This window comes from Puia sp. (genome assembly GCF_036500295.1).
In the GTDB taxonomy this organism is placed as follows: Bacteria; Bacteroidota; Bacteroidia; order Chitinophagales; family Chitinophagaceae; genus Puia.
Map to the genome: position 1 here is coordinate 1 of NZ_DASYCH010000082.1, position 111152 is coordinate 111152.

The window sequence follows — 111152 nt, forward strand, 5'->3', positions numbered from 1 at the left end:
AACGGCGTGCTGAAACAAAACCCCAACTACTAATATCCCTTTCGGATAAAAAGAATAAACCTTCACCCTGTACAGGTGAAGGTTTATTTTTCCGATACCTCTCATATGCTGAAAAAGATCCGATACAGCACGTTGATCATCGCGGGTTTGCTGGCTTCCGCCTGTCTCTTCGTGACCTGCGTCGAAAACGAGCAGCATCAGCCAAAAGCACCCGAAAGCCAGGTCACCGAAGATCACTACAAAGAATTCGCCGGATCGGCGGCTTGCGCCGGCTGCCATCGGGACATCTACCAAAACCATCTCAAGACCGCTCATTATCTCACCACCCGGCACGCGGATTCGAGCAATATCCTCGGCAGTACCACGCCCCCTCAAAACAGCTTCTATTTTAATCCCAGTGTTTATCTTGCAGTCGAAAAACGCGACAGCCTTACCTACCAGGTGGAGTATGTCAACGGAGCCGAACAGAACCGTGCGCCGCTGAACATCACCGTCGGCTCCGGCAAACGCGGACAAACCTTTTTGTATTGGTACCATGATAAACTATTGCAATTGCCGCTGACCTATTTTACCGAACTGCATCAGTGGACGAATAGTCCCGGCTTTTCGAACCGCGTCATCTTCCGGCGGCCGGCAACCTCCCGCTGCCTGGAATGCCACAGCACGTATTTCCGGGTCACCTCCGCCGCCGGCGCCGAACCGGAAGACTTTTCCCACACGCAGATCGTCTATGGCGTGGATTGCGAGAAATGCCACGGACCCGCAGCCAGGCACGTAGCCTTTCATCAAGCGAACCCAACGGAAAAAACCGCCCGGTTTATCATCAACCCCCGGAACTTCAGCCGGGCACAGAGTCTCGACCTTTGCCGGCTCTGTCATGGCGGGCGGCTTTCAAAGTCAAAACCTTCCTTCACCTTTCAGGCCGGCGACCGGCTCGCAAACTTCTTTGCGCTGGACACCACCGCAAAAAGTGCAGCCGACCTGGACGTACACGGCAACCAATATGGGAAACTGGCCTCGAGCAAATGTTTTGCCATGAGCCAGATGACCTGCCTCAGCTGTCATAGCCCGCACGAGAACGAAACGGGAAAAACGCAGCTGTTCTCCCAGCGCTGTATGACCTGTCACAATGAACAGCATGGCACCTTTTGCAAGGCAAAAGACAGGGTCGGCCCGGCGATAAAAACCAATTGCATCGATTGCCACATGCCCGAAGAACGGTCGAGATCGATCATGGTCCTCCTGCAGGGCCAGAATATCCCGACCGCGGCAACGATGCGTTCGCATTTCATCAGCATCTATCCGGATGCCACAAAGGCTTTCTTGAATAAAACACGGCGGAAATGAGATTCGATAAATTCATACCATTCGCGGGTATCGTCCTTTTGAGCGCCTGCACCCAACCCCAAACCACCTTCCAGCGCCTCTCCTCGTCCCAGACCCAAATCGAGTTCCGAAATGATCTTAAGCCCAGGAAGGCCTTCGGCATTCTCTACTACCTGTATTACTACAATGGCGGAGGCGTAGCCGTTGGTGACATTAACCACGACGGTCTCCCCGATATCTATTTTACGGCCAACAGCAAGGGCGGCAACAAACTGTACCTGAACAAAGGCAACTTCCAATTCGAGGATATCACCCAAAAAGCTGGCGTCGCCGGAAGCGCGGACTGGTGTACCGGCGCGACCATGGCGGACGTCAACGGCGACGGCCTTCTCGACATCTATGTTTGCGCTGTCCAGGGCGAGCACGATCTCCACGGCCGCAATGAGCTTTTTATCAACAACGGCGATGGCACTTTCACCGAAAGCGCGGAGAAATACGGCCTTGCCCTGGCGGCCTGGTCCACTCAGGCGGTTTTCTTCGACTATGATCATGACGGTGACCTGGACTGCTTCGTTTTAAACCAATCGCATCACCCTTATCAGAATATCGTGGACACGGCCAACCGGCGGAAATTCGATCCCAATGCCGGGGGCCGGCTTTACCGGAACGATATCGCAACGACCGGTAAATTTACCGATGTATCCGCGCAGGCCGGTATCTATCAAAGCAGCCTCTGTTATGGTCTGGGTATTTCCATAGCCGATCTGAACAACGACGGCTGGGATGATATTTACATCGGCAACGATTTCCACGAGAACGACTACTATTATATCAACAACGGGAACGGCAGCTTTACCGAAAGCGGGGCAAAGCATTTCGGGCACTATTCCCGGTTTAGCATGGGCAACGATATCGCGGATTATAATAACGACGGCCAGCCGGATATCGTTACGGTGGATATGCTCCCGCCCGATGAAAAGACCCTGAAGACATACGGCAGCGACGAACACGCCGACATCTATAATTTAAAGATCATTCGAAACGGCTATCAGAACCAGGTGTCCCGGAACTGTCTGCAACAGAATAACGGCAGCGGCAAAACCTTTAGCGATATCGCCCTGATGGCCGGGGTGTCGGCGACAGACTGGAGCTGGAGCCCCTTGTTTGCCGATTTCGACAACGATGGAAATAAGGACCTCTTTATCTCGAGCGGCATCGTAAAGCGGCCGGTCGACCTGGACTATGTTAGGTTTGTCTCCGACCTGTCGGCAAAGGTGAACCGCAACGCCTCCGCCGATTACGACGAAATGACGGTTGAGAAAATGCCCGAGGGAAGCTCCTATTGCTATTTGTACAAAGGTGACGGGAAGGGTGACTTTCAGGATGTAGGAAAAGATTGGGGCGTCAGCGATAAAAAAGGATTTTACAATGGGGCAGCCTATGCCGACCTGGACAATGACGGCAACCTCGACCTCATCGTCAATTCCCTCAACGCGAACGCATTTATTTATAAGAACAATGCCAAAAAGAAGAATTTCCTGACCATCGACTGCAAGGGGGACGGGCTTAATACATTTGGCATCGGCACCAAGGCCTGGGTATTCGCCAACGGGAAAATGCAGTATGAGCAACTGATGCTGACCCGGGGCTTTCAATCTTCGGTGGAACCACGGTTGCATTTCGGCCTGGATACCTGTACACGGATCGACAGCGTGCTCATCGTGTGGCCCAATCAGCGATATCAGGTGATAAAGAACGTTCCCGTCAACAAGCCCCTGACGGTACTCCAGAGAAATGCCGCTGACAGCTTCCGGTATAATGCGTTTTTTGCACCGAAAGAACTACCCCTCACGGCGGACGAGATTAAATGCGACTGGAAACATGTAGAAAACGATTTTAACGACTTCTCCTATCAACGACTCATTCCCCACAAAGAGAGTACGCGGGGGCCAAAGATGGCCGTCGCCGATGTGAACCATGACGGCCTGGACGATTTTTTTGTCTGTGGGGCGAAAGGCCAGGCCAGCGCACTGATGATCCAGCAGCCCGACGGAAGCTTTGCCCGGACGGATACCTCTTTATTCAATCACTACGCACTCTGCGAAGATGTGGATGCGGCTTTTTTCGATGCCAACGGCGACGGCTATGTTGACCTATGGGTGGTAGGAGGTGGAAATGAGATGCCGGCCAACGGCTTTGCCAATACCGACCGGCTGTATCTCAACGATGGCAAAGGGCATTTTAAACTGTCGCCGACCCTCCTGCCGCAGCACCTGTGGACCAAGTCCTGTATCACCGTGGCGGATGTCGATCATGACGGCGACATGGATGTCTTCGTCGGCCTGCTCGCCGATCAGCAGAAATTTGGCCTGCCCATGCAATCCTATTTGTATCTCAATGACGGCAAGGGCAATTTCACCTATGCGGACCTAAAAACGATCGACCTTACCCAGCTGGGAATCGTCACCGCCGCCACGTTCACCGATCTCAACAAGGATGGCTGGCTCGACCTGGTCGTGACGGGTGAATGGATGGGGGTAAAGATCTTTATGAACGACCATGGCCGGTTCACGGCGGGCGAGATCCCTAATTCAACGGGTATCTGGCAATCGGTTTATGCCACGGATGTCAATGGGGATGGCTATCCCGACCTGCTCGCAGGCAACTGGGGTCAGAATTCAAAGCTCTGGGCAGGCAAGAACGGCCCGGTGAAACTCTATGTAAAGGACTTCGATTTCAATGGCCGCATCGAACAGGTGCTCTGCTATACCATCGACGGGAAGGAATATCCCTTTCTGCCGAAAGATGAACTGGAACAGGCCATTCCCGTCCTGAAGAAAGCCTACCTCACCTACGGCGAAGTGGCGGGAAAGACCGTGCAGTATATGTTCTATGATTTGTTCAAGAACCCGGTAGAGCTCAAAGCCGAGACGCTTAGTTCCTCCTGCTTTCTCAATGACGGCAAGGGGGGGTTCAGGCGGATCGATCTGCCGAAGGAGCTCCAGATGGCGCCCATCTTCTCCTTCGCGCCGATGGATGCCGGCGATCCCGGGACCTTTATAGCCGGCGGGAATTTTTATGGAACCATTCCCTATGAGGGAAGATATGACGCATTGATGCCGACCCTCTTCGGGTTCGACCGCACCAAAAAAGAGTTTTACCCGGGTCCTGTTCTTCCCGATGCCCGCGGGGAGATCCGCGACTGGAAATGGCTGCATTCGGCGAGAAACGGGCAAACTCTGGTCGCCGCCAGGAACAACGACAGCCTGCTTTTCTTTCATCTTGCATATCCAAAGAAATGAGAACACCTTTTCTTATATTGATCGTCCTTTGCGCCGTCACCGCCGGCGCCCAGTCCAGCCGGCCGAAGAATCTCGGCGACAGCGCCCTGCTCGATCTCACCGAAAGACAAACCTTTCGTTACTTCTGGGACTTCGCCCATCCGGTCAGCGGGATGGCGAGAGAACGCAGCAATCGCACCTATGACTATGGCGAAGAGGTCGTGACCACGGGCGGCACCGGCTTTGGCGTGATGGCCATCATCGCCGCAACGGAAAGGAAATACGTCGGCCGGGACACGGCGGCGAAATTTCTTTTGAAAATGACCAACTTCCTGCTGAAGGCTAACTCTTATCACGGGGTCTTCCCGCACTGGATGGACGGGACCACGGGCAAGACGATCCCTTTTAGCCGCAAGGATGATGGCGCCGACCTCGTAGAGACGTCCTATCTCTTCCAGGGGCTGCTCTGCGCCCGGCAATATTTCAACGGAGACAACCGGGTCGAACGAAGCCTTCGCGATCGGATAAACTGGATGTGGAGCGACATCGAATGGAATTGGTTCACCCGCGACGGACAGGAAGTGCTCTATTGGCATTGGAGCCCCAACAACGGCTGGGCGATGAACTTCCCCGTCCGCGGCTTTAACGAATGCCTGATCATGTATGTTCTGGCAGCCTCGGGCACCCATTACCCGGTGTCCCCCGCGGTCTATCACCGCGGCTGGGCGCAAAGCGATTTCTTCAAAAACGGGAAGACCTTCTATGGCTACAAACTGCCGTTGGGATTTGACTATGGCGGACCGCTGTTCTTCTCCCAGTATTCCTTTCTCGGGCTCGACCCACATGGCTTGAAAGACGAATACGCCGACTACTGGGAACAGAACCAGAACCACACCCTGATCAACTACGCCTACTGCGTCGACAATCCGAAAAAATTCAAGGGGTATGGAACGAACTGCTGGGGGCTGACGGCCAGCGACACCTATGACGGCTATAATGCCTTTTCTCCGACGAACGATTGGGGAACGATCACGCCTACCGCTGCATTGTCGGCCTTCCCCTATGCACCGGATAAATCCATGAAGGCGTTGCGGCATTTTTACGATGATCTTGGCGACAGGATCTGGAGCAAATATGGATTTGTAGATGCATTCAACGAAACAAAAGACTGGTATGCGGCCTCTTATCTGGCCATTGATGAAGGCCCCATCGTCGCGATGATCGAGAATTATCGCAGCGGTCTTCTCTGGCGGCTGTTTATGAGCTGTCCGGAAGTGCAGGGCGGATTAAAAAAACTGGGTTTTCAAAGTCCCTGGATCAAATAGAATATATGAGACACACACTTATTGCTATTGCTCTTTTTTGCAGCACCGGGTTGGTTGCCCGGAGTCAGACCACTATCGCGCCCGTAGGTATTATCAAAGGATTGTCCGATTCCGCGCTGCTGGACGTCGTACAACGCCAAACCTTCCGTTTTTTCTGGGACTTCGCCCATCCGATCAGCGGTCTCGCCCGCGAGCGGGATAATACCGTCAAAGCGGAATATTATTGGGATTATATAAACGAAGCAGACGGCGAACCGAATTTCAGCAAACATACTTTCGGCCCCGAGGCCTGCGCCATCGGCGGTACGGGGATGGGAGTTCTTTCGACCATCGTGGCCGTACAGCGGCATTGGATCGGCAGGGATACCGCCCTGAGGCGACTGGTAAAGATCGTCGACTTCCTGACAAAGGCGGATTGTTACCATGGCATCTACCCACATTTTATGAACGGCGCCACCGGCAAGACCATTCCCTTCGGGCGGCTGGACGACGGTGCGGACATCGTCGAGACCTCCTATCTGATGATGGGTCTGCTTTGCGCCCGCCAATATTTCAACGGGACTGCACCGCTCGAAAAATATTTCCGCAACCGCATCACGGCGATGTGGTCGGTTGCCGACTGGAACTGGCATAGCAAGGGTGACGATAAGACGCTCTACTGGCACTGGAGCCCGGATAACGACTTCGACATGAACTTCCCGGTATTCGGGTGGGACGAGGCCCTGATCACTTATGTGATGTCCGCGGCGTCGCCCACGCATCCTATCTCGAAGGAACTGTACCTGAACTCCTGGGTTCGCAGCGCATCCTGGCGCAATGGCAAGGAATATTATGGGATCAAACTTCCGCTGGGAAATTTCGATTATGGCGGACCACTGTTCTTCGAGCAATATACCTTTATGGGGATCGACCCCAACGGGTTAAAGGACGACCAGGGGATCGACTATGCCGAACAGACCCGCAATCATACCCTGATCAATCGGGCGTATTGTATCGACAACCCGAAAAAATTCAAAGGCTATGGCGCCGACTGCTGGGGACTTACCGCCGGGGATAGCTGGAAAGGCTACGTTGCCCATTGTCCGCAGGACGACCGCGGGGTGATCCAGCCCACCGCGGCGCTTTCTTCTTTCCCTTACACCCCGGAATACAGCATGCAGGCCCTGAAGCATTTTTACTATGATCTGGGCGGCAAGATCTGGGGGCCTTATGGGTTTGCCGACGGGTTTAGCGAATCGCACAACTGGTACGCAAAAACGCATCTGGCCATCGACCAGGGACCCATCGTCGTTATGATCGAGAATTACCGCACCCGGCTCATCTGGGACCTTTTCATGCAGATACCGGATGTGCAGAATGGACTGAAACGCCTGGGATTCCAGTCGCCAGGAATAAAATAAGATGAACAGGTTCCTATATTGTTTGTTATTATTCATCACCGGTCCGGTGGTAGCCCAGGTGCAAAGCATCGGGCGCATCGTCTCGTATACCTCGATCCCCGGCGGCATAACCGGCAGGACGGCCGATGCCCGCTTCGAAGTCCGCGCCTGGGGCGATGGGATCATTCGGGTCAGGGTATCGAAGCAACGGCAATGGAACGACTTCTCCTATGCCCTCGTATCCACACAACCCGCGACAAACCCGGCCGTAACGGTGCAGGAAAAAGCCGGCCGCATCCTGCTCGTCACCCCGCTGCTGACGGTCAGCATCGACAAAGCACCCTTCTTCCGGGTTAGTTTCAGCGATAAGAACGGCGAGGTGATCAACGAAGATATGGCCGGCGCAGGTCTCGCCACGACCTTCATCGGGGATAAGGTGAGCGTCTACAAAAAGCTTCAGCCGGGCGAACGCTTTGTCGGGCTCGGAGAATGCCTCGGCAACCTGGACAAACGGGGTACGGGTGTCACGCTCAGCAATACAGACAACTACAAATATGGCGATCCGCGGCTTCCCATGTATAGCAGCATCCCGTTTTTCATCGGCATCCATCATCACCAGGTGTATGGCCTGTTCTTTCACAACACGTATCGCAGCTTTTTCAACTTCGGGCTCTCCACCCCGGATTTCGCATCGATAAACGCGGATGGCGGGGATGCCGATTATTTCTTTTTTTACGGCGGCGGAGTCGGCGATATCCTCACACAGTATACCTCGCTGACGGGCCGGATGCCGCTGCCTCCCCTGTGGAGTCTTGGCTATCACCAGTCCCGCTGCAGCTATTATCCGCAATCCAATGTGCTGTGGATAGCGGAGACCTTTCGTAAAAAACAGATCCCGATCGACTGTATCGTCCTGGATGCGGACTATCTGCAGGATTACGAGCCTTTTCGGATCAATACCCGGCGCTTTCCCGACATGCCCGGGCTGGCGGCTCAGCTAAAGAAAATGGATATCGAGCTGACGGCCTCCGTCAACCCGGGGATAAAACTGGACAGCACCTATCCCGCCAATGCCGACGGCCTCAAAAAGGATGTATTTCTGAAATACGCCGACGGCCGCCCTTTTGTCTCCGAGATGGCGCCCAGTCTCAACCACTATGTGGATTTCACCGACCCCAAAGCCCGCACCTGGTGGATCGACCACCTGAAATTCCTGCCCGACAACGGCATCCACGGCTATTGGAACGATATGAACGAACCTGCGGTGGCCGGCAGCTACCTCCCGGATAACCTGGTATTCGATTTCGACGGACACAAGGTGAATGCCCTCGAAGGAAAAAATGTCTACGGGATGCAGATGGCCCGCAGCAGCTATGAATCGGCGCTGAAGTATGGAGAAGGACGCCGTCCCTTTGTGCTCACCCGGTCCGCCTTCGCCGGCATCCAGCGCTATTCCGCAATGTGGAGCGGGGATAACCAGGCGAAAGACGAATACCTGCTGGGCGGAGTGTTGCTAAACACGCAATTAGGTTTATCGGGTGTTCCGTTTGTCGGCCCGGATCTGGGGGGATATATCGGCGACGGGAATAAAGACCTCTACAAACGCTGGGTGGAGGTGGGCGTGTTCTCCCCCTTTGTCCGCAACCATCGCGAATTTTTTTCCAACGCTTCCGAGCCCTGGGCTTATGGCGAAGAGGCCGAGGCCATCTCCCGCACCTATATCGGGTTTCGTTACCGGCTCATGCCCTACCTTTATTCCAAATTTTATGAGACCGCACAGACCGGTATTCCGGTAGCCCGGAGTCTTTGTATCGACAATCCCTTCGATCCGCAGGTGTTCGATCCGGTGTACCAATATGAGTTCCTGTTTGGCGATGCGCTGCTGGTTGCGCCGCTTACCAGTATGGAGAAAGAGAAAAAGGTCTATCTGCCCCATGGCGAGTGGTATGATCTGTACTCGGACAGTCTGCTCACCGGAAACAACGAGACCCGCGCGGAGTATCCTATCTACCGGCTGCCGCTGTTTGTAAAAGCCTCGGCGATCATTCCCATGCAAAGCCTCGTTCAATCCACGAAGCAAAAGCCCACCGATACCCTGCAGGTGCATATTTTCTATGGCCGGGAAAAGAACAGGTTCACGTATTATGAAGATGATGGTGCTACCTTTGACTATCGGCAGGGACATTTTTGCCGGCGAACCATCGAATTCGATCCGGCCGGCCGGCAGATCGTCTTCGGCGCCCGGGAGGGAGATTTTCCTTCCCGCTTTAACCAGGTCCGGGTCATCCTGCACGGGTTTCCGGCCGTGGCCGGGTCCCGGCCGAACTCCACCCGGATGCTCGATGGGTTGGAAGAGATGGAGGATCTTTACGATCCTGCTACATTCCGGGCGTTGCGTGACGCTCAGCCAAAGATCCGGTCCCGGGAGCTTACCGCCGGCATTTCAAAAGAGCAATTGATCATTAAATGGTAATCATATGAAACAGTTTCAATTAACCCAGCAACAACAGGCCGGTTATCAACGGGACGGCTATCTGATCGTCAGAAATTTCCTGACGCCCGCTGAAATTGAGAAACTATATGCCATTGCAACCGGCGACGACCTCTTGCGGAAGCATGCCTTCGATCTCAACGATCAGACCGGCAAGAAAACAAAGCTCACTCTCTGGTATAATCCCGGAGACGATGCTTATGGTCTGCTCACCCGGAGCAAACGGATGATCGAGACCGCGGGTACGCTGCTTGACGGCGATTCAGCCATTTGCCATTTTCACAGCAAGCTGATGCAAAAAGAGCCAAAAGTGGGCGGCGCCTGGGAGTGGCACCAGGATTATGGCTACTGGTATAAGAACGAATTCCTCTTTCCCGATGAGATGCTCTCCATCATGGTGGCGATCACAAAGGCAACCAAAGAGAATGGCTGTTTACAGGTGATAGCGGGTTCGCATAAGATGGGCCGTATCGAGCATGGCTTTGCGGGGGAACAGGTCGGCGCGGCGCAACATTATGTCGATCTGGCGCTGAAGACCATGCCGCTGGTATATGTAGAACTGGAACCCGGGGATGCCCTCTTCTTCCACAGCAACCTGCTGCATCGGAGTGCAGCAAACCTCTCGGATACGGCGAGATGGTCCCTCATCTCCTGCTACAACCGGCAGCAGAATATCGGCTATAACGAACCCAACGGCTCGCACACCACGCCCGTCAGCGTTGTACCGGATGAAGCCCTGATGGAATGGGAAACCAGCGGCGTAAACGAGTCGGCCGGGTTCCTGGATAAAGAAAAAGACGAAGCGTTGAAGTAAATCCTGATAGTATGAAAAAAATACTCTCCGCCGAACCTATCTGGCAGTACGAAGGCCTTGGGCTGATAAGAATTATTACCGGCTGTTTCCTGATCTATCACGGACTGGAGGTATTCGATCCTGTGAAAATGAAAGAGTATACGCAATGGGATTTCTTTTTCATCGGCCCGGGCAAATGGAGCCTGGACCGGGCACTATCGCCTAAGAATAAAATGCACGCCACCTAAATCTTTTATTATGCAAACCATGTCACGTCAGGATTTCCTGCAACGAACCGCCATGGCGGGCGCTGCCTTTTTACTTTCGTCGTTGGAAGGCTTTGCGCTGTCCACCGGACAAAAGAAGATCAAGGTAGGTATTATTGGCTGCGGAAGCGTATCCGGCCAATACCTGCCCCATCTTTCCAAATCCACCTTTGTTGAAGTGGTAAGCTGTTGTGATATCATTTATGAGCGCGCCCAGCACCGGGCAAAGGAATTCAATATCCCCGCAAGCTTTCCACATATCGATCCCTTTCTGGCCGGACCCCAGTTCGACTTGATGCTGACCCTCACCGACATGCAGGAACACGGCCGGCTTAATAAGCAGGCTTTGCTGGCCGGGCGTAACGTGTGGAGCGAAAAGCCATTGGCAAATACCTATCGGGAAGGCAGAGAACTATTGGACCTGGCGCAACAGAAACACCTGCGCATCTGGGGAGCCCCGGCCGTTGTGAACAGCCCGCAGTTTGCGTTTATGTCAAAAGCGATCAGGGAAGGGAAACTGGGAAAAATTTCCAGCGCCCATGCACACTACGGCCACTTAGGACCCGGCTGGTCGGCGTTTTTTTATGAAAAAGGCGGCGGTAGTTTACCCGATCTCGGCGTCTATAACCTTGCAACGCTTACCGGCCTGCTGGGGCCTGCGCGCCAGGTCATGGCGATGACCAGCATCGTAACCCCCGAACGCACCGTCGATAACAAGGGTAAAATAAAGGTGGAGGCCGAAGACAACGCCATGGTGCTGATGGAGCATGGCGACGGGGTCATTTCCCATGTGCAATGCGGCTTTAATTATTTCGATCCTTATGGTCATGAAGGAAAAGGCCAGCAGAGTCACACGATCTCGGTTTGGGGAACCAAAGGGAATATGGGATTGGTCGGCTACGACTGGGCGCCTTTTGGCGTCGATCTGGCGACAACCGATGCTGAGACCCCCGTGCGATATGTCGAAGACCCGGGAACCTATGTATGGCAACAGGGCGCATCCGTCATTGCGGAATCCATGGTAAATGGCACCGAACCCCTTATCGCGGCGGAACATGCCCTGCATGTTTTGGAAATAATCGAAGCGGCAAGGACTTCCGGCAGGAATGGACAAAAGATACAATTGCAATCCACTTTTAAATGGCCCGTAGTATGATGAAAACCCTCTTTCTCTTTTGCTGTATAATTGTCGCCGGAACGGCAGTCGGCCAGCAACACACCTATTGTAACCCGATAAATCTCGACTACGGCTACACCCCCATCCCCAATTTCAGCGAATGGGGCCACCACCGGGCGACGGCCGACCCGGTGATCGTCACCTACAAAGGGGACTACTATCTTTTCAGCACCAACCAGTGGGGCTACTGGTGGAGTCATGATATGCTCGACTGGCATTTCACCTCCCGGAAATTCCTCCGTCCCTGGAACAGCGGTTATGATGAGCTTTGTGCACCGGCCGTCGGCATCCTGGGCGATACGATGATCGTCTTCGGATCGACCTATACCCGCAATTTCACCATCTGGATGAGCACCGACCCGAAAGGCAACCAGTGGAAACCGCTGGTCGACTCCTTCGGGATCGGCGGCTGGGACCCGGCTTTTTTCACCGACGACGACGGCCGGTTCTACATGTACAACGGCAGCAGCAACGCGTTTCCGCTGTACAGCATCGAGTTGGACCGCGCTACGTTCCGGCCTATCGGCACCCGCCAGGAGACCTATAAACTGGAGGATTGGCGCTATGGCTGGCAGCGGTTTGGCGAATATTATGACAACACCTTTCTCGATCCTTTTATCGAAGGGTCATGGATGACGAAACATAACGGTAAATATTATCTCCAGTACGGCGCTCCTGGCACGGAGTTCAGCGGCTATGCGGATGGCGTGGTGGTTGGCGATCAGCCGCTCGGTAACCGGTGGACCCCGCAATCCGACCCGCTTTCCTTAAAGGCGGGGGGCTTCGCCCGCGGAGCCGGCCACGGCGCCACTTTCAAGGATTTGCAGGGAAAGTACTGGCATGTCAGCACGATCACCATCGCGGTAAAGAATAATTTCGAGCGCCGCATCGGGATCTGGCCGGCAGGCTTTGACAAGGATGATGTGATGTATTGTAATACCAGCTATGGCGACTATCCGCATTATCTCCCGGGCGGAGAATTTACGGGCTGGATGCTGCTCAATTACAACAAGCCGGTGCAGGTCTCCAGCACCCTTGGTGACTATGGTGCCAACCAGGCCGTCGACGAAAGTATCAAAACCTACTGGAGCGCCGCTACCGGCAATCCCGGGGAATGGATACAGACCGATCTCGGAAAGCTGTCTACCGTCAACGCCATCCAGATCAACTATGCCGATCAGGATGCCGTCTTCCTCGGAAAACAAACGGATATCTATCATCAGTATGTCCTTTATGCCTCTGAGGACGGGAAGAAATGGACCGTGCTCGTCGACAAAAGCAGGAACCGGACGGATGTCCCCCATGATTATATCGAACTGCCCCAGCCGGTGCGCACCCGCTTCATAAAAATGGAGAACCGGCACATGCCCTCAGGGAAATTCGCCATCAGCGGCCTGCGGGTCTTTGGCAACGGCGGCGGCGCGAAACCGGATACCGTAAAGGATCTGATCGTGTTGCGAACCGAGAAAGATAAGCGCAATGCCTGGATCAAATGGCGGCCGGCCAACGATGCCTATGCCTACAATCTTTATTATGGGACCGCGCCTGATAAATTGTACAACAGCATCCTGATCTACAATGCCAATGAATATTGGTTCAAGGTCATGGACAGCCAAAAACCCTATTATTTTTCGATAGAGGCGGTCAGCGAGAACGGGATCTCGCCGCGGACCGCAGTATTAAAAGTCAACTAAACGACCATTCAAATATGAAAGCAGCAAAGATCATTATTGTCTGTCTCCTTTTCGCCGCCACCACGCGGGCTCAGGTTGCCACGGATGCAAAGATGAATGCATTTGTCACGACCCTGATGGGCAAGATGACGCTCGACGAGAAGATCGGCCAGCTCAACCTTCCCGGCGCGGGAGATATTACGACAGGTCAGGCCGGCAATTCCAACATTGCCAAAAAGATCGAACAGGGTCTCGTTGGCGGCTTGTTCAATATCAAATCCGTCGCCAAAATAAAGGATGTACAGCGGATCGCCGTGGAGAAAAGCCGGCTGAAGATCCCGCTGATCTTCGGCATGGATGTCATCCATGGCTATGAGACAGTATTTCCCATTCCTCTGGGGCTGAGCTGTAGCTGGGATATGGGGGAGATCGAAAAAAGCGCCCGCATTGCGGCAGCCGAAGCCAGCGCGGATGGCATTTGCTGGACTTTCTCACCGATGGTAGACATTGCCCGTGACCCCCGCTGGGGCCGGATTGCCGAAGGCAATGGCGAAGACCCCTATCTGGGTTCGCAGATCGCAAAGGCCATGGTCAGGGGATACCAGGGCAACCTGTCCGGCAAATCGGATATCATGGCCTGTGTCAAGCATTATGCCCTCTATGGCGCCGCGGAAGCCGGCCGTGATTATAATACCACGGATATGAGCCCCGTTCGGATGTTCAACGAATACCTGCCACCCTACCAGGCCGCGGTCGACGCCGGTGTCGGTAGTGTGATGGCTTCCTTCAACGATGTCAACGGAATGCCGGCCACGGCCAACAAATGGCTGATGACCGACGTGCTGCGCAAACGCTGGGGATTTAAGGGCTTTGTCGTCACGGACTATACCGGTATCATGGAACTGACCCCCCATGGCCTCGGCGATCTGCAAACGGTTTCTGCGCTTGCCCTGAAAGCGGGGATCGATATGGATATGGTAAGCGAAGGGTTTCTCACGACGCTGAAAAAATCCCTGCAGCAAGGCAAGATCACCCAGGCCGACATCGACCAGGCCTGCAAAAGAATACTCGAAGCAAAATATAAACTGGGCCTGTTCAGCGATCCGTACAAGTATTGCGACGAACACCGGGCCGCAACGGAGATCTTCACCGATGCAAACCGGTCCTCCGCAAGACAGATTGCCGCCGACTGTTTTGTTCTCCTGAAAAACCAGGGGAATGTCCTGCCCCTGAAGAAGGGCGGCACCATCGCATTGGTCGGTCCGCTGGCCGACAACAAAGAGAATATGCCCGGGACCTGGAGCGTCGCCGCGGATTTTGAGAAATCCATCTCCCTGCTTCAGGGTTTAAAAGATGTGGCTGGTGACGGAACGAAGGTCCTTTATGCCCAGGGTTCCAACCTGGATGCCGACAGCCTCTTCGAAGAACGCGCGGGAATGTTTGGCAAATCGATGCACCGGGACCATCGCCCTGCGGCGGAGATCATCCGGGATGCCGTCGCCGCCGCCAACCAGGCTGATGTCGTCGTAGCCGCCCTGGGCGAATCGGCCGAGATGACCGGCGAGTCCAGCAGCCGCAGCAATATCAGCATTCCCCAGGCCCAGCAGGACCTGCTGAAAGCGTTGCTGGCCATCGGGAAACCGGTTGTGTTGGTGCTGTTCACCGGCCGGCCCCTGGCCATCAAATGGGAGAACGACGCGACGCCTGCCATCCTGAACGTCTGGTTCGGCGGCTCCGAAGCCGGTGACGCCATCGCGGATGTTCTTTTCGGCAAAGTAAACCCCTCGGGCAAGCTGACGACCACCTGGCCGCAGAATGTCGGCCAGGTGCCGCTGTATTACAATCATAAGAATACCGGCCGCCCACTCGAAGGCCCCTGGTTCCAGAAATTCCGTTCCAATTATCTCGATGTTTCCAACGACCCCGTCTACCCCTTTGGTTACGGCCTCAGCTATACGCATTTCTCTTATGGCGACCTGAGCGTCAGCAACAGCAGCCTGAAAGGTAATCAGACGCTTATGGCGACGGTCACCGTAACAAACGACGGACCGGTGGAAGGAAAGGAAGTGGTGCAGCTGTATATCCGCGATCTCGTGGGCAGCATCACCCGCCCGGTGAGTGAACTGAAAGGATTTCAAAAGATCGATCTGAAGGCCGGCGAATCCCGGAAGGTGAGCTTCGCCATCACACCGGCGGACCTGAAATTTTACAATGCCGATCTCAAATACGACTGGGAGTCCGGTGATTTTGTGATCATGGTCGGCGGAAACAGCCGCGACGTCAAATCAGCGAAGATCAATTGGACGAAATAATATAGGTATGAGAAAACTTATTTGCACCCCCTTTTTTATTGCCCTGCTCGCCGGCTCCGCGCATGCCCAAAAAAAGACCATCGCGCAGCGCGTGGACTCGGTCATACGGCTGATGACCCTCGACGAGAAGATCGGCCAGATGAACCAGTATAACGGCGACTGGGAAGCCACCGGCCCCATCACAAAAGATGGGGACAAGCAGGATCAGATCCGCCGGGGCCGGCTGGGCTCGATGCTCAACGTCACCGGGGTGGAACATACCCGGCAACTGCAGGAGATAGCCATGGGCTCCCGTTTGAAGATCCCCCTGCTCTTCGGCCAGGATATTATCCATGGTTACCGGACCACCTTCCCCATCCCCCTGGCGGAAGCGGCATCCTGGGACCTGGACGCGATCGAAGGCTCCGCCCACGTTGCGGCGCGTGAGTGCGCGGCGGCCGGTGTCCACTGGACCTTTGCGCCCATGGTCGATATCGCGCGGGACCCCCGGTGGGGGAGGGTGATGGAAGGCGCCGGCGAAGACCCCTATCTGGGGTCCTGTATCGCCAGGGCGCGGGTCCTCGGCTTCCAGGGAAAGAAACTGGGGGATACCGATGCCGTCATGGCCTGCGCCAAACATTTTGCCGCTTATGGCGCCGCCATCGGCGGGCGGGACTATAATTCCGTGGACATGAGCCTCCGGACACTTTGGGAAGTCTATCTGCCGCCTTTCAAAGCCGCCGAAGAAGCGGGCGCGGCCACTTTTATGAACTCCTTCAACGACCTCAACGGCATCCCGGCTACCGGTAATGCCTATCTCCAGCGGGACGTATTAAAAGGAAAATGGAAGTTCCGGGGTTTTGTCGTCAGTGACTGGGGCAGTGTGGGCGAGATGATCAACCATGGATACGCCAGGGACAACAAAGAAGCGGCACTGGAAGCCGTTACGGCGGGCTGCGATATGGATATGGAAAGCCGGAGCTATATCGGCAACATGGCCGCGCTGGTCCGCGAAGGGAAGGTCGGCATCGGGCTGATCGACGACGCCGTGCGGCGCATCCTGACAAAAAAATTTGAACTCGGGCTGTTTGACGACCCGTTTCGATTTTGCAATGTCCAACGCGAACAGCAGCAGTGGAACAACCCGGAGAACCTGCGAATAGAGCAGGAAATGGCGAAGAAAAGCATCGTCCTGCTTAAGAACGATAACCAGCTGCTGCCCCTGTCCCGACAGACAAGGACCATCGCACTTATCGGACCGCTGGTCAAGTCGGTTCGCGAGAATCTGGGTTTCTGGTCCTACGACTGGGCCGACGACTCCGCGCGCATCGTCTCCACCTGGGATGGGATCCAAAAAAAGCTGGGTTCCGGAACCCACCTGCTTTATGCGAAGGGTTGCGGCATAACCGATACATCACGGGCCGGCTTTGCCGAAGCGATCGAAACCGCCAAACAGGCGGATGTCGTGATCCTGGATATCGGTGAAGCAAGAGATATGACCGGGGAAGCAAAGAGCCGCAGCAATATCCATTTGCCCGGCGTCCAGGAAGAACTGGTCCGCGCGGTCTGTTCGACCGGCAAACCGGTGGTGGTCCTTATCGGCGCGGGCCGGCCGCTGATCTTCAACTACACGGCCGAACATGCCGGCGCCATCCTTTACACCTGGTGGCTGGGTACGAAAGCGGGCAACGCCATCGCCGACGTCCTCTTCGGAGATTATAACCCTTCGGGGAAACTGCCGATCAGCTTTCCGCGGACGGAAGGCCAGATCCCCGTTTATTACGCGCATTTTTCAACAGGCCGCCCGTCAAAGAATGACAGCGATGTGAACTACGTTTCGGCGTATACCGATTTGCACAACGGTCCCCGTTATCCCTTCGGCTATGGCCTCAGTTATACCCATTTTGAATATAGTGCGCTCCGGCTTAGCGCGGCGACGTTCCGGCCCGGCGGGAAACTGACGGCCACGGTCACCCTCACCAATACGGGGAAATTCGACGGTCGCGAGACGGTACAATGGTATGTGCGCGATCTGGTGGGGAGCGTCGTGCGGCCTGTAAAAGAGCTAAAAGGATTTGAGCAGGTATTCCTGAAGGCGGGAGAATCAAAAGACCTCAGCTTCACCATCGACGCGGACAAGCTCCGGTTCTATAATGACAAACTCGAATATCTTTATGAGCCCGGTGAATTCCGGCTTTTTGTCGGTGGCGATTCGCAAAATGTAAAGGAAATACCGTTCACCCTGATAGCTGGTCGATAGTGGAATATTTGTACCGGATTCCCGCATCGTGGGTATATTTGGCACACGAATCCAGTGGCTCCTAACTAACATTCGAACCTATGCGGGGTATAAAGAACATCATTTTCGACCTCGGCGGCGTTATCATCAATTTGGACAATCAGCGTACGACGGATGCGTTCGTCGCGCTGGGGCTGAAGAACATCCGGGAATATTTCGGCCATGGCCATGCCGCCTCCTTCTTCAAAGACTATGAAGTGGGTAAGATCACCGACCGGCAATTCATCGACGCAATCCGGGAGACGGCCGGGTTGAATGCTTCCGATCAGGCCGTCATCGACAGCTGGAATGCCCTGCTGCTGGACTTTCCGGTCGAACGGATCCAGCTGTTGAAGCAACTCGCACAAAGCTACCGGCTCTTTTTGTTTAGTAATACCAACGCGCTTCATCTGGCTGCGCTGCAGGCTATCTACACCAGGACGTTTGGCTCGGGGTCGCTTGAAGATTATTTCGAAAGGACCTATTATTCCCATCTGCTGGGAATGCGAAAACCCGACCGGGCATCCTATGAGTATATCCTGCGGGAAAACGGGCTCAACGGCCAGGAGACCTTGTTCGTGGATGACGCGATCATCAATGTGGAAGGCGCCGAGCAGGCGGGATTGAAAGGGCTGTATCTGCGCCCGGGAATAAGTCTGCTGGATTTTCAGTGGTAGGATGGGCCGGAGATGGATCGGAACCCATTACCCGAAGGTCCATAGCCCTAGTCCTTGATCTCTTCAAAATCAATGTAATCCCCAACCGATGGCTTTTGGTCGGAACGCTGCCGGGAGGCGGACTGAGCCTGCTGCGGCGGGCCCTGGTTCTCGCCCCGGGCTTGCTGCTGCCGCATGGTCTCCTGCATGTCGTTCATGTTCCTGAACTGCTGCCGCACATGCCGGGTCGTACGGGCAACGGGGACCAGGAAGTTGAACACGAAACGGTACAACAGGTAGAAGACGATCGCAAATAAAAATATCTCGGAGAGTGCCATAACTATATTACCTGTATATTACCCGCTAAGGTAGGAAAAGGTTCGGTAAAAGGCTGTTAAAGGCTGCTATTATTTTTTGAATACTCTGGTAGTCAACCAGTTGAGACCATCTCCAAGTTTCTCGGCAAGGATGTCGGCGAGCTTCAGGATGATGTTCTGAAGCCGTTCGTTTTGGAGCACGGTGTCTATCAGGCGCAGCCCTGTAAGCTGTTCCTCACCGTCGATCTTCCGGGGCAGGAGGGACCGGACAAACATACTCCCGGAATGTTGTTGAAAGTAGTTGAAATTTTCGTCGATCTTTTCTTCGAGCTGTTTTGCCTTTCCCCGAAGCCGCCTGATCTCCTGATCCAGGGCGTCCATACTGCGGTCGGCCTTGCTAAGCTTAGACATGATCTTCTTCCTCCTCTTTGGATTTTTGGATAACGCTGTGAATAACAGGATTTACGAAAAGAACCTTCCGAAAAACGGCAAGGAGGACGAAAACCACCAGGATCATGAGGGTGACCAGTCCAAACCCTTTGAAATAGCTGTGAAAAAGCTCGGAGAACCAGAACGCGGTCATCATTCCCCCAAAAAGCAGAAAAAGAAAAGCCAGGAACAGCGAAAGGAGGATCCAGGCAAAATATCCCGCCGAACGGGCAAAAAGGCGAAGACTTTGCAGCCGGTAGATCTCCAGGCGGGTTTCCAGATATTCCTTCAGCAGGGTCTTATTCTCAGCGAAAAACGATCCTAAATTATCGGGCTGACTCATTCACTTCTTTTCTTAAAAGTAAAAATATTTGGGGAAAGGCTGCGAATTACCGTATTTTTGCGACAGATTAAAAAGCAAAAGAAGGGAACGGGCTCGTTCCCTTCTTCTTTTGTCGGAGGATTCGAGATGGTCAATGAGACAATCAAGGCGGTGGAAGGTATGATACAGGCCCTTATGGCCGGGGATCCCGGCTACTTTTTGGTCGATATCCGGATCAAACCAACCAACAACGTAAGAGTGTATATCGATGGCGATCAGGGCATTTCCATAGAAAAATGTGTTCAGTACAACCGTGCCCTGTATAAGAAGCTGGAGGAGTCCGGATTGTTCCCGTCCGGGGATTTTTCCCTGGAAGTCTCCTCGCCGGGACTCGACGAGCCGCTAAAACTGCTCCGGCAGTATAAGAAGAACATCGGCCGCCGGGTGGAACTGGTACTGCAGGATGGTTCCAAAAAGGAAGGCAGGATGCTGGAAGTGAGCGAGGATGGGATCATTATAGAGGAGGTAAAGGGAAAGAACAAGAAAAAAGAAGTGATCAATCATACTTTTTTATTCGATAACATAAAAACAACAAAAATTCAAATAGTTTTCTAGAGCTTTAAAATCAGTACTATGGCAAGTATCAATTTGATTGAAGCCTTCCAGGACTTCAAGGAAGCCGAAAATATCGATCGCCCCACCATGATGAAGGTGGTTGAGGACGTGTTCAAAACTTTGTTGCGGAAGAAATACGGAAGCGACGAGAATTTTGACGTAATTGTGAATGCGGAAAAGGGTGACCTGGAGATCATGCGGCGCCGGACCATCGTCGAAGATGGGATGGTGAATGATCCCCTTGCAGAAATTGCCTATACCGAGGCGACCAAGATCGAGCCCGACTATGAGGTTGGGGAAGAGCTGTACGAAGAAGTCGAGATCCTCGATTTCGGCCGCCGGGCGATCCTGGCTGCCAAGCAAACGCTGGCCAGCCGTATCGGCGATCTGAAAAAGAACGTACTTGTAAAGAAATACAACGAAAGGATCGGGGAGATTGTCAGTGCTGAGGTCTACCAGGTATGGAAGAAAGAGATCCTCCTGCTCGACGAAGACGGAAGCGAGCTGATCCTGCCCAAATCCGAACAGATCCCCCAGGATTACTTCAAGAAAGGGGAGAACATCCGGGCCGTGGTAAAGAAGGTTGAACTGAAGAACAACTCTCCGGTGATCATCCTGTCCAGAACCAGCCCCCTGTTCCTGTCCAAGCTGCTGGAGATCGAGGTTCCCGAAATATTCGACGGACTGATCGTGATCAAAAAGATCGTCCGGGAGCCCGGCGAAAGGGCAAAAGTCGCGGTGGAGTCGTATGACGACCGGATAGACCCGGTCGGGGCCTGTGTAGGGATGAAGGGAAGCCGCATCCATGGCATCGTCCGGGAATTGAAGAACGAGAACATCGATGTCATCAACTGGACCGCAAACGTGCAGCTGCTGATCCAGCGTTCGCTGACGCCTTCCAGGATCACGAATATGGAGCTGGACGGCGAAAAGCTTCACGCAAATGTCTATCTGAAGCCGGATCAGGTCTCCCTGGCCATCGGCCGTAAGGGGGTCAATATTAAATTGGCCCAGGAATTGACCGGGTATACGATCGACGTATTCCGCGATAACGAAGGCGAGCCGGAAGAATTCGATATCGATCTGGAAGAATTCAGCGATGAAATTGAAACATGGGTTATCGACGAACTCAAGCGTATCGGTTGCGATACCGCCCGCAGCGTCCTTGATCTCACCTCCGAAGAACTGGAACGAAGAACAGATCTCGAAAGGGAAACGATCGATGAGGTGAGAAGGGTGCTGAAAGAAGAGTTCGAGAAGGGATAGATAACAGTTAAATAGTCTATTTTTGAGGCAAATATGGCAGAAACACAGACATTACGCTTAATGGCTGCCGCCAAGGAGTTCAACATCGGGAAAGATACCCTGGTGGACTTCCTTGTTGGTAAAGGGTTCAGTAAAGACGATCTGAAGCCTACATCCAAATTGACGGATGAGATGTATCGCTCCCTGCAGCAGGAGTTCCAGGGTGACAAAGTCGCCCGGATGAAGAGCGATCAGATCGACCTGCCCAAAGGCAGCCTTGAGGCTAAAAAGAAGAAAGAAGAAGAGAGTGCGCAGCAACAACAGGTGCCGCAGCAATCGCCGTTCAAGACGACGAAGGAGACTCCCGTCATAAAAAAGGCGGTGAAGGAAGAGGCTCCGCCACCCGTTGTTGTAGAAGAGAAGCCCGTGGTGGTAGCCGCTCCCCCCGTAGTGGAGCCGGTCCAGGAAGAGCCCGAGGTCATTAAGATCGAGGCGCCGGAACTGGAAGGTCCGAAAGTCATCAGCAAGATCGACCTTTCGACCATCGATTCCTCCACGCGGCCCAAGAAAACGGTGAAAAAAGCCGTGGAAAAGGAAGTCGCCGCCGAACCGGTGCAGGAAGAACCTGTTGCCGAACCGCAGCCGGTCGCCCAGGTGGTGCAGCCTCCCGTTGTGGAGCCTGTTGCCGCAAAAGAAGAACCGCAGGAAGAAACAGTTGCGCAGGAGCCGGAACCGGAGATCCACGAGAGTGAAGCCGGGACCGAAGACCACGAAGCTCCTCCTGTGATCGAAAATATCAAGGCAGAAAAGCTGGAAGGTCCGAAGATCCTCGGAAAGATCGAACTACCCGTCAACAACGATACCCGGCCAAAGCAGCCTTCCGAGGAAAAACGGAAGCGGAAGCGTATTCCCATCGAAAAGAAAGATCACCAGGGCGGTGGCCAGCAGGGTAGTGGCGGAAGACCTCATGGCGGCGGTGGCCAGCATGGTGCCGGCCATCATGGCGGCGGCGGCCAGCACACCGGCGGCGGAAACCCCCGTCCCCCGGGTCAGAGTCGCATCCCCATCCAGCGTAATCCTGGTGGCGGACGCGCAGCCGGCGGTCAGGGTGGCGGCAATCGCCGGCCCGATCCCCGTCATTCTCCGCGTGAAGCAAAAGAGATCGACAAGAAAGAGATACAGGAAAAGATCCGGCAGACCCAGGCCAAACTGGCCGGCGCAGGTGGCCGCGGAAAAAGCCTCAAGGCAAAATATCGCCGCGCCAAACGTGAAGAAATGGCGGAACAGGCCGGTGGCGACGATCTGATGGATAGCCGCCTGCAGGTGACGGAATTCATCAGCGTCAGCGAATTGGCCAACCTGATGGATGTAAGCTATGCCGAAGTTATCGGCAAGTGTATGAGCCTGGGAATGATGGTGTCCATCAACCAGCGGCTGGAAGCCGATGTCATCGAACTGGTGGCCGGCGAGTTCGGTTATACCGTCGAGTTCATCGGTATCGACGATGCGGCGGAAATGGAGGAGGAGGAAGACGACGACGATCCGGAGACGATGGTTCCCCGTTCGCCGGTCGTAACGATCATGGGTCACGTTGACCATGGTAAGACCTCGCTGCTCGACTATATCCGCAGCGCCAATGTCGTCGCAGGTGAAGCGGGTGGGATCACCCAGCATATCGGCGCCTACCAGGTGACCACGACTACGGGAAAGAAGATCACCTTCCTCGATACTCCCGGTCACGAAGCGTTTACCGCTATGCGTGCCCGTGGTGCCAAAGCAGCCGATGTCGCCGTTATCGTGGTAGCAGCGGACGACGCCGTGATGCCGCAGACAAAGGAAGCCATCTCGCACGCACAGGCTGCGGGCCTTCCAATGGTGTTTGCCATCAACAAGATCGATAAGGACGGGGCCAACCCCGAGAAGATAAAGGAACAACTGGCGGGTATGAACCTCCTGGTCGAAGACTGGGGTGGTAAATATCAGTCCCAGGAGATCTCCGCCAAGAAAGGCCTCAACGTCGACCTGCTGCTCGAAAAGATCGGGCTCGAAGCCGAACTGCTCGACCTGAAGGCAAACCCCGAGCGCGAAGCCTCCGGCAGCGTGATCGAAGCCTCGCTCGACAAGGGCCGCGGCTATGTAGCCACGGTGCTGGTTCAGAACGGGACCTTCCGGGTCGGCGACCTGGTGGTTTCCGGTCAGTACTTCGGCCGCGTAAAAGCCATGTTCAACGAACGGAACAAACGCGTCGACGATGCGCCTCCTTCCACCCCCGTACTGCTGCTGGGTCTCAATGGAGCACCGCAGGCAGGGGAGAAGTTCAAGGTCTACGAAGATGAAAGCGAAGCCAAGGAAGTCGCCAACAAACGCGCCCAGATCCTTCGCGAACAAGGCATTCGCACCAAGAAACATATTACGCTGGATGAGATCGGCCGTCGTCTCGCCCTCGGCAACTTCAAAGAGCTTAACCTCATCATCAAGGGTGACGTGGACGGCTCCGTGGAAGCGCTTAGCGATTCGCTGCAAAAACTGTCCACCGAAGAGATCGCCGTCCGCGTCGTACACAAGGCCGTGGGCGCCATCACCGAGAGCGACGTCCTTCTGGCAACCGCTTCCGATGCCGTTATCGTCGGCTTCAACGTCCGGCCTTCTTCGCAGGCCTCCCGTCTCGCGGAGAACGAAGGCGTGGAGATCAAGACCTACTCGATCATTTACAATGCGATCGAAGAAGTGAAAAGCGCCATGGAAGGCATGCTGGAACCGAAGATCCAGGAGAAGATCGTGGCCAATGTCGAGGTCCGCAACGTCTTCAAGTTCGACAAGGCAACCGTCGCCGGTTGTTATGTCCTCGACGGCAAGATCTTCCGCAACTCCAAGATCCGCCTCGTTCGCGATGGCATCGTGATCTATCCCGTCGGAGAAGGCGCCACTGCCGAACTGGCTTCGCTCAAACGCTTTAAAGACGATGTGAAGGAAGTCCCGTCAAGCATGGAATGTGGTCTCACCATCAAAAACTATAACGACATCCACGTCGGCGATATCGTAGAAGCATACGAAGAAGAAGAAGTAAAGCGCACGCTGTAATATTTTGTTAAATGCCCCCCTCCGGGGGTATTTAACATTTTATCCATATAATTTTGATACATGGTCAAGAAATTCGTTCTCCCCATACTACTGCTTTCTGTTGCCGCTTCTGGTTTCGCCCAGGAAAAGGTGGTCGCAGACAAGATCGCCGGGATCGTCGGCGATAAGATCATCCTGAAATCCGAGCTGGTCTTGGCGATCGCCGATATGCAACGAAATGCGGGCGGTCAGGAAATAAAAGGGGTTGACGAATGCACCATCCTGGATAATATGCTCATCCAAAAAGCACTCGTGCTACAGGCCGAAAAGGACTCCGTGCCGGTCAGCGACGAGGAAGTGGAAGCCGAAGTCGACCAGCGCATCCGGAATTATATCAATCTCTATGGCGGCAAGGATGCCTTTGAACAGATCGCCCAGCGTACGGTTTACCAGGCGAAGATGGACTTCATGGCCCCCATCCGCGAGCAGCGGCTGGCTGACGCCATGCGCAGAAAAGTCGTGCAGGATGTCACCGTTACACCCACCGAAGTAAAGGAATACTTCGAAAAGATACCTCAGGACAAACGCATCTTCTATGAATCCGCGATGCAGCTTGACCAGATCATCATCTATCCCAAGGCCAGCCGCGATATCGAAAAACTCGCCATCGACGAGCTGAATGAATACAAAACCCAGATCGAGTCGGGCCAGAAGAAATTCGAAGTGCTGGCACGGCTGTTCTCCGATGACCCCGGCAGCAAAGAGAAAGGCGGCGTCATCGAATTGAATCGCAGCGACAGCAAATCGTGGGACCCCGTGTTCTTCGCCACCGCTTTCCGCCTGAAGGAAGGCCAGGTATCCCCCGTCGTAAAAAGTAAATACGGGTATCACATCATCCAGATGGTGAGCCGCAATGGCGATGACGCTGTTGTCCGGCATATCCTGAAGATCCCACAGGTTACGCAAACTGAAATAGACGAGACCTCAAAACAGATGGACTCCCTCCGCACGGCGCTTGCCGGCGGCGCTATTCAATTTGGGGAAGCCGTCTCCCGCTATGGCGACGAGACGCAGAAATCCACCGCGGGTCAGATCATGAACCGCAACGGGAGCACCTTCCTGACGATCTCCGATCTCGATAAGGATATGGTCTTGTTGCTAAAAGAATCCAACCTGAAACCCGGCGAGATCTCCAAGCCTTCGGTCTTCACCGACGAACGCAACAAGAAAGGCGTCCGGATCGTGAAAATGCTTTCCAGATCGGAGCCGCACCGGGAGAATCTGCGCGATGACTATGACCGCATCGCCGCCCGGGCCCTGGATCAAAAGCGTTCCCAGGCGTTGGAGAAATGGTTCGTTGCAAAAATTCCCACCTTTTATATCATGATCGACGGCGAATATCGCAACTGTTCGAATCTTTCCAAATGGCAGATGAGCCCGTCCACTGCGGGTAATTAACACCAGCGATCCATCTTAGATATTTACACTTAGGGGGGCCGAAATAACATATTATTTCATAGGCCATACGGGCTTCTTTAGTAATTTGATAGCTCAATTCTTTTCATTTGTATGCTAAGTAGCACTCAAAAGTCCGTGCCTACGACAAAGCAGTTCCGCCAACCTTATTTTATGGATATTGCCCCTGACGGGATCATTTTATCCACCTGCGCACGCTTTGGTGCACTACTCAAGAGACGGAATATCCACCACTTCATCGGATCAAATTTCTTGGACATCTTTCCGCTTTTGGGAAAGACCGAACCCATACTCACTCCCGACAGCCTCCGGCATGGCCTTCCCGGAACCATCGATCTTACCGTCCAGGGCCCCGGATCCAAATCCTTTATCATCCGGTGGATCGCCTCCCCACGGTATGCGGCCGATATCCACGGCGGCTGGCAGCTGACCGGCCCAAAGATCTATTCCGGCGCCTATCCCGACTCCGGTGACCGCCGGCGGGCGACCGTAGACCCCAACCTCCCGGAAGCCGCGGCCAGCCTGATCAAACAGGTTTCCGATATCATCATCACCACGGACCTTGAACATCGCATCATTTATTGGAATAATGCCGCCGAACGGTTTTATTATATCCCCGCCGCACAGGCTATCGGTCAATCCCTTCGGGATCTGATACATTACGATTATTTGAATACAACTGAAGAGGAGGCCTACGAGGCGCTCAGAGAGCGCGGAATATGGGAAGGAGAGGCTTCTTATCTTTCCAGTGCGGGAAAAAAATCGTATCTTATTTGCTCTATTCGTTATGTCAGGGATAACCACCTTCAGATCACGGGTATCATGGCCCTTAACAGGGATGTCACGGAAGTAAAACTGGTACAGCAGGATCAACGGCGGGCCGAAATGCAGCTTCGCCAGTACTCGGAACAGCTTGCAGGTATCCTGGAAAGCATAACGGATGGGTTTTTTGCATTGGATCAGCATTTCAGGGTGACGCTGTGGAACCACGAAGCAGAAAGGATCACCGGTCTTTCCGCCGAGGAAATGATCGGCCAGTCCATTTGGGATAAATTGCCCGAACTCGTTGGCACCGACACCTGGCAATCCTTTCATAAGGCTTTCAAAAAGAAAATGACGGTCACATTCGAACAATACCAGGAACGCACCGACCGGTGGCTCGAAATGAGCCTCTATCCTTCCGACGAGGGAGTGTTCGCGTATTTCAAGGAAGTGACCCTGCGCAAAAAACAGGAAGCCCTGCTGGCACTCGAGAAAAAGGTACTCGAACTGAATACCGCCAGACGGATGCCCCTTCGCTCCCTGCTCAATTTCTTCCTCAAAGGCATTCAGAAAATATTTCCCGGCATGTATTGCTGCGTCCTGACACTCGACGAGGACGGCATGAGCGTTCGATTGCTTTCCGCACCCGGCCTGCCGGCTATCTATGCGCATGCCATCGACGGTCTGCCCATCGGCCCGACGGCAGGCAGCTGTGGCACCGCCATGTACCGCAAGGAGACCGTCATCGTATCTGATATCGCCACCGACCCGCTCTGGGAAGAGAACCGGGCACTTACCCTTTCCTTCGGCCTCCGCGCCTGCTGGTCGATCCCCGTCATCAACGGCCGGGGTGAAGTGCTTGCCGCGTTTGCCGTATACTACACTACCGTCAAGGCGCCTACCGAAGTCGAGATGAACACGTTCGAACGGGTGGCTAATCTCGTGGCAATGATCATCGAGAGCAAAAAGGCGGAGGAGGAGTTGAATATCAGCAACGAACGGTATACCCTGGCTACAAGGGCGACAAACGATGCCATCTGGGACCGGGACCTGCGTACCGGCGTTTGTTATTGGGGCGAAGGATTCTATGAGCAGTTTGGCTTTAAGCCCGGCACGCGGGTACGCGATGCAAAATTCTGGAAATCGCATATCCATCCCCGAGACCGGGAAGAGGTGCTCCGGGAAATGCAACGATTTATCAGCCGCAAGGAAAAGGGTCTCTGGCTGGCGGAATACCGCTTCAAAAAGGCGGATGGGAACTATGCCCTTATATCCGACCGGGGTTTTCTTGTCTTCAACAAGGAGAGTAAGGTTATCCGCATGGTCGGTTCCATGCAGAATATCACGGAGAAGAAAGAGATGCAGGAAAAGCTTCTCCGGCAGGAACTGAATAAACAAAAGCAGATCGCCCAGGCGATGATCGATGCCCAGGAAAAGGAAAGGGCGGAGATCGGCAAGGAACTGCACGACAACATCAACCAGATCCTGTCCACAACGAAACTATATCTCGAGCTGGCGAAAAACGAACACGGCGAACGGCTTAACCTGATCAATCGCAGCGCGGATAATATCCATAATGCCATCCATGAGATCAGGAATATCTCCCGCAATCTCGTGCCGGCGAGCATCGGCGATCTGGGTCTGCAGGATTCCATCGCCGACCTGGTGGAAAGTCTGCGCACGACCAGGGCGATCAACGTCGAGTTCTATCCGGTCGGCAATTTTGATGAAAAGATCAGTGACAAAGCCAAACTGATGCTTTTCCGCATCATCCAGGAGCAGATCAATAATGTGCTGAAGCATTCGGAAGCGAAGAATCTCATCATCGAATTGATACTGGAGGGGGCGGACAACCGGATCGAGCTGAGCATCACCGACGACGGAAAAGGATTTGATCCCGGGAAGGCCGGGAAAAAGGGATTGGGGTTGTCCAATATCATGAGCCGGGCCGATCTGTTCGGCGGCAAGGTGACCATCCAGTCCGCGCCGGGCCAAGGCTGTAAATTAAGAGTGCAAGTACCTGTCTTATAAAAAATAATCTTAAAACAATCCTATATGAGTAAGATCAATATCTTGATTGCTGACGACCACAAACTGATCCGGGAGACCTGGAGTTATATTTTGAACAGTGACTCCCGTTTTCAGGTGATTGCGGAGTGTGGCGACGCGCAGGAGGCGGTAGAACTGGCGAAAACAAAAAGACCTCATGTCGTTTTGATGGATATCAATATGACCCCTTTCTCCGGCCTGGAAGCAACCCAGCGTATCCGCAAGATCTCTCCGGGGTCCAAAGTGATCGGGGTATCCATGCATTCCCAGCCCGCCTATGCAAAGAAGATGCTGCAGATGGGCGCCCGCGGCTATGTCACCAAAAACTCTTCCAAGGAAGAGATGATAAAGGCCATACTCGAGGTCAACCACGGCAACAAGTATATCTGCGACGAGATAAAGAACATCATTTCCGAACAGCTGCTCGATGAAAAGGAGGATTCGCCGAATATCAACGCGCTGACGGAAAGAGAAATGCAGATCATCAACTTTATAAAGGAAGGGCTTTCTTCAAAGGAGATCGCCACCAGCCTGAACATCTCCCTGAAAACGGTCGAGGTTCATCGCCACAACATCCTGAAGAAGCTAAAACTGAAGAACTCTGCTTCCCTTGTCAACTTCATCAACACGAACGCCACGTATATTTAGCTAAAAACACCTATAACCAATTGATTTATCCCTTATTGCAGGGAGATTGCAGCCCTTTCCCATACCGTTACGATATTTAACAAGTACTTTTGTTAAGAACCAATATCCTACGAAAGATCGCCCCCAATCATCCTATGAAGACTGGGGGTTTTTTCTTACCTTTGCGCCTTATCAGAATTAGATGAGCGATGCAATAAAGCATGAATGCGGGCTGGCATTCATTAGGTTACGCAAGCCGTTCTCCTATTACCTTCAACAATACGGCACCGTATTATACGGCCTGAACAAGCTGTACCTCCTGATGGAAAAGCAGCATAACCGGGGACAGGATGGCGCTGGAGTGGCCTCCGTCAAGCTGAACATCGAGCCCGGCCATCCCTTTTTGCATCGGATCCGAAGCGCCAATCACCAACCCATCGCGGATATCTTCTCGAAAATATTGGGTGAGGTACAAGATCTCGAACAATATCAGCCGGATATTACCCAGCATCCGGGCCTGATGAAGGGGCATATCTCCCATCTGGGCGAACTTCTCCTCGGCCATCTCCGCTACGGCACGCAGGGAAAAAATCTGGTGGAATTTTGCCATCCCTTTATAAAACGCAATACGATCCCCGCCCGCAACCTGGCTTTGGCGGGGAATTTTAATCTGGTCAATACCGATGAGCTTTTTGACCTGATCGGGGTCGATCCCGGAGACTTCCAGAAACAAAGCGATCTCGCCGCTATGATGGAAGTGATCCACCATTTCCTCGTCCGGGGTGACGAAGCTTCTCCCGGCAGTCTCGACGTGGCCGGGCTGCTCAAGAAAGCAGTACCGCTTTTTGACGGTGGATTCACGGTCGGCGGCCTCCTCGGCAACGGCGACAGCTTCGTCTTTCGCGACGCCCACGGCATCCGCCCCGCCTATTATTATGTCAGCGACGATGTGGTCGTGGCGGCCTCCGAAAGAGCGGCTATCCGCACGGTATTTAATGTCGGCGAGAATGAGGTCATGGAGCTGATGCCCGGTAAGGGACTTATCATCAAAGCCGACGGTTCCGTCAGCGTGGAAACCATTCTCGAACCGAAGGAACGGCGGGCCTGCAGCTTCGAACGCATCTATTTCTCCCGCGGCAGCGACGAGAAGATCTACCGGGAACGGATCGCCCTTGGATACAACCTCAGCGATCAGATCCTTACCTCGATCGACCACGACCTGAAGAATACGATCTTTTCCTTTATTCCCAACACGGCGGAGGTGGCTTTTTACGGCCTCTGGAAGGGGATGGATGACTATCTTGAAAAAATAAAGGTCCAGCGAATTCTTTCCTGGGGCAGGGACATCGCCGAGGATAAGCTGAGAGAGATGCTCAGCCGGAAGATCCGGGTCGAGAAGGTTGCGATCAAGGACGTGAAGATGCGGACCTTTATAACGGAGGATTCCAGCCGAAATGAGATGGTGCAGCACGTTTATGATGTCACCTATGGTACGGTTCGGAAGGATACCGACACCCTGGTCGTCATCGATGATTCCATCGTTCGTGGCACGACCCTGAAGCAAAGCATTATCCGGATGCTGGCCCGGTTGAAACCGAAGAAGATCATCGTGGTGTCCTCTGCACCACAGATCCGGTACCCGGACTGTTATGGCATCGACATGAGCAAATTGGGCGATTTTATCGCCTTTCGCGCTGCGATAGACCTGATGAAAGAACGCGGGAAGGAGGATTGTCTGCAAGAGCTGTACGATCGTTGTAAGGAACTCGCCCGGACCGGCCAGCTGCACACCGAAAACGTTGTCCAGCGGGTATACAAGCCTTTTACAGCGGAGGAGATCGCCGCTAAGATCGCCCAGCTGATCACCCCGCCCGAGATCACCACGCCTGTGCAGGTCATCTACCAGACGATAGAATCCCTTCATAAAGCCTGTCCTACCAACACGGGTGATTGGTACTTCACGGGCAACTATCCGACTCCGGGCGGTAACAAGGTCGTCAACAAAGCGTTCATGAATTACATGGAGGGGAAGAACGTCCGGGGATACTAGCAAAAAAAACTCCTTCTTAATTGAAGTTCTCAGAGAAAATCCTTAATATTATATAGCTATTAGTACCCATCCCCTTAAAATAACGTCTGCCTGGTTAATTCGCTCTGTTAGTAATGTTTGAGTGTTTTCTGTCTTAGAAAAAACAAGCGTTATGAAGAAAGTTTCTATTATGATCGTCGATGATCATACTTTAATCCGTGAAACCTGGAGTTTTCTGTTGGGAAAGAATGAGAATTTTGATGTCGTAGCGGAATGCGGTGACGGCGAACGGGCGATCGAGCTCGCGCGTGATAAACGTCCCGATGTGGTGCTGCTGGATATCAATATGGCTCCGATGAGCGGGTTCGATGTGCTGAAGATGATCCGCAAATACTCTCCCGGTTCCAAGATCATCGGCGTATCCATGCACTCTCAGCCTGCCTATGCGAAAAAAATGCTCCGCCTTGGGGCAAAGGGGTATGTTACGAAAAACTCTCCGCGCCAGGAGATGCTGCAGGCTATCGCCGAGGTCAGCAACAATCATGTCTATATCTGTCAGGAAGTGAAGAATATCCTTTCGGACCAGCTCCTCAATCAGGATCAGGTGAATCCCGATATCAATAATCTTTCGGACCGTGAGATGCAGATCGTCAGGGCGCTGAAGGAAGGACTCTCTTCCAAGGAGATTGCTTCCGAATTGAGCATTTCGCTGAAGACGGTGGAAGTACACCGGCACAATATTCTCAAAAAATTAAAGCTGAAGAACACGGTCTCGCTGATCAATTTTATCAACTCGCAGGCTTTCGACATCTGATGAAAACACTGCTGATCATCCGACATGCCAAAAGCAGCTGGGACGACGCCTCGATCAGCGACGTCGATCGCCCACTGAACGACCGGGGAAAACGGGACGCTCCCGCCATGGCCAAACGGCTTATCAAGGCGGGCATCGATATCGACCGGTTTGTATCCAGTCCCGCCAAACGAGCCCGTCAGACGGCGGAGCTATTCGTTCGGGAATATGGTGGAAAGGAAAAGAAGATCCGGTTTGTTCCCGATCTCTACCATGCCGCACAGCCTGTCTTCGAGGCGGTGGTCGATGGACTCGACGACGGGGATGATACCGTTGCGGTCTTCTCCCACAACCCCGGCATCACCGCCTTTGTCAACACCCTGACCACGGCCGTCAAACTCGATAACATGCCCACCTGCGGCGTCTTCGTTACCAAAAGCGATTGTAAACACTGGAAAGATTTTCGGTCCTCGGGCCCGCAATTCGGATTCTTCGATCATCCCAAGGCGGAAGGCCGCGATTGATCCAGGACCGAGCTTATTTCGGCGGATAACCGATCCTCCTTTTCATCCCCGGGCCAATGAGGTTCCCGGCCCTCCTGCGACAGGACGTCGCGAAGGGAAAGATCCTGTTGACGGATGCATATTGCCCATCCTTTCTCTGCAAGATAGCGGCCAAGATATTCCTGTTCGGTCTGGCCGGGAGTAGGGACCAGCACGGCGTTTTTGCGCATCCGGGCGAGGTCCATCACCGTACTGTAGCCCGAACGGGCCACCACCAGCCGGGCTCCGGCGATCAGCCGCTCCAACGCCGCGGCCGGCAGATGATCATAAACCGTTATCGATGCAGGAACCGCTTTTAGCGCCTTTCCGCCACCGGGCAACCCGCGGACCAGTACGATCCCGCCGGATACGGACGCGGCGGATAACGCTGCTGCCTGCCGCAGGATGCGTTTTTCAAGCAGGCTCCGCTGTGGCTCGGGACCCGATAAAAGGACCAGCAACCGGATCTCTTCGATAGCCGCCACCGGCTGCATGCCATCTGCCACCGCCCGAATACCGGCCGCCACCGGCTGCATTCTCGACAGCCGCCCGATATAACGGAGAGGGATATGCGGCTTTTTCACCGGATTCGATAACTCTCCCGCGAGCGCATCCGCTCCATCGATATCCGGCACCCAGCATCGCGAGAACTTCCCGATCAGCCGGTAATTCATTCGTTGCAGCAAAAGATCAGCCCATCGGCCAAAAGGGGTCCGGATCTGCAATTGATGCGTCATAAAAACACAAAAGACCCCGGGGACTGCCAGCCCGTATCGATTGTCGGAGATGACCAGATCAAGACCCCGATCGGCCGCAAAGCGGCGCAGCCAGGCCTTTTCCTGCTTGATACGGATCAAGATTTTCGGGATCGAAAGAATAAGTCGCGTGATCGTAATGGCGCGGTTTTTGCCGTATTTTATGCGATACCCGGGTAAATCTACGAAGGTCAGAGACGCAAATTCCTCCTGCAAAAGCGCGCGTTGTACGCCGGTAGCAGCGACGATCACCTCACATCTTTGATTTAGTAATTCCTTAATTATTGGAAGACATCTCGTTGCGTGTCCGAGTCCCCAATCCAAAGGAGCAAGTAGAACCTTTAGAGAACCGTAAGCAGGATTGTTAATTTTTACAAGACCCGGCAAGAGTGAATACTATTTTCGGTACAAAATAGTTAAATTAGTAGAATTAAGTTATGAAAACCACAAATCGGATATTGATTCTGTTATTATTATTTAGTACCATTGTAGTCTTCGGCTGCAGTTCGGGCCGGGGTATCGGCGGCAGCAGTAAGAAGTGTGGCTGCGGAATAAACAAAGGAATGTCTGGTTATTAAAATCTAATAGAATGAAAACTTGTAACAGGGATTTGCTTGTTCTGGTGAAAGACGAACACATGAATGAAAAATCGATGGAGCGTGAGTTGGAGCAATTGAACGACCTGTTGTTCCATTTCGAAACCATTGAAACATTTTGCACCGCCCACGAAGTTTTTGATATCAACAAACATAAGATCCTCCACAAACGCGACAGCATCCAACGCATCGTCCGCCAGAAAGAACTGAAGCCCTTCTTCTTTATCTGCAATAAGAATTAACTTAATCTACTCATCGCGCTTCGCAGTTTTCCTATCATCTCAGGGATGTCTTCCAACTTGCAGGTTCCGACGCTAAGCCGGTACCAGGGTGAGCTCTTTGCCGCACCAAACGCCGAGAACGGAACAACGGCAAGTCCGGCCTCGTTGAGCAGAAAAGAGGTCACCGCCATCTGGTCGGTCAATTCGGCTCCATCGGTTGTCTTTTTTCCTTTCAGATCGATCTTTATCGTCAGGTAGATAGCCGCTTCCGGTGACAACACATCCACGGAATACCCTTCCTTTTTCAGCGTGATAAAGCCATCGTGTATCTGCCGGAGCCGGTCGGACACCGCGGCGCGGAAGCGGGTCAGATACGCATCGATCGCCTCTTTGCGGGTGAGAAAGATCGCCGTTGCCTTTTGCTCCGCCATCGGCGCCCAGGAGCCGATATGGCTCATGATCGCGTTCATCTTGCTGATGATCTCCGCGGGCCCGAAAGCCCAGCCGACCCGCACCCCGGTTGCGGCAAAAGCCTTGCTGATGGCATCGATAAAGATCGTATACTCCCGCATCGCGGGATAAAGGGAAACGGGGTTGTAATGGATGATCTCTCCATAGGTCAGCTGCCAGTACATCTGATCATACAGCACATACAGCTTCTTTTCCCCTTCCTTCCGCCGCTTGTTCTCCTCCAGCACCAGTTCACAGATCGCAGCGAGGTCCTTCTTCGAGATCGTCGTCCCGGTGGGATTCTGCGGGCTGCAAAGACAGATCAGCGTCGCCTCGCGGACATAAGGCTGCAGGGCTGCCGCGGTCGGCATGAAATTGTTCTCCGCCGTCGCCTCGATGACGACGTGCTCACCCTGGTTCAGATGAGTATAATGGTTGTTATTCCAGGAAGGAACGGCGTAGATGACCTTATCTCCTTTGTCGACCAGGGTCCGGAAGAGGGAGTAGATGAGCGGTCGTCCGCCGCTGGCCACCAGGATCTCCTTTGTGTTATAGGATAATCCTTCCCTCTCTTGCAGGAAGGCGGAAACAGACTCCCGCAGGTCAAGGTTTCCTTCCGCCGCCGGGTAATTGGTGAAATGCTTTCGATAGGCGTCGATGATCAGGTCCTCCAGCTCCCCGGGGATGGGGAAGATAGCCGGATCGAAATCGCCTACGGTAAAATTGTAGATCTTTTCTCCTTTTCGGATCTTTTCGCGGATCTCGCCACCTAATTTGACGATCTCCGATCCGATAAGGGTTTCGGCAAGATTTGACAGCTTTAAAGCCATGGTGAGCCAACTATCGGAATCGAACCGACGACCCTTTCATTACGAATGAAATGCTCTACCAGCTGAGCTAAGTTGGCGGGTAAGCCGTCGGGGTATTCTCCCGGCGGCTTACGGGGTGCAAATGTAATAAAATCCTACTTTTTCCCGGCATTGTATTTTTTCTCCGCATCCTGGGCCTTCTCAAAATCCAAAACCACCCCATTGATGCAGTATCGCAGCCCGGTTGGGGGCGGCCCATCATTGAATACATGCCCGAGATGGGATTTGCAGCGGCCGCACATCGCCTCCGTCCGGTCCATCCCATAGGTGTGATCGGCGGCATAGATGATACTTCCTTTGCTGACCGGCTCATAGAAACTCGGCCAGCCGCAACCACTCTCGAATTTGGTGTCGCTGCGGAAAAGCGGATTTCCACACACGGCGCAATAATAGGTTCCCACCTCTTTCGAGCTTTCGTAAGGGCTGGTCCAGGGCCGTTCGGTCCCCTTGTTCCGGGCGACATCATAAATATTTCTGGGCAGGATCTTTTTCCATTGCTCATCGGTCATATTCACCGGAACCGGGTCCGTATGCGAATACACCGGGTTGTTCTCTTTCTGTGCTGGGTCCTTTATATCCATATTGCTTGTTTTTCCTGATTACTTTATTTTAACGCAACACATCACCCCACAGTTCTATGAAATTGACTATAATTCGGGGTTTTCGCTGCATTTTTTAAGGGCAGGCCGAAAATGTTAAAGGATTTTTAAAGCCTGTATATTATATTTGTCAACTCACAAGGGTAAGTAGTACGTATTATGTTCAATTTAATTTTATTTGGCCCTCCCGGCAGCGGGAAGGGGACGCAATCTGAACGATTGATCTCCAAATATGGCCTGAAGCATCTCAGCACCGGCGACCTGCTCCGCAGTGAAATAGCCGGTCAGACACCGCTTGGACTGGCAGCTAAAAGCTTCATGGACAAGGGGCAGCTGGTTCCTGACGAAGTGGTCATCGAAATGATCAGCTCGGCACTCGACAATAATCCCCGGGCGCATGGCTTTCTTTTTGACGGATTCCCCCGCACAACCGCGCAGGCCGAAGCCCTCGACAAGCTGCTAAATCAGAAGGGTACCTCGATTGTCGTTGTTCTGGCCCTGCAGGTCAGCGAGAATGAACTCATCAAACGACTGCTCAACCGCGGCCTCACCTCCGGCCGGCCCGATGACGTCAACGAAGAGATCATCCGCAACCGCATAGCCGAGTACGAGAAAAAGACCGCCGCCGTGGCCGATCACTACAAAAAATACGACAAAGTAGTGTATGTCCAGGGCGAAGGCGATGTGGACGAGATTTTTGTCTCCTTAAGCCGCGAGATCGATCAGCGCAACGTGGCTTGACGGCCCGGGCGCCTAACGCATCTCTCCCGGTTTCACCCGCACCATCACCTTCCTCCCACTCCGTAACACCCCGATGTCAACCTGCCGGTTGATCACATCCGCATGCGGTTGCTTGTGCAGTTCATCAAATTTTCCCTCTTCAATTATGGACAAAACCCCGACCAAACTGGATTTACTGTCAGTCTGGCACAACTCCAAAGGGGGAAAATGCGTTAGCTTTGAGGATGATAAACGATTGTACACCTATGCCGAAGCTTGGAAACTATATTACCGGAAACTGGATCGCCGGCGATGGAGAAGGACAACCGCTTTTCAACGCGGCTACCGGCGAGATTATCGCCCACGCCAGTACAAAAGGGCTTGATTTCGCCGCCATCCTCGACTATGCCCGCACGACGGGAAATCCCGCTCTCCGCAAGATGACATTCCCCGAAAGGGGTCGCATGCTGCGGGCGCTTGCCCTTCACCTGCGCGAGCATCTCGAATCGTTTTACCGGATCAGCTATCTCACCGGCGCCACCCGCGCCGACAGCTGGATCGATCTGGAAGGCGGTATCGGCAACCTGTTCTCCTATGCCTCCCTGCGGCGTAAATTCCCTGATCAGCCGTTCTGTCTCGATGGCGAAGGCCTGGCCCTCGGCAAAGGCGGGACGTTTATGGGTCAGCATGTACTCGTACCCAAAGAAGGAACCGCCATTCATATCAATGCCTTTAATTTTCCCGTCTGGGGTATGCTGGAAAAGATCGCCGTCAACTTATTGGCGGGGATGCCGGCGGTAGTCAAACCCGCAACGGTAACGTCTTTTCTCACCGAAGCCGTCGTTCGCGAGATCATCGCATCGGGCATCCTTCCCCCCGGGGCCCTGCAGCTGATCTGTGGCAGCGCGGGCAGCCTCCTGGATCATGTCATGTCGCAGGATGTGATCACCTTCACCGGTTCTGCCTCCACCGGCTTACAGCTAAAGGCGCATCCCCGGGTCCTGGCGGAGAGCACTCCCTTTAACATGGAAGCCGACTCGCTTAACTGTCTTGTTCTCGGGGACGACGTCGAGCCCGGCATGCCGGAATGGGATCTTTTCATAAAAGAGCTGCGCAGGGAAATGACGGTGAAGGCAGGTCAGAAATGTACCGCGGTGAGACGCATCTTTGTCCCGGAAAACAAATTGGCCGAGGCCCGCAAGGCCCTGATAAAAGCCATCGCCCAAACGACGATCGGCAACCCGGAGAACGAGAAGGTAAGGATGGGACCGCTTGCCGGTCAAAGCCAGCGCGACGAAGTACGCGCCCAGGTGACCAAACTCCTTGCCTCCTCCCAGTTGATCTATGGCTCACTGGACAGCGTCGAGCTGATAGATGGCGATGCTTCCCGCGGGGCCTTCCTCAGTCCGCTGCTGCTGCTGAACGAAAAGCCATTTACGGCCGAAGAACCGCATTCGATCGAAGCCTTTGGTCCCGTCAGCACCCTGATGCCCTATAAGGATATCGACGCTGCCGTTGCCCTGGCGCGGAAAGGGAAAGGGTCGCTTTGCAGCACCATCGTAACCGCCGACGCGGACATCGCCAGACAATATACCCTTGGGGCCGCGACCCATCATGGCCGCATCCTCATCCTGAATAACGAATGCGCAAAGGAAAGCACCGGTCATGGCAGCCCCTTGCCGCTCCTGGTCCACGGCGGTCCCGGCCGCGCGGGCGGCGGTGAGGAAATGGGCGGGATCCGCGGAGTAAAGCATTATATGCAGCGCGTGGCCGTACAGGGATCACCCTCGATGATCACCCATCTTACGCAGACCTACCAGCCGCACGCAAAACAAACACTGGATGAGAAACATCCGTTCCGGAAATATTTCGAGGAGCTGCAGGTGGGGGACACCGTTATCACCCACAAACGCACCGTCACCGAAGCGGATATCGTCAACTTTGCCAATATAAGCTGGGATCATTTCTATGCCCATACCGACCATACCTCCATCGAAGGAACGCTTTTTGAAAAACCCGTGGCCCATGGATATTTCATCCTGAGCGCTGCAGCCGGGCTCTTTGTCGACGCCGGCAAGGGACCCGTGATGCTCAACTATGGGCTGGAGGAATGCCGGTTCCTGAAGCCTGTCTATGCGGGCAGCACCATCGGGGTCCGGCTTACCTGCAAGGAGAAGATCGCCCAGGAGAAAAGAGAAGAAAAAGACATCCCCCGGGGCATCGTAAAATGGTATGTGGATGTCTATGATGAAACGGGGGAAAGCGTGGCTATTGCCACCATCCTGACCATGGTTCAGCGAAAACCCTGAGCAGCCGGAAACACACCCTTAATACCCTGACCAAAAACAATAATCGCTATGCTCAAACAGATCAAGGAAGGTCATGTAAAGGCCGAACGCCACAATGGCGTCATGACTATCGAGTTTTTCCATCCTCAAAGTAATTCTCTTCCCGGCGCGATGCTGGAGGCCATCACCCATGAGATCCACGGTGCGGGCAATGACCATGACACAAAAGTCATCATCCTCCAATCCGGCGGCGAACGGACCTTTTGCGCCGGCGCCTCTTTTAGCGAACTGCTGGCCATCGGGACGGCAGACCAGGGGCTTCAATTCTTCAGTGGGTTTGCCCATCTCATCAACGAAATGCGCAAATGCCCCAAATTCATCATCGTCCGGATCCAGGGCCGATGTGTCGGCGGCGGAGTGGGGATCGCGGCGGCGGCCGATTATGCCATTGCCATCGAAGGCGCCGATGTCAAGCTCAGCGAACTGGCCATCGGTATCGGCCCCTTTGTCGTCGGCCCCGCCGTCGAACGAAAGATCGGGCTTTCCGCCTTCAGCAGTCTGGCCATCGACGCCGCGATGTGGCGCGACGCGGAATGGGCAAGAAAAAGAGGGCTGTATGTTGAGCTGCACGGCACAACCACGGGGATGGATGAATCCATTGCCCGGCTTGCCAACCACCTGGCGCATTGCAATCCCGAAGCCATGGCCCTGTTGAAACAGTCCCTCTGGAAAGGGACCGAACACTGGGACCAGTTGTTGCTTGACCGGGCGGCCATGAGCGGGAAACTGGTGCTCAGTCCGTTTACCCGTCAGGCTATCGAGAAATTCAAGAAAAAATAAAAGGCGGCCCCGGTGGCCGCCTTTCGGGATTATAGATCATCATACTGATAGAGGGGGTCGAGGGCCGAGTCTGCATCCATATCGAAGATGGGTTTGATCAGGCCGTCCTTGAGCCCATATACCCAACCGTGCAACTGCGGCCGCCGGTGGTGTTTCCAGGATCGCTGGATGATCGAGGTTTTTGCCAGATGCATCACCTGTTCTTTTACGTTCAGCTCCGTAAGCCGGTCGGCCCGTTTCTCTTCATCGGGGATGGCATCCAGCTCTTTTGCGTGAAGGCGATAGACGTCCTTGATGTTCCGCAGCCACATATTCAGTACATACTTGTAGTCGTGATGGGTCATCGCTGCCTTTACCCCGCCGCAGCCATAGTGGCCGCAGACGATGACATGATTCACCAGCAGATGATTGACCGCATAGTCAAGCACGCTGAGCAGGTTGACATCCGTGTGGATGCAAAGGTTCGCGATATTGCGATGGACAAATATCTCCCCCGGTTGGGTCCCGGTGATCTTGTCGGCCGGCACCCGGCTGTCGCTGCAGCCGATCCATAGGAATTCTGGTGTTTGTAAATGAGCAAGCCGTTCGAAATAGTCCGGGTTATCCGCTTTTATCTCCGAGGACCATGCTTTGTTCTCCAGTAATAATTTTTCTATCGGCGTCATTAATGTATTTTTTATTCGTTTTGTAAACCTTTGTAAAGATAGTTAATTGTCAGGCTGCTTTTTTCTGGATGACGGGCTGGCCGTTTTTCCTCACTTCCACCCGGATATTCTTCAGGTGGGCATGGTGCATGAACTCATCGATCACATCCAGCACGTCCTTGTCGATAAAGTCCGCCCGGGTCATATCGATGAGGATAAAGGAATCCTCGGGCAAACCCTCCAGCCGCTGTTTTACGATCGGCTTGTTGAGGAAGCTGACGTCCTTACGAAAGCGAAGCAGATATTTATTCCCGTCATGTACGATCATAACCGCCGAGTGGAAATTGCTGCGGAGCAGGAAAAACAGTGCGAAGGCGATCCCGATGACGATGCCGATCAGCAGATCGGTAAGCAGGATGGCCACGATAGTCACCACAAAGGGTACAAACTGATCCCAGCCTTTGCGATGAAACTCCCGGAAAAGGGTGGGTTTTGCCAGCTTATAGCCGGTCATCACCAGAATCGCCGCCAGGGCGCTCAGCGGGATAGCATTGAGCAAACCTGGAATGAGCAACACGGATAAAAGCAACAGGCTGCCGTGAAGGATGGTAGACATCCTTGTCCTTGCCCCGGCATCGAGGTTGGCGCTGCTGCGGACGATCACCGAGGTCACCGGTAACCCGCCCAGCATGCCCGAGACGATATTGCCGATCCCCTGCGCCTTTAACTCCCGGTTTGTCGGAGTGCTGCGGTTGTAGGGGTCCAGCTTATCTATCGCCTCGATACATAACAGGGTCTCCAGGCTGGCGACAAGCGCGATGGTCAGCCCCGTCGTCCATACATCCAGCCGGCCGAGATAATGCCAGTCCGGCAAGCGGAAGAAGGCCGTAAAATCTCCAAGATCACCGGCTACCGGAAGGTTCACCAGATGGTGCGGGGCAAGCGTATGCGCCGAGCCGTTCTGCTCCAGTGCAACGCTGAGAATGATCCCCACGGCGACCACCATCAGCGGGCCGGGGACAAAACGGAAGAACTTCTTCTTTTTGAAGAAGGGCCGGTCCCAAAGCAAAAGGATGCCGACGGACACCAACCCGATTCCCATCGCGGCGGGTGAAAACCCCACCTTATAGCCAAGCAGGTGCGGCAGCTGTTTAAAGATAAGGATCAGGCCGATGGCGGCCAGCATCCCACGGATCACCGAGTTGGGGACATAGTCACCCAGGATACCCGCCTTCAGGGTTCCCAGGACGATCTGCAGGACCCCCGCGATCACCACCGAAAGGATAAAGGCTTCATAGGCCGGCATCTTACCGATGGCTACGGCGACGATGGCGGTAAGGCCCGCCGCGGGGCCGCTGACACTCAGCGAAGATCCGCTGAGACTGCCGATAATGAGACCGCCGACGATCCCGGCGATGATGCCCGCGAACAAGGGCGCATTGGAAGCCAGCGCAACGCCAAGACAGAGCGGCAGCGCGACAAGAAAGACCACGAGGCCGGACGGAATATCCGCACCCAGGTGTTGGGAGAGTTTTTTCATATAGATGAATTAGTTGGGATAAAAGAAAGGCATCTTACCTGCCGGAGGACAGAGAAGGGATGCAATTACACTCGATGAAGGAGTCTAATGTCGGCACGCATGCGCGTGCGAACCGGCCTCCGGTCGGTTCAGCTAGCAATTCGGCGGCGGTGTGGGAATATCGTCCGCATGCCGGAGGGGCAATGCCGCGGAGTGAATGGAATGAAGAGGAACAGTGGGAATATGCGAATAATGCTCGAGGATAGGAAGCGCACCGGGCAGAAAGTCTTTTTGCCACTCTTCGCCGGTACGCGTGGGGCTGGGGCCGTTAGTATGTGCAAGCTCTTCCGTTGCCGTACCGCCGAGCAGCCACGCCATCGTCTGCTTCAACGGCACGAGTTGTGCGCTGAGCACCAGCAGGAGAATAACAGCTATGATCTTACGTGTCTTCAAACGCAGCAAAAATAATGGGATACGAAGAGAACAGGAAGCCCTGCCTCTTCGTTTTAACAAAATACTAGATATTCAGTCCGCCACAGACACTGACAACCTGTCCCGTGATATACGAACTGAGTTCACTGGCAAGAAAAAGTGTCGTATTGGCTATTTCCTCGGCGCGGCCGAACCGGCCCAGGGGAATTTCTTCGAGAAACTTCTTCGCCGCATCTCCATCCTTCAGATAATGGGTCATATCGGTCTCCACAAAACCGGGAGCAATGGCATTGCAGCGGATATTCCGGCTTCCCAGCTCTTTTGCCACCGACTTCGTAAAGCCGAGGATACCGGCCTTGGAAGCGGCATAACTGGCCTGTCCCGCGTTCCCGCTGACCCCCACGATCGAACTCATATTGATGATCGACCCGCGCTTTGCTTTCATCATGGGCCGGATCACCTGCTTGGTCATGTTGAACACGCTGGTCAGATTGATGCTGATCACCTCATCCCATTGTTCGGGCGTAAGCCGCAGCAACAGATTGTCCTTGGAGATGCCGGCATTATTGACACAGATATCCACCGTTCCAAATTCTTTTATCACATCATTGACCATGGATTCGCATTCCGCAAATACGCCGGCATTGCTTTTATAGGCCCGGGCCTTTACCCCCAATGCCTTTAGCTTTTCTTCCAGCACCTTTGCTTTTTCTTCACTGCTCAGATAGGTAAAGGCAACATGTGCGCCGTGCTCAGCTAGCTTCAGAGCTACGGCCTCGCCGATACCCCGGCTGGCGCCGGTGACGATCGCAACCTTGTTTTCGAGTAATTTCATGGGCCAAATATATATCTTTAGCGCCTAATGGATCACCCAAAAAATTTACCGGTCAAACTGTTGCTGCTCTTTTCGGTGGAGACGCTCAGCGCCACCTGGTTCCTGAAAATCCCGGGCTGGGCGCCCTTCTTTTCCCTGTTGTATCTTTCATCGGGCATCGCGATCGCATTTGGGCTGACCCGCTGCCCGCAACTGCGTCTGCCTGCCTCCGTTAAAAAAGCCTGGACCCTGCCGGTCAACCATTACCGGTTGATCATCGTGGGTTTGATGGCACTCGCCACCTGGTCCTGGTGCTGCTATTGGTTCGATGAAATGCCAATCGATATCACCAACGCCGATATGCTTCCCATCATAAAAGTGATGGGCGAAAGATTTATCGCCGGTCAGCATAGTCATGTCTATGATATTATTCCGTGGATCTGGAACGGAACACAACCGATCTATCTTCCGGCAATGTGGCTGCCCTACGTCCCCGCCATTTTCCTGGGCCTCGACATGCGTTGGGTTGCCGTGGCCGCCCTGCTCTTCAGCTTTGCCGTCTTTATTTTTCTATACCGGGCAACCACTTTCTCCGCCGGAGCCCTGGCAGAAAAACGGCCCCGGGGATATACCCCTTTCTTCCTCGGCGTCATCGCCTTTCTACTGTTCTGGTGGCTGGTCGCCGACAACACCGCGGGTATCGTCAGTGTGTCGGAAGAGGGAATGGTCATCGGGTATTATGTGCTGCTGGTGCTGGCGCTGCTCTCGGGCAGACCCTGGCTTACGGGTATCGCTATTTCCCTCTGTATGCTGAGCCGCTATGCGCTTGTAGGCTGGATACCGGCGTACCTGCTCTTTCTCGCGTTAGAGAAGAAGTGGCGGAATTTATCGATCATCACCCTCACCGGAATACTCTGCTTTGTCCTGCTGTTCCTGTTGCCCGTAGGGCTGGATACCTTTGTCCGCCTGGCAAAACTGCCGGGGGACTATGTGGCCTTCGCCTCCCGGGTGTGGAAGGACAGCCCGGATGTTTTTACAACGGCGCCCGGGTTGGCCTGGTTCTTTGGTCCCAAAAAAGTGGGGCTGCTGCATAGCCTGCTCATCTCGCTCAGCTTTATCGCCCCGATGCTCTTTATCCTTGCCGGGTGGCGGCTGCGGGCCAAAAATCTGCCGCTGGCGGCATTAAAACTGGGGCTGGTGATCTTTTTTGCCTTTATCGACGTTCCCTATCTCTACCTGTTCTATACTTCTTCATTCGTCAGCCTTATCGCGCTGACGCTGCTTCTCCGGCAGACGGAACAGACTACAGCATAGCCTGGATCTCTTCGATATATTTTCGGTCATTGGAGAGGCGGGGAACCTTATGCTGACCACCCAACTTGCCTTTTCGCTTCAGCCAGGCCGTGAAAACACCTTTTTCAAGCATATGCAACCGGGGCATTCCAAGGGCGATATCCTTATGCCGTTTGGCCTCGTAATCGCTGTTGATGCTTTTCAGCGCCTTGTCGAGCTCGGTGACGAACTGGTTCAGATCGGCCGGCTTCTTCTCGAATTCCACCAGCCATTCATGCGCCCCGTTACCCGTCTCGCTGAAGTAGATGGGGGCGGCAGTGTAATCATTGACGATAGCCCCGGTCTTCTCACTTGCGATGGCGATGGCCTTGTCCGAATTGTCGACGATGACCTCTTCGCCAAAGGCATTCATAAAATGTTTGAGGCGGCCGCTTACTTTTATCCGGAAGGGGTCGCGGGAAGTAAATTGGATCGTGTCACCCAACAGATAACGCCAAAGCCCGCCGTTGGTATTGATCACCAGTGCGTAGTTCTGGCCGATCTCGATGTCGGCCAGCCCGATGGTCTCCGGATGGGGCTTGCCATATTCTTCCACCGGCATAAACTCCATGAAGATCCCATGATCCAGGAAGAGCAACATCCCGTCATCGTTCGGGTTGCCCTGGGCGGCAAAGAACCCTTCGCTGGCGTTATACATATCGAGATAGTGGATGTCCTTTCCGATAAGCCGGCGAAACTGTTCCTGATAGGGTGTAAAGGCGACGCCGCCATGGATATATAATTCGAGGGATGGCCAGACCTCCGCGAGGGTGCTCTTCCCCGTCATCTCCAGGATACGTCTGATCAGAACGAGCGTCCAGGTCGGGACCCCGGAAATAGACGTTACATTCTCGATGATCGTATTGCCGGCCAGCCGTTCGATCTTGTCCTCCCACTCGTCGAGCAGCGCGATACTCAGCTCGGGGGTGCGGATCCAGTTCCCCCAGAAAGGCGCATTTTGCAGCAGCACGGCACTCAGGTCGCCATAGTGCACCTCCTCATTTACCTGGTTGATGGTATGACTGCCGCCGATAACCAATCCCTTGCCGGTGAGCAGATCGGATTCGGGATTGAAGTGATAGTACATCGTCAGCACGTCCTTGGCGCCTTTGTAATGGCAGTCCTGCAGACTCTCTTCGCTGACGGGGATGAACTTGCTTTTGTCACTGGTGGTGCCGCTGCTCTTCGCGAACCAGTTGATCGGCGTATTCCAGAGGATATTCTGCTCGCCGTTCATGATCCGCTGGATATAAGGCTTCAGGTCGTCGTATTCGTGGATGGGAACGGCCTGTTTAAAATCGCGGAGGGAAAAAGTCCTGGAGAAATTATACTTACGGCCAAACTCGGTATACTGGGCGGAAGTGACAAGATGCTGCAGGACTTCCCGCTGGACGGCGATAGGATGTTTCACCCATTGTTCAATGCGTTCCTGGCGCAATCTCGCCAATCTCGATATGGCCGGGCTCAATAGCTTCATACACTAAGCCGACAGGCGCGGCTTCAAAGGCAATGTAATTAAACGGTGGGAATTTAAAGCATATTTTTTTCTTCCCGCTGACGGGCTTCTTCATGGAGATAGTCCTTTCTTTTCAGCTCGAAATTGCGGCCCAGATACAGCCGTCTTACCTGTTCGTCCTCGGCAAGCTCTTCGGCGGTGCCGTGCTTGAAGATCTTCCCGTCGATAAGCAGGTAGGCCCGATCGCAGATGGAGAGCGTCTCGTTCACGTTGTGGTCGGTGATCAGGATGCCGATGTTGCGGAATTTGAGCCTTGCCACCACGGACTGGATGTCTTCCACCGCAATGGGATCCACCCCGGCGAAGGGCTCGTCAAGAAGGATGAATTTGGGGTCCACGGCAAGTGCACGGGCAATCTCTGTCCTTCGCCGTTCGCCGCCGCTTAGCGAATCCCCGTTGTTTTTGCGTACATGATGGAGGTGAAACTCATCCAGCAGGGCTTCCAGCTTCTCTTTTTGCTGTGCCCGGCTCAGTTTGGTCATTTCCAGCACCGCCTTGATATTGTCTTCCACGCTGAGCTTGCGGAAGACGGAGGCCTCCTGCGGCAGGTAGCCGATACCCATCTGTGCCCGTTTGAACATGGGCTGACGGGTGATATTGACATCGTTTAGAAAAACATTGCCTTCATCCGGCTTTATCAGCCCCACCACCATGTAAAAGGTGGTCGTCTTACCGGCGCCATTCGGACCCAGCAACCCGACGATTTCTCCCTGCTCCAACTTGACGGATACGTGGTTCACCACCGTCCGGTTGTGGTAGGTCTTTACAAGGTCTTGGGAATGAATGGTAATACTCAAGCTTTTCGATTTTGCTCGCAAAAATAAGCCCCTAATGTGATGCCGCAAGCTCCGGATGTGAAATTTATAGGTGTTTTAAGACTTATCGATTAATTTCGCAGACTTAATCACTTGTTTTCCAATGAAGGTTATAGACCATCTCAAAAACGCCAAGGATACCCTCGTTTCTTTCGAAATTCTGCCCCCTTTGAAAGGTAAGACCATCAGCTCCATTTACGACCACCTGGACCCCCTGATGGAATTCAAGCCTGCCTTCATCAACGTGACCTATCACCGCAGCGAAACGATGTTCAAAAAGAAGACCGATGGCACCTTCGAGAAAGTAGAAGTCCGCAAGCGGCCCGGCACGGTCGGCATCTGCGCCGCCATCATGAACCATTATAAGGTGGACGCGGTTCCGCACCTGATCTGCGGTGGATTCGCCAAACGGGAAACCGAGGATGCCCTGATCGACCTGCATTTTCTCGGCATCGACAACGTTCTTGTACTGCGGGGTGATGCCGCCAAAAACGAAAGCTCCTTCGAGCCCGAACCCGATGGCCATCGCTATGCTCTCGATCTGCTGAAACAGGTGGTTTGCCTTAACCAGGGGGTCTACCTCGAAGAAGACATCAAAAACGGCGGAAAGACCAATTTCTGCATCGGCATCGCCGGCTACCCGGAAAAACATTTCGAAGCACCCAATCTCGATACCGACCTGATGTATCTCAAGGCAAAGGTCGACGCCGGGGCGGAATATATCACCACTCAGATGTTCTTCGACAACCAGAAATATTTTGAATTTGTCAAGGCCGTCCGCGAACAGGGGATTACCATTCCCGTTATCCCGGGGCTGAAGCCCATCACGACAAAGAAGCAGCTAAGCATGTTGCCGAAGGTGTTCCATGTCGACCTGCCCACCGATCTCTCCAATGCCATCCTGCAGTGCAGGAGCGATGCGGAGGTGGAGAAGGTCGGCACCGAATGGCTGATCCAGCAAAGCAGGGAGCTGAAACAGGCGGGCGTGCCGGTATTGCATTACTATACCCTCGGCAAGCCAAAGTTGATCGAGGAGGTGGTAAAGGCTACCTTCTAAAGGGTTTTAAAAACCGATTCTTCAATCTTTATCGCGTATTTCTTTTTCAGTTCGGCGATCCACTGATCTTCCAGAAAAGCCTGGTAATCGTTGATCACGAATCCTCTTGCATCCCGGAAATCCCGGGGCGCGCGTTGGCGATATACATTCAGAATATAACCAAAGCTCACGGAGTTGTCCGTCGGATTGGTGGAGAAGGGGGTGAAGGTTCCGGGCTCGGGCGCAGTCTTCGAGGAGTTGGGGATCTGGGCAAACTCATACCGGCCGGAGTCCGCCTGCACGGCGGCGCCACTGCTGTCGGTCATTTGCCGCCAGGTGGACAGGGGATGAGTCTGGAGCCGGGCTTTCAGGTCTTCTGCCGTCCGGGCATTGTTACAGGTGAATAAAAGGGCCTCCGCACTTTGCTCCCACCAGTATTTGTCCTTGTGGGCGTCATAGTATTTCCGCAAGCCGGCGCTGTCGGTGGAGGCTTTGTCCCAGATCTTCCGCTGCATGACCTCGAACAACAGATTGCCTTCCCGGAACTCCATCAACTGAAAGGCGAAATCCTTATTATAGTCTTCGAGATGGTTGCGGTAGTAGTCTTGGGCAGTTCGCTCGACGAACCGGTCGAAGAGTTCTTTATCCGCCTGGGCCCCGCCCACCCGCTGACCTCTCGCCGCCCTGGCATAGTCCAGCCATTCTTTCACGCTATAGAACTGCCGGCCGAAAGTAAAAACGGTGGTGGGCCAGCTCAGTCCGCGGAAGCTTGAAAGCCCCATATTTTTCAGGGAGCTGTCGGTAAAGGCCCACAGATCGAGCTCGGAAATATCTGCCCGGTGAAAATCGGTTTGTTGCATGATCCGGTCGAGCAGGGCTTTACGGGACACCTCTATCCGGGGATCGTTCAACACCTGCTGCTTCAACTGCGCGGTCGCGGGCTCATTCATTTCCGCCGGGAAGGGTTTCCGGCCCAGGCGTTTGATAATATGATACCCAAATTCGCTTTGGAGGGGTTTGCTGATGGCGCCATCCCGGTCCAGGGCAAAGGCCGTCGCTTCGAAGGCGGAGTCGTAGCGGCCGACGCCGAATTCAGGCAGTTCGCCCCCTTGTTGATAGGAAAGATTGTCGCCGCTGTTGTTACGGGCCAGCGTGGCAAAATCGGTGCCTTGCCGGAGCAGGGCATAGAGAGAATCGGCCCGGTGCCGGGCATCTACCTTCATGGCTGCCGTGGGCGAAGGCGGGAAGGCCACGAGTATCTGGGCTACCTTTACCCTGCCCAGGGATCTCCGTTCGCCATCGTTGCGAAAGATATGGTAGCCGCCTTTTGTGCGATAGGGTTTTGAGATCTGTCCGGGTGCGAGGGACCAGGCCAGGCTCTCCAATTGGTAGGGGAGGGTGAAGACGGTGACATACCCGAGGCTGCCGCCATTGCTTTTTGCCGAGGGGTCTTCGGAGAAGAGCATGGCCATTTCGGCGAACTTCCTGCCTTTTTTCAGCGCCGTATAGGCCGACATCGCCTTTTCGTAGGCCCGGGCCGTATCGACTGGGGACGGACTCTTCGGCAAGGTGATAAGAATATGGGAGAGATGCATGTCTTTTTGCCCCCGCTGATAGGCTTCTTTGACGAGCCGGTCCAGGCTGGTCTCGTCCTTGAGATAGGATTCGGCCACCTGTGAACGGAAATTCTGTAGCTCCATCCGCTGGCCCGGAAGGGTGTCCAATTGGGCATCATAGGCGGCCCGCACCTTCAGTTTGTAACGGATATAGAGCTCCAGGTAGTCACGGTACGAGGCTGAGGTAGGCTTTTGCCCGGTATTGTTCTTGTTATACGCTTTCAGGAATTCTTCCTTGCTAACCGGGTTATGATCGACGGTGAATAGAGTTTGAGCAGAGACACCCGACAGCAATAGGAAAAAAAGACCGGGGATAAGGAAAAGCGTTTTAACCGGCATGCCCATATCAATTGGATTTTTTTTGACGCATTTTCAAGTTTATGACCTCATCGATCTGTTGATAAGTAAGCTTTTTTGCGATGATATGTTTGTCTTTATCCAGCAGGTAGAGGATCGGGGTCTGATACACGTCGTAAAGCTGGCGATAATTGGGCTGACCCGCCTTCTCGCCGGCTTCCTGGTGTTCTTTGGTCTCATAAACGTGTATCCAGTCGGTTAAATTGTGATCCTTAATGAATTGTAACCAGGCCTCGTTCCCGCCGTCGACCATCACCCCATACAGTTTTATGCCTTCCTGTTTCCACCTGGCATGGAAGATCGAGTCCACCTTCGGGACGATCTCCTTGCAATGGCTGCAGGTCGGGTCCCAGAAGCAGATGACGACAAACGGCGCGGCGACATCGTAAAGGTTGCGGGGTTTACCCGTCGTATCCACCATTTCAAGGTTGGCGGCAGGCTGACCTATCAAATTGGCCATCAGGCTATAAGCCCGGTTGTCCAGAAACTTCCTATATTTTTCCGTAAAGAATTCCGCCTGGCCGGTGTTAATGTATTTCTCAAAGAGATGGACAAATATCGCATCCTGACCCATGTACTGCGGGTTAACATACTTCTGAACGAAATACACCATCAGGTATTGGAACATGGGTTTGCTGACCCTGGCTTCCAGGAGCATTTGGTCGGCCTCCCGCTCGATAGAGTCGGGCTCGGGCGGTACGAGGTCCTGGAAATACTTGTCCAGCCGGGGTTCGAACACGGGCGTCCGGCTAAGCCGCTCGTCGGAGAAGTCGATGCCGTCCCAGTAATGGTCCTTGAAAAAGCGATAGGCGAAAAGGCTGTCATATTTTCTGTTCGGCTGGCTGGCCGCCGGCGGCACCACGGGCTCTTTTAACAGCCGGAAAAGAGCGGCCAGAAGGGTGTTGGGGTATTTGACGGCAAGGTTCTGACGATAATCCTGAATCTCGGTATTGGCCTTCTTCATCTTTTCACGGATACGGGTCGAATCGGCCCTGGTATGGGCAGCCGCCAGTTCCTTCAGTCCCGCGGTGATCTCTTTGCCCTTGGTGGCAGTAAAGCGGGTATAGGTCTGGAAGAGGGTATTGTCGGGCGAGCCGGTAAAGGCCACGGTTTCGGGAAGGCCGGCCGTGTCGGCGGCTACGGAAAAATGCTGCAGGCTGTCCAGGAGCAGTTCGAAAAGAACCGTCCTGCCCGGGGAGACGACAAAATAGACCCCACCAGGTAACCGGTCCTTACCCTTGAAAAGGCCGTCGCCGTTAACGTCGAGCTGTGCCGAATCCGCCAGCGCCCTGATCTTGCCGTAATAGTAACCCAGATAAACCTTTCCGCCGGTAAAAGGCTTAAGATGAACGCGGATGGAGTATCCGCTCTGTGCGTGAGCATTCAACAAATACAATAAAAAACAGCCGACGGATAATACGATCTTCCTCATACACAGGTAAAAATAGCACTAATTTAAGATGCCGGAGGCATCTTGTCCGAAGGACAGACCTTAGATTAATCCTGAAAATGGGCTTTATTTTTCAAGAAGCACATTTTCAGGGATATTTGCGTCGTGAGAAAAAAGAAAAAAGCCATTGAATTATTGGATGTTCTGGTCGAAGATTACGCAGCCGAAGGCAAGTCGATTGCCCGCGTCGACGGAAAAGTGATCTTTATCGAGAATGCGGTTCCCGGCGATATCGTCAATATTCGCCTGGGAAAGAATAAAAAGGACTGGGCCGAAGGATTTGTCACCGCATTTCGTGAATACAGCCCCAAACGGGTGGACCCTTTTTGTTCCCATTTCGGCGTATGCGGCGGCTGCCGGTGGCAGATGCTGCCATATCCGCTACAACTTCAATACAAGCAGCAGCAGGTGGAAGACGTCCTGCAGCGGATCGGGAAGGTGGAGCTTCCGGCGATAGATCCGATCCTCGGCGCCGCGGAATCTATCCACTATCGCAACAAGATAGAATACACGTTCTCCAACCGGCGCTTCCTGCTGCCCAGGGAGCTGCATGACCCTGCCGTCAATCCGCAGCAGAACGTCGCGGGCTTTCATGCGAGAGGCCTTTTCGACAAGGTAGTGGATATCGATATCTGTTACCTGCAACAGGAGCCTACCAATCAACTGCGTAAGGCCGTCAGGGATTTCGGGCTGGAGCGCAACCTGCCCTTTTATGACATCCGGGCGCACCATGGCTGGCTTCGAAACCTCCAGCTGCGCATCTGTACGACCGGCGAGATCATGGCCAATCTCGTGCTCGGATATGAAGATGAGGGACAGACCCGGGAATTGACTCAGCGCCTGCTGCAACAATTTCCCCAGCTCACCACCCTTTTAGTGACGATCAATCCCAAGTGGAATGACACGATTGGAGATCTGGAGCCACGGATCGTCCACGGAAAAGGCTATGTGATCGAGAAGCTGGAGGATTTCCGGTTTAAGATCGGCCCCAAGTCCTTCTTCCAGACGAATACGATCCAGGGCGAGGCGCTTTATCGCGTGACGCGGGAGTTTGCAGAGCTTACGGGGAAGGAGACGGTTTATGACCTGTACTGCGGCACCGGCAGCATCGGTATCTTTGTCAGCCGCCAGGCTGCGCGCATCGTCGGGGTTGAGGTCGTTCCGGAAGCCGTTGCCGATGCAAAGGAGAATGCAGCGCTGAACAATATCCCCCATGCCCGGTTCTTTGCAGGGGATGTGGTGGATGTCTGCAATGACGAATTCTTCGCCCGGGAAGGGCGGCCCGATGTGATCATCACCGACCCGCCGCGCGCCGGGATGCATGAGGGGCTGGTTAATAAAATCCTGGAGATCGCCGCGCCGACCGTCGTTTATGTAAGCTGCAATCCGGCGACGCAGGCAAGAGATCTCCGGTTGCTGGATGCGAAATATGCGGTCACGCGGGTACAGCCGGTAGATATGTTCCCGCATACCCATCATATCGAAAATATCGTACAGCTTAAGCTTCGTGTATAGCCTGCAAAGCGTTAATTTGCATAATTCAATAGTTAAATTGTAAGAGTATGACAGAATTTCGGCCCAGTAGCTTTCAGATGATTCCGCCCGTCATTAAGAATCTTATAATCCTCAACGTTTTAGTTTTTCTTGCGCAACAAACTCTGGGCCGGGGAGTCGAGAATTCGATACTCAACCTGTTTGCCCTTCATGATGTCCATTCCGCTTTTTTTCGTCCTCATCAGCTGATTACCTATATGTTTCTTCACGGCGGATGGGATCACATTTTTTTTAATATGTTCGCCCTCTGGATGTTTGGTGCCGTGCTCGAGAATTACTGGGGGTCGAAAAGGTTCCTGATCTATTACGTGATCTGCGGCATTGGGGCCGCGGTGTGTCATCTGATTGTTTTATATATTGAAATGGCTCCGCTGATGGATCAGTTTCATCAGATCCCTCTGCAGGAACAACAGGAATTGCTTTATTCGGCTGAATTCAGGGTTAATGAGGCGACGCTGGGGGCTTCCGGCGCCATATTCGGCTGTCTGGCCGCCTTTGGATACCTTTTCCCCAACAGTCTGATCTATCTCTACTTTTTTGTACCGATCAAGGCGAAGTGGGCAGTGCTGGGCTACGCCGCCATTGAATTGTATTCCGGCATCCGGTCCTCCGCCGGCGATAATGTCGCACACTGGGCCCACCTGGGAGGGGCGCTCGTAGGCATCATTGTTGTAATGATCTGGAACAGGAACAACCGGCGAAATTTTTATTAGCGGGTCCGAACATCCTTTGTTTGCCGGCGTTTTATCATAACATAAACAATCGTATGCGGGTAATGGAAGACAGCAATCGCAAGAAGATCGCCCTGGGGCAGGATGGGAATGCACTGGTCCGGCTGGTGGTGATCAATGCCGTGCTGTTTTCGATACTGAAGTTCGTGTACCTTATTTACACGGCCTACAAGCTGCCCGATTTGCAGTATGACACCAATGTCCTTTCCTGGTTTGTTCTGCCCGCCTCCCTGGATAAATTGTCCGGCCGTCCCTGGACGGTGCTGAGTTATATGTTCTCCGACGCGCATATGTTCCGGTTCATCGGGAACATGGTCTGGCTTTGGGGATTTGGGTATATTTTACAGGACCTGACCGGCAACCGGAAACTGATCCCCATCTATCTCTACGGGGGCATCGCGGGCGCGCTCGTTTTCCTCGTTGCCTATACCGTTTTTCCAGGTTTGCATGCCGATATAGCCACCGCCCAGCTGGCTGGTGCCAATGCCTCCATCATCGCCGTGGCCGTTGCCACTACCGCGGTAGCACCCGATTATCGCATCTTCCCGATGATCAACGGCGGCATCCCGCTTTGGGTATTGACGGTGCTGTACCTGCTCATCAATTTCTCCACCCTTGACCGCCACGACCCGGGGCCCTATATCGCCAACCTGGCGGGCGCCGGCGCGGGCTACCTGTTCATCTATCAGATGCGGCGGGGCCGGGACGGCAGCGCCTGGATCAACCGGTTCTTCGACTGGTGTAACGAACTCTTCAACCCGGATAAGAAGCGGAAGGCAAGATCTCCCAAAGACGAGTTTTACTACAAGGTTTCCGGCACCCAGCCGTTCAAGAAGATACCCAATGTGACCCAGCAGCGCATCGACGAGATCCTGGACAAGATCAACCAACAGGGTTACCGCTTCCTTACAGACGAGGAAAAAGAGATCCTGAAAAGGGCCGCGGACGAAGAAGATTTGTAACTTAGGGCACATGGCCCTCCTAAGAAATTTCACCCGCAGGCTGTTCATCGTCCTGAACATCCTTACAGCAGTTCTCTTTCTGCTGGCCTGCGCGAATTCTTTTCTTCATCCGGGCAAATGGTGGCTGGTCTCCCTGCTGGGGCTTATTTTCCCGCTCTTATTGCTGTTATTGCTTCTCTTTTTTATCATCGGACTCTTTTTGTCGCACTATCGCCCCTGGTCCCTGCTTTCACTGCTGGTGCTGCTTATCGGCTGGTCCAATATCCGCAGCTTTTTCGCCATGCATCCGGGAACGGGTTTTACCCTCAAAAAGCCCGCCGGCACCGTCCGGATCATGACCTGGAACGTTCGCAGCTTCGATGAATACATTACCCGGAAGAAGGGCGCTTCGGGTCACCGGTTAAAAATGCTGAATTTCATCGACAGTGTTCACCCGGACATCCTTTGCCTGCAGGAGTTTCTGGAATCCTACCATCCCAGCGATACCCCCAACATTCCCTACATCGAAGAACACCTGCATTTTCCCTATCATGTCTTTTCAAAAGACTATGGCCGCTTTGACGGGAAATGGGCGGCCGGCGTGATCATTTTTTCACGGTACCCGATAGTCGACTCCCTGAGCATGCATTATTCAAAGCCCGACGCCGTGCCTGCCACGGAAAGTCTCATCGCGGCAGATATCCAGATCGGTGACGACACTCTTCGGGCCTTTACCACCCATCTTCAGTCCGTACTCTTCCGCAGCAAGGACTATCACGATCTGGAGATCATCAAGAAGGTGGATGACAGCATCGTATCGGCTTCGAAATCCATTGCAAAAAAGCTGGCCTATGCCTTTCAGCACCGTGCCGATCAGGCGGAAGAGGTGCGATCCCGGCTGGACAAGAGTCCCTTCCCGGGGATCATCTGCGGGGATTTTAACGATGTCCCCAACTCTTACACCTATTTTACCATCCGCGGCGGGTGGAAGGATGCTTTCCTGCAAAATGGCTTCGGCATCGGCAGAACCTTCGTTCATCTGTCGCCGACACTGCGCATAGACTACATTCTCACCGATCCGCAGTTCCAGATCCTGCAGTGCCGGAAGTTCTCTCTTCCCTGGTCGGATCACAATCCCGTCGTTGCCGATCTGAAGCTCACCACACACTAAAAATCGTATCTTCGGGCCCGAATGAGTCAGTTAAAAGTCTATAATTCATATACCCGTCAGAAAGAGGTTTTCGCACCCATCACACCCGGTCATGTGGGCATGTACGTTTGCGGCCCTACCGTCAGCGGCGAAAGCCATCTGGGGCATGCCCGGCCTACCATCACCTTTGATTTCATCTATCGTTACCTCCTGCACCTCGGATTCAAGGTCAGATATGTGCGCAATATCACCGACGCCGGTCACTTCGAAGAAGAAGGCCGCGAAGCGGAGGATAAGATCGCTAAAAAGGCCGTGCTCGAAATGCTGGAACCGATGGAGCTGGTGCAGAAATACACCATTCTCTTTCATTGGGCCATGCATCAGTTCAATAACCTGAACCCCAGCATCGAACCCACGGCCACCGGGCATATCGTCGAGCAGATCGGCATGATCCAGAAGATCATCCAGGAAGGATATGCCTATGAGGTAAACGGCTCGGTATATTTCGATGTAAAAAAATATGCCGCCCACTACCCCTATGGAAAATTGAGCGGCCGGGTGCTTGACGACCTCCTCGAGACGACCCGCGAACTCGACGGCCAGGATGAAAAACACAATCGCCAGGATTTTGCACTCTGGAAAGCGGCGCCGCCGGAGCATATCATGCGCTGGCAGAGTCCCTGGGGCGAAGGATTCCCAGGCTGGCATATCGAATGCTCGGCCATGAGCTCGAAATATCTTGGCGCGCAGTTCGATATCCATGGCGGCGGGATGGACCTCCAGTTCCCACACCACGAAAGCGAGATCGCACAAAGCACCATTTGCAATCATGAGATCCCCGCCCGGTACTGGCTGCACAATAACATGATCACGCTCAACGGCAGAAAGATGGGGAAAAGCTATGGCAACCAGATTCGCCTGACGGAGATGTTCACCGGCACGAATCCGCTGTTGCAGCAGGCCTACACGCCAATGACCATCCGCTTTTTCATTCTGCAAACCCATTATCGGAGCACGCTCGATTTCAGTAACGAAGCCCTGCAGGCCGCGGAGAAGGGACTAAAGCGGCTTTGGGAAGCCTATGACCTGCTGAAGAAATTGGTTGTCGACGAGACCGAAGGCAACGGCAGCTCCGCGACGGCGGCCGATCCGGCCATCGATGACCAGGTGCGCAAACTGCTGCGCGAGCTGGATGAATTCATGAATGACGATTTCAACACCGCAAAAGTCCTGGCGAATATCTTTGAGCTCGTACCCATCATCAACTCACTGAAGGGCGGCCAGATCCGCCGGGACGCCTTGAGCCCTGCAACCCTGCAGCTGATGAAACGCTATTTCACCGACTACCTCGAAAATATTCTGGGACTCAGGGGAGAATCCGCGGGAGATGACCAAAAGCTTAACGGCGTGATGGATCTGCTGATCGATATCCGGCGTGACGCCCGTTCGCGAAAAGACTATTCCACCTCGGATAAGATCCGTAACCAGTTGCTCCAGCTTGGGATCGTACTCAAGGATGAAAAGGATGGGGGGGTGAGTTTTACATTCGCTTAATGTCTGCGCCCATGGATTACCGGTTGCACCTTTTAAAAGACAGGAAATTAAAAAAGCTGATCGCCGAGGCCGAACCGGTAAAGGTCAGCAAAAGAAAGGATGTTCATTTCTACCTGATCGCATCCATCATGAGTCAGCAGCTGTCCGCCAGGGTGGCCGACACTATAAAGAAACGGTTCCTCGCTTTATATGATGGACGGTTCCCCACTCCTGAAGAGGTGCGGGCAACCCCGCTCGAGACGCTTCGGTCGATCGGACTGTCTAATGCAAAGGCCCGGTATGTTCACAATGTGGCGCAGTTTGCCGTTGAACAGGGGCTGGATCATAAGGTCCTGCACAAAATGGAAAACGAGGCGGTGATCGCCTACCTTACCCAGATAAAGGGAGTCGGCCGCTGGACGGCGGAGATGTTGCTGATGTTCAGTCTGGGACGGGAAGATATATTTGCGATCGACGACTGGGGTGTCCAGAATGCAATGATCCATATCTATCAATTGGACCCCACGGATATAAAGGCCCTGCGCGCGGAGCTGCTGCGAATCTCTGCAAAATGGAGTCCCTACCGGACCTATGCCTGTATGCATCTGTGGCGCTGGAAAGACAACAGCCCCGTGATCGTAGCTAAAAAAAAGTAAGTATCTTTAAATATAATATACCGGTGAATTCATCGAATTTACCGATTTCCCCTGACGCCGCTAACCGGATTGCGTATCGCTATATGGATATGAACAATATCGTTAACCTCAAAAATGCAAAGTTGTGAGAAAATTGAAAATCGTTTTTTCAGCCCTTTTCGTGATCGTCTCTTTTGCGTCGCTTTTTTCCGTCGCCGGTTGTAAAAAGACTTATACCACGGTGGTCAGGGACAGTGTCTATTATTCTTCCTGGATCCCGTTGAAGATGACGTTTGACGGCACGGACTCCATCTATTTCCAGGACTTCACCGAAGACAGATTGACGCCAAAGGTCGTTTCGAGTGGTGCGGTGTTAGGATATTTGGGTTATCCGAGTGGAAGCGATACTGTTGCTCAGTCCGTGTCCGAGTTTACGGCGATCTATGGCGTTCAGCAGATCTTCTCGGCCGGCGGCATCGAGGTCCAGTCCTTTGCCGACCTGACCTATAGCGCCACGGCCGGATATCTTTACCGTTATGTCATCATCCCGGGAAATGTCCTTTCTACAACGTCACTGAAAAATCTCAGCAAGGACCAACTGAGCAAGATGAAATTCACGGACATTGAGAGCGCGATCAAGAGCGCCCAGGGTACTTCCTCGGGTCAGGGCAACTCCTTACATTAATCTTCTCTCTTCGGCCGCCCCAACAGGGGCGGCCGATATCTTTCGCTGGGATTACTCCACTTCTTTTACCTTCACTTCATCTACCACCCGGCTGTCGGCATGCACTTCAAAGCGCTGTACGGAATTGTCGCTAAGATTACGGATCACAAATACCAGCTTCCCATAACTTTCGGGATCGGGTAATCTGAAATTCTTATCAAACTTCCGATCGGTGTAAAAGTGCTGATAGAGCTGATCGCCGAACTCATCCAGGATGGCGACGCTAAAGCGGGCGCCTGCAGTGTTATTATAAAGCACGTTGAAAGAATATCCCCCTGCATTGGAGCCAATAAACTTTACCTCTGCGGTGCTTTCGCTTTTGTCCCCGATGGGATCGTGCGGGCCGTTTGCCAGGGTCGCCAGGCTCATGCCGGCAAAGAAAAGGGAGAGAACGATTGATTTCATAACAATAAATTTTATTTGTGTTGTAAGGCGATTAATTGACTTTCCGAACGGCGACTTCGTGGATAACGCGGCTGTTGACATTGATGTCAAATGCCCTTACGATGTCTGCATTGCGGTAATCCCGGATCACAAAGACGATCCGGTCTTTCTCTGGTTTCGGCAGCCTGAACTGTTTGTAGATGCTTTTTTCGTTAAAAAGATTCTGATAAAGGCTGTTCCCGTCCTGGTCCTTGATGGTGACCAGGAATTTGCCCCCGGTAGGATTGGAATAGGTTATGTCGAAGACCAGCATGTCATCCTGGGCACCGAGATACTTTACCACTGCGACATCATCGCCTTTGGCGGCGTCGGCGTCCGTGGACTGGGCATTGGCCGTTGCCAGGATCACCAAAAAAGAGGTTCCGAGAAATAGCTTAGCAAAGAGAGCCATGAATTTCGACTTCATATAAATGGGTTTTTTGAGTGACGATAGGTATATGGGGCAACCCGTAGCTATATGGAAATCAACCGATGGCAAGCCGGAAAAAGAAATGGAGGCGAAACAATAGTAGTCTTGGCGGGAGAACAATCGTCGTCAGCAGCAATCGAATGGCAGGCTGGGACGTGGAAGAGATCAGGCTGATCTCATAAGGTGTGGTGCAAAACTATGTCCAAAATTGATCGATTGCAATAAATCTATATAAAGAGAACGTTAAGAATGAGACATTTATATTTAAATTAATTTGTAACGTCCTCATTCAGCGTCTTCCAGAGAATATCCTTTACTTCTGTGATTCCTTGATTGGTAACCGAAGACAGAAACATATGCGGAATATTGAGGGGTAATTCCCGCTTGATCGCATCTTTCAGTTCTTCATCGAGCATATCGCTTTTGCTGATGGCGATGACAAAGCGCTTGTGGAGCAGTTCGGGATTGTATTTTTCGAGTTCGTTGACGAGGATGCGGAATTCCCCGCCATGATCGGGGCTGTCGGCCGGGATGAGGAAGAGCAGGACGGGATTGCGTTCGATATGCCGGAGAAAGCGATGTCCCAATCCTTTGCCTTCGGCGGCGCCTTCGATGATCCCGGGCAGGTCAGCCATGCAAAACGAATGACCATCGCGGTATTCCACCATCCCCAATTGCGGCGTGAGGGTCGTGAAGGCATAGTCGGCGATCTTGGGTTTTGCGGCGGTGATGACCGAAAGGAGCGTGGACTTGCCGGCATTCGGAAATCCGACCAGCCCAACATCCGCCAATACCTTTAGCTCCAGCACTTTCCAGCCTTCCACCCCGGGAAGTCCGGGCTGTGCATGCTCCGGCGCCTGGTTGGTTGGGGTAGCGAAACTGGCATTTCCCAGTCCGCCACGGCCACCTTTGAGCCAGACGATCTCCTGGCCGTCCTCGAGGATCTCGGCCTCTACCTTGCCGGTCTCTTCATCCCGCGCCACGGTTCCCAGGGGAACTTCGATAAAAATATCCTTGCCGGATCTGCCCGTGCAGTTGTTGCCGCTGCCGGCCTCACCATTCTCCGCCAGCACATTCTTATAGTACCGCAGGTGAAGCAGGGTCCACTGGTCTTTACTGCCCCGGAGGATAATATGGGCGCCACGACCACCGTCCCCGCCGTCGGGTCCGGCCATGGCATTGAATTTAGTTTGCATAAAGTGCTTACTGCCAGCACCTCCGTGCCCGGTTCTGCAATAGATCCTGATCTGATCGACAAAGTTTGACTTCTCCATTCGGCTGCAAAGATACTTCTTAATGTGTGAGCTTGGGAAATGCGGTTCGCCCGTATATTTCTTCGAGGGTCATGCAAATGTTTACCGTTGCAATGGTGATCGTGTCGCTCAGCCGTCTATAGCTTGTTGAATTCCAATTGCCCCGAGCATCCTTTATGAATTGCTCGACCAGGATCGAGCGGGAGTCGACCAGGATATATTCCTGGAAAGAGGATAGGGCCTGATACCGCTCAAATTTCTCTGTTCGATCATATTTTGCCGTGGATTTGGAAAGTACCTCAACAATAGTGGCCGGATTCAATAAATTCCACTCATCGTTTTCAAAGGTGATCGGCTTTCCACAAACAATTGAAAGATCCGGATAGGTAAGAAATTCGTGCGGCTCGATATAGACGCGCAAGTCATTGCCGAAAACCTCACAGCCGCTGTTCTTAAGCCGGCTTCCTACAAGTCCTGACAGATTGCCGGTAATCCTGATGTGATCCAGCTTCGCACCTGCCATCATTGTGATCTCGCCTTTATAATACTCATGCTTCCATTCGGAGTGTTCTTCCCTTTCAAGATATTCCTTTACTGTAAATTTTGGTTCCCCATATGCCGCTTCCGGCTCCTCCACCCGGTAATCTTCCGGTCCGGCCTCCGACTTCTCTTTATTCCAGGGTTTATACTTCTTTTCCCCTTCCTGCGCATCCGTCGCTCCTGCCTCTCCCGCCACCTCCGCCTCTCCCGCCACCCCCGCCACCCCCGCCACCCCCGCCTCTTCCGGCCGCAAGGGCTCACAGGCCTTCCAGCCGGCCTGCAGTTCCCCCGGCAATGCCTGATAGATCGCCGTACCCTCCGTCTTCCAGCGCAGCATCTCCTCACTCACGGCCTTGACGATCTTTGCCGGATTGCCGACCACCACGCTCCGCGGCGGAATGATCTCACCCGTTTTGACAAAGCTCAGCGCGCCGACGATACATTCATCACCGAGGTCCACATTGTCCATGATCACGGCGTTCATCCCGATCAGACAATTGCGGCCGATAGTCGCCCCATGGACGATGGCGCCATGACCGATATGTGCGCCTTCCCGCAGCCGGACGGTGACGCCGGGGAATAAATGTATCGTACAGTTCTCCTGGATATTGCATCCGTCTTCGATGATGATCCGGCCCCAGTCGCCGCGGATGGCCGCGCCCGGCCCGACATAGACATCTTTCCCGATGACGACATCGCCGGTGACGGCAGCCTGGGGATGCACAAAGGAGGAAGCATCGACCACGGGGCGGTGGCCATTGAATTCGTAAAACATAGATTTTTCTTTTTTAAGTGGAACTTATTCCCCCTTAAACCGCGGAGCCCGTTTGTTCAGAAAGGCATCAACACCTTCTGCATAATCCTTTGTTTCGGCGGCCCGCTGCTGGAGCTCATCTTCCAGCAATAACTGGGCTTCCAGGCTGTTGCCGGCGGAGTAGTTCAGCGCATGTTTGGTCAGCGCCAGCGCCCGGGTCGGCATCCCCGCCAGCACCGCGGCCAATGCCCGCGAGGCGCCGACGAATTCATCATCCGGGTAAACTCCATAGACCATGCCCATCCTTTCCGCCTGTTCCGCGGTGACCCGGTCGCCCAGAAAAGCGATGCCCGCGGCTTTTTGCCGGCCCACGAGTCTTGGAAGGAACCAGGTGCCCCCGGTGTCGGGAATCAGGCCGATCTTCGAAAAAGCCTGGATAAAAGATGCCGACTTTGCCGCAACGACGATATCGCAGCATAGGGCGAGATTCGCCCCGGCGCCTGCCGCCACCCCATTCACCGCGGCGATAACCGGCTTGGGCAGATTGCGGATGCGGGTGACGAGCGGATTATAATGTTCGCTGAGGATCTTCGCCATCCCCGGAGCATCGGGTCCGACCACTTCCGCCAGGTCCTGCCCCGCGGAGAAGGCTTTGCCGGCGCCCGTGATATAAACGGCTCTTACCTCGTGCAGGCTCGCGCATTCATCCAGCCTGCTCTGCAGCAGCAATGCCATTTCCCTTGTAAACGCATTCATTTTTTCGGGCCGGTTCAACGTTATAAAAGCGATCTGATCCTGGATCTCGAAAAGGATGGAAGACATATTCAATGACATTTAAAATAATCGAAGGGTTCATGACAATCCTCACACCGGTATAACGACTTACAGGCGGTACTGCCGAATTCACTGATCAGCGTAGTATGATAGGAACCGCACCGGGGACAGGCGATGGCTTCTTCCCGGAGAAACAAACCCGGATGGCAGACGACCGGCACCGGCATCGGCGGCGCGATCCCATAGGCCGTCAATTTTTCCTTCCCCTTCTCGCTCATCCAGTCGGTGGTCCACGCCGGGGACAGGACGGTGGTTATTTTTATATCGGTATATCCATGTTGCAACAGCGTCATCCGGATATTCATCCGGATCATATCCATCGCCGGACAGCCGCTGTAGGTGGGGGTGATGACGATTTCAGGATGTCCCGCCTCCATCCGGACCCCACGGATGATGCCCAGGTCGATCACCGACAAGACCGGTACCTCAGGATCGGTAACCAGTTCCAACAGGGACCATATCGTCTTTGTTTCTTCCATTGGCTACCATTCGCAATCCGGATAGGCTCTTTGAAGGAATTGCATCTCGGCAAGCAAATAACCCAGCTGCTCGGTATGTCTTCCCTGCTTGCCGCCCTTCTGCATCGCCGAAGCGGGAATGGTCAGCGTCGCTTCCGTCAAAACCTCGCGCACCCGTTCTTCCCACAAGGGCTGGATAGCGGCAAGATCGACGGCAATCCCGGCCTGCGCAAGGGATTGTTCATAGTCGGCAGGCAAAAAGAGCTCACCGGTATACATCCACAGCTGATCGAGGGCTTTCTCCATCCGCGAATGGCTTTCTTCCGTTCCATTCCCGAGGCGGATCACCCATTCACTGCTCCAGCGCAGATGATAGGTCACCTCTTTTAATGACTTCTCCGCGATGGCCGCCAGCTCGGCATCCCGGCTACCTTCGCGGTAGAAAAAATATTGATAGGCGCTGAAAAGGAATTGGCGCAACACCGTTTTCCCCCAGTCGCCATTGGCCTGCTCGACGAGCAGACAGTTGCGAAAATCCCAGGAGTCCCGCAGATAGGCAAGGATATCCTCCGTCACTTCCTGCTTCGCGTCGCCCGTTACGTTCATCAGCCGCGCCGCATATTGGTAAAGATAGCGGGCCTGGCCGATCAGGTCCAGCGCGATATTGGAAAGGGCGATATCCTGTTCGAGGATGGGTCCGTGTCCGGTCCACTCGCTGTTGCGATGACCCAGGACAAGTGCATTGTCGGCCAGGTGTAAAACATAATCGATGGGGTGTTGCGGCTTCATCTTACATATGCTTTAGTTCATCCGGCAGATCGTAGAAGGTCGGATGGCGATAGACCTTATCATTTGCAGGATCATAAAGAGAGGTGGCCTCGTCGGGATTAGAGGCATGGATATGCTTGCTTTCCACCACCCAGATGCTGACGCCTTCCATCCGGCGCGTATAGACATCCCGGGCATTCTCGATGGCCATGGCCGCATCCGCGGCATGAAGGCTCCCCACATGCTTATGATCCAGCCCTTGCTTGCTGCGGATAAGGATCTCCCACAGCGGCCAGTTATGCTGTTTTTCCATATTGTATCTTTTTTTCGGCATAGGCAAGCGCCGCCTCCCGTACCCACGCCCCGTCTTCGTGCGCCTGCACCCTGTCCGCCAACCGTTGCCGGTTACACGGGCCATTTCCGTTGACCACGTTCCAAAACTCCTCCCAGTTGATCGTCCCGAAATCACAATGCTGCCGCTCCTCATTCCAGCGCAGGTCGGGATCGGGAAGGATCATCCCCAGCAGTTTCACCTGTTCGGCGCAGACATCGATAAAGCGCTGGCGCAACTCATCGTTTGTAAACCGCTTGATCTTCCATTGCATACTCTGCGCCGTATTCGGCGAAGAATCGTCATTCGGCCCGAACATCATCACCGACGGCCACCACCAACGATCGATCGCGTCCTGACACATCCGCCGCTGGGCCTCACTGCCCCGGCTCAGTACGAGCAGTATCTCGAAACCCTGCCGCTGGTGAAAGCTCTCTTCCTTACAGATACGAACCATCGCGCGCGCATAAGGACCATAGGATGCCCGGCATAACGGGACCTGGTTCATGATGGCGGCACCATCCACCAGCCAACCGATGGCGCCCATATCGGCCCAGGTTATCGTGGGGTAGTTAAAGATGGAGCTATATTTTGCCTTTCCGGAGTGGAGCTGGCCGATCATCTCATCGCGGGTGATGCCCAGCGTTTCGGCCGCGGAATAAAGATAAAGTCCATGACCCGCCTCGTCCTGGACCTTGGCGATAAGTGTTGCTTTGCGGCGCAGCGATGGCGCCCGGGTGATCCAGTTGGCCTCCGGTAACATCCCCACGATCTCGCTGTGTGCATGTTGCGAGATTTGCCGGATAAGAGTCTTGCGATAGGCATCCGGCATCCAGTCTTTTGGTTCGATCCGGATGTCCTGATCAACCTTATCCTGGAATATCTTTTCACTGGCGGAGGTCATACTGTTCGTGTTTATGGCAAAGCTACTCATTTTTTTAAAAGCTAACAAGTGTTAGCCTTTGGTGTTGTTAACTTTGCGGTGCGTGGAAATGTACAGATCATCGTTAACGATAAAAGTTTGAACCATTTTCGTTTTAACGGTGTTTTGGCAATCGAGTCCACGAAATAAAAAACGGGAAATGTTTGCGCATTCCCCGTTGAGATTGAAACGGAAACCTACGACCAACTGGGAGGGCGGTCCTGGTTTCCCATTTGATAATCCTTAATGGTAAATGTATGAAAAATTTGCAACCCCTCATAAGGAGGGGTAGATCGCGCTTGCTCTTTAAAACGATTGCAACCCTGAAACTGTCCCTGCTGCTTTTCCTGGCCGGCCTGCCGTCAACAAAGGCAAATGCCCAATCAGCGAGTCCCCAACCACAACCCACCCGGATCACGGGTGTCGTCACAGGGGAGAATAACGAGCCGCTGTCGGGAGTCACCGTAGAGATAAGAGGCGGGACCACCGGCACATCCACCAACAACAAAGGCGAATATTCCCTCAGCGCCCGGGACAGCGCAACCCTGGTCTTCTCTTACATCGGCTATTCCACAAAAGAAGTGCCTGTCGGCGGCGAGCATGTCGTCAACGCCCAGCTCCAGCCCAGCAGCAAGGCCCTTGACCAGGTGGTCGTCATCGGTTATGGCACCCAGCGCAAGGCGGATATCACCTCGGCGGTGTCCACCATCAGCGTAAAAGATGTCAGCGCCCGGCCCGTGATCTCTACGTCCGAGGTATTGGCCGGCAAGGCTCCCGGCGTTCAGGTTTTTCAACCCTCGGGCGCGCCCGGCGCCGATTTCAGCGTTCGCATCCGGGGTATCGCCTCACCCAATGGCGCCGAGCCCATTTATGTCATCGACGGGGTAGTGGCCGCAGACACAAAAAGCATCGACCCAAACACCATCGAGTCCATCAGCGTGCTGAAAGATGCGGCCGCGGCGGGTATCTATGGAGCTGCCGGCAGCACCAACGGGGTCGTCCTGATCACGACGAAACAGGGTTCGAAAGGCAAGACCCGAACGGATATCAACGCCTATACAGGCATCCAGCAGATCACAAAAAAGCTGGACGTTCTCAATGGCGCTCAATACAAATCGCTTTTGCAGGACGAATATTCCAACGCCCATATGACCTTTCCGACCCTGCCCAACAACTTTACGGCCAATAACAACTGGCAGGACCAGGTCTATCACACCGCCGTGCAGACAGGCGCCAATGCCAGCTTCTCCGGCGGATCACCAAAAGGGACCTGGCTGCTGGGCCTGGGCTATCTCAACCAGGACGGGATCGTCCACACCTCGAATTTCAAGCGCTATTCCGTCAACTTCAAGATCGATCAGAACATGAACGACTGGCTTAGCGTGGGCTCTCATCTCAGCTACAATCGCAGTTATACCACCACCGTCTCCGACGGCGCCTCTGCTCAGCATGGCGGCACCATCCTGGCCGCGCTGACGACCCCGCCGATCGTCCCGGTAAAGGACGCCCAGGGGGTCTATGCCGCCAACTTTGACGGCACCAATAACCCGGTGGGCAATATCTACGACAACAGCAATTCCACGGCGACGAACAATCTCCTGGGGGATATCCACGTGGAGATCAAGCTTCCCTTCGACCTCAAGTATCGCTCGCAGGTGGGGCTTTCGCTAGAGCAGTACAACTATAACTACTTCCTCAATCCCTTTAACAATGCCTATGGCATCTCGATACAGGGGTCGGCCACCAATACCAGCCAGGAAGTGCTCCGTTATACCCTGGACAATACGCTCACCTGGAACCGGTCATTCGGCGATCATAAGATCACTGCCGTTGTCGGTACGGAGACCATCAACGAAAAATATTATAACAACAGCCAGTCCGGACGCGGATTCGCGACGAGCGCTGTTCCCACCCTTAACGCGGCTTCCTCCAACCAGACCGTCTACAGCTATCAGACGGACTGGGGTGTGCTGTCCTACTTCGGCCGGGTGAACTATTCATATCAGGATAAGTATCTTTTCACCGGCTCTATCCGCACGGACGGCTCTTCCCGCGTGGGGGTGAACAATCAGTATGGTTATTTCCCCGCCTTTTCAGGCGGCTGGCGGGTTTCGAAAGAGAACTTCATGGATAATGTCAAGTTCATCGAAGACCTGAAGGTCCGCGCAGGCTGGGGAGAGACGGGCAACCTGCCCCCGTCCAATGTCACGGTCTATCCGTCTTTCAGTTCCCTCAACCCCGGCGCACCCTATATCTTCGGGACCAACGTCTCGCCGGGTGTGGTCCTTGCCAATCCGATCGGCAACCCCAATCTGAAATGGGAGGCTGGCCAGCAGCTGAATCTCGGGTTTGACGTAACCGTGCTGAAAGGCCGGGTTACGCTTTCCGGGGACTACTACAATAAGAAGACAAAACACCTGATCTTCCTCCAGACCCTACCGGCCACCAGCGGGAATAACGACGGCCAGCAGCTGGTCAACCTCCCGGGCTATGACCGGAACAGGGGCTTCGAGATCGCGTTGACGGGCTCCGTCATCAAGACGAAAGACTTCAACTGGACGGCCACGATCAATACCTCCTTTAACAACAACCGCATCTCCGGGCTTGATTCCGCCTCCACCTTCTATTATGGCGGCATCGAATACGGCGGCGGCGGCACCAACCAATATGTTTCCGTCGTCAAGAACGGTCTGCCGCTGGGCGCTTTCTATGGATATAAGGCGCTGGGGGTAGATCCGGCCACCGGCAACGAGCGATTTGCCGATCTCAACCACGATGGCTCCGTCGATGCCGACCATGACCGTACCTATCTCGGCAGCGGCCTGCCCACCTTTATCTATAGCTTTGTCAACAGCTTTACCTACAAGAACTTTGGCCTCGACCTGCTTTTCGACGGGGTAGGGGGAAATAAGATCTTCAATGCCTCCGCCATCGAGACGCAGGGGATGTCCAGCGCCAACAACGCAACGGCCGAAGTATTGCACCGCTGGGAGAAACCCGGCGATGTCACCGATGTCCCTATCGCCCGGTTCAGCGACTCCGCACAGAACTCCCGTATCTCTTCCCGGTTTATCCAGAACGGCGCCTTTTTCCGGCTGAAAGCCGCAACCCTCAGCTACCACCTGAGTACGGACAGACTGAAGCATATCGGCATCTATGGAATGCGGTTCTATGTTACGGGTCAGAATCTTTTCACGATCACCGGCTATAAAGGCTATAATCCCGAAGTGAACCAACAGGGTACCAGCTCCACAGCCCTGGGAATCGATTACGGCACCTATCCGCAATCAAGGATCTATACCGTCGGCGTAAATCTGGAACTCTAATTTAAAAAGGACAAATCATGCAAAAGAAATATAGTTCTCTGGCTTTTTTGCTTGTTGCGGCCGGGACGGCGATCCTCCCCGCGTGTAACAAGACTATCGATAAAAACCCCATCTCCAGCCTGACCACGACCAATTTCTATCAGACGGCAAAAGATGCGGAATCCGGACTCACCGGCGCTTATAACAGTCTCTACCAGCAATACTATATCTGGGACTACCAGACCAATGGGGATGCCCAGGCGGACAACTGTTATGCCGGCGGAAACAATCCCGACAATTTCGCGATCGATAATTTTACCCTCAACGCCCTGAACGGGAATGTCACCCGCGACTGGCAGGGTCTTTATTATGGGGTAGCCAATGCCAATGCAGTGCTTGACAATGTGCCCGCCATCAACGATGTGACCTGGAACGGCAATACCCGGAAGCAACAGATCCTGGCGGAAGCAAAATTCCTGCGGGCCCTCCACTATTTCAATCTCGTGACCACCTATGGCGATGTGCCGCTGGTGATCACGAATAACGGGAATGTGTATCCTCCCCGGACGGCTGCCGCCACGGTGTATATACAGATAGAAAATGACCTGATCTCCGCGGATAGCTCACTGCTGCCCGCATCCGGCAGCAATCCCAATTCCGGCAGGGCCACGCAGGGGTCGGCCGACGCGCTGCTCGCCAAGGTCTATGCACAGCAGGGGAAATACGACTCCTGTCTTATCTGGTGTAACAAGGTGCTCGCGAACAACTATTATTCGCTGCTGCCGAATTACGCCGATCTCTTCGACGGCAACCATAAGAATACAGTGGAGTCCCTCTTCGAGATCCAGCACGGATCGGCCAGTGGTACCACCAACTATGGTCCCGAATTGCTGCTGCCTTTTTCGCTGACGGGGGATACCTGGGCAAAATTCAATTTACCTACAAACGATCTGATCCAGGCCTTCCGGTCCGAAAACGATACGGTCCGCCTCGATGCATCGGTATATTTCAGCGTGGCCGCGGACACGAGTGGCGCAATCCCGCCGCCCTATACAAAATTCCCGGTGCCCTTCGCTTACAAATGGAAACAGGCCGCGGGCTACAATAGCCCCGACAACCAGATCCTCATCCGCCTGGCGGACATCATCCTGCTAAAGGCCGAGGCGCTGAATCAGACGGGTCAGCCGGCGCAGGCGATCCCGTTGATCAACCAGATCAGGACCCGTGTCCATCTGCCGAATACCACCGCCGTCACCCAGACCGATGTGGCTGCCGCCATCCTGAAGGAAAGGCGGCTGGAACTGGCGCTGGAAGGTCACCGCTGGCTCGATCTGCTCCGTGCGGGTGCAAACTATACCATCAGCGTGATGAACAGCCAGGTCGATCCCAGCGGCAGCCCGCTGAACTATGGACTGACCACCAACAAGCTGGTATGGCCTGTACCGCAGTCCGAACGGGATCTGGACGTCAATCTGAGCCAGAATCCCGGGTACTAAGTTTTTTTATAGTGTTTCCCGGCCCCGGCTGTATGCCGGGGCTTTTTTTTTGTAGTATATTAGTATACAGGAGAGATTAATTCCAACCGATATGTCCTTTCTTGTCAGGGCCATGAACATGATCTTTTCGCCGGTTCCCGAATGGCGGGCGATTGCGAAAGAGAGAAGGACGATCCGTTCGTTGCTGGGCCGTTTCGTGATCCCGATGGCGCTGATCCCCGCGGTCGCGAGCTATATCGGCTATGGACTCGTCGGCGCCAACGGCATTCTCTTCCGCATGAGCGGCCCCTACTGGGGTATCACCATGGCGCTGAACAACTTTATCACCTCTTTGGCAGTCTATCTTCTCGGAACCTTGCTGGTCGACAGGCTTGCGCCCGCCTTTGGCGCGACGAGGGATCCCGGCAAGTCGGCGCAGCTGGTGGCCTATTCCTATACACCCGCCTGGGTAGCCGGTATTTTCTATGCGTTGCCCGGCTTTCAGCAGGGGGTGGTCCTGGGACTTTACAGCGTGTTTCTTTTTTATCTGGGAGTTCCCGCGGTGAAGGCGACACCCGAAGACCAGCGTATCGCTTATACGATCGTCAGCGCGATCCTGCTGATCATCATCCGATTCCTGGTGGGACTGCTGCTTTCGAATCTGATCTATTTCTTCGCCTCTGCTCCGTTTATTTGGAGTCAAAGTCAATAACGACCTTCTCCGTCCGGGGATGCGACTGGCAGGTAAGTACAAAGCCCGCGGCCAGCTCGTCGGCCTCCAGGGCATAGTTGATATCCATCTCTACTTTTCCTTCCAGCAATTTGGCGCGGCAGGTACAGCAGACGCCACCCTTACAGGCAAAGGGCAGATCGACCCCTTCCATCAGCGCGGCGTTCAGAACGGAATCGCCGTCGAATGCCAGGTTGAAGACATGGCTGATGCCGTCCAGCCGAACGGTTACCTCGCTGACCTTGTCTTTCAGCATCGCGTCATCCGTCTTGATCGGGGTGTCCCGACCGGCCTGTGCTATCGCGCCGGGGCCGTTCTCAAGCGTGTGGAAAAGCTCGAAATGGATGCTTTTCTTCTCCACACCCTGCTGTTGTAACCATTCGCTAACGGCAAAGATCATCTCCTGCGGACCACAGAGAAAGACCTCATCCATAGAAGGGAGGTCGATAAGCCCTGGGCAGAGTTCCCCGCATTTCGACGCATCGATGCGGCCCTGGTTGAGGGGATTATCCATCTGCTCACGGCTAAGGATATGGTGCAGCGCCAGCCGGTGCATATACAAATTCTTCAGTGCCTCCAGCTGTTCCCGGAAAATGATCGAAGGCCGGTGCCGGTTGCCGTATACCAGCGTAAAATGGCTTTCGGGTTCGACGGCCAGCGTTGTCTTTATCAGCGAGATCACCGGGGTGATCCCACTGCCCGCTGCAAAAGCCAGGTAGTTCTTGCGGTTCTCTGCCTTCAGTTCCGTGTAGAACTTCCCGCTGGGCGGCAGTACTTCCAGTTGCTGACCTGCCTGTAGCTGCTCGTTGGCAAAGGTGGAGAAAAGCCCGCCCGGAACGTGCTTGACGGCGATGCGCAATTCGTTGTCCAGCGGACTGCTGCAGATGGAATAGCTGCGCCGCACTTCTTCGCCCCCGATGCGGGTCCGGATAGTGATGTTCTGACCCTGGCGATAGCGGAATGCTTCCTTCAACTGCGGCGGGATGGCAAGGGCGATGGAGACACAGTCGGCCGTTTCGCGGCGGATGTCTTCTATGCTGAGATTGTGAAAATGGCTCATTTCTTCAGTCCTTCTATAAGATATTTCACCATATTGGATTCAAGCGTTTCGGCGTTGGTGGTCTTGCGGCTCCGCTGCCAGCTGTCGATGCCGCTGATGGCCGAGAGGATCACCAGCACGGCCGTATAAGGGTCTATCGCTTTTACCTCCCCTTTGACGATACCTCCTTCGATGATATCGCTCAGGCGCTTGCGATAGTTGCGCCGCTGGTTGAGGAAGTTGGAGAGATAGGGTTCCGGCAGATGCCGCCATTCATGGTCGGCGATATAGACATATTCATACTGGTCCAGCATCATCCGGATATGCAGCCGGATGATCGCTTCCATCTTTTTGAGCGTAGGCTGAGGACTGGTCTCCACCTGTTCGAGATTGGTCATGAATTCGTTGGCCACCTTAAAACAAATGGTCTGCAGGATCTCCGATTTCGATTGGATATGATTATACAATGAGGCGGCTTCCACCCCCACATGTTCGGCCAGATCCCGCATGGATGCGGCGCCAAACCCCTTTTCTCTGAACAGCCGCGAAGCTTTCTCGATGATCACTTCCTTTTTGGTGCTGTTCCTTTTGCTTTGAATTTTAGCCATAGCTCCGGCAAATATAAAAATTACTAACGAGTGTTAGTGCATTATTACATATTTTGCAGCCCAAATTAGAGTAAATGTCATTAATTGTAGTAGGTTCCATGGCTTATGACGCCATTGAAACCCCTTTCGAAAAGACAGATTGGATCGTAGGCGGAGCCGCCACGTATGTCGCATATGCCGCCAGCAATTTTGTAAAGCCGATTAACCAGGTGTCCATCGTAGGCTATGACTTCGCCCAGGAGGAACTGGACCAGCTGAAGAAACGTGGGGTGAACCTGGAAGGAGTCGAGATGAAGAAGGATAAGAAATCCTTTTTCTGGCGCGGCAGATATCATCTGGACATGAATACCCGGGATACCCTCGTCACCGACCTGAATGCCTTTTTGGATTTCAATCCCGTGGTCCCGGAAAGCTACCAGGGCAGCGAATTCCTCATGCTCGGCAATATCACCCCCAGCCTCCAGATCAGCGTCGTGAAGCAAATGAAAAAACGGCCCAAGCTGATCGCGATGGATACGATGAACTTCTGGATGGACAGTGCGCTCGACGATCTCAAGCAACTGCTGACCATGGTCGATGTACTGACGGTGAATGATAGCGAAGCACGGCAGCTCAGCGGCGAGACCTCCCTTGTAAAGGCGGCCCGGGTCATCATGAAGATGGGCCCTAAATTCCTGATCATAAAGAAAGGCGAGCATGGCGCCCTGCTATTCCATGAAGACAAGGTCTTTGTAGCCCCCGCGCTGCCGTTGGAAGAGGTCTTCGATCCGACCGGCGCCGGTGACACGTTTGCCGGTGGATTCATCGGCTGGCTGGCCAGCACCCGCGATATCTCCTTCGAGAATATGAAGACGGCGGTTATCGTCGGCTCGGCCATGGCCTCTTTCTGCGTGGAGAAATTCGGTCCCACCCGGCTGAAGGAGTTGTCCCGCCCCGAGATCGATGCCCGCATCCGGCAGTTTGTAGACCTGGTGAATTTCGATATTCAGTTGGTTTAGGTTTGCGCCTTCGGCCAGTGGACCTGTGGTCCACTTTAATTTGTTTTATTAGGTATTGAGCTCTATATTTGCCCCGCAATGCAGACAATTAAACATACAAAGCAGATTAAGAAGGGCGTCCCACAGCGGGCTAGGATCTGATCTTTTTGTATGCCAAGATAATCAAGAGCCTTCCCGCAACCGGGGAGGCTTTTTTGTTTCATCGCGCGTCATAAAACAAAAAAACAAAGCAAAAAATGAAAGTTGCAGTCGTCGGCGCCACCGGGCTGGTGGGCACCAAAATGTTACAAGTCCTGGCAGAAAGGAATTTTCCCGTCACCGAATTACTACCCGTAGCCTCCGAAAGATCGGTCGGGAAGCAGGTTGAATTCAAAGGAAAGAAATATACGGTCGTTAGCGCCAGTGATGCGATTGCAGCGAAGCCGGCCCTGGCCCTCTTTTCCGCCGGCGGCGGCACCTCACTCGAATGGGCGCCGAAATTCGCGGCTGCGGGTATCACGGTCGTTGACAACTCAAGCGCCTGGCGGATGGACCCGACAAAGAAGCTGGTCGTCCCCGAGCTGAATGCCGACGCGCTTACCGCGGAAGACAAGATCATTGCCAACCCCAACTGCTCTACCATCCAGATGGTGGTTGCGCTGAATCCCCTCCACCTGAAGTATAAGGTAAAACGCATCGTCGTCTCTACCTACCAGAGCGTGACCGGGACGGGTGTAAAGGCCGTTACACAGCTGATGAACGAACGCAAAGGGATAAGCGGTGAGATGGCGTATAAATACCCCATCGACCTGAATGCCATCCCGCAGATAGACGTGTTTCTCGACAACGGGTATACAAAGGAAGAAATGAAGATGGTCAACGAGACCAGAAAGATCATGCGCGACGACAACATCCGCGTGACGGCCACCACCGTTCGGATCCCCGTGATGGGCGGACATAGTGAAGCGGTGAATGTGGAATTCGAAAATGAGTTTGACCTGGCAGAGGTCCGCGCCCTGCTGAGCAAGGCGCCGGGAGTGGTCGTCGTCGACGATCCCGGAAGCCAGCAATATCCCATGCCCAAGGATGCGCACGAACGGGACGAGGTCTTTGTCGGAAGATTGAGAAGGGACGAGACCCAGCCCCGAACGCTCAACATGTGGGTGGTAAGCGACAACCTCCGGAAAGGCGCTGCCACCAATGCAGTGCAGATAGCGGAATATCTCGCAGGCAAGAAGATGATATAAACTAAAAGGCCCCGTTCGGGGCCTTTTGATGTATAGGATCTATTCGAGACTTCGGTTCAAAAACTGAATAAACGAAGTCATCGACGTAAACGTCTTAAGTATTTCTTTCAGGAAGGTTTTTGACTGGACTTCTGCGTCCGTGAAGGTCCGCGTAACAATGAAACTTTTCAATTTGAGGTATTCGATGGCGGGGTTTTCGTCGTCATACCCTTTCGGAGGCCTGGAAAGCATGTCTTCTTTCCCGAGCCCTTCGGCAAAATTCTTTTTGAAACCCCGGTCGCCAAGCATCCTGGTCCATTCGGATAGGTTATAGTCTATCTCCTGCCGGACCTTGTTCAGCTCCGGAGCCTGGGGCATCCACAAACCACCGCCAGCCATATTTCTTCCTGGTTCAACATGAAGATAATAACCGGCCGTCGGCACTTTTTTGCCGCCTTTATTGAGGTAAGCTCCCATGTGAGTTTTGTAGGGTGTTTTGTCCTGAGAAAAGCGGACGTCCCTGTAGATGCGGTAGGTACAATCCTTCGGATGTAAGGTCGCAATGGTGGAGTCGGTCTTTCCAAATCCTTCGATCACCTGTTCTACAAAATGGTCCCAATCTTCTTTTGCATCCAGGTAGACGGATCTGTTTTTTTCGAACCAGGGTTTGTTGTTGTTCTTCTTTAGGTCCTTTAGGAATTTCAGCGTCGAAGCTTGAAGCATAGTTTGAATTCTCGTCGGTTGTTCTATTTGATCCTGCCCCAGTTTTCGCCACTCTTGATCCGATACATGGTCATCTCGCTAACCCTGTACTTTTCGGCCAGTTTCTTGATGGTAAGCTGTCGGTTTTTGCTGGATAAGGTCTTTTTGATGGTCTTTACCTGGGATGCCGTAAGCTTGAGCCCAACGGTACGATTGGCCTGCACTTTCTTGTAGGCGATCTTGGCAGGGCTCTTTTGCTGATGGTCGATCATCTCTTCGAGGGTCGCCCATTTCAGGTTCTTCGAGGCATTGTCCAGTTTGTTGTGATTCACATGGATCACATACTTGTTTTTCAGACCTGCCTTCGATAGAAAAAGGCGCGCGATCTCCCGATGGATATACAGCGTGCCATTGTTGCCTGGCCGGTGCAAATTCAGGGTCTTGTAACCGGTCGTAAGGCTGCCGTTCAGCAATTTGCCGTCGGCTACGACATCTTCCGAGTAGCTGGCAACGCGACCCAGGGAAGATAGTGCGTATTTTTTTCGGAGTTGTTTCCAGCCGGGAAACTGCAAGGGTTTCCACACTTCGCCGGTGAATTTTCTAATCATGCCTGTCAATTTTCTTAAAGTTACGAAAAAGAATTTCGAATTACCAGTAACGTAAGAAAATATTATTATATGTTTTTGGTCGATCGTGGGTCCGTTAGGTGGCGGAGATCATTTTTATGAACTCGTCCTCTGTGAGTATTTGAATGGAAGGTATTTTTTTCGCTTTTTCCAGTTTGCTGCCCGCATCGTCACCCACAACCAGGTAATTCAGTTTACTGCTGACACCGCTCAGTATCTTCCCGCCGCCGGTCTCAACGCTGGCTTCCGCATCCGAGCGTTTCAACCGGTTAAGGGTGCCGGTGAACAAGAACGTTTGCCCATCCAGGTTGCCCCCGCCGCCCTTGGATTTCTGGCTTTGCAAGTTCAGCCCAAGGGCCTCCAGGTCCTTTAACAAATGCAGGTTATCGGAATTGTGAAAGAAATGGTAAACGCTGGTTGCTACTTTGGGACCCACATCTTCCAGATTTTGAAGGTCTTCCAAAGAGAAGCCGGAAAAGTCCGACAAATGGCTGACGGCTGAAGCCAGCGTTTTTGCGGTCGTCTCCCCGACATAACGGATACCCAATCCGAAAATCAGCCGGTGCAAGGGCTGCTGCCGGGAGGTATCGATAGCCGCTTGCAGATTGCTGATGCTTTTCTCCCCAAATCCCCCTAATTCCCGGATCTTGTCATAGGGTAGTCGGTAAATACCAGGGATATCCTTCAGAAAACCCTCATCATAGAATTTTTGGACATTGGCGTCCCCAAAGCTTCGAATATCCATAGCGTCCTTGCTGGCAAAGTGGATGATCCGTTCGACCACCTGGGCAGGGCAGTTGATATTTACACAGCGCCATACCGCTTCCCCTTCCGGTTTCTCCAGAGCGTGACTGCATACCGGACAGGAGGTTGGGAATACGATATCCGTCTCCTTACCCGTGCGGACATCGATCAGCGGCTTGACGATATAAGGGATCACGTCTCCCTTGCGTTCGACAAGGACCTGATCGCCGATTTTCAGGTCTTTTTCCCTGACGACATCTTCATTGAAAAGGGAGATGGAGCTAACGGTAACTCCACTGAGCGGAACCGGATCGATCTTGGCCACGGGAGTGACGCTTCCGGTTCGGCCCACCTGGAACTCTACCTTTCTAAGCGTGCTGGTGGCCTGCCGGGCCTTGAACTTAAAGGCGATCGCCCACCGGGGATGGTGGGTGGTCATTCCCATCCGGTCCTGCAACACGATGGAGTTCACCTTGATCACCATTCCGTCAATTTCGTAGGGAAGATCGTCCCGGCCCTGCTCGAATTCCCGGCAATAGTCGATCACGGCCTGGATCCCTTTTACGATGCGTTTTTCTTTCTGGGGGCTGCGGAAGCCAAGGTCCCAAAGCATCTTCAGGCTGCCGCTGTGGGTCTTGAGGGCCGGATGAACGGGGATATCCCGGGCGCTGGCCACCGGCTCACCGGCCATGGGGTCTTCGTCCGGCGCGGCGACATGCCCGTCCCTGATCTGCCAGCCGTCAATAGTCGTAAAATAGCTGACATGGTAAAGAAAGGCCTCCAGGTTCCGGCGGCTTACCTCCTTTGGATCTTTGATTCGCAGGGAGCCCGCCGCGGCGTTCCGGGGATTGGCCAGCGGTGGAATGCCCTGTTCGGCCAGCTGCTCGTTGTATTTATTGAAATTGCTCTTATTCAACAGGACCTCCCCGCGAATCTCGATCAGCTGAATGCCATAGCGGGAAAAGGCCGCCGAAAGCGGGACCGACCGGATCTGTTTGATATTGGTCGTGATCTCGTCCCCCGAGACACCGTCCCCCCGGGTAACCCCCCGCAGTAGCTGGTCGTTCTCGTAGATGAGCGAAATACTGGCCCCATCAAATTTTGGTTCGACACAGTATTCGAGTTGATCCAGCCCGCTCAGCTCCCGCGCCTTCCGGTCCCAGTCCAGAAGATCGTCTTCGTTATAGGAGTTCTCCAGTGAAAGCATAGGTACCAGGTGGGGGGTATTCGGGAAATCCTTGGTAAGCCCGCTGGCGACCCGCTGGGTAGGGGAGTCCGGGGTAACCCATTCGGGATGGTCCGCCTCCATCTTCTCAAGCGCCTTGTACAGGATGTCATACTCGAAGTCGGAGATCAGGGGGTCGTTGAGAATGGCATAACGATACTCGTGGAAACGCAATATCTCGCGCAGTTCATCCAACTGCCCTTTTTTTGGGGGGTGGTCCCTGACGACGGATAAAAGCGAGGTGGTTTGTTTCTGCAGCTCTTGCGTTTGGTCGGCGGAATACATAGCTCAATTTTATGGCATAAAGTTAAGCGCATTCGCACACATAATTCGCTACCTTAGTCCTTGAATGAGCCCTGAAAAATTACCTAACGATTGTCCACCCTCCACGGACGCCGGCGCCGGCGGTCAAAAGAACATCAAAACGATCCTGAAGCAGTTGGAAAACGATGGGATCATCGGCATCTCTGTAGACTGCGTCATCTTTGGCTTTGATGACAATGAGCTGAAAGTATTACTGATCAAATCCGACTTTGAGCGATACGAGAACAAATGGTCCCTGCTCGGCGACCTTGTCAATAATCATGAAGACCTCAATGAAGCGGCCTATCGCATTCTCCGGGAGCGGACAGGCATGGATGATGTTTATCTCGAACAGGTGAAGGCCTTCGGGGAAGTGAGCCGGCATCCTGCCGCACGGGTAGTTACTATTGCTTATTGTTCCCTGATCAATATCGAACACCATCAGCTGAAGATCCTCGACAATGAATTACACTGGCATCGGGTGACCACCCTCTCCGACATGGCCTTCGATCACCGGAAACTGCTCGACGCCTGCTACGAGTGGCTGCAGAAAAGGATCCAGGAACACCCCCTGGGTTTTAGCCTGTTGCCCAAAAAGTTCTCCCTGCGGGAATTGCAGAACCTCTACGAGGCCATACTCGATGTCAAGCTCGACCGCCGCAACTTTCGGAAGAAATTCTTTTCTATGGGACTGCTCGAGGATACCGGTGAGCTCGAATCGGATGTCCCTCACCGTCCGGGGAAGTTGTATAAATTCAACTACGATAAGTACCAGAAAAAAGAGCGGAAGAAGTGGTTTGGCATCGATTTTTAGGATCGCCGCCCCGTCCTGCAACGTTTGCCTCCCGGATATTGTCAAATGGCAAAACCCTATCCATGCGATTTGCCTGTCTATGCGCTATTACCGCGACGATCCTGCTCATAAGCTGCTCGAAATCCAGCCATTCTTCCGATGCTCGGCCCGGACTGACCGGGGATTGGCGCCTTTATCACTACGGCGGTGGATTTGCGGGCATCTATGTTGATGTGCCGGCAGATTCCATCGTGCTGCTGTCCTTCCGCGCGGACGGCACCTATGAACAGCAGGAAAACGGCGTTTCGAAGGCGAAGGGTACCTTTAAGGTGGACTCCGTTTCGGGCAGTGTACCGGGCGGCAGGTCCTGGACCCTCTTCCTGGACGGCGGTTCGATGCCTATAACCTATACCGTGATTCACAGCGACACGCTCCGATATGGGTTTGGTTATTTAGATGGATACGACTTCAGCTATGTAAGAGTCCGCTAGGGGACTATTGCACGTCCTTTTGATGATCGATGATGAATTGGATGATCTCTTCCAGCGGGATATCGACACGGCTGATCGCATCGTTGATATCATCCCGGCTCACCTGCGCGGCAAAGGACGGGGTCTTCAATTTCTTCAGGATGCCTTTTACATCCATCCCTTCATATCTTGTCGGCCGGATAAGGGCGGCGGCATGGATAAATCCCGAGAGCTCATCGAACACATAGATCATCTTGTCCATTTTTGTCTCGGGCTCGACCCCAAAATGTTTGGGTCCATGGGATGCGATGGCATGGATCACCTCCGGATCGACATTCAGCTCTTCCAGTTTCTCGATGATGATGCGGCAATGCGCATCCGGGTGCTTCTCCCAATCGGCGTCATGCAGCAGTCCCGCGAGCTCCCACTTCCCGGCGGTCCGCTCGTCGGCGCCTTCCCGCTCCACCGCCCAGGCCTTCATGACGGCGCCCACCTGCTTCATATGCATCCGCAGCCGTTCGTTGGGCACCCAGTCGTTCAGCAGGACATGGGCCTCTTCAAGGGGTAACAAATTGTCTTTATTGGCCGCATTGCCAAAACTGCTTCGGCCGAGCGCGAGAATGGGAGTGGACATGGTCTTTTTTTTGTGAAGATAAAACTTATTGAATTGTATATTCCTTTGTCAGCGCTTCTATGGGGATGCGCAGGAGCTTACTGAACTTGCGGATCATCGTTAGCGAAAGGGCCTGTTTGTAATTGAGCACTTTACTTACCGTCCCCTTATCGCCATATTCATTGGCCAGGTCAAGAAAGTTGGCAAAATGCCAACTTTCTGAAACAGGGCCTGCAACGAGATAAATTTGCAGTCAAAAATTTTATTGTAAATCAATCAATTGCGAAACCCCCTTTCAAAATAGACCTCTTTTTTCTTGGAACATCACCCTATTTCCAAGTACCTTTGCACTCCTTTCAAATTTATGCCGTTGGGATAGCAACGGCTTCATGTAAAAACAAAGAAAATGAGCAAATTGCATTTCACCACCAAGCATGCGAACGAGGCTACCGTTAAACGCGACTGGTATGTTGTGGACGGTACTAATCAAACCGTGGGCCGCATGTGTTCAAAGATCGCTGCCATTCTTCGCGGCAAGAACAAAGCCTACTACACTCCTCACGTCGACTGCGGCGACTTTATCGTCGTCATCAATGCCGACAAGGTTGTCTTCACCGGTAACAAGCTGGAAGACAAGACCTACATCAACTTTTCGGGTTACCCCGGCGGAAAGAAAGAGGAGATTGCAAAAGACCTTCTCAAGCGCCGTCCCGACGCCGTTATCGAAAGAGCCGTAAAAGGCATGCTTCCGAAGAATCGCCTGGGCCGTAAGATGTATAAAAAACTGTTTGTGTACGCCGGTGTCCAGCATCCGCATACTGCGCAGCAACCTAAAACTTTAACCTTCTAATTTTTCAGATAAATGGAAAAGCAAAAAAACGCAGTTGGTCGCCGTAAAGAGGCTGTAACCCGGGTGTTTCTTACCAGGGGCGAAGGCAAGATCACGATCAACGATAAGGATTACAAACAGTATTTCTCGTTAGTATATCTGCAGAACCAGGTCGAACTGCCACTGAAAACGGTAGAAGGTCTGGATAAATATGATATAAAGATCAACGCCGCCGGTGGTGGCATGAAGGGTCAGGCCGAAGCTGCCAAGCTGGGCATCGCCCGCTGTCTGCTCGAAGTGAACGCCGAATTCCGCCCCGCGCTGAAAGCCGCAGGTCTTCTCCGTCGCGACCCCCGGTCCGTGGAAAGAAAGAAACCCGGTCGCAAGAAAGCAAGAAGGAGCTTCCAGTTCAGCAAACGTTAATCTTTATCACAACTACTATAAACTCATACAATGGAAAATAACACTTCATTACAACAACAACTCCTCGAAGCCGGTGTCCATTTCGGTCACCTGCGTAAGAAGTGGAACCCCAAAATGCTGCCTTACATCTTTGCTGAAAAGAAAGGTATCCATATTATCGATCTCAACAAGACCACCGAAAGCCTTCAGGAAGCCGCAGCGGCCCTGAAGCAGATCGCGAAGAGCGGGAAGAAGGTCATGTTCGTCGGCACCAAGAAGCAGGCGAAAGAGATCGTTACCGAATCCGCCCGCAAGGTAAACATGCCCTTCGTTACGGAACGCTGGCTGGGTGGTATGCTCACAAACTTCAACACCGTTCGCAAAAGCGTAAAGCAAATGCAGAGCATCGAGAAAATGCTCAACGACGGGACGTTCGATAGCATCACCAAGAAAGAACGGCTGACCCTCAGCCGCGAGCGCGACAAGAAGGAAAAGGTGCTGGGTGGTATCGCCCAGCTGGGCCGGGTTCCTGCAGCCCTGTTCATCGTGGATATCGGCCATGAGCACATCGCGCTGGCTGAGGCCAAGCGCCTGGGTATCACTACCTTCGGAATGGTCGACACAAACTGTGACCCCAATAAGGTAGACTTCGCGATCCCGTCCAACGACGACGCGACGAAATCCATCGCCATCATCGTTAATTACGTCACCGCCGCCATCGCAGAAGGCCTTGCCGAAAGACAAGCCGCAAAAGAAGAGGATGTGGAAGAATCCGGCGGCGACGAGAACGAGAAAAAGGCAGCCCGTCTCCAGGCCGAAGCCGAGAGCGAAGCAAGCCGTGGCCGTGGGGAGAAGGTAAGAGGCACCACCCCGCCGAAACGCCGGGTTCCGAATTCCGGTCCCCGTCGCGGTCCCGGTGGACGATAATTGTTAATCTTCAAACTACACTTATATGTCAACTGCAACTATTACAGCAGCAGATATTAACAAACTGCGCCAGACGACCGGCGCCGGAATGATGGATTGTCGGAAAGCCCTGGTGGAAAGCGATGGTGATTTTGAAAAGGCGATCGACTATCTGCGGAAGAAAGGTCAGAAAGTCGCCGCCCTGCGCAGCGACCGTGAGGCAAAGGAAGGCGTCATTATTGCAACAACCACTGCCGATAACAAGACCGGTTTTATCGTTACCGTTGCCTGCGAAACGGACTTCGTCGCAAAAAATGCGGACTTCGTCAGCTTTGCACAAAGCATCGTAGCAGTAGCCGTTAAGGGAAATCTCAAGACCCTCGAGGAACTGCTGGCTTCCCAGCTGGATGGCGCTACCGTTGCCGATAAGATCAACGATCAGGTGGCCCGTATCGGCGAGAAGATCCAACTCACCCGTTTCGAGCGCATCGACGCTGATGGCGTTGCCGCCTATATCCATGGCGCCTATCGCATGGGCGTACTGGTCGGACTGTCCAAAAACGCTCCCGCCGTCCTCGATGCCGGTAAAGACATCGCCATGCAGATCGCAGCCATGAATCCCGTGGCCGTAGACCCCGATTCCGTTCCCGCTGACGTCGTCGCCCGTGAAAAGGCGATCGTTACCGAACAGATCAAAAACGATCCCAAGATGGCCGGGAAACCCGATGAGATGATCGACAAGATCGCCGTTGGAAAGCTGAACGCCTTCTTTAAGGAAAATACCCTCACTGCCCAGGCTTTCGTAAAGGATGCCTCAAAGACAGTAGGGGACTACCTCAAGGGCGTGGACGCCGGAGCAAAAGTTACTCAGTTCAAAAGAGTTCAACTCGGATAAAATAAAACGGAGGTGGTGCAAACCACCTCTTTTTTTTTACCTTCGCACAAATTATTTAGAATCATCCGACATGGTGCCAAAGTACAAGCGTATTCTGCTCAAATTATCCGGTGAAGCCCTGATGGGAGATAAGAGTTTTGGTTTTGACAACGGCGTTATCGCGCAATATGCCAAGGATATCAAGAGCATTGTAGAGCTGGGTGTACAGGTGGCCATTGTCATCGGTGGCGGCAATATCTACCGTGGAATGAACGAAGCGGAGACCGGCATCGAACGGGCCCACGGAGACTATATGGGAATGCTGGCCACCGTTATCAACGGAATGGCCATGCAGGCCGGTCTGGAAAAGATCGGCGTCTATACCCGTTTACAAAGCGCCATCAAAATGGAGCAGATCGCCGAACCCTATATCCGCCGCCGGGCCATCCGGCACGTCGAGAAGGGCCGCGTGGTCATCTTTGGCGCCGGCACCGGGAATCCCTACTTTACAACCGACACGGCAGGTTCCCTCCGCGCAATCGAGATCAATGCGGAAGTCATTCTGAAAGGAACCCGGGTGGATGGTATCTATACCGCCGACCCCGAAAAGGTCCCGACCGCCGAAAAATTCGAATCCATTACTTTCCAGGAGTGCATCACCCGAAATCTGAAGGTGATGGACATGACCGCCTTCACCCTTTGCATGGAAAATCAACTGCCGATCATCGTTTTCGACATGAACAGGCCCGGCAACCTCCTGCGTGTCGTTCGCGGAGAGAAGGTTGGCACCCTGGTAAGGGATTGATAGTTAACCTACTAAAAAAGGGCCCTGCCGATTTGCATATCTGAGCAAACCATAGTAATTTGGGCCTTTATATACCACTGACTACTAACATAGTAGTTCCACTTGCTTCCTCCCCGTCAATATTCCATGAAAAGGCCCCCGTTGTTCATCGTTATATCCCCGGATAGCAATAATGTATTTTAACGTAGTCTGTTTGGTAAACTTTGTTCCGAACCATTATGAACTCCTTAACCACCTTAAACATTATATTGGGATTGCAACTGACAATGGGCCTTCCTGAAATAATCATCTGCGAACTGGGCGCTCTCATTCTCGGGTTTACAATTCACTTCTTCTGGAACTCAAAGAAGAGCCTTCGGATCAGCGAACCCGCCCAATCGGCCGGCATCAGCGAAAACGATAACTGGAAACTTAAGTATTACAACGATATGGACATGCAGGAAAGGTCCCAGCAACAGCTGCGCGAACGCCTTTCCCAGGTCCAGGAAAACGAGCAGATCCTCACCATCGAGCTGGAAGAAAGACGAAAAGAACTCGACGATGTCAATCACGAACTGGAAATCGTTCGCGCGCAACTCGAAGAAGTGGAGTTGAAGCTCGCGCCGGCCAGCCTCCCGGCCGAAGAAGACGAGAGCCAGCCGGTGCACGACACGACATCGACACTCACCGACTATACCAATGATTATTTGCACCAGCTGAAGGCCGCCCAGGAAAAGCTGGTGGAGCATAACAACAGCATCCACCGCCTGCTGGAGCAGACCCGCCTGATGGAAGACTCCGAACGCCGCAACCAGGAACTGGTCCGTCATACCGAAGAACTCAACGAACAGCTCCACAACAACACCCAGAAGCTTGTAGAGAAGGAAACGGAGATCAGCAATCTCCGGCACCAGCAAAAGCTGTCCGAAGAAATGACCCAACGCCTCGACAAGGTCTACGACGAATACAACACCTTGCAGGAAAAGCTGCAGAAACTGCAGTCCTATCTTACCCAGCCAAACAGCCGTGGCACCGACTACGACGGTTTGAAAGAGGCTTATTTCAAGCTGGGCAAGGAACACGACGAGATGAAGCTGAAATACATCTCCATCCGCGAAGAGAACCAGCGGCTGACCCGCATCCTCGGCGACACCGAAGAAAAGCTGAAAGAAGCCAATTTCCAGCGGCTGCAATACCAGAAGCGCTCAGCCTTTCTGGAAGAGTTGAACCACGATCTGCAGGAGATAGCCGAACATAACAAGAAAATAGAAAGCCAGCTCCGCCGCGTTACGGATATGGAAAATCTCCTGGCAAAGATCACCGGCACTCCCGGCTCCCCCAGCGACGTTCCCCAGGGCATGGAATAATAAAACGTTACGTACCTTCGTGGTCCAAAAAATTTATCCCGCGTGTCTACTATTGCCGACATACGTAAGGAATACAAACTTCAGACCCTCACGGAAAAAGATATTCTCAAAGACCCCTTTGCTCAGTTCACCAAATGGTGGCAGGAAGCCATTAATGCCGGCATCGACGAACCCAATGCGATGACACTCGCCACCGCCTCGGCTGACGGAATGCCAGATGCCCGCATCGTCCTGTTAAAGGGTTTTGATGAAAAGGGATTTGCATTCTATACCAACTACAATAGCGTCAAGGGACGGCAGCTGCTCGAAAATCCAAGGGCGACCCTCGTGCTTTTCTGGAAGGAGCTGGAACGCCAGGTTCGCATCAGCGGACTCGTTTCACTGGCGCCCGGAAATATGAGCGACGACTACTTTAACAGCCGGCCGGAAGGCAGCCGCATCGGCGCCTGGGCTTCGCCTCAAAGCGAGCCGATAGACAACCGCGAATGGCTGGAAGCAAATGAACAGCGAATAAAAGAAGTGTGGACGGGCAAATCGATCCCGAGACCCGGACATTGGGGCGGGTATGTGGTAAAGCCGGTGAAGATGGAGTTCTGGCAGGGAAGACCCAGCCGCTTGCACGACAGGATGCTTTATAGCCTGCAAAACACCGGCACCTGGAACATAGAACGGCTGGCGCCCTGATCAAATGAAACCGCCGGTACATCGGTACCGGCGATCGATTAGCTTATTTGCCCTTTGCGGCAGGAGCTGATTTCTTCGCGGGCTTTGCAGGACGGCTTTTGCCGAATGAGCCCTTGAATATCTTTCCCTTTTTTGTTTTCTTATCTCCTCTTCCCATGATCGTAATTTTTGTAGTCGTCGTCAGACGACCGGATAAATTTTATTTATTTCCAAAGTTACAAAAGCTCCGGTACCCAGGGTAGCGGAGCTTTGCTAGTCCGAAGGAACTAGTTATAATTTTGCAGAAAGTTCTTTACCTGCTTTGAACTTAGCTACTTTCTTTGCCTTGATCTTGATCACAGCACCAGTCTGAGGATTGCGACCGTTACGGGCAGCTCTCTTGGAGACAGAGAAAGTACCAAAACCTACCAGGGTGACTTTTCCATTTCCTTTCAGCGTCTTGGTAACTGCTTCAACAAAAGAATCAAGGGAAGCATTCGCCTGAGTTTTTGTAATGCCAGCGTCATCGGCAATCTTTGCGATTAATTCAGCTTTGTTCATAGTGTAATATTTTGTTTAATTAGCAGCAACAAATATACCCGCTTTTTGAATCAAACAAAATTTTTTTACATTTTCACAAGAGCAGTGCAACCCCGCGAAACCGCGTCAGACAAGGATTATGCGCGAATCGACGTTAGTGAAAATCCACGTGGGAGATTGCTTAAATCGCTAAAACATAGAGTGGTAGCGGTTTTTGTCGTTTTTCCACAATTAACGCACAGCCACAATATTGCCCGCGATTGTTACTGGACCCGCTCCATTAACGTGCGAAACGCAATGAAGCCATCCCCCCATTTCTCCCATGCCGCTTGCTGCAATGCCGGGGAAAACCCAATAAGAAACTGCTCATAACGCTCCAGGTCACTGGTGAACATCTGGATCACAAAGGTCGCGCCCTCTTCTTCATCCTGATCCAGCAGGCGATATAATTGATAATTATCGAATAGCCCCGTCTTCAGGATCGCAGGGATCTGCTCTTCGACCTGCCAGGAGAGCCAGTCCTCCGCTATGTCCCATCGCACCTTGCAGGTGCTGTTATACACGATCATGCCGTTCCTTTTTTTTGATGGCTTTTGTCATTTGAACACTGAAGTAAACCAATAAGATCAATATAGCCAACAAAATGCTCCACAGTAAAAGGCCGCCGGAGCGCTCGCCGCCCGGCTTTTTTTCAATGGGTGCAACCGGCTGAATATTGCTGACGGATGTTTGCCGTATAGGCCCGGGTACCAGAACGGAGGGCGTGGATCTCAGGCTGTCTGTGAAATATTTAAGATCGTATTCGGGTGGCGTAGCCAGCGCATTTCCCGTCAGCACCTCATAGCTCCCGCCTGCTTTCAAATACGCGATAAGATAACGCGCTTTCTGAAAAGATGATATCTCCGTGACGACAAGAGGCGCGTTGTCTCCATTGGCAATGTCTATCCGCAACCTGCGCGTCTTTACGGTGGGGATCGACAGCATGATATTGTTCGGCGCAAGGATAACGGAAGTCAGCGACGTCCATTCCGTTCCATTCGTTCCTTCGGCAAGGACGGTTGCGTCCCGCTTGTAAAACACGGGGTCCCGGATCTCAAACGCAAGCCTGTCAATGGTAAATGCCTCGGAAAAACGCAGGTCGATATAGGAGTGTTTGTTGCTGCTGTCTTTTTGTGCCAGGATCGCGCGCGGCAGGGCAAGCCATGGCTGCGTCGTGTCTTCGCGCCGCTGGGGGTCTTTGAGGACATAAGAGACAAAACGATTGTCGGGACCCAGGATACGCAGGTCGGCGAGATCGGGCCTGACGCATTTCGCGACGATCGGCGGAGTAAGCAGCACCTGGTAGAATCCGTCCTGACGGATGCTGTCGAGTGCCGCGCGCCAGACAAAGCTTCCCTGCGCACCGGCATTGCCGGCGAGGAAGAGGACCCCAACAACAAACACCCAGGATCTATACCGGCTTCTTTTCTTCATCTTCGATAATGATCTTTTTCAAACGCTGATACATAAAAGACACGACAAGCAGCAATATCCCAAGACAGAAGAAGGCCGCAATCTTGCCGGCGATGGGGATATTTCGAATGTCGAATAAAAACAGCTTCAGCAAGGTCAGGGCAAACAGCGCCAGCGACACGATCCGCAGCGGTTTGAATTTATACCGCATCCCCAGCCACATAAAGGCGAAAGAGCAGAGTCCCCAAAGGATGGGCAAGCCGGTTTTATTATACACCCGGGACAATTCACTCAGTTGGTTCTCATGGGAGAAGAATAACGCATTTATCAATAGCTGGCCTTCCGCGCTCAGAAACGTGACGATTATAATGCAGATGACCCAGGTGAAAAGCATTGGTTCCACCACTAATTTCTCCCGCCGGCTCCGGGTGACCAGTCGTAACAGGATCCAGCCGATCAGCAGATCGCCAACCCAATGCGCGATAAAATGACCGCGCTGGTTGCCCGTCTCGAGGATATACTGCTGAATATTGAATACGGCGACAAGCGAACCCAGGTACGCCAGTAATCCCACCGCCAGCAGCCCTCCGCTCACCCGCCGGAACCACTCCGGGGCCAGCCGCTGGGTATACCAGGCAAAGGCGGCTACGCATAGATAGGTGTACAGCAGTACATACAGCACCCACAGATCGAATGCGGGGTAGTGCCCCTGAAATTGATAGACAATCTCCAGCAACCCGTCGATATAGAAAAGCGCTCCGGCGGCGATGAGGGTGAACCTTGCCCAAAATGCTCCCGGCCGAAGATAGAACAGGGCCCAACAACCGATTGACGCGTATAATCCCGTCATAAACCCTTTATTGAAGACGATGGGTAAGACAGTGTGCCGGACCGGCACGATCGACAATGCTCCGTCGCCATAGATACTCATCCAATCCATCACCAGACTGATCAGCATAGCACCCCAAACCAGCATAGCGGCAATCCGGATCAGCCCGATCTGGCTGCGGATGAAAAGCCAGTAAAGCAGCACCGCCTCGGAAGCCCAGAAAAGCGTAATATAATGCCCGTGCAGCTGGATAGGCGCCGTCAGCGAAACAAACGACAAGGTCAGCCCCACAAGAAGATAGAGGATGTTCTTGTCAACGGCGACTTTTCGGAAAAGGAACCAGGTGGCGCCGAGATGGAAAACACCCATCAGGGCGCAAAACAAACCTTTATACCGTTCGTCCCCCAACTGCGTGATAAAGTAAAGTCCAGCCGAAAAATAAAGACAGGTATTCGCCAGCAGGATACCGAAATCCGAGGCGATAAAATGTTTGCTGTTGCGAACGGTATAAGCAATATTGATGATAAAGAACAACAGGTAAAAGGCAGTGCCGAATTCCCATCCGCCGCGATACGTAGCCGCGGGGGCATCATAGGGAAGCGAGAGGAGCCAGGAGGCGAAGAGCAGCGCGGTAAAGCCAAAGGAGAGGATGTTGAGCAGCCGCCAGATCTTGTTGTAGGCGATGACCAGCAGTCCCACATTCAGGATCAGCAGATAGCTAAACAGCACGACATAGTTGCCGGCGCCGTTACTTACGAGAAATGGGGTGATAAACCCGCCCGCGAGCGCGATGATGGCCAGTTCCTGCCGGTCGTAAAGAAGCGAGAGCAGGACCGAAAAGGCCGTCACCACGAGCATGATCACGAATGCCGTGGCCTGGCCGAACAGCTGATATTCGTGGTAGGCCAGCGCGACCGTAAAGTAGAGCACCGCAAGACCACCGCCGACCAGAACCGAGCTGAATGCCGTATAATGATTGCGAAGCCGGTGGGCGATGCCGATAAGGATCCCGCCGCAAAGCAAACCGATCCCGACACGGCCGATCGGCCCTATCCAGTCATTGTCGATGGCGTACTTTACAAAAAAGCCGATCGCCAGCACCAGAACGGCGATGCCGATCTTGCTGATGAGGTTTTCGCCGATGAATTTTTCCATATCGGGATGCCGGTCGAAGAAATCCGGTTTTGGCGGTGGCGGTGTCACCGATGACGGTGGCGGTTTTGGCGGCGTCGCGGGCGACGGACTCACCTCGTCCATCCGCCGGAAGTGCGGAGGTTCGATGGGGACCGAAGCCGCGCGTTCCATCGGCTTGTAGGGTTCCGTCTCTTTAACGATAGGTGGGGCGGCTTTCTCTTCTTTCAGCATCCTGATCTCGTGTTCCAGCCGGTCCATCCGCTTATCCATATGATCCCGAAAAAAGAGGATCATCAGGATCACGACCAAAAGGAGTAGTATGGCAATAATTTCCATGTCAATAAAGATAATTGCCAGGATTGGTATGCGGAAGCGCGCAGCCCGCTATTTTAAGGCCAGCTCCAAAAACACGGGACAATGATCCGAATGCTTTATATCGTGGTAGATATCAGCGCTTAACACCCGCTGCTGCAACGGCTCCGTAACACTGATATAGTCGATCCGCCAGCCTTTATTCTGAAGCCGGACAGAAGGAAACCGCTGACTCCACCAGGTATAACGGTGTGGGTCGGGGTTCATATGCCGGAAAGAGTCGATCCAGCCGCTGGCCAGGAACTTGTCCATCCACGCCTTTTCCCCGGGTAAGAACCCCGAGTTATTCTTATTGCCTTTCGGATCGTGTATATCGATGTCTTTATGCGCGATATTATAGTCACCGCAAAGCACGAGTCGCGGATATTCTTCCCTCAACTGGCCGAGATAGTCATACATCTCCTCCAGCCATTGATATTTATATCCCTGTCTTTGTTCACCGCTTGTCCCGGAAGGGAAGTAAGCGTTTATCAACCGGAGATCGCCGAAGTCCAGCTGGATGACCCGGCCCTCCTCATCACTGATGGCATGGCCCGTTCCATACACCACATTATCCGGCTTGATCTTGCTGAAAACGGCAACACCGCTATATCCCTTCTTCTGCGCCGGGAACCAGTAGTCGTGGTACCCGAGCTCGGTAAATAGCGCATGCGCCACATTATCCCGGTGTGCCTTCGTCTCCTGCACACAGAAAACATCGGCAATGCCGGTTTTCAGCCAATCGACCAACCCCTTGTTCATAGCGGCCCGGATGCCGTTAACATTATAACTGACGATACGTAGTGAGGACATAGCGATGATTACATTAAATTACGCGCAATTTACTATTTCAGAATGGAACATTTACACCGGATCATACCTGCAAAAGACACCCAATTTCTCGAAGGTCCCAAAAGCAGAACCTACGAATTCGGTTTTGCCTGGAAGGTCTTTCGGGAGTTTATAAAGGGGTTTCGCACGCTTCATTTCGTCGGGCCCTGTATCACCGTCTTTGGATCGGCCCGTTTCAAGGAGGATCACCCGCATTATCAGTCCGCCCGGGAAATGGGCCGCCAGATCGCCGCCCTTGGGTTTACAACGATGACCGGCGGCGGACCGGGTACCATGGAAGCCGCCAACCGGGGAGCCTTTGAAAGCGGCGGGATGTCTGTCGGCTGCAATATCAAACTCCCCTTCGAACAAGCCGCCAACCCCTATGTACAGACCACCATCACCTTTGAACATTTTTTTGTGCGGAAGGTGATGCTGGTCAAATATTCCTACGCCTTTGTGATCATGCCCGGCGGATTCGGAACGATGGATGAGTTCTTCGAGACCCTGACCCTCGTCCAGACAAAGACCCTTGTACGATTCCCCATCGTGCTCATCGGGAAAAAATACTACGCCCCGCTGTTCGATTATATGGGATCCATGGCCCGGCAGGGAACCATTGCAAAAGAAGACCTGTCCCTCGTGCTGCTGACCGACAGCATCGCCGAGGCCGCGCAGCATATCGAAACCTTCATAAAGAAGAATTACCGGGAAAAAGCCCGTAAAAGGAAATGGTGGCTGTTCGAAAAAAAGCCGGCCGTTCCCGCGCAGGGAGGAATTACTTCTTCGCGGTAGTCGGAAGGATCAGGCCGATGCTCAGGATCATCTCATACGTACCAAAGGCCTGGTGCGCCTTGCCTTCGTAAAGGTTCAGACCCGAATAGCGCGCATAGTCGATCTTATTGGAATATTCGAGATACGCATACCGGAAGAAGGTGGCGCGAAGCGAACTTTCAAACCCCGTATTCCAGCCGCCGAACTGAAAACCCTGATGATTGGTCTGACCGAAGAGACTGTTTTGCGTATGCGGGATCACCGGACCCACGCCAAACTTCGCCAGGAAGTCCACTTTCACATTCTCATTGGCGGTCTTTAGCAGATGCCATCGTTTTGTCACATTGAAGAGAAGAAAGTTGGCTCCATTGTTCAAATAATAGTAGAAGCCATTGGCCTGATTGAAGGCGATCGTTGTATCCACGGAGCGTCCGTGGAGGGTACCCTTCAGCCGCACATCCTGATCGGCAAAGATATACTTGGTATGGTCGAAATTGATCTCGAAACCCCATCCGCGCTTCTCGTCAAGCAGGAAGCCAAGCCGGTAATTGTACTGGGGAATAGAGAGGGCCTTGCTGAAAAGCCCTTCGTTCCAGCCGGGGTGATCATGCGCCTTGACATGAACAAAATCATAGTTGTTCCCCAGCTTGGGCTGCGAGACATGAATAGTGCTGTGGGTATACCACTCGCCATTATAACCCCATGAAGCGTATACTTCCTTGATGAATTTCTTTTTCTTCTTTTCGGGTTGCTGCTGGGCAAAGACGAAAAAAGGCAGTACTGTCAAAAGCAGACTCAGGGTAAGAATTCGGTAACGCAGGCCACTCGGCATCATAAACTTGCTATTGAGCTTTATATTAAGATATTGTTTAAAGCCGTTGCAAAATTAAGCAAATTATTATTATCTTCTCGCCGCCGAAGGCCCTTAACAAATTACTGACTATCGTCATGGAAGAACCACTGGATACCGATCTCCTCCGCAAACAGCTGAAAACCGTTCGAATTTTTTTATTCATTATGGCGGCCGTTTCATTTGCATCCGCCATCATTTTTGTTCCCGATCCCTATTGGCGGGAAACTCCGGTCGGCATGCCGCTGACCCTGTTGGTGGCGTTGATCTATTTTCTTCTCGCCCTATGGGCAAGGAAAAAGCCTTATACGGCAATACTGATCGGCCTGGCATTGATCCTGATCATTCCGGTCAGCCTGGTCCTCCTGCATCTCGCGGCGTTCGTCCACTGGCCGTCGAAGATCATCGGGATCATTCTTCTCGGCCTTGGCGTCGGGGACGCCAGGGATGCGCAAAAAAAGTTACGGAGCTTATAGATCGTATTCCAGCACCGGCCTTAACCAGCGCTCAATATCTTCCAGCGGCATCCCCTTTCGCGCGGCATAGTCCACTACCTGATCTTTCTCGATCTTGCCGACACCGAAATATTTACTTTGCGGGTTGGCAAAATACCAGCCGCTTACCGAAGAAGCGGGGTACATGGCGAGTGATTCGGTCAGGATTGTGCCGGTCTGTTTTGTCGCGTCAAGCATCGCAAACAGCTTTCTCTTTTCCGTATGATCGGGGCAGGCGGGATAGCCCGGGGCGGGACGGATACCCAGATATTCTTCTTTGATCAGCTGGTCATTGCCAAGATGCTCCTCCTTTGCATAGCCCCAGAATTCCTTCCGCACTCTTGCGTGGAGCAGTTCGGTAAAGGCTTCGGCCAGCCGGTCGGCCAGCGCCTGCAGCGTGATCTTGTTATAGTCGTCGAGCGCGTCCTGGAATCGCTGGATATGCGGTTCGATGCCTTCGATGCTGACGACAAAGCCGCCGATATGATCCTGCTTGCCCGTAGCGGCCGGGGCGATGAAGTCGGCCAGCGAAATGTTGGGCTGACCCGGCGCCTTCTTGATCTGCTGGCGCAGACATTCGAGTCGAACCTCTTCGTTGCCGGTCTGCACCACGATCGTATCCTTACCATCCGAATTCGCAGGCCAAAATCCGATGACAGCTCTTGGTTTCAGCCATTTTTCACGGATGATCGTATCAAGCAGCTGCCGGGCATCGTTGTAGAGCCGGGTCGCCTCTTTCCCAATGACCTCGTCCTTCAGGATCTGCGGGAATTTGCCGTGCATCTCCCAGGCGATGAAGAAGGGACCCCAGTCGATATACTCGGCGATAGCGGCCAGGTCATAGCCATCGAAAGCCTTTGTTCCGATAAAGCCCGGGGTTACGGGCTTGAATCCGTTCCAGTCGATTGGCACATGGTTCTCCTGGGCCTTGCCAAAGGAGAGATATTGCTTGACACTCTTTTTATTGGAAAAATCTTCTTTCAGTTTCTTGTACTCCTTGCTGATGTTCTGCAGGAAATCCGGCTTTTGCTCGGCGTTGAGCAGCGAGCCCACGACGGTGACGCTCCGGGAGGCATCCAGTACATGGACTACTCCATTGTCGAACTCGGGCGCGATCTTCACCGCGGTATGCATCCGCGACGTGGTGGCCCCGCCGATCAGCAGCGGAACATGAAAGTCCTGTCTTTTCATTTCACGGGCCACATGCACCATTTCATCGAGAGATGGCGTGATCAGTCCGCTCAGTCCGATGACATCCACCTTTTCTTTTTTAGCGATGTCCAGGATCTTATCGGCCGGCACCATCACACCGAGATCGATGATGTCATAGCCGTTGCAACCCAACACCACGCCGACGATATTCTTGCCGATATCATGAACATCTCCTTTCACGGTAGCCAGCAGGATCCTGGCCGCGCCGGCCGCTTCCTCGCCCGAGGTGCCGTTCTTCCTTCTCTCTTCCTTTTCCAGTTCGATAAAGGGCGTAAGCACGGCGACGGATTTCTTCATCACCCGGGCGCTTTTCACCACTTGTGGCAGGAACATCTTGCCGCTGCCGAAAAGATCGCCGACGACATCCATCCCTGCCATCAGGGGTCCTTCTATCACATCCAGCGGTTTGGGATATTTCTGCCGGGCCTCTTCCGTATCGGCGTCGATGTATTCGGTGATGCCGTTGACAAGGGCATGTTTCAGGCGTTCTTCCACGGTGCCGTGGCGCCAGGCTTCATCCTTTACTTCTTCTTTACCCTTTGCTTTTACCGTTTCGGCAAAAGCCAGCAGCTTATCGGTTGCGTCCGCGTTACGGTTCAGGATCACATCCTCGCAAAGCTGACGGAGCCTAGGCTCTATTTCATCATAAACGACCAACTGACCGGCATTGACGATACCCATATCCATCCCCGCCTTGACAGCATAATAGAGAAATACGCTGTGCATCGCTTCCCGTACGGGGTCGTTTCCACGGAAGGAAAAGGAGATATTACTGACACCGCCGCTGATCCGGGTAAGCGGCATCTTTTGTTTGACCTCTTTTATCGCCTCGATAAAATCGACGGCGTAGTTGTTATGTTCTTCGATACCGGTGGCGATGGCGAAGATATTCAGATCGAAAATGATATCTTCCGGTACAAAACCTACCCGCTCCGTCAGGATCTTATAGGCGCGCGCACTGATATCGACCTTTCTGCGCAAGGTATCGGCCTGGCCGTTCTCATCAAAGGCCATGACGATCACCGCGGCGCCATAGCTCAGGCAGATGGTCGCCTGCTCGATGAACTTTTCTTCGCCTTCTTTCAGGGAGATGGAGTTGACGATGCATTTCCCCTGTACGCATTTTAACCCCGATTCAATGATCGAGAACTTCGAAGAGTCGATCATGATCGGGATCTTGGCGATATCCGGTTCCGCCTGCAAGAGGTTTAGATAGGTCTGCATGGCTTTTTCTCCGTCCAGCAGAGCATCATCCATGTTGACGTCCAGAACCTGCGCTCCGCTTTCCACCTGCTGGCGGGCTACGCTAAGCGCTTCTTCGTAAAGGCCCTCGCGGACCAGCCGGGCAAATTTCTTGCTGCCGGTAACGTTGGTCCGTTCGCCCACGTTGACAAAATTGGTCATTGGCCGCAGAACGAGAGGTTCGAGGCCGGAAAGCCGGAGAAAGGGTTTGATCGTGGTCATAGTCATTTATACAAGCTCGGTTTCAATAAGGGGTAAAGGCCGGGGTGTTATCCTGGCAACATGATCGGCAATATGCCGGATATGATCGGGGGTCGTTCCGCAACAGCCGCCAACGATGTTGACAAATCCGTTTGCCGCCCATTCTTCGATAAAATGGGCCGTTTCTTCGGGTTGTTCGTCATATTCGCCCATGGCGTTGGGCAGGCCCGCATTGGGGTAAGCCGACGTAAAGCAGGCTGCTATCTGGCTCAGCTCCTCCACATGGGCCCGCATCTCCTGCGCGCCGAGGGCGCAATTCAGCCCGATACTCAGCGGGCGGGCATGCATCACGGAAACATAAAAAGCTTCCAGGGTCTGACCGCTGAGGGTCCGGCCGCTGGCGTCCGTGATCGTACCGCTGATCGAGATCGGCAGCTCGGGTTGATGGGTATCGCGGAAGAATTTTTTGATCGCAAAAATGGCGGCCTTGGCGTTCAGCGTATCAAAGATGGTTTCGATCAGCAGGAGATCGACCCCGCCTTCCACCAGTCCTTTTACCTGTTCATAGTAGGCAGCGGTCACCTCGTCGAAGGTCACGGCGCGGAACCCGGGGTTATTGACATCAGGCGAAAGAGAGAGCGTTTTGCTCATCGGTCCGATGGCCCCGGCTACGAAGCGCGGCTTATCCGGGTTTTTGGCGGTGAAATCGTCAGCTGCTTTCCTGGCCAGTTTCGCCGCGGCTACATTGATCTCATAGGCCAGCGCTTCCATATGGTAGTCGGCCATGCTGATCGCCTGGGAATTGAAGGTATTGGTCTCGATGATATCGGCTCCCGCGTCAAGGTATTGACGGTGGATGCCTTCGATGATTGCCGGCTGGGTCAGGCTCAAAAGGTCATTATTGCCCTTCAGGTCGGAGGGCCAGTCTTTAAAGCGCTCACCGCGATAATCGTTCTCTTCCAGCTTGTGGCGTTGGATCATCGTGCCCATGGCTCCGTCGATAACGAGGATGCGTTTTTTTAGGGCTTCTTCCAGTCTTGTGCGTGTTGTTGTCTGCATGTGTTATTCCTCCGATAGAACCAGAAACGAAGGAAATAGCCACGAAAAGGAGGGATATTTCAACCGTTTATTAGTTCAATTTTAATCGGACATCGTCCGAAATTGGCAGGCTGAACAATAAACAAATCCGCCTGTAGACTGCAAATTTACACAAAATATCCGTATCCACAATGTCGGCTATCCGACGGGCAACGGAATCCAAGCCCTTGCACCCCGGCTGCGGCCCATCATCCCCCGCTGCCCCCCGCCCGGTAGCTCTCGACCGGCAGGCGATTGGTAATGCTTCGGGCCAGCGTCATCTCATCCGCATATTCCAACTCCCCGCCAAAGGCAATTCCCCGGGCGATGGTCGTGATCCGCACATTGGCATCCTGTAGCTTCTTTTGGATATAGTAGATCGTCGTATCCCCCTGGATGGTGGGATTCAGGGCGAAGATAAGCTCCTGTGTATGTTCCTTGCGGACCCGCGATACCAGCGTCTCGATATTCAGCTGGTCCGGGCCGATGCCGTCCAGCGGCGAGATACTCCCGCCAAGGACATGATAGATCCCATTGTATTGTTGTGTGCTTTCAATGGCGATCACTTCCCGCAGGCTTTCCACCACACAGATCAGCTCCTGTTTTCGCATCGAATTGGCACAGATGGAGCAGATATCGGCATCCGACACGTTATGGCAACGCTGGCAGAATTTGATCTCGTTGCGCATCCGGATCAGGGTCTCGCCAAAACCCTGCACGTTACTGCTGTCCGACTTGAGCAGATGCAGTACCAGCCGCAGGGCCGTCTTTTTTCCGATGCCCGGCAGCTTCGCAAATTCGTTGACCGCCTGCTCCAGTAAAGAAGAAGAAAATTGCATCCTGTAAAGATACGACAAGGCTGCCATTCATTCGCAGCCCCGGTTACAGGGGGACATCCCAGTCATTGTCCCAGTTGGGCTTGACATTCAATTTTTTCCGGATGGTGATCACCTTTTCGGGCTGCTTTTTGTTCTTTCCGAAGAAGACCCCGTGATCCCAGATCATATTGCCGTTCGTATCATACAGGATACGCAGTTCATACTCACCGGGCGAGAAGAGAAGCTGCCGCACTTCCTTCCGCCTGTTGAAAGGCAGGGTGTATTTGATCTTGTCTCCCGAAACGAACTGCAGCACCGGGTGCTTCGACATATCAAGACTGGGAACCCGGATGCGGATCTCTCCATAGTCGATATCCTTCTTGGTCTTGAAGCTGATCGAATCATCCTTTAACAGCTTCCGGCCGCTGGAATCCTGACCAAAGGTCCTGGGCAGGATAAGATGATATTTGGTGTCGGTCGGCCAGACATAGAACAGGGTGACGATCTTATTGGTGGAGTCGCGGGCATAGTGATATTTCCGGATGTCGATATCATGATAACCCTCGTCCGTAAACCGCAGCTGGGTCGAGTCGAAAACCTTCAAACCCGAAGAGAAGCTAAGCCGGAACGTATCGAGCACATCGAATTCGTTGTTGGGAGTATTGACCGTAACCTGCAACCTCCGGTCGCTTTCCTTCCGGGTACTCTTTGGTGCTGAAGGCGGCTTTGTCGTTCCGCCCGTTGTGGTCTTTTTGACCGAATCAAGACCTTCTACATAGGCGTAAAGCGCCTCGGGCGGCGTGTGGGCGCCGACAGTGACGGGAGAATCGGCAAAAGCAAACAGCTGAGCCTTCGAAAGATATTTATGGCTTCCGCCTTCATCTTTCAGGGCATAGAGTGCATAGGTTCCCGGTTTGACATACTGGAAATGGAACCTGCCGACACTGTCGCATCGGGCAATATAGCGGGGCCGGTTCTTGACAACGGCCGAATCATCGAATTTATCATGTAGTACGGCCACTAACGTGCTATCCGGCTTGCCGGTGTTGGCAACCACCACGCTGCCGCTGAAGTCCCCCCGGTCGATCGTGTTACCCGTGGAAAATACATAAGTAAAGTTGCGGAGGATATTCCCTTCGTTTACGTCTTTGATGCCCCTTCCAAAGTACAGCGCATAGGTAGTGCTGTCCTGTAACGTATCCTTGATGCGCACGGTAACCGTCCGCAGCTTTGCGTCGACGATCGGGTCGATCTTGGGCACCGGTGAGAACAGCAACTCGGTGCGGATATCCTTTCCGTCGATATATTCGTCAAAACTGAAGATGATCTTTTTTCCGGTGAAATTTTTTGTGGAATCCTTTGGAATGGCGGAGATCAGGCGGGGCGGGATCGTATCCTTCGGGCCACCCAGCGGCGCGACGATATTGGCGCATCCCATGGGGCCGATGATACAGATGATAAACAGGGAGAACAACAGGAGAAAACAAAGCCCGGTCTTGATCTTCATTTTGCAAACATAATGCGTTTAGCCTCAACAAAATGTTATTTTAGGCACCCGCCAGGCGCCCCTTAGTTCCGGGCCGGGCGCCATTCAGAGCCGGGCCGGGCAAGGCTCGGCCGGCCTCAGGCCTCCTCCTCCGTTTCTTCACCAACCTCATGGAGCGCGACGGCTAGATTATTGGTTTTTACGAAATTACACCAATGGCAGTCCGGTTTGCCACACCCGGTATAAAACTCCCGGTTCTGGATCTTCTGCCAGGTTTGCAGGATCTGTTGCGTGACGGTAGTGATATCTTCCTCCATGATGAGGATCTTGACCTTCCGGTACTCCTTTTTCTTGTCGGGCTCTACAAAATCGAATTCCGTACTGACGACCTTCCAGTCCTTTTGCTCATAGCTATCGACCAGGATCTTATAGAAAACAGCCTGCCGCCAGTAGTCGCCCCCGTCCGGATTCTTGCCGCTGGGAGGTTTCAGCTTGTCCAGGGCCTTATCTACATCGCCGGTCTTATAATCGACCACATTCACTTCCTTACCCTGGAATTCCAGTTTGTCCAACTTCCCCTTTAACGGCACTCCCCGGACGACCACATTGCGGATATTTCTTTCCACTGCGACGATCCTGTTCCACAACAGCAGATATTTGTCGTAATAGTTGGCCAGCACTTCAAGGCCATATTCCATTCGCCGGGCAAAGGCTTCTTTTGTAAAGATCTCCCGGTGACGGCGCATATACCATTCAAAATCCGCCAGCATCTCCTTTTTCTCGGGGAACTGTTCGGCGGCGTGCAGCCGCATTTTCTCGAAAAGCCGTTGCAAGGCATAATGCACGGCACTGCCGAATTCGGTTGCCTCGTTCTTCGGCGAGGGAATGCGGACGAGGTTGCGGTAATAAAACTCCAGCGGGCACTTGAGGTAATTGTTCAGTGCCGTAACATTCATCACAAACTTCTCCAGCATCCGGCCGATAAAATCTTCTTCCGCTGCCTGGATCTCCGGGGCGATGGCGTCGCTGAAGGGCAATGTGTCGAACATCGCCTGGTCTTCCGCGGAGATGGTCACCTTGTCAAAAGCCAGGGCCTGACTTTCTAATATTTCGGCAAGAAAAACGGAAGGTTCCAGCTCTTTTCCATCATCCCGGTATCGGGGATAGGAAATGGTCAGGTGCTGCTCCACCCTCGTCAGCGCCACATAAAAAAGCCGCCGCAACTCTTCGTCCCCGCTGGATTCCGAAGCGGTGGTGGAAGCAAACAGCGTATCCGGATATTTGTAGCCGCCACCCGGCCGCCGTTTCTTTTCCCAGGTAGACGCATTGACCCCGGCGAAGAATACATATTCGAATTCCAGGCCTTTGGAGCCATGCGCCGTAAGCAGATTCACGGCCTTGTCACTGCCCGAAACCCGGATCAGCGGCAGGGGAAGCTCGTTATCCTTCATCAGATCGATCATCTGGATCAGCTGCTCGAGGTTGAGATCGGCGTTCCTTCTGGTCTCTTCTTTGATAAAATCGAACAAGGCCGTCAGCACCTGCATCTGACCGATCTTGTCCGGGGCGGCCAGCACCGTGCTGAGGATGCCGGTATCGCGGATGCAGTGTTCGAACAGTTGCTGCAGGGTAACGTTCGACACTTCTCCGATCAGCTTTTCCAGCACCTTGCTTGCCTTCTTCAGTCCTTCGGGTAATCCCGGATCAAAGAGGTCACGGGCGGGACGGGCGGCTTTTTCGGCCAGCAGCCGGCGGATAGAGGTCCGCTGGTCACCAAATTGCCTGTCTGCCACTTCGACGGATAGCTTGGCTATCTCGATGGGGGCGATCCCCCAGAAATAGAAATGCAAGATCTCGAAAAGCATCTCATCGCCACCGTAAGGGGCGTCATGTTCTGCCGCCAGGTAGCGAAGCAACAGCAGGATCTGCCGGGCCAGCGGGATGGTGAACAGGTCGACACTGCGTTTGCTGTATACCGGGATATTCTTCAGCTGGAGGAATCGCGCCAGTTCCTCGCCATATTTGTTCTCTTTATAAATGATCGCGATGCGCCCGGGCGTGACGCCTTCGGCCAGCAGCCGCTCGACCTGCAGCGTGATACCCGTCATCTCCTGCCGGGGACTGAGGTATTCCAGCAGTCTTGCGGGGTAATGGAGTCTGGCGGTGTGCGGATGGCTGGCCACCAGCTGCTTGGAAAGGCCGGGCAGTTGCCGGACAAGGCGCTCCTCGTTGCGCTCGATAAGCGCCCTTGAAATATCCAGTATCGGCTGGGTGGACCTATAATTATTGGTCAGGACCACGGTCAGGAGATCCTTTTGATACTGATGGGCGAAGTCCAGCATGTTCTCCACGTTGGCTCCCTGGAAGCGATAAATGCTCTGGTCGTCGTCCCCGACCACAAAGACGTTGGGCTGTTCCCAATAAGTGATCAGCAGGCTGACGAGCTTGTTTTGCGTTCCGCTGGTGTCCTGGTATTCGTCGACAAGAATATATTGGTAACGTTCCTGGTAGGACGAAAGCAAGGCCTTATTCCCTTCAAAAACTCCGATCACCCAGTTGATCATGTCGTCGAAGTCATACCGGTTATGCTTTCGCATCAATTCCTGGAAGCGGTCGAATTCGTTTACCGCTGCGTGCAGCTTGTTCATCCGTTCTCTCTCTTCTTCGACCTTATCGGTGCGGAGATCGCCCTTCTTAAACTCCTTGGTAGCCCGCTTGGCGATATATTCTTCGCGGCCAGGCAGGCTGGCCAGGTATTCATCGATCTTCCCGTTGATAAATGCAGGGGTCCAGCCTTCCCTTTTCATGGTCGAGAAAAGACTCTTCAGATTGCCCATCTCGTAATAGACATCCCCGCGATAGCGTTTTAACGGATGATTCTTGGGGAACCCGTCGATCAGTTCCTTGAACAGCTGGATCCGTTCCAGGTCGGAAATGGCGTCCAGCGCCGTTTTTTCAAAAAGGGGCAGGTTCTCCTGGATAATATCGTTACAAAAGGAATGGAAAGTGTGGATGTGGACCTTATAGGCATCCGGCCCGATAAAGGATAACAGCCGCCGGCGCATGGCAATGGTGCCGGCATCCGTGTAGGTGAGACAGAGGATATTCCCCGGGACCACGTCCATTTCGAGCAGGATCTTACCGATGCGTGCCGCCAGGATCTGGGTCTTACCCGTTCCCGGACCGGCAATGACCATAACCGGGCCCTCCGTGGTGTCCACGGCCAGGCGCTGCTGTTCATTCAATTTTTGGTATTCTTCATCAAAATGCTGACGAAGCTTTTCCCGGTTTAGCGACATGGTTCAAAGATAAGTGATCAGCTTTGGCTGCTGCCGCATGTGCGCAAAATGCGAAAATATTGCACAGGGCGGCCAGGCTACAAGCTAAGAGTTTGTACTTAATGTGCGTTTCCAAATGTCTTTATTCGTTGAAAAGAATGAGAATGGATTGGAAAATGTCTTAATATGGGAATAAATTCGCCATTTCAACGTTAGATTCTTATCCTAAGTAAAACGCAGCATGAAAAACCATCATTCCTTTAAGGTCTTTATTGTTGAAGACGATGTCTGGTACGGCTCAATGCTCCAGCATTATCTTTCCCTCAACCCCGAGTATGAGGTAAAACGATTCGAATCCCCCCGCGACTTTTTTGCACAACTACATGAAAACCCGGATGTTGTAACGCTCGACTATTCCCTTCCCGATTGTGATGGCGCCGAAGTGCTGAAGAAGATAAAAGAACATAACCCGGATATCCGGGTCATTGTTATATCGGGACAGGAGGATGTGGCAACCGCCATCAACCTGTTGAAAAATGGAGCATTCGATTACATTGTAAAAGATGATGACACAAAAGATCGCCTATGGAATAGTATTTTACACTTACGTGAAATTAGTAATTTAAAGCAGGAAGTCGAGACGCTAAAGAGCCAGGTAGGCCGCAAGTATGACTTCTCGCAGATGATCATCGGCAAGAGCGAGCAGATCGAAAAAGTCTTCTCCATGATCGAGAAGGCCGCAAAAACGAATATCACCGTATCCGTCACCGGCGAAACAGGTTCTGGTAAAGAGATGATTGCCAAGGCAATACATTATAATTCGGATCGCCACAAGCTGCCCTTTGTAGCCGTCAACGTAGCCGCCATTCCAAAGGATCTCATCGAGAGCGAACTCTTTGGACATGAGAAAGGCGCCTTCACCGGCGCGGTTACCCGGCGGATCGGAAAGTTCGAGGAGGCCGACAAGGGCACTCTGTTTCTGGATGAGATCGGGGAACTGGATATCAACCTTCAGGCGAAGCTCCTCCGCGTGTTGCAGGAAAAGGAGATCACCCGTATCGGCAGCAACGCCGTCACCAAGATCGATGCCCGTATCGTCGTGGCTACCCATAAAAACTTGCTGGAAGAGGTAAAAAATAAGAACTTCCGGGAAGATCTTTATTACCGGTTGATCGGTCTGCCGATCACTCTGCCACCCCTTCGCGAACGGGGAAACGACATCCTCATCCTCGCGAAGCACTTTATCGATGGGTTCTGCAAGGAGAACAAGATGGAAAAAAGGACCCTTTCGCCCGAGGCGCAGTCAAAACTGCTGACCTACCCCTTCCCGGGTAATGTCCGCGAACTGAAGTCGGTGGTCGAACTGGCGGTCGTGATGGCGGACGAAGAGCTGATCCAGGGCGAACATATCACACTGAACACTTCGGCGAGCATCGCCGATCTGTTGAATAAGGAAATGACGCTGAAGGAATTTGAGATCCAGATATTGCAGCATTATCTGGATAAGTATGACAAGGATGTTCTGCTTGTGGCAAAAAAGCTGGACGTTGGCAAGTCCACGCTTTACCGCATGATCCAGAACGGTGAGCTGAAGATGAAATGACCTGTCGCCACCGCAAAAAGAAAACCTCCTATGCATGCCCCTGCAAAGCCAATTTTTTGAGAGTGTCCTAAGCCTTGTTCCTGCCGAGATTATCGTCGCGGATCCCGAATACCGGTTCCTCTACGTCAACGCCAGCGCCATTCCGGATCAACAACTCCGGGAATGGATGATCGGCAGGACGAATGAGGAGTTTTGCCAGTATTCAGGGCGTCCCGTTGCGATGGCGCGTGCAAGACGGATGGTCTTCGAAAAGGCGCGGCGCACCCGCAGGGTCGTTGAATGGGCCGAGTCGGCCATGGACAGCGAGGGGGTGGTACAGCATTTTCAGCACAAAGTATTTCCGGTGTTCGACGAGTCGGGAAACCTGCAACAGGTCATCATCTATGCGGTCAGGATCACCGAGACAAAGGAATTTGAAGAAAAGGTAAGGGTCAGCGAAAAGCGATATCGCGATCTCTTCAATCATAGCCAGGCGCTTATCTGTACACACGACCTGGATGGAAAATTGCTCTCCGTCAATCCGGCCATCCGGAAGGTCCTCGGTTATGAGGAGGCCGAGATGCTGGATCGCTGTATCCAGGAGTTTGTCCCCGAAAAACATCGCCAGAAGTTTGAAGAGGAATATCTTCATGCGATCCGCGCATCGGTGAATGTCGTGAGTGGGGAGTTTTGCGTGCTTAGTAAGTCGGGGGTCGAGATCTATCTGTTATATAAGAACGTCCGCATGGAGGAGCCGGGTTCCGAGCCCTATGTTATCGGATTTTCCCAGGATATCACCGATCGGATCAACATGGAGCGCGAACTGCGGATCACCAAAAAGATGACCGATGATATCGCCCGGGCAAAGGAGTCGTTCCTGGCGCATATGAGTCATGAGATCCGCACCCCGATGAACGGTATTCTCGGGATCGCCAGCCTGCTCAACAAGACCCGCCTGGACCCGCAGCAACGAAATTATCTTCAGCTGATACAAGAGTCTGCAAACAACCTATTAGTAATCGTAAACGACATTCTCGACCTGGAGAAGATTGTGGCAGGTAAATTGCAGCTCGAACGGATTCCGTTTAAGATCGTGGATAAAATAGCCACGACGATCCAATCCTTTATTTACCGGGCAGAAGAAAAAGAGCTGGGGTTGATCTTCCAGAATTCGATCCCCGGGGACCTGGTGGTGGAAGGTGACCCTTACCGGCTGAGTCAGGTGCTTAATAATCTATTAAGCAATGCCCTGAAATTCACCAATGAAGGACATATCAACATCTCCACGGGCATCCGGGAGCACAACGAGGAGCAGGTGGTCGTGGAGATCACCATCCAGGATACGGGGATAGGGATCGGCAAGGAGCAATTGCGAACCATATTTGAGCCCTTCGAGCAGGCGGACGCGACGATCTCCCGGAAATACGGGGGTACCGGCCTTGGCCTGACCATCAGTAAGAACATGGTCGAAATGCAATATGGCGAGCTGCTGGTACATAGTGAAGAGGGCAAGGGATCGGCCTTTACAATACGCGTCCCCTATCATTTAAGTGTTGAAGCTATGCAGGATAATGAAATTAGTCAGGAAATAGATTACAAAAGCCTTGGACATCGGAAGGTGTTGGTTGCGGAGGATGTGGAACTGAATCAGTATTTAGCCCGGCATATTCTCGAATCCTGGGATTTTGAGGTGGTGATCGTGAACAATGGCCGGGAGGCCCTGGAAGCATTGGAGAAAAGCACCTTCGACTGTATTCTCATGGATGTACAGATGCCGGAGATGGATGGCATCGAGGCCACCCAGCGGGTCCGGAAGCTTCCTGACCCGGTAATTGCGAATATTCCGATCATCGCCCTCACGGCAAATGCCCTGAAAGGCGATAGCGAAAAATATCTGGCCGCCGGAATGACGGATTATCTGGCAAAGCCTTTCGACGAGGCGAGGTTGTTCCGGGTAATTTCCCGAAATTTGACCCGCCTTCAGGACCCTGTCGGGTCTCCTGCGTCGGTTGCCCCTGCCTTCACACATAACACTAACAATAGCAATATGACACCTGGGAATACCAGATTATATGACCTCTCTATGGTGCAATCCGTCTCGGGTGGCGATGAGAACTTTATCAAAAAGATGGTGGCTCTTTTTATCGAAACGGTGCCTCAGAACATGCAGGATCTGAAGAATGCCCTGCAGGCAGAGAATTGGGAGCAGGTGGGCAAGACGGCGCACAAGCTCAAGTCGACCATCGACTCGATGGGCATCAAATCCATCCGGCAGGAGATCCGGACGGTGGAAGGAAATGCCCGGGAGAAAGTGGGCCTGCAAGAGGTAGCTCCCCTCGTTGCCACGATCGACTCCGTCATTAAAGAATGCATCGGCCAGCTGCAGGCGGAGGTTATGAAATGATTCCCATCCACAGGCCTGTTTTCCCAAACTGAGAGAGAATTTCAAGCCGAGACTGGATATTGCTTTTGACAATCAATCCATTATCCCCAAATCTTTTCTGGCACCATTTTCCGTTGATTTAGATTGCACTACAGCATACTAATCATGGAATTTAACCATCAACCCGTCATCTTTGTCGTTGAGGATAACGTCATCTATCAAGGCCTTATCGCCAAGGAGTTAGAGTCCCTCAGCAACAACATACACTTCTACACCAATGGAGAATCCTGCATCTCCGATCTGGAAAAGCGCCCTTCCGTCATCGTCCTGGACTATAACCTGGACGGCAAAATGAATGGTCTGGATACCCTTCAGCGCGTGCGGGACTTCGATCCCAATGTGTATGTGATCCTGTTCTCAAGTCAGAAAGGACTGAATACTAAGGAAGTTTTCCTGCAATATGGCAGTTTTGATTTCCTGGAAAAAAACAGCCTTGCGCTTCGCACGCTCCGCCACATGGTGGATTGTGTGACCTCGACCTCGACCGGGACTAAGCCCGTCGAAAACTAAACGGGATGCCGGCTTTCCCGGGTAACGCATAGCTTTGTGCCATGGCTCCGGCATCGGATTCAATGTATTTCCCACACCAGACCTGGTCTGGTTTTTTTTTGCCCATCCGATTAACCGGGAATCCGTGAAATATACTTCTCGATTTGCTTTATCTGGTCTACGATCTGCGGGGTCGTAGGTTTCAGCGCCTTGGCCTTGCGGAAGAAATCTTTGGCGGCGCGAAACTCGCGTTTGGTCATCATGATGGAGCAAAGCTGGAGGAACGCCGCGGCCTGATTTTCTTTGTCGGGGAGACCCTTGCGGATAGCCTGGCGGATATAACTTTCACCCTGTCTGATATCGTTTTTCTGCATCGCGAGCATCCCCATCTGCAGGAGGCTGGCGCCTTCGGCCTCTTTCATGGGCATGCCCAGGTCGAGTCCTTTCTTCATGTTCTTCTCGGCGCCGTCGAAGTCCTGCTTCATCATCGCGATATTACCCTTCAGGGTATAGTAGACGGAGCGGATGGGTTTATAAAGCAGATTGGGAAAACGCACCGAAGCGAGCACCTTCTCGGCAGCATCCATATCGCCCGACTCCATATGTTCCTGGATCAGCCGAAGCGGCCCGAAGAAGAAATACCCGAACAGCAGGATCAGCGCGATGAAGTAGGGGAGAAAGGCAGGCCAGAAGCCGGCATAGACATTCGCCGCGACGCCAATGACAATAAATGCGATGGCTAGCTGGAGGCGATATTTGATGACAACATTGTAAAATTTCATAGACCGTGCGTTTGCCCGGGAGATTTCCTGTTCTGGCAAGCGCCGTCGCAAGCTGGTCCGGGGTGTGCAAAGATAGGGCTATGGCGGGAATTACCTACATCTTGTCGTCGTTTACCTCCAGCCAATACCCATCCGGGTCCTGAAGGTAGATCTGCTGCACCTTGTCGGGACGAAGCTGCGGCGTCTTGTTCTTTTGCGACCAGTCGCCGTATTTCACGCTCATCGCGTCAAGATGTTTGGTAAAAGCCGCCATGGAAGGGACGCTGAAGGCGAGATGGATATTGATATCGTGGGCGATGTCTTCTTTGGCCCCGGAGACCACATGCAGCTGTCCATGGCCGCCGAGACTGAACCATACATGCTTGCCGTCATGGAACGGCTCGGAGATCCGCTTCAGTTCCATTACTTTTTCATAAAAATTCGCGGCCCTGTTGAGGTCCGTTACAAAGATGGTCTGATGGCTGAATTTCGGGCCCTGGGAATGGGCGCTCATCGCCAGCAGCATCGACGCGGCGAGGACGGTCAAACACCGGCGTAAGTCTGGCAGGATCAATCGATTCATGGTTGTCCGTTTGATTAAGGAGGGTAAAGTAAGTAATTCCCGGTAGCTAAAAAAAAATGCCTTATTTTTGCGACCCTTAGTTGCGTTCCGGATCGCCCGCACCGCCCGACTTTGTTCGCCGTTTGCGCCCTCCGGTCCACCGCTGCCAGGCTGGTCCCGTAGTTCAATGGATAGAATAGAAGTTTCCTAAACTTTTGATACAGGTTCGATTCCTGTCGGGACTACACTCACCGGAGAACCTGCCAATTTGTCCGGGTTCTCCGGTTTCTTTTTGCCTGAAACCCGCGTCCAGCCTGTATATCAGCTACCGCTTTCTTATCAATTTCACCGCGGAGCTTTTTTTCATATCTCCCTCGAATCCTATCTCGTGACGCTCGGAGCCATCTTCAATAATTAGCAAGCCGGAATTCGGTGGAATGGAACCGAGGTTCTCTGCATATATGACCAATTGCAGAGAATCACCCAAACCGGACGGTATTTTTATGACTTTTCGATATGCTTGTTCGGTAAGGCCCTGTTTTGGAATAATCACTTCACCATTCAACAACACACTTACTGTGTCTCCATCAACAATACCATTATCATATAAAACCAGTGTAAGGCTGTCGGATTTGAAATCAATAGTGCGAATAACTTCTGTTTTCCGTAACGCAACTTCTGCTGCGGCCCCAATAATTTTTTGATTATAAGGTTCATTTTTTCCCTTCTCAAAATCTACCTGTTGTTGGACTTTAACGGCTGTCAAATCTTTCACCGGATCCTCGGCCACCGAAGTTGCTCCTTTTTCGGATACTGCTACTACCGGGTTTTCTTTTACAATTGGTTTAGGATTCAAAAACGCAAGGTTATTTGACAATTTCAAACTGTCGAGTTTATTGATCAGCCTTGTCTGAGCCCGCCTATTTTGCTTTTGAACCGTGATGGTTCCCGTAGACAGATCTTCTTCGCCCGCCCGCAGGTCTCGCGTTCGTGTGTGGAAAGGTCCGCTCAAAACCATTATGGTATCAACCATCTTAATGGACAATTCACAAAATGTTTTGATGCTGCGGGACCGGGTCGTAAAATTATTGTAGATCAGTTTATCATCCGAAATAGTAAAAATACTATCCTTTCGGATCAGGGTAATTTTCTTAACGGCGACTTTTTCGGCACCTTTAAACATGAAGGTAATCATCGAATAACCGGTCATATCCTGGTTGATTGCCAGTTCAAATGGCATTTGTATTTGGGAGGTGGCGATCGTTCCTACCCAAATTCCCGAAAGATCCTGGGAAAAGAGTTGCAATGGCAGTAAAAACAGCACAAGAATCGCCTTCATCGTAGTGGTGGAATTGGTTTCTTTGATTCTCAACGCCAAATCAATTTATTAATTGTTTGGCGCGGCAGGCTTGGTCGTTTGGAGCAGAGGCTCCGCATTCCATTCTGTTTTTGTAAGATACTTTCACTATTCCGCCAAAGACTTTGGCCGGTTGCAGACCGATTTTGTGAATTGCCATTCAAAACTACCCAATACCCGGTCGTACTAACGCCGGCTTACAGGATATTATGTAAGGTCGGCTTATTCTGCTATTTGGAGCAAGATCAAGGGCTTAATTTTTTAACCTTTGACGCAGTTTATTTTACAGTCTCGTTTGCGTTTTTATAAATTCAAATTTTTCTTCGAGGCTTTCTTTCAACCTATCTGCCATAAAATCCAACATTGGACTAATATCGTCATCCGAAAGTTCAAAACACTTCAAATACTCATTTGTATTAACTTCTTTTATGAAAATAGGAGGATTATAATAATGAGTTCATTCATGGCATAGATAAAAAAATCCTTCTAAACGTAAGGAATTTTGCATTTATCTGATTAATGTATTGATAACTACAGAATTATAGACTTCATTTCATCGAATTGTGCTAATTGTCTGGTTCCAGCTACACGTTAGGTCAAAGTCTCTGCAGACTATCGTAAATTTGATAACAGACACTATTAACAAGTAAATCAATTCATCATGGTCAAGAAATAT

98 protein-coding genes and 2 tRNA genes are annotated in these 111152 nt (G+C 53.1%); 54 read left to right on the forward strand and 46 right to left on the reverse strand.

Annotated elements, in window-relative coordinates; genetic code table 11:
• Window positions 1–105 precede the first annotated feature (105 nt).
• From VGM48_RS15770 to VGM48_RS15825, 12 genes are all read left to right on the forward strand, one after another.
• Window positions 106–1347 (forward strand): multiheme c-type cytochrome, encoded by a 1242-nt coding sequence (locus tag VGM48_RS15770; protein ID WP_331580787.1) that lies wholly within the window; start codon window positions 106–108, stop codon window positions 1345–1347.
• A complete protein-coding gene (locus VGM48_RS15775) occupies window positions 1344–4628 on the forward strand; it encodes a VCBS repeat-containing protein (protein ID WP_331580789.1) in 3285 nt (1094 codons plus the stop codon). The genes VGM48_RS15770 and VGM48_RS15775 overlap by 4 nt, the downstream gene beginning before the upstream one ends.
• Window positions 4625–5932: a glucoamylase family protein gene (locus VGM48_RS15780; protein WP_331580791.1), complete on the forward strand. Its 1308-nt coding sequence runs from the start codon at window positions 4625–4627 to the stop codon at window positions 5930–5932. Before VGM48_RS15775 ends, VGM48_RS15780 begins: the two co-directional genes overlap by 4 nt.
• A gap of 5 nt (window positions 5933–5937) precedes the next feature.
• Window positions 5938–7332, forward strand: coding sequence for a glucoamylase family protein (locus VGM48_RS15785; protein WP_331580793.1), 1395 nt, complete (start codon window positions 5938–5940; stop codon window positions 7330–7332).
• Between the two features lies 1 nt (window position 7333).
• Window positions 7334–9784: a glycoside hydrolase family 31 protein gene (locus VGM48_RS15790; RefSeq protein WP_331580795.1), complete on the forward strand. Its 2451-nt coding sequence runs from the start codon at window positions 7334–7336 to the stop codon at window positions 9782–9784.
• A 4-nt stretch (window positions 9785–9788) separates the two neighbouring features.
• A complete protein-coding gene (locus tag VGM48_RS15795) occupies window positions 9789–10616 on the forward strand; it encodes a phytanoyl-CoA dioxygenase family protein (RefSeq protein ID WP_331580797.1) in 828 nt (275 codons plus the stop codon).
• 11 nt (window positions 10617–10627) lie between these two features.
• The gene (locus tag VGM48_RS15800) at window positions 10628–10843 is read left to right on the forward strand and encodes a hypothetical protein (protein ID WP_331580799.1); all 216 of its coding nucleotides are present in this window, start codon (window positions 10628–10630) and stop codon (window positions 10841–10843) included.
• 10 nt (window positions 10844–10853) lie between these two features.
• On the forward strand, window positions 10854–12017 hold the full coding sequence (locus tag VGM48_RS15805) for a Gfo/Idh/MocA family oxidoreductase (RefSeq protein WP_331580801.1): 1164 nt from the start codon (window positions 10854–10856) through the stop codon (window positions 12015–12017).
• Window positions 12014–13732, forward strand: a complete 1719-nt coding sequence (locus VGM48_RS15810; RefSeq protein ID WP_331580803.1) for a discoidin domain-containing protein — start codon at window positions 12014–12016, stop codon at window positions 13730–13732. Before VGM48_RS15805 ends, VGM48_RS15810 begins: the two co-directional genes overlap by 4 nt.
• Before the next feature lie 14 nt (window positions 13733–13746).
• The gene (gene bglX, locus VGM48_RS15815; RefSeq protein ID WP_331580805.1) at window positions 13747–16023 is read left to right on the forward strand and encodes a beta-glucosidase BglX; all 2277 of its coding nucleotides are present in this window, start codon (window positions 13747–13749) and stop codon (window positions 16021–16023) included.
• A gap of 7 nt (window positions 16024–16030) precedes the next feature.
• Window positions 16031–18262 carry a beta-glucosidase BglX gene (bglX, locus tag VGM48_RS15820; RefSeq protein ID WP_331580808.1) on the forward strand — a complete coding sequence of 744 codons (2232 nt, stop codon included), beginning with the start codon at window positions 16031–16033 and terminating at the stop codon, window positions 18260–18262.
• Between the two features lie 80 nt (window positions 18263–18342).
• Entirely contained in the window at window positions 18343–18957 is a 615-nt protein-coding gene (locus VGM48_RS15825; protein WP_331580810.1) for an HAD family phosphatase, read from the forward strand.
• Window positions 18958–19004: 47 nt separating this feature from the next.
• On the opposite strand, the gene VGM48_RS15830 is transcribed toward VGM48_RS15825, so the two are convergent.
• The 3 genes from VGM48_RS15830 to VGM48_RS15840 form a co-directional block, all read right to left on the reverse strand.
• Window positions 19005–19274 (reverse strand): DUF4834 family protein, encoded by a 270-nt coding sequence (locus VGM48_RS15830; protein WP_331580812.1) that lies wholly within the window; start codon window positions 19272–19274, stop codon window positions 19005–19007.
• Window positions 19275–19343: 69 nt separating this feature from the next.
• Complete coding sequence (locus VGM48_RS15835) at window positions 19344–19664, reverse strand: hypothetical protein (protein WP_331580814.1); 321 nt, start codon at window positions 19662–19664, stop codon at window positions 19344–19346.
• Window positions 19657–20025 carry a hypothetical protein gene (locus VGM48_RS15840; RefSeq protein ID WP_331580816.1) on the reverse strand — a complete coding sequence of 123 codons (369 nt, stop codon included), beginning with the start codon at window positions 20023–20025 and terminating at the stop codon, window positions 19657–19659. Before VGM48_RS15840 ends, VGM48_RS15835 begins: the two co-directional genes overlap by 8 nt.
• A gap of 57 nt (window positions 20026–20082) precedes the next feature.
• Here VGM48_RS15840 and rimP point away from each other — a divergent pair, with 57 nt between their 5' ends.
• From rimP to VGM48_RS15885, 9 genes are all read left to right on the forward strand, one after another.
• Window positions 20083–20619 (forward strand): ribosome maturation factor, encoded by a 537-nt coding sequence (gene rimP, locus VGM48_RS15845; protein ID WP_331580818.1) that lies wholly within the window; start codon window positions 20083–20085, stop codon window positions 20617–20619.
• A gap of 18 nt (window positions 20620–20637) precedes the next feature.
• On the forward strand, window positions 20638–21885 hold the full coding sequence (gene nusA, locus VGM48_RS15850) for a transcription termination factor NusA (protein ID WP_331580820.1): 1248 nt from the start codon (window positions 20638–20640) through the stop codon (window positions 21883–21885).
• A 60-nt stretch (window positions 21886–21945) separates the two neighbouring features.
• The gene (gene infB / locus VGM48_RS15855) at window positions 21946–24945 is read left to right on the forward strand and encodes a translation initiation factor IF-2 (protein WP_331580822.1); all 3000 of its coding nucleotides are present in this window, start codon (window positions 21946–21948) and stop codon (window positions 24943–24945) included.
• A gap of 60 nt (window positions 24946–25005) precedes the next feature.
• Complete coding sequence (locus VGM48_RS15860) at window positions 25006–26382, forward strand: peptidylprolyl isomerase (RefSeq protein WP_331580824.1); 1377 nt, start codon at window positions 25006–25008, stop codon at window positions 26380–26382.
• A 270-nt stretch (window positions 26383–26652) separates the two neighbouring features.
• Window positions 26653–29193 carry a PAS domain S-box protein gene (locus VGM48_RS15865; RefSeq protein ID WP_331580826.1) on the forward strand — a complete coding sequence of 847 codons (2541 nt, stop codon included), beginning with the start codon at window positions 26653–26655 and terminating at the stop codon, window positions 29191–29193.
• A gap of 24 nt (window positions 29194–29217) precedes the next feature.
• Window positions 29218–29859: a response regulator transcription factor gene (locus VGM48_RS15870; RefSeq protein ID WP_325590561.1), complete on the forward strand. Its 642-nt coding sequence runs from the start codon at window positions 29218–29220 to the stop codon at window positions 29857–29859.
• A 181-nt stretch (window positions 29860–30040) separates the two neighbouring features.
• The gene (locus tag VGM48_RS15875; protein WP_331580830.1) at window positions 30041–31888 is read left to right on the forward strand and encodes an amidophosphoribosyltransferase; all 1848 of its coding nucleotides are present in this window, start codon (window positions 30041–30043) and stop codon (window positions 31886–31888) included.
• A 151-nt stretch (window positions 31889–32039) separates the two neighbouring features.
• Window positions 32040–32681: a response regulator transcription factor gene (locus VGM48_RS15880; RefSeq protein WP_331580832.1), complete on the forward strand. Its 642-nt coding sequence runs from the start codon at window positions 32040–32042 to the stop codon at window positions 32679–32681.
• Window positions 32681–33184 (forward strand): SixA phosphatase family protein, encoded by a 504-nt coding sequence (locus VGM48_RS15885; RefSeq protein ID WP_331580834.1) that lies wholly within the window; start codon window positions 32681–32683, stop codon window positions 33182–33184. The genes VGM48_RS15880 and VGM48_RS15885 overlap by 1 nt, the downstream gene beginning before the upstream one ends.
• Here VGM48_RS15885 and VGM48_RS15890 read toward each other — a convergent pair.
• Window positions 33157–34059: a glycosyltransferase gene (locus VGM48_RS15890; RefSeq protein WP_331580836.1), complete on the reverse strand. Its 903-nt coding sequence runs from the start codon at window positions 34057–34059 to the stop codon at window positions 33157–33159. The two genes, VGM48_RS15885 and VGM48_RS15890, sit on opposite strands and share 28 nt — an antisense overlap.
• Window positions 34060–34546: 487 nt before the next feature.
• Here VGM48_RS15890 and VGM48_RS15895 point away from each other — a divergent pair, with 487 nt between their 5' ends.
• Window positions 34547–34795, forward strand: a complete 249-nt coding sequence (locus tag VGM48_RS15895) for a hypothetical protein (protein WP_331580838.1) — start codon at window positions 34547–34549, stop codon at window positions 34793–34795.
• Here the strand turns inward: VGM48_RS15895 and VGM48_RS15900 are convergent.
• The 3 genes from VGM48_RS15900 to msrB all read right to left on the reverse strand — a co-directional run bounded on the left by VGM48_RS15900 (window position 34792) and on the right by msrB (window position 36674).
• Window positions 34792–36054, reverse strand: a complete 1263-nt coding sequence (locus VGM48_RS15900) for a pyridoxal phosphate-dependent aminotransferase (RefSeq protein WP_331580840.1) — start codon at window positions 36052–36054, stop codon at window positions 34792–34794. The two genes, VGM48_RS15895 and VGM48_RS15900, sit on opposite strands and share 4 nt — an antisense overlap.
• 4 nt (window positions 36055–36058) lie before the next feature.
• Window positions 36059–36131, reverse strand: a tRNA-Thr gene (locus VGM48_RS15905).
• 57 nt (window positions 36132–36188) lie between these two features.
• Complete coding sequence (msrB, locus tag VGM48_RS15910) at window positions 36189–36674, reverse strand: peptide-methionine (R)-S-oxide reductase MsrB (protein ID WP_331580843.1); 486 nt, start codon at window positions 36672–36674, stop codon at window positions 36189–36191.
• A gap of 177 nt (window positions 36675–36851) precedes the next feature.
• On the opposite strand from msrB, the gene VGM48_RS15915 reads away from it, so the two are divergent.
• On the forward strand, window positions 36852–37433 hold the full coding sequence (locus VGM48_RS15915; RefSeq protein ID WP_331580845.1) for an adenylate kinase: 582 nt from the start codon (window positions 36852–36854) through the stop codon (window positions 37431–37433).
• A gap of 12 nt (window positions 37434–37445) precedes the next feature.
• On the opposite strand, the gene VGM48_RS15920 is transcribed toward VGM48_RS15915, so the two are convergent.
• Complete coding sequence (locus VGM48_RS15920) at window positions 37446–37586, reverse strand: hypothetical protein (protein WP_331580847.1); 141 nt, start codon at window positions 37584–37586, stop codon at window positions 37446–37448.
• Between the two features lie 92 nt (window positions 37587–37678).
• Between VGM48_RS15920 and paaZ the strand changes: the two genes are divergently transcribed.
• Together paaZ and VGM48_RS15930 are read left to right on the forward strand one after the other, a co-directional pair.
• Complete coding sequence (gene paaZ, locus VGM48_RS15925) at window positions 37679–39721, forward strand: phenylacetic acid degradation bifunctional protein PaaZ (RefSeq protein ID WP_331580849.1); 2043 nt, start codon at window positions 37679–37681, stop codon at window positions 39719–39721.
• A 48-nt stretch (window positions 39722–39769) separates the two neighbouring features.
• Window positions 39770–40540, forward strand: coding sequence for an enoyl-CoA hydratase/isomerase family protein (locus VGM48_RS15930; RefSeq protein WP_331580851.1), 771 nt, complete (start codon window positions 39770–39772; stop codon window positions 40538–40540).
• Between the two features lie 29 nt (window positions 40541–40569).
• Here the strand turns inward: VGM48_RS15930 and VGM48_RS15935 are convergent, their stop codons facing one another.
• The 4 genes from VGM48_RS15935 to fabG form a co-directional block, all read right to left on the reverse strand.
• Entirely contained in the window at window positions 40570–41205 is a 636-nt protein-coding gene (locus VGM48_RS15935) for a carbonic anhydrase (RefSeq protein WP_331580854.1), read from the reverse strand.
• A 49-nt stretch (window positions 41206–41254) separates the two neighbouring features.
• A complete protein-coding gene (locus VGM48_RS15940) occupies window positions 41255–42724 on the reverse strand; it encodes a SulP family inorganic anion transporter (RefSeq protein WP_331580856.1) in 1470 nt (489 codons plus the stop codon).
• Between the two features lie 132 nt (window positions 42725–42856).
• Window positions 42857–43156, reverse strand: coding sequence for a hypothetical protein (locus VGM48_RS15945; RefSeq protein WP_331580858.1), 300 nt, complete (start codon window positions 43154–43156; stop codon window positions 42857–42859).
• Between the two features lie 64 nt (window positions 43157–43220).
• A complete protein-coding gene (gene fabG, locus VGM48_RS15950; RefSeq protein ID WP_331580860.1) occupies window positions 43221–43970 on the reverse strand; it encodes a 3-oxoacyl-[acyl-carrier-protein] reductase in 750 nt (249 codons plus the stop codon).
• Between the two features lie 27 nt (window positions 43971–43997).
• Between fabG and VGM48_RS15955 the strand changes: the two genes are divergently transcribed.
• Entirely contained in the window at window positions 43998–45263 is a 1266-nt protein-coding gene (locus VGM48_RS15955; RefSeq protein WP_331580862.1) for a hypothetical protein, read from the forward strand.
• Here the strand turns inward: VGM48_RS15955 and VGM48_RS15960 are convergent.
• Window positions 45253–46758, reverse strand: coding sequence for a GH3 auxin-responsive promoter family protein (locus VGM48_RS15960; protein WP_422662694.1), 1506 nt, complete (start codon window positions 46756–46758; stop codon window positions 45253–45255). The two genes, VGM48_RS15955 and VGM48_RS15960, sit on opposite strands and share 11 nt — an antisense overlap.
• A gap of 53 nt (window positions 46759–46811) precedes the next feature.
• Window positions 46812–47594, reverse strand: a complete 783-nt coding sequence (gene lptB / locus VGM48_RS15965; protein WP_331580867.1) for an LPS export ABC transporter ATP-binding protein — start codon at window positions 47592–47594, stop codon at window positions 46812–46814.
• 121 nt (window positions 47595–47715) lie between these two features.
• Here lptB and VGM48_RS15970 point away from each other — a divergent pair, with 121 nt between their 5' ends.
• Window positions 47716–48669 carry a methylenetetrahydrofolate reductase gene (locus VGM48_RS15970; protein ID WP_331580869.1) on the forward strand — a complete coding sequence of 318 codons (954 nt, stop codon included), beginning with the start codon at window positions 47716–47718 and terminating at the stop codon, window positions 48667–48669.
• On the opposite strand, the gene VGM48_RS15975 is transcribed toward VGM48_RS15970, so the two are convergent.
• Together VGM48_RS15975 and VGM48_RS15980 are read right to left on the reverse strand one after the other, a co-directional pair.
• Window positions 48666–50603, reverse strand: a complete 1938-nt coding sequence (locus tag VGM48_RS15975) for a peptidylprolyl isomerase (protein WP_331580872.1) — start codon at window positions 50601–50603, stop codon at window positions 48666–48668. The two genes, VGM48_RS15970 and VGM48_RS15975, sit on opposite strands and share 4 nt — an antisense overlap.
• A 7-nt stretch (window positions 50604–50610) precedes the next feature.
• Entirely contained in the window at window positions 50611–52053 is a 1443-nt protein-coding gene (locus tag VGM48_RS15980; protein ID WP_331580875.1) for a DUF5106 domain-containing protein, read from the reverse strand.
• Between the two features lie 123 nt (window positions 52054–52176).
• Between VGM48_RS15980 and rlmD the strand changes: the two genes are divergently transcribed.
• The 7 genes from rlmD (at window position 52177) to VGM48_RS16015 (ending at window position 59300) form a co-directional block, all read left to right on the forward strand.
• A complete protein-coding gene (gene rlmD, locus VGM48_RS15985; protein WP_331580877.1) occupies window positions 52177–53586 on the forward strand; it encodes a 23S rRNA (uracil(1939)-C(5))-methyltransferase RlmD in 1410 nt (469 codons plus the stop codon).
• Between the two features lie 77 nt (window positions 53587–53663).
• On the forward strand, window positions 53664–54338 hold the full coding sequence (locus VGM48_RS15990) for a rhomboid family intramembrane serine protease (protein WP_331580985.1): 675 nt from the start codon (window positions 53664–53666) through the stop codon (window positions 54336–54338).
• A gap of 53 nt (window positions 54339–54391) precedes the next feature.
• On the forward strand, window positions 54392–55318 hold the full coding sequence (locus tag VGM48_RS15995) for a rhomboid family intramembrane serine protease (RefSeq protein WP_331580879.1): 927 nt from the start codon (window positions 54392–54394) through the stop codon (window positions 55316–55318).
• Window positions 55319–55328: 10 nt separating this feature from the next.
• Window positions 55329–56468 (forward strand): endonuclease/exonuclease/phosphatase family protein, encoded by a 1140-nt coding sequence (locus VGM48_RS16000; RefSeq protein ID WP_331580881.1) that lies wholly within the window; start codon window positions 55329–55331, stop codon window positions 56466–56468.
• Window positions 56469–56489: 21 nt separating this feature from the next.
• Window positions 56490–58001 carry a cysteine--tRNA ligase gene (gene cysS / locus VGM48_RS16005; RefSeq protein WP_331580883.1) on the forward strand — a complete coding sequence of 504 codons (1512 nt, stop codon included), beginning with the start codon at window positions 56490–56492 and terminating at the stop codon, window positions 57999–58001.
• Window positions 58001–58636, forward strand: a complete 636-nt coding sequence (locus VGM48_RS16010) for a DNA-3-methyladenine glycosylase 2 family protein (protein WP_331580885.1) — start codon at window positions 58001–58003, stop codon at window positions 58634–58636. Before cysS ends, VGM48_RS16010 begins: the two co-directional genes overlap by 1 nt.
• A 124-nt stretch (window positions 58637–58760) precedes the next feature.
• Window positions 58761–59300, forward strand: coding sequence for a hypothetical protein (locus VGM48_RS16015; protein ID WP_331580887.1), 540 nt, complete (start codon window positions 58761–58763; stop codon window positions 59298–59300).
• A 51-nt stretch (window positions 59301–59351) separates the two neighbouring features.
• Here VGM48_RS16015 and VGM48_RS16020 read toward each other — a convergent pair whose 3' ends face one another.
• The 9 genes from VGM48_RS16020 to paaA form a co-directional block, all read right to left on the reverse strand.
• Window positions 59352–59744 carry a hypothetical protein gene (locus VGM48_RS16020; RefSeq protein WP_331580889.1) on the reverse strand — a complete coding sequence of 131 codons (393 nt, stop codon included), beginning with the start codon at window positions 59742–59744 and terminating at the stop codon, window positions 59352–59354.
• Between the two features lie 31 nt (window positions 59745–59775).
• Window positions 59776–60189 carry a hypothetical protein gene (locus VGM48_RS16025; protein ID WP_331580891.1) on the reverse strand — a complete coding sequence of 138 codons (414 nt, stop codon included), beginning with the start codon at window positions 60187–60189 and terminating at the stop codon, window positions 59776–59778.
• A gap of 272 nt (window positions 60190–60461) precedes the next feature.
• A complete protein-coding gene (gene obgE, locus VGM48_RS16030; RefSeq protein WP_331580892.1) occupies window positions 60462–61466 on the reverse strand; it encodes a GTPase ObgE in 1005 nt (334 codons plus the stop codon).
• A 19-nt stretch (window positions 61467–61485) separates the two neighbouring features.
• Window positions 61486–62760, reverse strand: coding sequence for a Uma2 family endonuclease (locus tag VGM48_RS16035; protein WP_331580893.1), 1275 nt, complete (start codon window positions 62758–62760; stop codon window positions 61486–61488).
• 24 nt (window positions 62761–62784) lie between these two features.
• Entirely contained in the window at window positions 62785–63561 is a 777-nt protein-coding gene (locus tag VGM48_RS16040) for an enoyl-CoA hydratase-related protein (RefSeq protein WP_331580895.1), read from the reverse strand.
• Window positions 63562–63563: 2 nt separating this feature from the next.
• On the reverse strand, window positions 63564–64052 hold the full coding sequence (gene paaD, locus VGM48_RS16045) for a 1,2-phenylacetyl-CoA epoxidase subunit PaaD (protein ID WP_331580897.1): 489 nt from the start codon (window positions 64050–64052) through the stop codon (window positions 63564–63566).
• A 3-nt stretch (window positions 64053–64055) separates the two neighbouring features.
• A complete protein-coding gene (gene paaC, locus VGM48_RS16050) occupies window positions 64056–64820 on the reverse strand; it encodes a 1,2-phenylacetyl-CoA epoxidase subunit PaaC (RefSeq protein ID WP_331580899.1) in 765 nt (254 codons plus the stop codon).
• A 1-nt stretch (window position 64821) separates the two neighbouring features.
• Window positions 64822–65112 carry a 1,2-phenylacetyl-CoA epoxidase subunit PaaB gene (paaB, locus tag VGM48_RS16055; RefSeq protein WP_331580901.1) on the reverse strand — a complete coding sequence of 97 codons (291 nt, stop codon included), beginning with the start codon at window positions 65110–65112 and terminating at the stop codon, window positions 64822–64824.
• Window positions 65096–66064, reverse strand: coding sequence for a 1,2-phenylacetyl-CoA epoxidase subunit PaaA (gene paaA / locus VGM48_RS16060; protein ID WP_331580903.1), 969 nt, complete (start codon window positions 66062–66064; stop codon window positions 65096–65098). The genes paaB and paaA overlap by 17 nt, the downstream gene beginning before the upstream one ends.
• 245 nt (window positions 66065–66309) lie before the next feature.
• Between paaA and VGM48_RS16065 the strand changes: the two genes are divergently transcribed.
• From VGM48_RS16065 to VGM48_RS16075, 3 genes are all read left to right on the forward strand, one after another.
• Window positions 66310–69378, forward strand: coding sequence for a TonB-dependent receptor (locus VGM48_RS16065; RefSeq protein ID WP_331580905.1), 3069 nt, complete (start codon window positions 66310–66312; stop codon window positions 69376–69378).
• A 17-nt stretch (window positions 69379–69395) separates the two neighbouring features.
• A complete protein-coding gene (locus tag VGM48_RS16070) occupies window positions 69396–70853 on the forward strand; it encodes a RagB/SusD family nutrient uptake outer membrane protein (protein ID WP_331580907.1) in 1458 nt (485 codons plus the stop codon).
• 91 nt (window positions 70854–70944) lie between these two features.
• Window positions 70945–71544: a Yip1 family protein gene (locus VGM48_RS16075; protein WP_331580909.1), complete on the forward strand. Its 600-nt coding sequence runs from the start codon at window positions 70945–70947 to the stop codon at window positions 71542–71544.
• Here the strand turns inward: VGM48_RS16075 and paaE are convergent.
• Together paaE and VGM48_RS16085 are read right to left on the reverse strand one after the other, a co-directional pair.
• Entirely contained in the window at window positions 71522–72622 is a 1101-nt protein-coding gene (gene paaE / locus VGM48_RS16080; protein WP_331580911.1) for a 1,2-phenylacetyl-CoA epoxidase subunit PaaE, read from the reverse strand. The two genes, VGM48_RS16075 and paaE, sit on opposite strands and share 23 nt — an antisense overlap.
• Entirely contained in the window at window positions 72619–73209 is a 591-nt protein-coding gene (locus VGM48_RS16085) for a TetR/AcrR family transcriptional regulator (RefSeq protein WP_331580913.1), read from the reverse strand. Before VGM48_RS16085 ends, paaE begins: the two co-directional genes overlap by 4 nt.
• 74 nt (window positions 73210–73283) lie before the next feature.
• On the opposite strand from VGM48_RS16085, the gene VGM48_RS16090 reads away from it, so the two are divergent.
• Together VGM48_RS16090 and VGM48_RS16095 are read left to right on the forward strand one after the other, a co-directional pair.
• Window positions 73284–74207 (forward strand): PfkB family carbohydrate kinase, encoded by a 924-nt coding sequence (locus VGM48_RS16090; protein WP_331580915.1) that lies wholly within the window; start codon window positions 73284–73286, stop codon window positions 74205–74207.
• A 236-nt stretch (window positions 74208–74443) separates the two neighbouring features.
• Complete coding sequence (locus VGM48_RS16095) at window positions 74444–75433, forward strand: aspartate-semialdehyde dehydrogenase (RefSeq protein WP_331580917.1); 990 nt, start codon at window positions 74444–74446, stop codon at window positions 75431–75433.
• Window positions 75434–75472: 39 nt separating this feature from the next.
• Here the strand turns inward: VGM48_RS16095 and VGM48_RS16100 are convergent, their stop codons facing one another.
• The 3 genes from VGM48_RS16100 to ligA all read right to left on the reverse strand — a co-directional run bounded on the left by VGM48_RS16100 (window position 75473) and on the right by ligA (window position 78994).
• Entirely contained in the window at window positions 75473–76135 is a 663-nt protein-coding gene (locus VGM48_RS16100; protein ID WP_331580919.1) for a DUF2461 domain-containing protein, read from the reverse strand.
• 23 nt (window positions 76136–76158) lie between these two features.
• Window positions 76159–76722, reverse strand: coding sequence for an NUMOD4 domain-containing protein (locus tag VGM48_RS16105; protein WP_331580921.1), 564 nt, complete (start codon window positions 76720–76722; stop codon window positions 76159–76161).
• Window positions 76723–76816: 94 nt separating this feature from the next.
• The gene (gene ligA, locus VGM48_RS16110) at window positions 76817–78994 is read right to left on the reverse strand and encodes an NAD-dependent DNA ligase LigA (protein WP_331580923.1); all 2178 of its coding nucleotides are present in this window, start codon (window positions 78992–78994) and stop codon (window positions 76817–76819) included.
• A 64-nt stretch (window positions 78995–79058) separates the two neighbouring features.
• On the opposite strand from ligA, the gene VGM48_RS16115 reads away from it, so the two are divergent.
• Window positions 79059–79826: an NUDIX hydrolase gene (locus VGM48_RS16115; protein WP_331580925.1), complete on the forward strand. Its 768-nt coding sequence runs from the start codon at window positions 79059–79061 to the stop codon at window positions 79824–79826.
• Window positions 79827–79888: 62 nt separating this feature from the next.
• Entirely contained in the window at window positions 79889–80296 is a 408-nt protein-coding gene (locus tag VGM48_RS16120) for a hypothetical protein (protein WP_331580927.1), read from the forward strand.
• Between the two features lie 4 nt (window positions 80297–80300).
• Here VGM48_RS16120 and VGM48_RS16125 read toward each other — a convergent pair whose 3' ends face one another.
• Window positions 80301–80909 carry an HD domain-containing protein gene (locus tag VGM48_RS16125; RefSeq protein ID WP_331580929.1) on the reverse strand — a complete coding sequence of 203 codons (609 nt, stop codon included), beginning with the start codon at window positions 80907–80909 and terminating at the stop codon, window positions 80301–80303.
• Window positions 80910–81294: 385 nt separating this feature from the next.
• Here VGM48_RS16125 and rplM point away from each other — a divergent pair, with 385 nt between their 5' ends.
• The 7 genes from rplM (at window position 81295) to pdxH (ending at window position 86734) form a co-directional block, all read left to right on the forward strand.
• Window positions 81295–81738 carry a 50S ribosomal protein L13 gene (rplM, locus tag VGM48_RS16130; protein ID WP_331580931.1) on the forward strand — a complete coding sequence of 148 codons (444 nt, stop codon included), beginning with the start codon at window positions 81295–81297 and terminating at the stop codon, window positions 81736–81738.
• Between the two features lie 12 nt (window positions 81739–81750).
• Window positions 81751–82140 (forward strand): 30S ribosomal protein S9, encoded by a 390-nt coding sequence (gene rpsI, locus VGM48_RS16135; protein ID WP_331580933.1) that lies wholly within the window; start codon window positions 81751–81753, stop codon window positions 82138–82140.
• A 30-nt stretch (window positions 82141–82170) separates the two neighbouring features.
• Window positions 82171–83046 (forward strand): 30S ribosomal protein S2, encoded by an 876-nt coding sequence (rpsB, locus tag VGM48_RS16140; RefSeq protein WP_331580935.1) that lies wholly within the window; start codon window positions 82171–82173, stop codon window positions 83044–83046.
• 25 nt (window positions 83047–83071) lie between these two features.
• Entirely contained in the window at window positions 83072–83920 is an 849-nt protein-coding gene (gene tsf / locus VGM48_RS16145) for a translation elongation factor Ts (protein ID WP_331580937.1), read from the forward strand.
• Window positions 83921–83990: 70 nt separating this feature from the next.
• Window positions 83991–84704: a UMP kinase gene (gene pyrH, locus VGM48_RS16150; protein WP_331580939.1), complete on the forward strand. Its 714-nt coding sequence runs from the start codon at window positions 83991–83993 to the stop codon at window positions 84702–84704.
• Between the two features lie 218 nt (window positions 84705–84922).
• Window positions 84923–86050 carry a hypothetical protein gene (locus VGM48_RS16155; RefSeq protein WP_331580941.1) on the forward strand — a complete coding sequence of 376 codons (1128 nt, stop codon included), beginning with the start codon at window positions 84923–84925 and terminating at the stop codon, window positions 86048–86050.
• 42 nt (window positions 86051–86092) lie between these two features.
• A complete protein-coding gene (pdxH, locus tag VGM48_RS16160) occupies window positions 86093–86734 on the forward strand; it encodes a pyridoxamine 5'-phosphate oxidase (protein WP_331580943.1) in 642 nt (213 codons plus the stop codon).
• Between the two features lie 43 nt (window positions 86735–86777).
• On the opposite strand, the gene VGM48_RS25555 is transcribed toward pdxH, so the two are convergent.
• The 6 genes from VGM48_RS25555 to VGM48_RS16185 form a co-directional block, all read right to left on the reverse strand.
• Entirely contained in the window at window positions 86778–86891 is a 114-nt protein-coding gene (locus VGM48_RS25555) for a 30S ribosomal protein THX (RefSeq protein WP_325590681.1), read from the reverse strand.
• 113 nt (window positions 86892–87004) lie between these two features.
• Window positions 87005–87274, reverse strand: a complete 270-nt coding sequence (locus VGM48_RS16165; RefSeq protein ID WP_188935012.1) for an HU family DNA-binding protein — start codon at window positions 87272–87274, stop codon at window positions 87005–87007.
• Window positions 87275–87516: 242 nt separating this feature from the next.
• Window positions 87517–87822: a DUF4286 family protein gene (locus tag VGM48_RS16170; RefSeq protein WP_331580948.1), complete on the reverse strand. Its 306-nt coding sequence runs from the start codon at window positions 87820–87822 to the stop codon at window positions 87517–87519.
• The gene (locus tag VGM48_RS16175; RefSeq protein ID WP_331580950.1) at window positions 87809–88726 is read right to left on the reverse strand and encodes a hypothetical protein; all 918 of its coding nucleotides are present in this window, start codon (window positions 88724–88726) and stop codon (window positions 87809–87811) included. The genes VGM48_RS16170 and VGM48_RS16175 overlap by 14 nt, the downstream gene beginning before the upstream one ends.
• A complete protein-coding gene (locus VGM48_RS16180) occupies window positions 88704–91004 on the reverse strand; it encodes a DUF2339 domain-containing protein (RefSeq protein ID WP_331580952.1) in 2301 nt (766 codons plus the stop codon). The genes VGM48_RS16175 and VGM48_RS16180 overlap by 23 nt, the downstream gene beginning before the upstream one ends.
• Window positions 91005–91052: 48 nt before the next feature.
• Window positions 91053–91832 carry an exodeoxyribonuclease III gene (locus tag VGM48_RS16185; protein ID WP_331580954.1) on the reverse strand — a complete coding sequence of 260 codons (780 nt, stop codon included), beginning with the start codon at window positions 91830–91832 and terminating at the stop codon, window positions 91053–91055.
• A 42-nt stretch (window positions 91833–91874) separates the two neighbouring features.
• Between VGM48_RS16185 and VGM48_RS16190 the strand changes: the two genes are divergently transcribed.
• The gene (locus VGM48_RS16190) at window positions 91875–92645 is read left to right on the forward strand and encodes a TIGR00730 family Rossman fold protein (RefSeq protein ID WP_331580956.1); all 771 of its coding nucleotides are present in this window, start codon (window positions 91875–91877) and stop codon (window positions 92643–92645) included.
• Here the strand turns inward: VGM48_RS16190 and VGM48_RS16195 are convergent.
• Window positions 92629–93459, reverse strand: coding sequence for a hypothetical protein (locus VGM48_RS16195; RefSeq protein ID WP_331580958.1), 831 nt, complete (start codon window positions 93457–93459; stop codon window positions 92629–92631). The genes VGM48_RS16190 and VGM48_RS16195 overlap by 17 nt on opposite strands.
• Before the next feature lie 113 nt (window positions 93460–93572).
• On the opposite strand from VGM48_RS16195, the gene VGM48_RS16200 reads away from it, so the two are divergent.
• Window positions 93573–93950, forward strand: coding sequence for a hypothetical protein (locus VGM48_RS16200; protein ID WP_331580960.1), 378 nt, complete (start codon window positions 93573–93575; stop codon window positions 93948–93950).
• Here the strand turns inward: VGM48_RS16200 and metH are convergent.
• The 5 genes from metH to VGM48_RS16225 all read right to left on the reverse strand — a co-directional run bounded on the left by metH (window position 93945) and on the right by VGM48_RS16225 (window position 103303).
• Window positions 93945–96644: a methionine synthase gene (gene metH / locus VGM48_RS16205; protein ID WP_331580962.1), complete on the reverse strand. Its 2700-nt coding sequence runs from the start codon at window positions 96642–96644 to the stop codon at window positions 93945–93947. The two genes, VGM48_RS16200 and metH, sit on opposite strands and share 6 nt — an antisense overlap.
• A 6-nt stretch (window positions 96645–96650) precedes the next feature.
• Complete coding sequence (locus VGM48_RS16210; protein ID WP_331580964.1) at window positions 96651–97682, reverse strand: homocysteine S-methyltransferase family protein; 1032 nt, start codon at window positions 97680–97682, stop codon at window positions 96651–96653.
• Window positions 97683–97909: 227 nt separating this feature from the next.
• Window positions 97910–98539: a recombination mediator RecR gene (recR, locus tag VGM48_RS16215; RefSeq protein WP_331580967.1), complete on the reverse strand. Its 630-nt coding sequence runs from the start codon at window positions 98537–98539 to the stop codon at window positions 97910–97912.
• 43 nt (window positions 98540–98582) lie between these two features.
• Window positions 98583–100025: an Ig-like domain-containing domain gene (locus VGM48_RS16220; RefSeq protein ID WP_331580969.1), complete on the reverse strand. Its 1443-nt coding sequence runs from the start codon at window positions 100023–100025 to the stop codon at window positions 98583–98585.
• A gap of 116 nt (window positions 100026–100141) precedes the next feature.
• Window positions 100142–103303 carry an ATP-dependent DNA helicase gene (locus VGM48_RS16225; RefSeq protein ID WP_331580971.1) on the reverse strand — a complete coding sequence of 1054 codons (3162 nt, stop codon included), beginning with the start codon at window positions 103301–103303 and terminating at the stop codon, window positions 100142–100144.
• Between the two features lie 220 nt (window positions 103304–103523).
• On the opposite strand from VGM48_RS16225, the gene VGM48_RS16230 reads away from it, so the two are divergent.
• The 3 genes from VGM48_RS16230 to VGM48_RS16240 all read left to right on the forward strand — a co-directional run bounded on the left by VGM48_RS16230 (window position 103524) and on the right by VGM48_RS16240 (window position 107817).
• Window positions 103524–104885: a sigma-54 dependent transcriptional regulator gene (locus VGM48_RS16230; RefSeq protein ID WP_331580973.1), complete on the forward strand. Its 1362-nt coding sequence runs from the start codon at window positions 103524–103526 to the stop codon at window positions 104883–104885.
• 34 nt (window positions 104886–104919) lie between these two features.
• Entirely contained in the window at window positions 104920–107268 is a 2349-nt protein-coding gene (locus VGM48_RS16235) for a PAS domain S-box protein (RefSeq protein ID WP_331580975.1), read from the forward strand.
• Between the two features lie 144 nt (window positions 107269–107412).
• The gene (locus VGM48_RS16240; RefSeq protein WP_331580977.1) at window positions 107413–107817 is read left to right on the forward strand and encodes a response regulator; all 405 of its coding nucleotides are present in this window, start codon (window positions 107413–107415) and stop codon (window positions 107815–107817) included.
• A gap of 110 nt (window positions 107818–107927) precedes the next feature.
• Here VGM48_RS16240 and VGM48_RS16245 read toward each other — a convergent pair whose 3' ends face one another.
• Window positions 107928–108578, reverse strand: a complete 651-nt coding sequence (locus tag VGM48_RS16245; protein WP_331580979.1) for a hypothetical protein — start codon at window positions 108576–108578, stop codon at window positions 107928–107930.
• A gap of 94 nt (window positions 108579–108672) precedes the next feature.
• Complete coding sequence (locus VGM48_RS16250; RefSeq protein ID WP_331580981.1) at window positions 108673–109140, reverse strand: VOC family protein; 468 nt, start codon at window positions 109138–109140, stop codon at window positions 108673–108675.
• A 152-nt stretch (window positions 109141–109292) separates the two neighbouring features.
• Here VGM48_RS16250 and VGM48_RS16255 point away from each other — a divergent pair.
• Window positions 109293–109364 (forward strand) — tRNA-Arg (locus tag VGM48_RS16255).
• Window positions 109365–109444: 80 nt separating this feature from the next.
• On the opposite strand, the gene VGM48_RS16260 is transcribed toward VGM48_RS16255, so the two are convergent.
• The gene (locus VGM48_RS16260) at window positions 109445–110491 is read right to left on the reverse strand and encodes a hypothetical protein (protein WP_331580983.1); all 1047 of its coding nucleotides are present in this window, start codon (window positions 110489–110491) and stop codon (window positions 109445–109447) included.
• Window positions 110492–111152: the final 661 nt, after the last annotated feature.

What these genes read in the sequence shown, in the direction of transcription:
- VGM48_RS16185 (WP_331580954.1), bottom strand. Translation starts at nt 91,832, where the DNA reads ATGTCCTCACTACGTATCGTCAGTTATAATGTTAACGGCATCCGGGCC.
- VGM48_RS15870 (WP_325590561.1), top strand. Translation starts at nt 29,218, where the DNA reads ATGAGTAAGATCAATATCTTGATTGCTGACGACCACAAACTGATCCGG.
- VGM48_RS16100 (WP_331580919.1), bottom strand. Translation starts at nt 76,135, where the DNA reads ATGCTTCAAGCTTCGACGCTGAAATTCCTAAAGGACCTAAAGAAGAAC.
- VGM48_RS16220 (WP_331580969.1), bottom strand. Translation starts at nt 100,025, where the DNA reads ATGAAGATCAAGACCGGGCTTTGTTTTCTCCTGTTGTTCTCCCTGTTT.
- VGM48_RS16025 (WP_331580891.1), bottom strand. Translation starts at nt 60,189, where the DNA reads ATGAAGTCGAAATTCATGGCTCTCTTTGCTAAGCTATTTCTCGGAACC.
- VGM48_RS16090 (WP_331580915.1), top strand. Translation starts at nt 73,284, where the DNA reads ATGTCATTAATTGTAGTAGGTTCCATGGCTTATGACGCCATTGAAACC.
- VGM48_RS15930 (WP_331580851.1), top strand. Translation starts at nt 39,770, where the DNA reads ATGCTCAAACAGATCAAGGAAGGTCATGTAAAGGCCGAACGCCACAAT.
- VGM48_RS15885 (WP_331580834.1), top strand. Translation starts at nt 32,681, where the DNA reads ATGAAAACACTGCTGATCATCCGACATGCCAAAAGCAGCTGGGACGAC.
- bglX (WP_331580808.1), top strand. Translation starts at nt 16,031, where the DNA reads ATGAGAAAACTTATTTGCACCCCCTTTTTTATTGCCCTGCTCGCCGGC.
- metH (WP_331580962.1), bottom strand. Translation starts at nt 96,644, where the DNA reads ATGACCACGATCAAACCCTTTCTCCGGCTTTCCGGCCTCGAACCTCTC.
- VGM48_RS15790 (WP_331580795.1), top strand. Translation starts at nt 7,334, where the DNA reads ATGAACAGGTTCCTATATTGTTTGTTATTATTCATCACCGGTCCGGTG.
- VGM48_RS15935 (WP_331580854.1), bottom strand. Translation starts at nt 41,205, where the DNA reads ATGACGCCGATAGAAAAATTATTACTGGAGAACAAAGCATGGTCCTCG.
- VGM48_RS16250 (WP_331580981.1), bottom strand. Translation starts at nt 109,140, where the DNA reads ATGAATCGATTGATCCTGCCAGACTTACGCCGGTGTTTGACCGTCCTC.
- VGM48_RS16125 (WP_331580929.1), bottom strand. Translation starts at nt 80,909, where the DNA reads ATGTCCACTCCCATTCTCGCGCTCGGCCGAAGCAGTTTTGGCAATGCG.
- VGM48_RS15975 (WP_331580872.1), bottom strand. Translation starts at nt 50,603, where the DNA reads ATGCCGGTTAAAACGCTTTTCCTTATCCCCGGTCTTTTTTTCCTATTG.
- paaE (WP_331580911.1), bottom strand. Translation starts at nt 72,622, where the DNA reads ATGAGCCATTTTCACAATCTCAGCATAGAAGACATCCGCCGCGAAACG.
- tsf (WP_331580937.1), top strand. Translation starts at nt 83,072, where the DNA reads ATGTCAACTGCAACTATTACAGCAGCAGATATTAACAAACTGCGCCAG.
- paaD (WP_331580897.1), bottom strand. Translation starts at nt 64,052, where the DNA reads ATGGAAGAAACAAAGACGATATGGTCCCTGTTGGAACTGGTTACCGAT.
- VGM48_RS15875 (WP_331580830.1), top strand. Translation starts at nt 30,041, where the DNA reads ATGAGCGATGCAATAAAGCATGAATGCGGGCTGGCATTCATTAGGTTA.
- VGM48_RS15825 (WP_331580810.1), top strand. Translation starts at nt 18,343, where the DNA reads ATGCGGGGTATAAAGAACATCATTTTCGACCTCGGCGGCGTTATCATC.
- VGM48_RS16070 (WP_331580907.1), top strand. Translation starts at nt 69,396, where the DNA reads ATGCAAAAGAAATATAGTTCTCTGGCTTTTTTGCTTGTTGCGGCCGGG.
- VGM48_RS15970 (WP_331580869.1), top strand. Translation starts at nt 47,716, where the DNA reads ATGAAGGTTATAGACCATCTCAAAAACGCCAAGGATACCCTCGTTTCT.
- VGM48_RS16165 (WP_188935012.1), bottom strand. Translation starts at nt 87,274, where the DNA reads ATGAACAAAGCTGAATTAATCGCAAAGATTGCCGATGACGCTGGCATT.
- recR (WP_331580967.1), bottom strand. Translation starts at nt 98,539, where the DNA reads ATGCAATTTTCTTCTTCTTTACTGGAGCAGGCGGTCAACGAATTTGCG.
- VGM48_RS16170 (WP_331580948.1), bottom strand. Translation starts at nt 87,822, where the DNA reads ATGATCGTGTATAACAGCACCTGCAAGGTGCGATGGGACATAGCGGAG.
- bglX (WP_331580805.1), top strand. Translation starts at nt 13,747, where the DNA reads ATGAAAGCAGCAAAGATCATTATTGTCTGTCTCCTTTTCGCCGCCACC.
- VGM48_RS16065 (WP_331580905.1), top strand. Translation starts at nt 66,310, where the DNA reads ATGAAAAATTTGCAACCCCTCATAAGGAGGGGTAGATCGCGCTTGCTC.
- VGM48_RS15795 (WP_331580797.1), top strand. Translation starts at nt 9,789, where the DNA reads ATGAAACAGTTTCAATTAACCCAGCAACAACAGGCCGGTTATCAACGG.
- rpsB (WP_331580935.1), top strand. Translation starts at nt 82,171, where the DNA reads ATGGAAAATAACACTTCATTACAACAACAACTCCTCGAAGCCGGTGTC.
- VGM48_RS15990 (WP_331580985.1), top strand. Translation starts at nt 53,664, where the DNA reads ATGATTCCGCCCGTCATTAAGAATCTTATAATCCTCAACGTTTTAGTT.
- VGM48_RS15800 (WP_331580799.1), top strand. Translation starts at nt 10,628, where the DNA reads ATGAAAAAAATACTCTCCGCCGAACCTATCTGGCAGTACGAAGGCCTT.
- VGM48_RS16240 (WP_331580977.1), top strand. Translation starts at nt 107,413, where the DNA reads ATGGAATTTAACCATCAACCCGTCATCTTTGTCGTTGAGGATAACGTC.
- VGM48_RS15955 (WP_331580862.1), top strand. Translation starts at nt 43,998, where the DNA reads ATGGATCACCCAAAAAATTTACCGGTCAAACTGTTGCTGCTCTTTTCG.
- fabG (WP_331580860.1), bottom strand. Translation starts at nt 43,970, where the DNA reads ATGAAATTACTCGAAAACAAGGTTGCGATCGTCACCGGCGCCAGCCGG.
- VGM48_RS15900 (WP_331580840.1), bottom strand. Translation starts at nt 36,054, where the DNA reads ATGGCTTTAAAGCTGTCAAATCTTGCCGAAACCCTTATCGGATCGGAG.
- VGM48_RS15860 (WP_331580824.1), top strand. Translation starts at nt 25,006, where the DNA reads ATGGTCAAGAAATTCGTTCTCCCCATACTACTGCTTTCTGTTGCCGCT.
- VGM48_RS15940 (WP_331580856.1), bottom strand. Translation starts at nt 42,724, where the DNA reads ATGAAAAAACTCTCCCAACACCTGGGTGCGGATATTCCGTCCGGCCTC.
- VGM48_RS15810 (WP_331580803.1), top strand. Translation starts at nt 12,014, where the DNA reads ATGATGAAAACCCTCTTTCTCTTTTGCTGTATAATTGTCGCCGGAACG.
- VGM48_RS15995 (WP_331580879.1), top strand. Translation starts at nt 54,392, where the DNA reads ATGCGGGTAATGGAAGACAGCAATCGCAAGAAGATCGCCCTGGGGCAG.
- VGM48_RS16210 (WP_331580964.1), bottom strand. Translation starts at nt 97,682, where the DNA reads ATGCAGACAACAACACGCACAAGACTGGAAGAAGCCCTAAAAAAACGC.
- paaZ (WP_331580849.1), top strand. Translation starts at nt 37,679, where the DNA reads ATGCCGAAGCTTGGAAACTATATTACCGGAAACTGGATCGCCGGCGAT.
- VGM48_RS16085 (WP_331580913.1), bottom strand. Translation starts at nt 73,209, where the DNA reads ATGGCTAAAATTCAAAGCAAAAGGAACAGCACCAAAAAGGAAGTGATC.
- obgE (WP_331580892.1), bottom strand. Translation starts at nt 61,466, where the DNA reads ATGGAGAAGTCAAACTTTGTCGATCAGATCAGGATCTATTGCAGAACC.
- nusA (WP_331580820.1), top strand. Translation starts at nt 20,638, where the DNA reads ATGGCAAGTATCAATTTGATTGAAGCCTTCCAGGACTTCAAGGAAGCC.
- infB (WP_331580822.1), top strand. Translation starts at nt 21,946, where the DNA reads ATGGCTGCCGCCAAGGAGTTCAACATCGGGAAAGATACCCTGGTGGAC.
- VGM48_RS15780 (WP_331580791.1), top strand. Translation starts at nt 4,625, where the DNA reads ATGAGAACACCTTTTCTTATATTGATCGTCCTTTGCGCCGTCACCGCC.
- VGM48_RS15960 (WP_422662694.1), bottom strand. Translation starts at nt 46,758, where the DNA reads ATGAAGCTATTGAGCCCGGCCATATCGAGATTGGCGAGATTGCGCCAG.
- VGM48_RS16075 (WP_331580909.1), top strand. Translation starts at nt 70,945, where the DNA reads ATGTCCTTTCTTGTCAGGGCCATGAACATGATCTTTTCGCCGGTTCCC.
- VGM48_RS16020 (WP_331580889.1), bottom strand. Translation starts at nt 59,744, where the DNA reads ATGAAATCAATCGTTCTCTCCCTTTTCTTTGCCGGCATGAGCCTGGCG.
- VGM48_RS15805 (WP_331580801.1), top strand. Translation starts at nt 10,854, where the DNA reads ATGCAAACCATGTCACGTCAGGATTTCCTGCAACGAACCGCCATGGCG.
- VGM48_RS16010 (WP_331580885.1), top strand. Translation starts at nt 58,001, where the DNA reads ATGTCTGCGCCCATGGATTACCGGTTGCACCTTTTAAAAGACAGGAAA.
- VGM48_RS16095 (WP_331580917.1), top strand. Translation starts at nt 74,444, where the DNA reads ATGAAAGTTGCAGTCGTCGGCGCCACCGGGCTGGTGGGCACCAAAATG.
- VGM48_RS15785 (WP_331580793.1), top strand. Translation starts at nt 5,938, where the DNA reads ATGAGACACACACTTATTGCTATTGCTCTTTTTTGCAGCACCGGGTTG.
- pyrH (WP_331580939.1), top strand. Translation starts at nt 83,991, where the DNA reads ATGGTGCCAAAGTACAAGCGTATTCTGCTCAAATTATCCGGTGAAGCC.
- VGM48_RS16105 (WP_331580921.1), bottom strand. Translation starts at nt 76,722, where the DNA reads ATGATTAGAAAATTCACCGGCGAAGTGTGGAAACCCTTGCAGTTTCCC.
- paaB (WP_331580901.1), bottom strand. Translation starts at nt 65,112, where the DNA reads ATGGAAAAACAGCATAACTGGCCGCTGTGGGAGATCCTTATCCGCAGC.
- VGM48_RS16000 (WP_331580881.1), top strand. Translation starts at nt 55,329, where the DNA reads ATGGCCCTCCTAAGAAATTTCACCCGCAGGCTGTTCATCGTCCTGAAC.
- VGM48_RS16175 (WP_331580950.1), bottom strand. Translation starts at nt 88,726, where the DNA reads ATGAAGAAAAGAAGCCGGTATAGATCCTGGGTGTTTGTTGTTGGGGTC.
- VGM48_RS16245 (WP_331580979.1), bottom strand. Translation starts at nt 108,578, where the DNA reads ATGAAATTTTACAATGTTGTCATCAAATATCGCCTCCAGCTAGCCATC.
- VGM48_RS15770 (WP_331580787.1), top strand. Translation starts at nt 106, where the DNA reads ATGCTGAAAAAGATCCGATACAGCACGTTGATCATCGCGGGTTTGCTG.
- VGM48_RS15895 (WP_331580838.1), top strand. Translation starts at nt 34,547, where the DNA reads ATGAAAACTTGTAACAGGGATTTGCTTGTTCTGGTGAAAGACGAACAC.
- VGM48_RS16190 (WP_331580956.1), top strand. Translation starts at nt 91,875, where the DNA reads ATGGAACATTTACACCGGATCATACCTGCAAAAGACACCCAATTTCTC.
- VGM48_RS15775 (WP_331580789.1), top strand. Translation starts at nt 1,344, where the DNA reads ATGAGATTCGATAAATTCATACCATTCGCGGGTATCGTCCTTTTGAGC.
- VGM48_RS16225 (WP_331580971.1), bottom strand. Translation starts at nt 103,303, where the DNA reads ATGTCGCTAAACCGGGAAAAGCTTCGTCAGCATTTTGATGAAGAATAC.
- VGM48_RS16115 (WP_331580925.1), top strand. Translation starts at nt 79,059, where the DNA reads ATGAGCCCTGAAAAATTACCTAACGATTGTCCACCCTCCACGGACGCC.
- VGM48_RS16040 (WP_331580895.1), bottom strand. Translation starts at nt 63,561, where the DNA reads ATGTCTTCCATCCTTTTCGAGATCCAGGATCAGATCGCTTTTATAACG.
- paaC (WP_331580899.1), bottom strand. Translation starts at nt 64,820, where the DNA reads ATGAAGCCGCAACACCCCATCGATTATGTTTTACACCTGGCCGACAAT.
- VGM48_RS16200 (WP_331580960.1), top strand. Translation starts at nt 93,573, where the DNA reads ATGGAAGAACCACTGGATACCGATCTCCTCCGCAAACAGCTGAAAACC.
- VGM48_RS16235 (WP_331580975.1), top strand. Translation starts at nt 104,920, where the DNA reads ATGCCCCTGCAAAGCCAATTTTTTGAGAGTGTCCTAAGCCTTGTTCCT.
- cysS (WP_331580883.1), top strand. Translation starts at nt 56,490, where the DNA reads ATGAGTCAGTTAAAAGTCTATAATTCATATACCCGTCAGAAAGAGGTT.
- ligA (WP_331580923.1), bottom strand. Translation starts at nt 78,994, where the DNA reads ATGTATTCCGCCGACCAAACGCAAGAGCTGCAGAAACAAACCACCTCG.
- VGM48_RS16155 (WP_331580941.1), top strand. Translation starts at nt 84,923, where the DNA reads ATGAACTCCTTAACCACCTTAAACATTATATTGGGATTGCAACTGACA.
- rpsI (WP_331580933.1), top strand. Translation starts at nt 81,751, where the DNA reads ATGGAAAAGCAAAAAAACGCAGTTGGTCGCCGTAAAGAGGCTGTAACC.
- VGM48_RS16035 (WP_331580893.1), bottom strand. Translation starts at nt 62,760, where the DNA reads ATGTTTTACGAATTCAATGGCCACCGCCCCGTGGTCGATGCTTCCTCC.
- VGM48_RS15840 (WP_331580816.1), bottom strand. Translation starts at nt 20,025, where the DNA reads ATGAGTCAGCCCGATAATTTAGGATCGTTTTTCGCTGAGAATAAGACC.
- VGM48_RS16230 (WP_331580973.1), top strand. Translation starts at nt 103,524, where the DNA reads ATGAAAAACCATCATTCCTTTAAGGTCTTTATTGTTGAAGACGATGTC.
- paaA (WP_331580903.1), bottom strand. Translation starts at nt 66,064, where the DNA reads ATGAGTAGCTTTGCCATAAACACGAACAGTATGACCTCCGCCAGTGAA.
- VGM48_RS16120 (WP_331580927.1), top strand. Translation starts at nt 79,889, where the DNA reads ATGCGATTTGCCTGTCTATGCGCTATTACCGCGACGATCCTGCTCATA.
- VGM48_RS15915 (WP_331580845.1), top strand. Translation starts at nt 36,852, where the DNA reads ATGTTCAATTTAATTTTATTTGGCCCTCCCGGCAGCGGGAAGGGGACG.
- VGM48_RS16195 (WP_331580958.1), bottom strand. Translation starts at nt 93,459, where the DNA reads ATGATGCCGAGTGGCCTGCGTTACCGAATTCTTACCCTGAGTCTGCTT.
- VGM48_RS16180 (WP_331580952.1), bottom strand. Translation starts at nt 91,004, where the DNA reads ATGGAAATTATTGCCATACTACTCCTTTTGGTCGTGATCCTGATGATC.
- VGM48_RS15980 (WP_331580875.1), bottom strand. Translation starts at nt 52,053, where the DNA reads ATGAGGAAGATCGTATTATCCGTCGGCTGTTTTTTATTGTATTTGTTG.
- VGM48_RS25555 (WP_325590681.1), bottom strand. Translation starts at nt 86,891, where the DNA reads ATGGGAAGAGGAGATAAGAAAACAAAAAAGGGAAAGATATTCAAGGGC.
- rplM (WP_331580931.1), top strand. Translation starts at nt 81,295, where the DNA reads ATGAGCAAATTGCATTTCACCACCAAGCATGCGAACGAGGCTACCGTT.
- VGM48_RS15830 (WP_331580812.1), bottom strand. Translation starts at nt 19,274, where the DNA reads ATGGCACTCTCCGAGATATTTTTATTTGCGATCGTCTTCTACCTGTTG.
- msrB (WP_331580843.1), bottom strand. Translation starts at nt 36,674, where the DNA reads ATGGATATAAAGGACCCAGCACAGAAAGAGAACAACCCGGTGTATTCG.
- VGM48_RS15880 (WP_331580832.1), top strand. Translation starts at nt 32,040, where the DNA reads ATGAAGAAAGTTTCTATTATGATCGTCGATGATCATACTTTAATCCGT.
- VGM48_RS15835 (WP_331580814.1), bottom strand. Translation starts at nt 19,664, where the DNA reads ATGTCTAAGCTTAGCAAGGCCGACCGCAGTATGGACGCCCTGGATCAG.